Annotated in this window: 121 protein-coding genes and 2 pseudogenes (2 of these 123 cut by a window edge); 63 read left to right on the top strand and 60 right to left on the bottom strand. The window is 68.3% G+C overall.

Annotated elements, in window-relative coordinates:
• Positions 1–485, top strand: partial view of a guanylate cyclase gene (locus ACN27E_RS24260; protein WP_422750083.1) — the 3' portion only. 193 nt of this gene lie to the left of the window's left edge; only the last 485 of its 678 coding nucleotides appear in the window; its start codon lies off the left edge, out of view; it ends in the stop codon at positions 483–485.
• Between the two features lie 15 nt (positions 486–500).
• On the opposite strand, the gene ACN27E_RS24255 is transcribed toward ACN27E_RS24260, so the two are convergent.
• Entirely contained in the window at positions 501–674 is a 174-nt protein-coding gene (locus ACN27E_RS24255) for a CsbD family protein (protein WP_422745407.1), read from the bottom strand.
• An 88-nt stretch (positions 675–762) separates the two neighbouring features.
• Between ACN27E_RS24255 and ACN27E_RS24250 the strand changes: the two genes are divergently transcribed.
• The gene (locus tag ACN27E_RS24250) at positions 763–1,086 is read left to right on the top strand and encodes a hypothetical protein (protein ID WP_422745406.1); all 324 of its coding nucleotides are present in this window, start codon (positions 763–765) and stop codon (positions 1,084–1,086) included.
• Here the strand turns inward: ACN27E_RS24250 and ACN27E_RS24245 are convergent.
• The 10 genes and pseudogenes from ACN27E_RS24245 to ACN27E_RS24200 form a co-directional block, all read right to left on the bottom strand.
• Entirely contained in the window at positions 1,061–1,414 is a 354-nt protein-coding gene (locus ACN27E_RS24245) for a VOC family protein (protein ID WP_422745404.1), read from the bottom strand. The genes ACN27E_RS24250 and ACN27E_RS24245 overlap by 26 nt on opposite strands.
• The gene (locus ACN27E_RS24240) at positions 1,414–1,635 is read right to left on the bottom strand and encodes a hypothetical protein (protein WP_422745403.1); all 222 of its coding nucleotides are present in this window, start codon (positions 1,633–1,635) and stop codon (positions 1,414–1,416) included. The genes ACN27E_RS24245 and ACN27E_RS24240 overlap by 1 nt, the downstream gene beginning before the upstream one ends.
• Entirely contained in the window at positions 1,632–1,997 is a 366-nt protein-coding gene (locus ACN27E_RS24235) for a hypothetical protein (protein ID WP_422745401.1), read from the bottom strand. Before ACN27E_RS24235 ends, ACN27E_RS24240 begins: the two co-directional genes overlap by 4 nt.
• Before the next feature lie 9 nt (positions 1,998–2,006).
• On the bottom strand, positions 2,007–2,402 hold the full coding sequence (locus tag ACN27E_RS24230; RefSeq protein ID WP_422745400.1) for an ester cyclase: 396 nt from the start codon (positions 2,400–2,402) through the stop codon (positions 2,007–2,009).
• 19 nt (positions 2,403–2,421) lie between these two features.
• Positions 2,422–2,820: a VOC family protein gene (locus ACN27E_RS24225; RefSeq protein WP_422745398.1), complete on the bottom strand. Its 399-nt coding sequence runs from the start codon at positions 2,818–2,820 to the stop codon at positions 2,422–2,424.
• Positions 2,821–3,041: 221 nt separating this feature from the next.
• Positions 3,042–3,740 carry an NAD(P)-dependent oxidoreductase gene (locus tag ACN27E_RS24220; RefSeq protein ID WP_422745396.1) on the bottom strand — a complete coding sequence of 233 codons (699 nt, stop codon included), beginning with the start codon at positions 3,738–3,740 and terminating at the stop codon, positions 3,042–3,044.
• Between the two features lie 214 nt (positions 3,741–3,954).
• Positions 3,955–4,287: a hypothetical protein gene (locus ACN27E_RS24215; RefSeq protein ID WP_422745395.1), complete on the bottom strand. Its 333-nt coding sequence runs from the start codon at positions 4,285–4,287 to the stop codon at positions 3,955–3,957.
• A 307-nt stretch (positions 4,288–4,594) separates the two neighbouring features.
• Positions 4,595–5,488: a hypothetical protein gene (locus ACN27E_RS24210; RefSeq protein WP_422745393.1), complete on the bottom strand. Its 894-nt coding sequence runs from the start codon at positions 5,486–5,488 to the stop codon at positions 4,595–4,597.
• 96 nt (positions 5,489–5,584) lie between these two features.
• Positions 5,585–6,145 (bottom strand): hypothetical protein, encoded by a 561-nt coding sequence (locus tag ACN27E_RS24205; RefSeq protein WP_422745392.1) that lies wholly within the window; start codon positions 6,143–6,145, stop codon positions 5,585–5,587.
• Positions 6,146–6,351: 206 nt separating this feature from the next.
• A pseudogene (locus ACN27E_RS24200) lies at positions 6,352–6,954 on the bottom strand (recombinase family protein).
• A 246-nt stretch (positions 6,955–7,200) separates the two neighbouring features.
• Here ACN27E_RS24200 and ACN27E_RS24195 point away from each other — a divergent pair.
• The 13 genes from ACN27E_RS24195 (at position 7,201) to ACN27E_RS24135 (ending at position 16,072) form a co-directional block, all read left to right on the top strand.
• Positions 7,201–7,797 carry a recombinase family protein gene (locus ACN27E_RS24195; protein WP_422745390.1) on the top strand — a complete coding sequence of 199 codons (597 nt, stop codon included), beginning with the start codon at positions 7,201–7,203 and terminating at the stop codon, positions 7,795–7,797.
• A 65-nt stretch (positions 7,798–7,862) separates the two neighbouring features.
• Complete coding sequence (locus ACN27E_RS24190; RefSeq protein ID WP_422745389.1) at positions 7,863–8,609, top strand: hypothetical protein; 747 nt, start codon at positions 7,863–7,865, stop codon at positions 8,607–8,609.
• Complete coding sequence (locus ACN27E_RS24185; RefSeq protein ID WP_422745387.1) at positions 8,602–9,093, top strand: type II toxin-antitoxin system VapC family toxin; 492 nt, start codon at positions 8,602–8,604, stop codon at positions 9,091–9,093. The genes ACN27E_RS24190 and ACN27E_RS24185 overlap by 8 nt, the downstream gene beginning before the upstream one ends.
• A 72-nt stretch (positions 9,094–9,165) precedes the next feature.
• A complete protein-coding gene (locus tag ACN27E_RS24180; protein ID WP_422745386.1) occupies positions 9,166–9,642 on the top strand; it encodes a hypothetical protein in 477 nt (158 codons plus the stop codon).
• Positions 9,639–10,124 carry a hypothetical protein gene (locus ACN27E_RS24175; RefSeq protein WP_422745384.1) on the top strand — a complete coding sequence of 162 codons (486 nt, stop codon included), beginning with the start codon at positions 9,639–9,641 and terminating at the stop codon, positions 10,122–10,124. Before ACN27E_RS24180 ends, ACN27E_RS24175 begins: the two co-directional genes overlap by 4 nt.
• Before the next feature lie 137 nt (positions 10,125–10,261).
• Positions 10,262–10,489, top strand: coding sequence for a hypothetical protein (locus ACN27E_RS24170; protein WP_422745382.1), 228 nt, complete (start codon positions 10,262–10,264; stop codon positions 10,487–10,489).
• A gap of 77 nt (positions 10,490–10,566) precedes the next feature.
• A complete protein-coding gene (locus ACN27E_RS24165; protein WP_422745380.1) occupies positions 10,567–11,184 on the top strand; it encodes a hypothetical protein in 618 nt (205 codons plus the stop codon).
• Positions 11,185–11,212: 28 nt separating this feature from the next.
• A complete protein-coding gene (locus ACN27E_RS24160) occupies positions 11,213–11,437 on the top strand; it encodes a hypothetical protein (RefSeq protein ID WP_422745378.1) in 225 nt (74 codons plus the stop codon).
• A gap of 79 nt (positions 11,438–11,516) precedes the next feature.
• Positions 11,517–12,095 (top strand): hypothetical protein, encoded by a 579-nt coding sequence (locus ACN27E_RS24155; protein WP_422745376.1) that lies wholly within the window; start codon positions 11,517–11,519, stop codon positions 12,093–12,095.
• Between the two features lie 87 nt (positions 12,096–12,182).
• Entirely contained in the window at positions 12,183–12,446 is a 264-nt protein-coding gene (locus tag ACN27E_RS24150; RefSeq protein ID WP_422745373.1) for a hypothetical protein, read from the top strand.
• On the top strand, positions 12,443–13,957 hold the full coding sequence (locus tag ACN27E_RS24145; RefSeq protein ID WP_422745371.1) for a terminase large subunit domain-containing protein: 1,515 nt from the start codon (positions 12,443–12,445) through the stop codon (positions 13,955–13,957). Before ACN27E_RS24150 ends, ACN27E_RS24145 begins: the two co-directional genes overlap by 4 nt.
• Before the next feature lie 103 nt (positions 13,958–14,060).
• Positions 14,061–14,912 (top strand): serine/threonine-protein kinase, encoded by an 852-nt coding sequence (locus ACN27E_RS24140; protein ID WP_422745369.1) that lies wholly within the window; start codon positions 14,061–14,063, stop codon positions 14,910–14,912.
• A complete protein-coding gene (locus tag ACN27E_RS24135; RefSeq protein ID WP_422745366.1) occupies positions 14,909–16,072 on the top strand; it encodes a hypothetical protein in 1,164 nt (387 codons plus the stop codon). The genes ACN27E_RS24140 and ACN27E_RS24135 overlap by 4 nt, the downstream gene beginning before the upstream one ends.
• Here ACN27E_RS24135 and ACN27E_RS24130 read toward each other — a convergent pair.
• The 3 genes from ACN27E_RS24130 to ychF all read right to left on the bottom strand — a co-directional run bounded on the left by ACN27E_RS24130 (position 16,034) and on the right by ychF (position 18,938).
• On the bottom strand, positions 16,034–16,582 hold the full coding sequence (locus tag ACN27E_RS24130; protein WP_422745364.1) for a hypothetical protein: 549 nt from the start codon (positions 16,580–16,582) through the stop codon (positions 16,034–16,036). The two genes, ACN27E_RS24135 and ACN27E_RS24130, sit on opposite strands and share 39 nt — an antisense overlap.
• A 588-nt stretch (positions 16,583–17,170) precedes the next feature.
• Positions 17,171–17,836 carry a hypothetical protein gene (locus tag ACN27E_RS24125; protein ID WP_422745362.1) on the bottom strand — a complete coding sequence of 222 codons (666 nt, stop codon included), beginning with the start codon at positions 17,834–17,836 and terminating at the stop codon, positions 17,171–17,173.
• Positions 17,837–17,840: 4 nt separating this feature from the next.
• Complete coding sequence (gene ychF, locus ACN27E_RS24120) at positions 17,841–18,938, bottom strand: redox-regulated ATPase YchF (protein WP_422745360.1); 1,098 nt, start codon at positions 18,936–18,938, stop codon at positions 17,841–17,843.
• Positions 18,939–19,021: 83 nt separating this feature from the next.
• Here ychF and ACN27E_RS24115 point away from each other — a divergent pair, with 83 nt between their 5' ends.
• Positions 19,022–20,185 carry a DUF6542 domain-containing protein gene (locus tag ACN27E_RS24115; RefSeq protein ID WP_422745358.1) on the top strand — a complete coding sequence of 388 codons (1,164 nt, stop codon included), beginning with the start codon at positions 19,022–19,024 and terminating at the stop codon, positions 20,183–20,185.
• Positions 20,186–20,188: 3 nt separating this feature from the next.
• On the opposite strand, the gene ACN27E_RS24110 is transcribed toward ACN27E_RS24115, so the two are convergent.
• On the bottom strand, positions 20,189–21,202 hold the full coding sequence (locus tag ACN27E_RS24110; protein WP_422745357.1) for a 4-hydroxy-3-methylbut-2-enyl diphosphate reductase: 1,014 nt from the start codon (positions 21,200–21,202) through the stop codon (positions 20,189–20,191).
• Between the two features lie 53 nt (positions 21,203–21,255).
• Between ACN27E_RS24110 and ACN27E_RS24105 the strand changes: the two genes are divergently transcribed.
• From ACN27E_RS24105 to ACN27E_RS24090, 4 genes are all read left to right on the top strand, one after another.
• Positions 21,256–21,810 (top strand): lipid droplet-associated protein, encoded by a 555-nt coding sequence (locus tag ACN27E_RS24105; RefSeq protein WP_422745355.1) that lies wholly within the window; start codon positions 21,256–21,258, stop codon positions 21,808–21,810.
• Positions 21,734–23,059 (top strand): exodeoxyribonuclease VII large subunit, encoded by a 1,326-nt coding sequence (xseA, locus tag ACN27E_RS24100; RefSeq protein WP_422745353.1) that lies wholly within the window; start codon positions 21,734–21,736, stop codon positions 23,057–23,059. The genes ACN27E_RS24105 and xseA overlap by 77 nt, the downstream gene beginning before the upstream one ends.
• Positions 23,060–23,272 (top strand): exodeoxyribonuclease VII small subunit, encoded by a 213-nt coding sequence (locus ACN27E_RS24095; RefSeq protein WP_422745351.1) that lies wholly within the window; start codon positions 23,060–23,062, stop codon positions 23,270–23,272.
• A gap of 63 nt (positions 23,273–23,335) precedes the next feature.
• Positions 23,336–24,445 carry a 3-beta-hydroxysteroid dehydrogenase gene (locus ACN27E_RS24090; protein WP_422745348.1) on the top strand — a complete coding sequence of 370 codons (1,110 nt, stop codon included), beginning with the start codon at positions 23,336–23,338 and terminating at the stop codon, positions 24,443–24,445.
• On the opposite strand, the gene ACN27E_RS24085 is transcribed toward ACN27E_RS24090, so the two are convergent.
• A complete protein-coding gene (locus ACN27E_RS24085) occupies positions 24,446–25,132 on the bottom strand; it encodes an MgtC/SapB family protein (RefSeq protein ID WP_422745347.1) in 687 nt (228 codons plus the stop codon).
• Positions 25,133–25,218: 86 nt separating this feature from the next.
• Between ACN27E_RS24085 and ACN27E_RS24080 the strand changes: the two genes are divergently transcribed.
• Genes ACN27E_RS24080 through ACN27E_RS24070 form a run of 3 tightly spaced genes read left to right on the top strand, consistent with a single transcriptional unit; the run spans position 25,219 to position 28,597 of the window.
• Complete coding sequence (locus ACN27E_RS24080) at positions 25,219–26,769, top strand: arylsulfatase (protein ID WP_422745346.1); 1,551 nt, start codon at positions 25,219–25,221, stop codon at positions 26,767–26,769.
• A complete protein-coding gene (locus ACN27E_RS24075; RefSeq protein ID WP_422745344.1) occupies positions 26,770–27,654 on the top strand; it encodes an HAD family hydrolase in 885 nt (294 codons plus the stop codon).
• Positions 27,647–28,597, top strand: a complete 951-nt coding sequence (locus ACN27E_RS24070) for a formylglycine-generating enzyme family protein (protein ID WP_422745343.1) — start codon at positions 27,647–27,649, stop codon at positions 28,595–28,597. Before ACN27E_RS24075 ends, ACN27E_RS24070 begins: the two co-directional genes overlap by 8 nt.
• A 20-nt stretch (positions 28,598–28,617) precedes the next feature.
• Here ACN27E_RS24070 and ACN27E_RS24065 read toward each other — a convergent pair whose 3' ends face one another.
• A complete protein-coding gene (locus ACN27E_RS24065; RefSeq protein ID WP_422745340.1) occupies positions 28,618–29,082 on the bottom strand; it encodes an SRPBCC family protein in 465 nt (154 codons plus the stop codon).
• Between the two features lie 120 nt (positions 29,083–29,202).
• Here ACN27E_RS24065 and ACN27E_RS24060 point away from each other — a divergent pair, with 120 nt between their 5' ends.
• Together ACN27E_RS24060 and ACN27E_RS24055 are read left to right on the top strand one after the other, a co-directional pair.
• Complete coding sequence (locus ACN27E_RS24060; RefSeq protein WP_422745338.1) at positions 29,203–29,973, top strand: SDR family NAD(P)-dependent oxidoreductase; 771 nt, start codon at positions 29,203–29,205, stop codon at positions 29,971–29,973.
• Positions 29,974–29,977: 4 nt separating this feature from the next.
• Positions 29,978–31,147, top strand: a complete 1,170-nt coding sequence (locus tag ACN27E_RS24055; protein WP_422745336.1) for an AI-2E family transporter — start codon at positions 29,978–29,980, stop codon at positions 31,145–31,147.
• Here ACN27E_RS24055 and ACN27E_RS24050 read toward each other — a convergent pair.
• Together ACN27E_RS24050 and ACN27E_RS24045 are read right to left on the bottom strand one after the other, a co-directional pair.
• Positions 31,113–31,940: a dienelactone hydrolase family protein gene (locus tag ACN27E_RS24050; RefSeq protein WP_422745333.1), complete on the bottom strand. Its 828-nt coding sequence runs from the start codon at positions 31,938–31,940 to the stop codon at positions 31,113–31,115. The two genes, ACN27E_RS24055 and ACN27E_RS24050, sit on opposite strands and share 35 nt — an antisense overlap.
• Complete coding sequence (locus ACN27E_RS24045) at positions 31,937–32,593, bottom strand: DUF4245 domain-containing protein (protein WP_422745331.1); 657 nt, start codon at positions 32,591–32,593, stop codon at positions 31,937–31,939. Before ACN27E_RS24045 ends, ACN27E_RS24050 begins: the two co-directional genes overlap by 4 nt.
• Positions 32,594–32,647: 54 nt before the next feature.
• On the opposite strand from ACN27E_RS24045, the gene glpX reads away from it, so the two are divergent.
• Together glpX and ACN27E_RS24035 are read left to right on the top strand one after the other, a co-directional pair.
• Positions 32,648–33,712 carry a class II fructose-bisphosphatase gene (gene glpX / locus ACN27E_RS24040; RefSeq protein WP_422745329.1) on the top strand — a complete coding sequence of 355 codons (1,065 nt, stop codon included), beginning with the start codon at positions 32,648–32,650 and terminating at the stop codon, positions 33,710–33,712.
• 33 nt (positions 33,713–33,745) lie between these two features.
• Entirely contained in the window at positions 33,746–35,152 is a 1,407-nt protein-coding gene (locus ACN27E_RS24035; RefSeq protein WP_422745326.1) for a class II fumarate hydratase, read from the top strand.
• Between the two features lie 6 nt (positions 35,153–35,158).
• Here ACN27E_RS24035 and ACN27E_RS24030 read toward each other — a convergent pair whose 3' ends face one another.
• The gene (locus ACN27E_RS24030; protein ID WP_422745325.1) at positions 35,159–36,139 is read right to left on the bottom strand and encodes an Lrp/AsnC family transcriptional regulator; all 981 of its coding nucleotides are present in this window, start codon (positions 36,137–36,139) and stop codon (positions 35,159–35,161) included.
• Between the two features lie 125 nt (positions 36,140–36,264).
• Here ACN27E_RS24030 and ACN27E_RS24025 point away from each other — a divergent pair, with 125 nt between their 5' ends.
• Both ACN27E_RS24025 and ACN27E_RS24020 read left to right on the top strand, forming a co-directional pair.
• Entirely contained in the window at positions 36,265–37,023 is a 759-nt protein-coding gene (locus ACN27E_RS24025) for an SDR family NAD(P)-dependent oxidoreductase (RefSeq protein ID WP_422745323.1), read from the top strand.
• Positions 37,020–37,877: an LLM class flavin-dependent oxidoreductase gene (locus ACN27E_RS24020; RefSeq protein WP_422745321.1), complete on the top strand. Its 858-nt coding sequence runs from the start codon at positions 37,020–37,022 to the stop codon at positions 37,875–37,877. The genes ACN27E_RS24025 and ACN27E_RS24020 overlap by 4 nt, the downstream gene beginning before the upstream one ends.
• A 42-nt stretch (positions 37,878–37,919) precedes the next feature.
• On the opposite strand, the gene ACN27E_RS24015 is transcribed toward ACN27E_RS24020, so the two are convergent.
• From ACN27E_RS24015 to ACN27E_RS23995, 5 genes are all read right to left on the bottom strand, one after another.
• Positions 37,920–38,990, bottom strand: a complete 1,071-nt coding sequence (locus tag ACN27E_RS24015) for an NAD-dependent epimerase/dehydratase family protein (protein WP_422745319.1) — start codon at positions 38,988–38,990, stop codon at positions 37,920–37,922.
• Between the two features lie 45 nt (positions 38,991–39,035).
• Positions 39,036–40,349: a PhoH family protein gene (locus tag ACN27E_RS24010; protein WP_422745317.1), complete on the bottom strand. Its 1,314-nt coding sequence runs from the start codon at positions 40,347–40,349 to the stop codon at positions 39,036–39,038.
• A gap of 200 nt (positions 40,350–40,549) precedes the next feature.
• Positions 40,550–41,377 (bottom strand): acyl-ACP desaturase, encoded by an 828-nt coding sequence (locus tag ACN27E_RS24005; RefSeq protein ID WP_422745315.1) that lies wholly within the window; start codon positions 41,375–41,377, stop codon positions 40,550–40,552.
• 55 nt (positions 41,378–41,432) lie between these two features.
• Positions 41,433–42,908 carry a glycine hydroxymethyltransferase gene (locus tag ACN27E_RS24000; RefSeq protein ID WP_422745314.1) on the bottom strand — a complete coding sequence of 492 codons (1,476 nt, stop codon included), beginning with the start codon at positions 42,906–42,908 and terminating at the stop codon, positions 41,433–41,435.
• Positions 42,909–42,968: 60 nt separating this feature from the next.
• Positions 42,969–44,180, bottom strand: coding sequence for a DUF885 domain-containing protein (locus ACN27E_RS23995; protein ID WP_422745311.1), 1,212 nt, complete (start codon positions 44,178–44,180; stop codon positions 42,969–42,971).
• Between the two features lie 30 nt (positions 44,181–44,210).
• On the opposite strand from ACN27E_RS23995, the gene coaA reads away from it, so the two are divergent.
• Positions 44,211–45,149: a type I pantothenate kinase gene (coaA, locus tag ACN27E_RS23990; protein ID WP_422745310.1), complete on the top strand. Its 939-nt coding sequence runs from the start codon at positions 44,211–44,213 to the stop codon at positions 45,147–45,149.
• Here coaA and ACN27E_RS23985 read toward each other — a convergent pair.
• The 4 genes from ACN27E_RS23985 to ACN27E_RS23970 all read right to left on the bottom strand — a co-directional run bounded on the left by ACN27E_RS23985 (position 45,146) and on the right by ACN27E_RS23970 (position 48,349).
• Positions 45,146–45,544 (bottom strand): hypothetical protein, encoded by a 399-nt coding sequence (locus ACN27E_RS23985; RefSeq protein WP_422745308.1) that lies wholly within the window; start codon positions 45,542–45,544, stop codon positions 45,146–45,148. The two genes, coaA and ACN27E_RS23985, sit on opposite strands and share 4 nt — an antisense overlap.
• Positions 45,545–45,648: 104 nt before the next feature.
• Entirely contained in the window at positions 45,649–46,056 is a 408-nt protein-coding gene (locus ACN27E_RS23980) for a hypothetical protein (protein WP_422745306.1), read from the bottom strand.
• A 95-nt stretch (positions 46,057–46,151) separates the two neighbouring features.
• Positions 46,152–47,519 (bottom strand): hypothetical protein, encoded by a 1,368-nt coding sequence (locus ACN27E_RS23975; RefSeq protein WP_422745305.1) that lies wholly within the window; start codon positions 47,517–47,519, stop codon positions 46,152–46,154.
• 32 nt (positions 47,520–47,551) lie between these two features.
• The gene (locus tag ACN27E_RS23970) at positions 47,552–48,349 is read right to left on the bottom strand and encodes a (2Z,6E)-farnesyl diphosphate synthase (RefSeq protein ID WP_422745303.1); all 798 of its coding nucleotides are present in this window, start codon (positions 48,347–48,349) and stop codon (positions 47,552–47,554) included.
• A gap of 54 nt (positions 48,350–48,403) precedes the next feature.
• Between ACN27E_RS23970 and trhA the strand changes: the two genes are divergently transcribed.
• Positions 48,404–49,150: a PAQR family membrane homeostasis protein TrhA gene (gene trhA, locus ACN27E_RS23965; protein WP_422745301.1), complete on the top strand. Its 747-nt coding sequence runs from the start codon at positions 48,404–48,406 to the stop codon at positions 49,148–49,150.
• A gap of 37 nt (positions 49,151–49,187) precedes the next feature.
• On the opposite strand, the gene ACN27E_RS23960 is transcribed toward trhA, so the two are convergent.
• The 4 genes and pseudogenes from ACN27E_RS23960 to mca all read right to left on the bottom strand — a co-directional run bounded on the left by ACN27E_RS23960 (position 49,188) and on the right by mca (position 52,699).
• Positions 49,188–49,547, bottom strand: a complete 360-nt coding sequence (locus tag ACN27E_RS23960) for a nuclear transport factor 2 family protein (RefSeq protein WP_422745298.1) — start codon at positions 49,545–49,547, stop codon at positions 49,188–49,190.
• A pseudogene (locus ACN27E_RS23955) lies at positions 49,544–51,529 on the bottom strand (thioredoxin domain-containing protein); the annotation flags it as partial. The pseudogene ACN27E_RS23955 and the gene ACN27E_RS23960, both read right to left, overlap by 4 nt.
• A 4-nt stretch (positions 51,530–51,533) precedes the next feature.
• Positions 51,534–51,830, bottom strand: coding sequence for a hypothetical protein (locus ACN27E_RS23950; RefSeq protein ID WP_422745297.1), 297 nt, complete (start codon positions 51,828–51,830; stop codon positions 51,534–51,536).
• The gene (mca, locus tag ACN27E_RS23945; protein WP_422745295.1) at positions 51,827–52,699 is read right to left on the bottom strand and encodes a mycothiol conjugate amidase Mca; all 873 of its coding nucleotides are present in this window, start codon (positions 52,697–52,699) and stop codon (positions 51,827–51,829) included. The genes ACN27E_RS23950 and mca overlap by 4 nt, the downstream gene beginning before the upstream one ends.
• Before the next feature lie 153 nt (positions 52,700–52,852).
• Between mca and ACN27E_RS23940 the strand changes: the two genes are divergently transcribed.
• The 3 genes from ACN27E_RS23940 (at position 52,853) to ACN27E_RS23930 (ending at position 54,684) form a co-directional block, all read left to right on the top strand.
• Entirely contained in the window at positions 52,853–53,275 is a 423-nt protein-coding gene (locus tag ACN27E_RS23940; protein ID WP_422745293.1) for a DUF4307 domain-containing protein, read from the top strand.
• Between the two features lie 232 nt (positions 53,276–53,507).
• Positions 53,508–54,002, top strand: a complete 495-nt coding sequence (gene greA, locus ACN27E_RS23935; RefSeq protein ID WP_422745291.1) for a transcription elongation factor GreA — start codon at positions 53,508–53,510, stop codon at positions 54,000–54,002.
• Between the two features lie 16 nt (positions 54,003–54,018).
• A complete protein-coding gene (locus ACN27E_RS23930) occupies positions 54,019–54,684 on the top strand; it encodes a GOLPH3/VPS74 family protein (RefSeq protein ID WP_422745289.1) in 666 nt (221 codons plus the stop codon).
• Here the strand turns inward: ACN27E_RS23930 and ACN27E_RS23925 are convergent.
• Positions 54,676–55,830, bottom strand: coding sequence for a cystathionine gamma-synthase (locus tag ACN27E_RS23925; RefSeq protein WP_422745288.1), 1,155 nt, complete (start codon positions 55,828–55,830; stop codon positions 54,676–54,678). The two genes, ACN27E_RS23930 and ACN27E_RS23925, sit on opposite strands and share 9 nt — an antisense overlap.
• 42 nt (positions 55,831–55,872) lie before the next feature.
• Between ACN27E_RS23925 and ACN27E_RS23920 the strand changes: the two genes are divergently transcribed.
• Entirely contained in the window at positions 55,873–57,051 is a 1,179-nt protein-coding gene (locus ACN27E_RS23920) for an acyl-CoA dehydrogenase family protein (RefSeq protein ID WP_422745286.1), read from the top strand.
• Between the two features lie 46 nt (positions 57,052–57,097).
• On the opposite strand, the gene ACN27E_RS23915 is transcribed toward ACN27E_RS23920, so the two are convergent.
• From ACN27E_RS23915 to ACN27E_RS23895, 5 genes are all read right to left on the bottom strand, one after another.
• A complete protein-coding gene (locus tag ACN27E_RS23915; RefSeq protein ID WP_422745285.1) occupies positions 57,098–57,799 on the bottom strand; it encodes an RDD family protein in 702 nt (233 codons plus the stop codon).
• A gap of 29 nt (positions 57,800–57,828) precedes the next feature.
• Positions 57,829–58,254, bottom strand: coding sequence for a DUF2752 domain-containing protein (locus ACN27E_RS23910; RefSeq protein WP_422745284.1), 426 nt, complete (start codon positions 58,252–58,254; stop codon positions 57,829–57,831).
• A gap of 19 nt (positions 58,255–58,273) precedes the next feature.
• Positions 58,274–58,654, bottom strand: coding sequence for a CD225/dispanin family protein (locus tag ACN27E_RS23905; protein ID WP_422745283.1), 381 nt, complete (start codon positions 58,652–58,654; stop codon positions 58,274–58,276).
• Between the two features lie 117 nt (positions 58,655–58,771).
• Positions 58,772–60,166, bottom strand: a complete 1,395-nt coding sequence (locus ACN27E_RS23900) for a cystathionine beta-synthase (RefSeq protein WP_422745281.1) — start codon at positions 60,164–60,166, stop codon at positions 58,772–58,774.
• Between the two features lie 29 nt (positions 60,167–60,195).
• On the bottom strand, positions 60,196–61,251 hold the full coding sequence (locus ACN27E_RS23895; RefSeq protein WP_422745279.1) for an alpha/beta hydrolase fold domain-containing protein: 1,056 nt from the start codon (positions 61,249–61,251) through the stop codon (positions 60,196–60,198).
• Positions 61,252–61,443: 192 nt separating this feature from the next.
• On the opposite strand from ACN27E_RS23895, the gene ACN27E_RS23890 reads away from it, so the two are divergent.
• Together ACN27E_RS23890 and ACN27E_RS23885 are read left to right on the top strand one after the other, a co-directional pair.
• Positions 61,444–62,409, top strand: a complete 966-nt coding sequence (locus tag ACN27E_RS23890) for an SGNH/GDSL hydrolase family protein (RefSeq protein ID WP_422745277.1) — start codon at positions 61,444–61,446, stop codon at positions 62,407–62,409.
• 45 nt (positions 62,410–62,454) lie between these two features.
• Entirely contained in the window at positions 62,455–63,672 is a 1,218-nt protein-coding gene (locus ACN27E_RS23885) for an acetyl-CoA C-acetyltransferase (protein WP_422745275.1), read from the top strand.
• 60 nt (positions 63,673–63,732) lie between these two features.
• Here ACN27E_RS23885 and ACN27E_RS23880 read toward each other — a convergent pair whose 3' ends face one another.
• Positions 63,733–64,578 (bottom strand): hypothetical protein, encoded by an 846-nt coding sequence (locus ACN27E_RS23880; protein ID WP_422745273.1) that lies wholly within the window; start codon positions 64,576–64,578, stop codon positions 63,733–63,735.
• 157 nt (positions 64,579–64,735) lie between these two features.
• Positions 64,736–65,575: a Bax inhibitor-1/YccA family protein gene (locus ACN27E_RS23875; RefSeq protein ID WP_422745271.1), complete on the bottom strand. Its 840-nt coding sequence runs from the start codon at positions 65,573–65,575 to the stop codon at positions 64,736–64,738.
• Positions 65,576–65,745: 170 nt separating this feature from the next.
• Here ACN27E_RS23875 and ACN27E_RS23870 point away from each other — a divergent pair, with 170 nt between their 5' ends.
• From ACN27E_RS23870 to ACN27E_RS23860, 3 genes are read left to right on the top strand one after another with little or no spacing between them, the layout of a single operon-like run.
• Positions 65,746–66,792 carry an enoyl-CoA hydratase/isomerase family protein gene (locus ACN27E_RS23870; protein WP_422745270.1) on the top strand — a complete coding sequence of 349 codons (1,047 nt, stop codon included), beginning with the start codon at positions 65,746–65,748 and terminating at the stop codon, positions 66,790–66,792.
• 2 nt (positions 66,793–66,794) lie between these two features.
• Entirely contained in the window at positions 66,795–67,571 is a 777-nt protein-coding gene (locus ACN27E_RS23865) for an enoyl-CoA hydratase (protein WP_422745269.1), read from the top strand.
• A 9-nt stretch (positions 67,572–67,580) separates the two neighbouring features.
• A complete protein-coding gene (locus tag ACN27E_RS23860) occupies positions 67,581–69,290 on the top strand; it encodes an alpha/beta hydrolase (RefSeq protein ID WP_422745267.1) in 1,710 nt (569 codons plus the stop codon).
• Here the strand turns inward: ACN27E_RS23860 and ACN27E_RS23855 are convergent.
• On the bottom strand, positions 69,287–69,670 hold the full coding sequence (locus tag ACN27E_RS23855; protein WP_422745265.1) for a rhodanese-like domain-containing protein: 384 nt from the start codon (positions 69,668–69,670) through the stop codon (positions 69,287–69,289). The genes ACN27E_RS23860 and ACN27E_RS23855 overlap by 4 nt on opposite strands.
• Complete coding sequence (locus ACN27E_RS23850) at positions 69,670–70,194, bottom strand: cysteine dioxygenase (RefSeq protein ID WP_422745263.1); 525 nt, start codon at positions 70,192–70,194, stop codon at positions 69,670–69,672. Before ACN27E_RS23850 ends, ACN27E_RS23855 begins: the two co-directional genes overlap by 1 nt.
• 115 nt (positions 70,195–70,309) lie before the next feature.
• On the opposite strand from ACN27E_RS23850, the gene lpqV reads away from it, so the two are divergent.
• Both lpqV and ACN27E_RS23840 read left to right on the top strand, forming a co-directional pair.
• On the top strand, positions 70,310–70,747 hold the full coding sequence (lpqV, locus tag ACN27E_RS23845; protein ID WP_422745261.1) for a lipoprotein LpqV: 438 nt from the start codon (positions 70,310–70,312) through the stop codon (positions 70,745–70,747).
• A 39-nt stretch (positions 70,748–70,786) separates the two neighbouring features.
• A complete protein-coding gene (locus ACN27E_RS23840) occupies positions 70,787–71,866 on the top strand; it encodes a patatin-like phospholipase family protein (protein ID WP_422745259.1) in 1,080 nt (359 codons plus the stop codon).
• On the opposite strand, the gene ACN27E_RS23835 is transcribed toward ACN27E_RS23840, so the two are convergent.
• Positions 71,867–72,715, bottom strand: coding sequence for a patatin-like phospholipase family protein (locus tag ACN27E_RS23835; RefSeq protein WP_422745258.1), 849 nt, complete (start codon positions 72,713–72,715; stop codon positions 71,867–71,869). It lies immediately after the preceding gene.
• A gap of 31 nt (positions 72,716–72,746) precedes the next feature.
• A complete protein-coding gene (locus ACN27E_RS23830) occupies positions 72,747–73,802 on the bottom strand; it encodes a dihydrodipicolinate reductase (protein ID WP_422745256.1) in 1,056 nt (351 codons plus the stop codon).
• An 80-nt stretch (positions 73,803–73,882) separates the two neighbouring features.
• On the opposite strand from ACN27E_RS23830, the gene ACN27E_RS23825 reads away from it, so the two are divergent.
• On the top strand, positions 73,883–75,073 hold the full coding sequence (locus ACN27E_RS23825; RefSeq protein ID WP_422745254.1) for a lipid-transfer protein: 1,191 nt from the start codon (positions 73,883–73,885) through the stop codon (positions 75,071–75,073).
• Between the two features lie 104 nt (positions 75,074–75,177).
• Positions 75,178–75,498 (top strand): hypothetical protein, encoded by a 321-nt coding sequence (locus ACN27E_RS23820; protein ID WP_422745252.1) that lies wholly within the window; start codon positions 75,178–75,180, stop codon positions 75,496–75,498.
• 57 nt (positions 75,499–75,555) lie between these two features.
• Here ACN27E_RS23820 and ACN27E_RS23815 read toward each other — a convergent pair whose 3' ends face one another.
• Positions 75,556–76,953, bottom strand: a complete 1,398-nt coding sequence (locus tag ACN27E_RS23815) for a cation:dicarboxylate symporter family transporter (protein WP_422745251.1) — start codon at positions 76,951–76,953, stop codon at positions 75,556–75,558.
• Between the two features lie 103 nt (positions 76,954–77,056).
• On the opposite strand from ACN27E_RS23815, the gene ACN27E_RS23810 reads away from it, so the two are divergent.
• From ACN27E_RS23810 to ACN27E_RS23800, 3 genes are read left to right on the top strand one after another with little or no spacing between them, the layout of a single operon-like run.
• Positions 77,057–78,619 (top strand): sensor histidine kinase, encoded by a 1,563-nt coding sequence (locus ACN27E_RS23810; protein WP_422745250.1) that lies wholly within the window; start codon positions 77,057–77,059, stop codon positions 78,617–78,619.
• Positions 78,616–79,314: a response regulator gene (locus ACN27E_RS23805; RefSeq protein WP_422745248.1), complete on the top strand. Its 699-nt coding sequence runs from the start codon at positions 78,616–78,618 to the stop codon at positions 79,312–79,314. The genes ACN27E_RS23810 and ACN27E_RS23805 overlap by 4 nt, the downstream gene beginning before the upstream one ends.
• A 51-nt stretch (positions 79,315–79,365) precedes the next feature.
• Positions 79,366–80,373: a zinc-binding alcohol dehydrogenase family protein gene (locus ACN27E_RS23800; protein ID WP_422745246.1), complete on the top strand. Its 1,008-nt coding sequence runs from the start codon at positions 79,366–79,368 to the stop codon at positions 80,371–80,373.
• 10 nt (positions 80,374–80,383) lie between these two features.
• On the opposite strand, the gene ACN27E_RS23795 is transcribed toward ACN27E_RS23800, so the two are convergent.
• From ACN27E_RS23795 to ACN27E_RS23770, 6 genes are all read right to left on the bottom strand, one after another.
• A complete protein-coding gene (locus ACN27E_RS23795; protein WP_422745245.1) occupies positions 80,384–81,457 on the bottom strand; it encodes a YncE family protein in 1,074 nt (357 codons plus the stop codon).
• 460 nt (positions 81,458–81,917) lie between these two features.
• On the bottom strand, positions 81,918–82,778 hold the full coding sequence (locus ACN27E_RS23790; protein ID WP_422745243.1) for a peptidoglycan recognition protein family protein: 861 nt from the start codon (positions 82,776–82,778) through the stop codon (positions 81,918–81,920).
• Between the two features lie 13 nt (positions 82,779–82,791).
• Positions 82,792–83,898 carry an esterase family protein gene (locus tag ACN27E_RS23785; protein ID WP_422745241.1) on the bottom strand — a complete coding sequence of 369 codons (1,107 nt, stop codon included), beginning with the start codon at positions 83,896–83,898 and terminating at the stop codon, positions 82,792–82,794.
• A 134-nt stretch (positions 83,899–84,032) separates the two neighbouring features.
• The gene (locus ACN27E_RS23780; RefSeq protein ID WP_422745239.1) at positions 84,033–85,364 is read right to left on the bottom strand and encodes a hypothetical protein; all 1,332 of its coding nucleotides are present in this window, start codon (positions 85,362–85,364) and stop codon (positions 84,033–84,035) included.
• A gap of 11 nt (positions 85,365–85,375) precedes the next feature.
• Positions 85,376–86,587 (bottom strand): class I SAM-dependent methyltransferase, encoded by a 1,212-nt coding sequence (locus ACN27E_RS23775; RefSeq protein WP_422745238.1) that lies wholly within the window; start codon positions 86,585–86,587, stop codon positions 85,376–85,378.
• A 40-nt stretch (positions 86,588–86,627) separates the two neighbouring features.
• The gene (locus tag ACN27E_RS23770) at positions 86,628–87,317 is read right to left on the bottom strand and encodes an LpqN/LpqT family lipoprotein (RefSeq protein WP_422745236.1); all 690 of its coding nucleotides are present in this window, start codon (positions 87,315–87,317) and stop codon (positions 86,628–86,630) included.
• Between the two features lie 143 nt (positions 87,318–87,460).
• Here ACN27E_RS23770 and ACN27E_RS23765 point away from each other — a divergent pair, with 143 nt between their 5' ends.
• From ACN27E_RS23765 to ACN27E_RS23750, 4 genes are all read left to right on the top strand, one after another.
• Positions 87,461–87,763, top strand: coding sequence for a hypothetical protein (locus ACN27E_RS23765; protein ID WP_422745235.1), 303 nt, complete (start codon positions 87,461–87,463; stop codon positions 87,761–87,763).
• 70 nt (positions 87,764–87,833) lie between these two features.
• Positions 87,834–88,694 (top strand): LLM class F420-dependent oxidoreductase, encoded by an 861-nt coding sequence (locus tag ACN27E_RS23760; protein ID WP_422745233.1) that lies wholly within the window; start codon positions 87,834–87,836, stop codon positions 88,692–88,694.
• 92 nt (positions 88,695–88,786) lie between these two features.
• Positions 88,787–89,104 carry a CD225/dispanin family protein gene (locus ACN27E_RS23755; RefSeq protein ID WP_422745232.1) on the top strand — a complete coding sequence of 106 codons (318 nt, stop codon included), beginning with the start codon at positions 88,787–88,789 and terminating at the stop codon, positions 89,102–89,104.
• A gap of 116 nt (positions 89,105–89,220) precedes the next feature.
• Positions 89,221–89,394: a CsbD family protein gene (locus tag ACN27E_RS23750; protein ID WP_422745230.1), complete on the top strand. Its 174-nt coding sequence runs from the start codon at positions 89,221–89,223 to the stop codon at positions 89,392–89,394.
• On the opposite strand, the gene ACN27E_RS23745 is transcribed toward ACN27E_RS23750, so the two are convergent.
• The 3 genes from ACN27E_RS23745 to ACN27E_RS23735 form a co-directional block, all read right to left on the bottom strand.
• Entirely contained in the window at positions 89,384–89,773 is a 390-nt protein-coding gene (locus ACN27E_RS23745) for a hypothetical protein (protein ID WP_422745228.1), read from the bottom strand. The genes ACN27E_RS23750 and ACN27E_RS23745 overlap by 11 nt on opposite strands.
• Entirely contained in the window at positions 89,770–90,441 is a 672-nt protein-coding gene (locus tag ACN27E_RS23740; RefSeq protein WP_422745226.1) for a hypothetical protein, read from the bottom strand. The genes ACN27E_RS23745 and ACN27E_RS23740 overlap by 4 nt, the downstream gene beginning before the upstream one ends.
• Before the next feature lie 70 nt (positions 90,442–90,511).
• Positions 90,512–91,834: a ClC family H(+)/Cl(-) exchange transporter gene (locus ACN27E_RS23735; protein ID WP_422745225.1), complete on the bottom strand. Its 1,323-nt coding sequence runs from the start codon at positions 91,832–91,834 to the stop codon at positions 90,512–90,514.
• A 430-nt stretch (positions 91,835–92,264) separates the two neighbouring features.
• On the opposite strand from ACN27E_RS23735, the gene ectA reads away from it, so the two are divergent.
• The 5 genes from ectA to ACN27E_RS23710 are packed head-to-tail and all read left to right on the top strand — an operon-like array spanning position 92,265 to position 96,816.
• On the top strand, positions 92,265–92,771 hold the full coding sequence (ectA, locus tag ACN27E_RS23730; protein ID WP_422745223.1) for a diaminobutyrate acetyltransferase: 507 nt from the start codon (positions 92,265–92,267) through the stop codon (positions 92,769–92,771).
• A 19-nt stretch (positions 92,772–92,790) separates the two neighbouring features.
• Positions 92,791–94,080, top strand: a complete 1,290-nt coding sequence (ectB, locus tag ACN27E_RS23725; RefSeq protein ID WP_422745222.1) for a diaminobutyrate--2-oxoglutarate transaminase — start codon at positions 92,791–92,793, stop codon at positions 94,078–94,080.
• Between the two features lie 48 nt (positions 94,081–94,128).
• A complete protein-coding gene (locus ACN27E_RS23720) occupies positions 94,129–94,518 on the top strand; it encodes an ectoine synthase (protein ID WP_422745220.1) in 390 nt (129 codons plus the stop codon).
• A complete protein-coding gene (thpD, locus tag ACN27E_RS23715) occupies positions 94,518–95,435 on the top strand; it encodes an ectoine hydroxylase (RefSeq protein ID WP_422745218.1) in 918 nt (305 codons plus the stop codon). Before ACN27E_RS23720 ends, thpD begins: the two co-directional genes overlap by 1 nt.
• On the top strand, positions 95,428–96,816 hold the full coding sequence (locus tag ACN27E_RS23710; protein WP_422745216.1) for an MFS transporter: 1,389 nt from the start codon (positions 95,428–95,430) through the stop codon (positions 96,814–96,816). Before thpD ends, ACN27E_RS23710 begins: the two co-directional genes overlap by 8 nt.
• A 6-nt stretch (positions 96,817–96,822) precedes the next feature.
• Here the strand turns inward: ACN27E_RS23710 and ACN27E_RS23705 are convergent, their stop codons facing one another.
• Together ACN27E_RS23705 and ACN27E_RS23700 are read right to left on the bottom strand one after the other, a co-directional pair.
• The gene (locus tag ACN27E_RS23705; RefSeq protein WP_422745214.1) at positions 96,823–98,400 is read right to left on the bottom strand and encodes a hypothetical protein; all 1,578 of its coding nucleotides are present in this window, start codon (positions 98,398–98,400) and stop codon (positions 96,823–96,825) included.
• A 136-nt stretch (positions 98,401–98,536) separates the two neighbouring features.
• Positions 98,537–99,574, bottom strand: a complete 1,038-nt coding sequence (locus ACN27E_RS23700; RefSeq protein ID WP_422750081.1) for a zinc-dependent alcohol dehydrogenase family protein — start codon at positions 99,572–99,574, stop codon at positions 98,537–98,539.
• Between the two features lie 61 nt (positions 99,575–99,635).
• On the opposite strand from ACN27E_RS23700, the gene ACN27E_RS23695 reads away from it, so the two are divergent.
• The 3 genes from ACN27E_RS23695 (at position 99,636) to ACN27E_RS23685 (ending at position 102,183) form a co-directional block, all read left to right on the top strand.
• On the top strand, positions 99,636–100,391 hold the full coding sequence (locus ACN27E_RS23695) for a TIGR02206 family membrane protein (RefSeq protein ID WP_422745212.1): 756 nt from the start codon (positions 99,636–99,638) through the stop codon (positions 100,389–100,391).
• Between the two features lie 69 nt (positions 100,392–100,460).
• A complete protein-coding gene (locus tag ACN27E_RS23690) occupies positions 100,461–101,183 on the top strand; it encodes an esterase (protein WP_422745210.1) in 723 nt (240 codons plus the stop codon).
• 28 nt (positions 101,184–101,211) lie between these two features.
• Positions 101,212–102,183, top strand: coding sequence for an oxygenase MpaB family protein (locus ACN27E_RS23685; protein WP_422745209.1), 972 nt, complete (start codon positions 101,212–101,214; stop codon positions 102,181–102,183).
• Here the strand turns inward: ACN27E_RS23685 and ACN27E_RS23680 are convergent.
• On the bottom strand, positions 102,066–102,992 hold the full coding sequence (locus tag ACN27E_RS23680; RefSeq protein ID WP_422745208.1) for an NAD(P)/FAD-dependent oxidoreductase: 927 nt from the start codon (positions 102,990–102,992) through the stop codon (positions 102,066–102,068). The two genes, ACN27E_RS23685 and ACN27E_RS23680, sit on opposite strands and share 118 nt — an antisense overlap.
• Positions 102,993–103,379: 387 nt before the next feature.
• Here ACN27E_RS23680 and ACN27E_RS23675 point away from each other — a divergent pair, with 387 nt between their 5' ends.
• Positions 103,380–106,475, top strand: coding sequence for a hypothetical protein (locus ACN27E_RS23675; protein ID WP_422745206.1), 3,096 nt, complete (start codon positions 103,380–103,382; stop codon positions 106,473–106,475).
• Positions 106,476–106,563: 88 nt separating this feature from the next.
• Here the strand turns inward: ACN27E_RS23675 and ACN27E_RS23670 are convergent, their stop codons facing one another.
• Positions 106,564–107,337: an amino acid ABC transporter ATP-binding protein gene (locus ACN27E_RS23670; protein WP_422745204.1), complete on the bottom strand. Its 774-nt coding sequence runs from the start codon at positions 107,335–107,337 to the stop codon at positions 106,564–106,566.
• Positions 107,334–108,776, bottom strand: a complete 1,443-nt coding sequence (locus ACN27E_RS23665) for an amino acid ABC transporter substrate-binding protein/permease (protein WP_422745202.1) — start codon at positions 108,774–108,776, stop codon at positions 107,334–107,336. The genes ACN27E_RS23670 and ACN27E_RS23665 overlap by 4 nt, the downstream gene beginning before the upstream one ends.
• A 147-nt stretch (positions 108,777–108,923) precedes the next feature.
• Between ACN27E_RS23665 and ACN27E_RS23660 the strand changes: the two genes are divergently transcribed.
• From ACN27E_RS23660 to ACN27E_RS23650, 3 genes are all read left to right on the top strand, one after another.
• Positions 108,924–109,883, top strand: coding sequence for a cation diffusion facilitator family transporter (locus ACN27E_RS23660; RefSeq protein WP_422745201.1), 960 nt, complete (start codon positions 108,924–108,926; stop codon positions 109,881–109,883).
• 80 nt (positions 109,884–109,963) lie between these two features.
• Entirely contained in the window at positions 109,964–110,821 is an 858-nt protein-coding gene (locus ACN27E_RS23655) for a class II glutamine amidotransferase (protein ID WP_422745200.1), read from the top strand.
• 59 nt (positions 110,822–110,880) lie between these two features.
• Positions 110,881–111,162, top strand: the 5' portion of a protein-coding gene (locus ACN27E_RS23650) for a YihY/virulence factor BrkB family protein (protein ID WP_422745198.1). Its footprint extends 720 nt past the window's final position; 282 of the gene's 1,002 nt are visible here — the first part of the coding sequence; it begins with the start codon at positions 110,881–110,883; its stop codon lies beyond the right edge, outside the window.

Raw genomic sequence — 111,162 nt, 5'->3', positions numbered from 1 at the left:
GGACCGGCGACCACCATCGCGGCGTGCAGCTCAACGATGCGCGCCAGGTCGTCCAGCGATGGACGACGAGCTACGGCCAGCGCTGCTGGCTGCGTCAGCTCACCCCCGCGGTGACCCGCGAACAGGAGGACCAGATGCTGCGGGTGATCGCCCGGATGGACGGGACCCCGTTCCCGACCACGGCGCGGCTCACCGGCCGCTGGCTGCGGGGCCGAATGCCGACTGTCAGCGATGTCACCCGCGGCATCCCCTACGTGCACCGCAGGGTGCGCGAATCGGCGCAGCGGCGTCGGGAGCGCACCCGGGCCGGTCTGCAGACCGCCTACTGCGCGGAGACCGTCGCCATCACCTACGAGGAGATGGGTCTGCTCAGTACCGAGAAACACGACAACTGGTTCGACCCGGGGAAATTCTGGAGCGGTGACGCCCTGCCGCTGACCGCCCCGCACCGACTCGGCGGCGAGATCGGCGTCGTCGCGGACTGACCGCGGACAGTCCTGCTAACGGCGGAAAGCGTCCTTGACCTTCTCGCCGGCGTCCTTGAGGTGTGACAGGGACTGGTCACCGCGACCCTCGTCCTCGAGCGCCCGGTCGCCGGTCACCCGGCCGAGGATCTCCTTGCCCTTACCGCTGAGCCGGTCGATCTTGTTCTTCGCCTTGTTGCTGCCGCTCACGGGAAGTCTCCTTTGTCCGGTGGGCAGGGCATACCCGGTGCGGCGGGACGACGAAACTGCCAGCTGCTCCTGCTAGGGTCTGGCCGCTATGGGGGTCCCGACCACCTTCAAGATCATCGTGATGGACGGCCCGACGGCGTCGGCTCTCGCGCAGATCCTGCCGCTTCTGCTGCTCACCCTGATGGTGGAGTTGCGTCGCACCGCGCTGCACCAGGCGTATTCGCGGGCGCTGTTCGGGTGGTTCTTCTTCGTGTTCGGGGTCATCGAGACCGTGCTGGTGCTGTCGATCGACGGGGTGCTGTTCCCGTTCCAGTGGGGTGATCTGCTCTCGGCGATGGCCATTTTCACGCTGCTGTCCATGATCTTCGTGATCTCGTTCATCGACGTCAGTCCCGGTGGGCGACGACGTTGACGACGTTCCCGTCGGGCGCCCGGACCAGGAATCGGCGCACACCCCACGCCTCGGTGATCAACGGGTGGACGATCTCGTAGCCCAGCCGGCGGGCCTCGTCGTAGGCAGCGTCGACATCGTCGGTGTGCACCGACATCACGGAGTCCTGCGGCGCCGTCGCGTCCGCGGTGACCAGTTGCACGTGGGCGCCGGTCTCCGGTGAGGTGAACCGCGCGACCCAGCCCAGGTTGAACTCCTCGGTGCGCAGGCCCAGGAAGCCGCGGTAGAAGTCCTTGGCAGCCTCGATGTCCTCGACCCGCAGATTGGTCGTGATCCGGCGGGCGAGCATCAGCGCCGCCTGGTCGCGGTGGCGAGCATCAGCGCGACCGGGAGCCGGACCAGCGCAAGCAGCCGCTGGGCGCGGCGGCGCCGGGCGCGCAGCTTGAGGCCGAACCACACCGCCGTGCCCGCGGCGCCCACCACCACCGCGATCCACAGGATCGCCGCCACCAGATACACCGCGTCCACCATGTCGACGAGCGTGCTGGGTCGTCGTTGCGCTGTGGTCACGGCCGCGGCACGCTCGGGTTTCGGTGCGTCTCCTCGGTGCGGCGCCGGGTTTCGGCGACGGCGCGCGCGATCTCAGCGCTCTCCCGCCGGTCTTCGGCCCGCTGCCGCTCGGCCCGCTCGTCCTCGCGTTCCAGGCGCTCGCGCTCGCGCTGGGCGGGCGCGCCCTCGCGCAGGTCCGCTCGCCGTTCTCGGTCGTCCGCGGCCTGCTCGCGGTCATCGGCGATGCGGTCGCGCTCATCGGCGACCCGGTCGCGTTCGTCCGCGACCGACTCGCGGCGCTGCACGGCCTCTTCGCGCAACGCGAGACGGTCCTCGCGGTGCTCCACGTCGCCGTCCGCATCGGTCCGGCCGTCACCGGCCATGGGACCACCCTATCCCGTGGACGAAGAAATCTGGCGGACAGCGTCTTTGTCGATCAACGACCACACCTCGGCGATACGCCGTCCGTCGAAGCGGTAGAAGACGTGTTCGGCGAAGGCGATTCGTCGGCCGGTCGGCTCGATACCCAGGAACGTCCGCTGCGGCGTGCACTCGAAGAACAACCGGCAGGAGACGACGTCGGCGTCGGCGAGCAGGAGCTGCGGGGTGAACCGCAGGTCGGGTACGGCGTGAACGTCGGCCTCGAGCATCGACCGGTATCCGGACAAGCCGAGGGTCTGCCCGTTGTAGCTCACGTCTTCGGCGACGAATCGCCCGAGTTGATCCCACCGCCGCGCGTTCAGGCACGCCAGATAGTCGCGGTAGATCGAAACCAGGCCGCCGCTCATCTCGATCCCCTCTGCACCGTCAGACGCCGAACTTCGTCCGGGCCTCGAGCGAAACCGGCGTGAACAAGTTGACCAGGTTTCCCTCCGGATCCCGGAACAGCAACGCGCGATTGCCCCATGGCATCGTCGTCGGCTCGGTCACGACGTCGGTCAGCTGCTCGCGCAGCCGCGCGTACTCGGCGTCGACGTCGGCTACGAGGAACTCGAGGATCGCGGTGCGGTTGGCCGCCGGCTCGGCGGATCCGGCGCCGAAGAGGGCGACGGTCTCGTCACTGCCGATGGCCAGCGTGCCGACGTCTGTGGCGATCTCCGCGAACAGCTCATTCCCCCAGACGGCGGTGACTCCGGTGACCGCCTCGTAGAACGCGACCAGCCGCTTCACGTCGGCGGTGATGATGCGGGTCGAAACGAACTTCATCCGGCTGGACTCCTTCGGGTGCCGCCGCGTTTTCGGCGGGGAAGGAACACGATAGGGGCGCACTCCGACATGTCATCTCGGCGTGACGACGAGCCGCGGCGCTCAGGATCATCCGCGGCTCGACGGCCTTGCCGAGTCACTTCGATCCGTGCGGACCAGCAGCCCCACTCGCCCAGACGTTGAAGCGAACGGCGACCCCGTCGCCGTTCGCTTCAACCGAGCTAGCTCGCGCCGAAGGCCTCTTTGAGGAAAGTCAGTGGCGATGGGCGCGCCGACCGGGTGATGACCTCGACGATCGCCCGCGAGTGCAGCGGCTCGGTCGCCTCTTTGATCAGGAAGTCGGCGAGGTCGGCACGAGAGGTGACGTGACCGGAGAGCCGTGGGGAACCGACCTCGTAGTCGGCGGTGGGTCCGGCCACGTTGAACAATCCACCAGGCCTCACGATCGTCCAGTCGAGGCTGCTCCTCTGGACGATGCGTTCCATACGTTCCATGTCGTCATACAGCGTGCGGCCGAGTTTGTTGCGCAGCAACGGACCGACGACTCTGCGCCAGAGGAGTGAATCGCCGGGAGCATCCTCCGTCGCCACTGTGGTCGAGCTGACGCACACCAGGCGTTCCACGCCGCGGCTGGTCATCGCCTGGGTGATGTTGGCGATGCCTTCCGAGTAGACCGTGATCTCGGTTCTGCTGTAGGGCACACCGTAGGTCGAGATGACCGCGTCCGCCCCTGCGAGCGCTCTGTCGACGCCATCGCGATCGGTCACGTCCGCGGTGACCACGTCGAGACGCCGTGACCGCAAAGGGAACTCAGCGGGCTTGCGAGTCACAGCGACAAGGTGATGACCGGCAGCCAAGGCCTGTCGGACGACCAGTCGGCCGGTGGGACCGTTGGCTCCGAAGACGACGAGGTCAGTCACCCCTACTCCTCCACGTCTGAGCGGATTTCCTCCGCATTCCGTGGCCGATGAACGTATGCCGCTAACGGGAGCAAACACGATGTCGGGCTGACAGCGTCACGATGGATATATGCGTGGTGATGCTCTCAGCCTGGACCTTACGCTCGGGTAAGCATCACACGTTGAACCGGAGCTCCACCACGTCAAGACCAGTCATGTCAGGGGGACGACAGGTCTAACTGGGCGGCAGCGGACATTCGAGAACTGCGATCGAGTTGCCGGAGAAGAACCGGAGATGCGGATGCTCAGCGAAGATCTTGACCGCCTCGTCGTGTGATTCCGCCTCTACGATCGTGTATCCAGTCATGCTGTCGGTAAAGTCTTCGGAGCCCTGCGCTGTCACTGATTTCTTGGCGTTCAGCGGTGCGCCAGGGTCGACAATGGCGCTCTGATGCGACTCTGCCCACGCGGCCCACGCACTCATGAATTCCGACTGCTGTTGCGCGGTGATTTCGGATTTGTCCGCTTCATCTGCCGCGCCATGGAAGATCGCCAGGAACCTGCTCATTGCCCGCACCATAGTGGCGGGCCACTTTCCGCGCCTGCGGTTACTCCTTTGTCTGTTGCCTAGACGTTGAACCGGAACTCCTTGCTGGGCGTTTGCGGGGGTTTGCCGCGTTGGGTGCGTTAAGAATACGCAGGTCAAACCGTTGGTTATGTGATGCGGGTTTCGACGGATGCCTGAGCTACTGCGGACGCACTGCGGACCGGGGTGCCACACAAGCGGACAGCGGATGTTCTTGCACGACGAAAGGCTGCAACTGGTACGCCAGCACCAAGCTGACCCCCTCGCTTGGAACCGGAACTCCACGAGGTCAGGTCCGGACGGTAGCCCTCGTCTCGCGGGGGTTACCGGCGGCGTCGGTCCACGTGACGACGCACTCCACTGCGTCTGGCGATCCCATGGCCAGCAACAGAGGGAAACGTGCTTCCTGACCGGGAGGTATGGTGCCGAGCGGGCCGTCCTCGCGGTGCACTTGGAAGAGGGCGTTTTCCGGCACGTTCAGGAACGAGAAGTCGACGTCTAACGCTGGGCCGCGGGAAGTGTTGTGGAGCACCAGCGACCAGTGGCGTTGCGTCCTGACGCGTCCTCTGTTGTCGGTTCGGACGCTCTCGCGTACCTCGACGCGGGGCCACACTCCCTCAGAGGGATCCAGACCATCCGGCTCGGCGTTCTTCGAGGACTCGACCGACTGCTGGAATTGCGCCGTTGCACGGCTGAGAAAATTGTTCACCTGTCCGATGAGATCGCCCGCGTTGGCGTACTCGAAGACGAGCGCGGTCTTCCGCAGGTCCTTCAGGTAGGCGCTGAGCCGCTGCCTCTCGTCCAGCGCCTGGCCGTCGAGAGGCGGGCGCGGAGTAGCGTTCACCAGCACAGCCACTGATTTCCCGGCCTCGACGAGTACCTGAATCTCCTCAGCCGTCCCGGATTCCGCTTCTCCGGTCGGCGTCCCCAGGCGGTCGTGGAAGAGCGCGACGGCAAGGTCTGCCTCCTCCACGATCTGTTGATTCAGGATCGCCTGGGGTCGCTCGCCGAACTCAGCGACAGCGTGCTCAGTCCAGGAGACAGGCAACACGGTCAACCCGACCGCGCGCCCAAGGTTGAGATTCCACTGGCTGATCGTCTTGCGGATTACCGCCATGTCGCTGAGCGGCACGTCCGCAGGCGCAGATATAAGCAGGTGAAGCGCGAGCGTGGGATAGGCCATCGGTCGGGATCGTCCTTACCATGTAGTGAGGGATTGTGTTGCGACGGACGCTCGCCCGCAAAACTTTCGCCGTCGCCGCCGGACTCTGCTCGGCCATTAGGCGGGCGAGCGCCAAGCGGGGTCGTCGGGCGAGGCGCGTGTTGGGGTCGACGGCAACAATTCCAGTCCTAGTTCCGTGCGCACGCTGTTGTAGAACTCGTCACGACACCGACGTGCCTTGTCCAGCCTCTTGTCAAAATCATCTTTGGAAATCGAACTCGGCCCGTCTTGGATGGTGTGGAGCGCCCATACTGACTCCTGCCAATTGCGAGCCTTGGCGACAACCTCTGGTCCCGCCAAGAGCAGCACCTTCTCGAACTGCACTGACCGCTCGTCCTCGTACTCCGCGATTTCGATCGCACCTTCGTGAGCCGCGATGGGATTGCTCGTCATGGTTGGCCAGTAGCTGCCCGATATTCGCAGACACATCCTCGACTGCATTTTGAGCGCAGCTGCATAGGCCACCAGGGCCTCGACCACACGTCCTTCCCAGCGCGCACTCGCCTCACGCTTCCACTTCGTGCGCTCAATTAGGACTGTGGTTCCCAACGTGACCAAACCGCCGACAATCACGCCAAGAATCGCTCCAATAAACCCATCCCACTCATTGCCCCCCATGCGGCCGGATCGTACTGGCCACGCAAAGCCTTGGGCCAGCATTTCCTCTGTTGACGAGACGTTTCTTCAACCGGAACTCGTTGCTGGGCGTTTGTGGTGGTCTGCGACGTTGGGTGCGTTAACGGACAATTTCGGAGAGAGATGGGACGCTGGCAGTCCGAGGCCGGCGCGGGGGTGCCCATCGGGATACCCCCCAGGGGGTCGGGCTACGTGTTGCTTTCTTGGGCGAGGACCCGGTACACCGTGGCTCGGCTCACCCCCAAGGCTGATGCGATGGTGGTGGCAGGTTCCCCTGCCGCGTGCATCCGTTGCGCCAGTGCGGTCTTCTGCGCGTCGAGGGCTTTGGGCCGTCCGATGGCCTGTCCGCGCGCCTTACGTGCTTCACGGGCGGCTGCGCGACGCTCGCGGCCAAGTTCAAGTTCAAGTTCAGCCAGGCTGGCCAGCACGCCTGCGACCATGCGCCCGGCAGCGTTCGAGGTGTCGATGCCCTCTCGCAAGCTCCTCAGGACGATGCCGCGCTCACCAAGTTCGCGGATGGTGGACATGACTTCGGCAGCGTTCCTGCCGAGGCGATCTATCCCGACAACCACGATGGTGTCACCTTCGCGGGCGTAGTCCAGGAGGGCGGCGAGACCGGGCCGCTGCTCACGTGTGGACATCCCCTACAGCTTGTCCGAGTAAATGCGGTCCGGATTGACACCCGCGCCATCCAGGGCGTCGGCCTGCTGGTCGAGGCTCTGGTGGCCGGTGCTGACACGGGCGTAGCCGAGGACGGTTCCGGTGTTGGCGGGAGCAGTGCTGGCGACCATGCGGCAACTGTCGCAAAACTCTCATACCATGTCAATATGAGACGCCGTTTTTGAAACAAGTTTTGAGATAGTCCGACGTGGTAGTTCGTTCGCTGCAGAAGATCCCTTTGAGGGTGTCTCAGTTCTTTAGTTTCAAGACGGTGGCGGCGACAGCGCCGATCAAGCGCGCTGATGCTGGTCGCCAGTCTTGAAAGTTGTCTCGTATCAAAATGGCGGCGCGCCGACTTTCGAGATAGAGTTTCGGTCATGACCACCGCCACCGCCGCCCCGGCCGCAGGCCAACTGCTCGGCTATGCCCGCGTGTCCACCGGGCACCAGTCGCTCGACGCTCAGACCGACGCGCTCACCGCCGCCGGAGTCGACCCCACTCGGGTCTACAGCGACAAACTCACCGGCACCTCGACCCGCGAGCAGCGCGCCGGGCTGGCCGCAGTCCTCGACTACGCCCGCGAGGGCGACACCATCGTGGTCGTCGGCATCGACCGGCTCGGGCGCAACGCCGCCGAGGTGATGCTGACGGTTCGCGACCTCGCCGAGCGCGGCATCACGCTCCGGTCGCTGCGCGAGGGCATCGACACCTCCAACGAGACCGGGCGGATGATCGCGGGCGTGCTGGCGTCGCTGGCTGAGCTTGAGCTTGAGTTGCAGCGCGAACGCCGGGCGGCGTCGCGGGCGGCGCGCAAGGCGCGTGACATGCCGATCGGTCGGCCCAAGGCGCTCGACGCCGACAAGGCCGCGCTCGCCCGCCGGATGCGTGACAGCGGCGAGCCGGTGCCCACGATCGCCGCCGCCGTCGGAGTAAGCCGGGCGACCCTGTACCGCTACCTCGCCGACAGCGTCTGAGTCGGTACCCCCGCGCATAATCTGGTGCATCATTGATCCCACCAGTCACGAAGGGTGAGGGTGGCATGGCTGGCGACAGCGACATTACGGTCGACCTCGAAGGCGAGGCGTTAGATCCGCGTGCCGTCGCTGATGCCATCACTCAAGTCGAGAACCTGGTTCAAAGCCTGGCACTCGGCGGTACCGCACGGCTGGTTCTCACCGACCTGCATGGCGGCAGCGCCCACATCTCGATGGCGGTAACCGGCGCGTCGGTTGAATTCCTGCGTAACGGCCTCGAAGAACTCCGGCAATCGCCCGCAGTGCCCACCGGCTGGCGACGCGACTCGCTGCAGGCGGTCGCCAATCTGGGTGGTGTGGCCGGGCTGCGTGGCGTCGACAGCATCAGCCTTCGCTTGGGCGATGCAGTGTCGGCAATCGACAGCGCCCTGCGCGACAACGCCCAAGCTGCGCTCGAACCGTCGTCGCGGTCCCTCGGTGCCGTTCGGGGAACCCTTTACCGCTACACCAACGACGCGCCGCGCAGCCGCCGCACTGCGGGCCTTCGCAACGTGCATACCGGCGACACGATCGACCTCCGATTCTCCGCCGAGATCGCGCCGCTCATTCGCGAGCATTTGGAGAGCGAGGTCGAGGTGTGGGGCGAGGTCGCACGCGACGCCACCGACAAGATCGTCCACGTCACCGTCGAGGGGATCGAGCCCGTCGCACCCGCCGAGGCAACGAGGGCCAGCGACGGTCGCGGACTACTCGGGCGGGGGTGGACCGATGGTCTTGATCCGGTCGACTGGGTGAGGTCGCAGCGTGGCTGACCAATTGAAACGCGTAGCGGTCGACACCTGCATCGTCCTCGACCTGCTTCTAGATGAGGACGCACGCCTGGCCGCTCAGGCGCAGTACCTCCTTGAGGGCCACGGCGACCGGCACACCGTCGTGCTCCCGGCCATCGTGATAGCAGAAATTGCCGGGACGGGGAGTGTTCGCGGTACGCAATTGCCGGCGGCTGTGCGGGCCGAACGCGTGAAAGCGGCGACTGACTGGATCAGAAGCTCAAACTTCGTGGTGGCCGAGATGTCGGAGCGCACGGCGCGGCGCGCCGCCGAATTAGCTGTGCGTCACAACCTCAAGGGTTCCGATGCGGCGGTGCTCGCAACCGCTGACGAGTGGGGTTGTCAGCGACTGCTCACCAGGGACGACGCTCTGCTCAGCTGCGACACCCACTTCGGGTTCAAGATCAGCCACGCGGACGATCCCCCTGAGCCTGAGCCCGACCTGTTCACCGACGTGGAACGGTGAGGTTTGGCAGGGCGGACTGCAGCCGAGCTAGCGTCTGGTGCATGAGCAACTTGACCGACGAGGCGGCCTGAGATGGCAGCGGTCACGCTGGGCACACAGGCTATCGGCGCTGCCGGTGAGCTACTGGTGCAATATCAGTTGCTCAAGCTCGGCATCGACAGCGCCCGCCTCACGACCGACTCTGGCATTGACTTGGTGATGTACGTGCCGGGGCACCATGCAGCGGCGACGATCCAGGTCAAGACGAACGCCGTCCCGAAGCCTGCTGGCGGCAAGGGCAAACTGCTCGTCAGTTGGGGCTTTCCCGACGACTCCCCGGCGCAATGGCTGGCATGCGTCGATATGTCGACCGACAGCGTGTGGTTGTTCCCGATCGAAACGGCGCGCCATCTGGCGCAACAGAAGCACGCAAACGGCACGCGGGCGCTCTACTTCTACACCGACGAGTCAATCGGACCGAAGGCGCTGCGCGTGAGCGATATGACCGACCACCGGCTCGAAGCAGTGATCGGCAACCTACTCGCCGGACAGGCGAGGGAGCTGCCATGACAACCGAGCCAGTCGACCTCAGCGGCTTTAGCGGGTGGGTGCCCTTTGCGGCGTTGCCCGACGCCGACGTACCCACCGGGCCGGGCGTGTACGTCGTCGTGCGGCCCAGTGACGACCCGCCTGAGTTTCTCAACGTCTCACCTGCCGGTCACTTCAAGGGCAAAGATCCGACGGTGCCGGTTGCCGAACTGCAGGCGCTGTGGGTGCCCGGCACCCGAATCGTCTACATCGGCAAGGCCAGCCTCGGCAGCACTGGCAGACGTGGGCTGCGCAAGCGGCTCGATGAGTACCGCCGATTCGGTGCAGGCGAGCCGATCGGCCACTCCGGCGGTCGCCGCATCTGGCAGCTGGCTGATCACGACGCGCTCCTGGTCGGCTGGCGCATGACACCCGACACCGACGCGCCGAAGACCGAGACGGAGATGATTGCTCAGTTCCGCGACCGCTACGGAGTGCGGCCCTTCGCCAATATGCGGAACTGACCTGCCCCGATCCGCGACTAGTTCGCCGACGAAGTCGTGATGCGATTGGGTTAACTTGTTATACCGCAGGTGATTTCGACGCCTCAGCTTCCCGCTCCGCTGCACCGTAGCCACGTAGCGTCGGTGTTATGCAAAGCATGATCGTTCTTGCTGATCCGACGGCGTTGACCCCGGCGCAGTGGTCGGGGCGGCTGGCTGCGTACCTCGCGCATGGACGCGACGACGATGATCCCGCCGTCGCGGCTTGCCGTGCGGCGCTGAGCTATTGGCGTTGCCGCCGCGTGATCGACGCCGAGGCCGGAGGGCTCGATCCCGCTCACGCCGACGCCCTCGCGGCGCGGCTGCGGACGGCGGTGCCCGCGTGATCGCGATGCGCGGCACGCCGCTCGCACCATCCGCCCCGGCACGTAAACCGCACCGCCCGTCGAGAGGACGCCTCGCCATGAAGCAGGCCGAAGTTCGCCGCCGTCGTCGCGCTCATTTGCCCGTCGTCCATGACGGCGACTGGTCGTTGCGCCGCGAGGTCGCGGAGGTCGCCGGGCCGCTGGCCGCTCGGGTCGCCGCCCAGCCCGCTCCGCTGCAGCTGCGACGGCAGGTGCTCGCCTTCGCCGACGCGGCGCATGAGGCGGCGGGCACCGTCACCGGCTGGCTCGCCGAGCACGACGCCCGCTCCAAGACGGCGCACCTGGCCGACGACGAAGGCAAGCGCCGGTACGCGATGACGACGCTGATTGACCTCGCCCCGCGCCCGGCGCTGCCGGAGATCACCGACGAGATGATCGCCGACGGCTCATGGGTGGCGGCGCTGATCGAGATGGTCGAGCCGATCGACGCCGCGCTGGGCGACCTGCTGGCGCGGGCGTTCCCGCCCGGCGCGCCCGCGCTGCGCGGCCAGGCGTCACGCTCCGACCGGCTCGAAGGCCTGCTACGCGAGACCGTCGACCGGGCCGCGCTGTCGCTTGAGCGTGCGGTCGTCACCGCTGCCGAGCGCCCCGCCTCCCCTACCAAGACCGCCGTCGATCCTCGCGCCGAGTTGGCCGCGCTGGGCATCGACGTCTGACCGACACAGCCCGAGAGGACACGATTCGATGAGCACCTATCGCGGCCCGCGTTGCCGGTCGTGCAACGGTCCGTGCTGGCAGTGGAAGGGCAGCGTCTGGGGCTACACCTGCGCGCCCTGCATCGCCGAGCACCAGCACGCCGCCGCAGAGCGTGCCGACGCCCGCGACCAGAAGGCTCGGAAGCGGAATCACTCGAAGCTGTTCGGTGATAACACTTTTCCGGCGGTCTCCAAGGTGGCGCCGGGGCGGTGATCTGAGCTATGTGCCGATCGCCCCGGCGTCCACCGAGACGCAATTTGTAATGACCTGTAATGGCTAGAAAGGGCCGAACATGACCAACACCCGCCGCCCGCTGACGTGGGCCGACCTCACCGACCGCGACAAGATGGGCCTGCGCATCGCCGTTCACGAGAGTTCTCACGCTGTCGCCGGGGCGCTGCTCGGCGGCATCGTCCGCTCGGCGGTGATGACCAACAGCCGCGTGTGGGGCGTGGACGGCGTGACCACGTTCGAGGAGATACCCCCGACCAGTTCGCCGTCCATCGCCTATGCGGGACCGTTTGGCGAGGCGCGGTGGCTCGAAGGCCGTCACCCCTCCCAGCGCACGATGCAGGCTCTGATGCGCGGCAGCGGTCACGGCGACCATCGGGCGATCTGCGCGTCTGCCGCGTCGGCGGACGTGTACGGCTACGGCGACACCAAGGCGGAAGCGCGGCGGACCGTGCCGCCGCTGCTCGAACGTGCGTGGCCCGCCGTGATCAACCTCGCCAAGACGATTCACCACACCGGCGAGGCGACCCACGACGACGTGTGCAAGGCGCTGGGCATCACCGACGGCGGTGGGCTCAGCAGCAGCCAACTCGCCAGCCTCAAGGCCGGTCTGCGGCGCGTGCCGCCGATCGCCGCCTGACTCACCGATCACCACGCCGAGCCTCGGCGGCGTGGCGGTCGGGCCGCTCGATCAACACTGACGAAAAGCACCACCGAGGAGACACCTGTGATCACCATCGAGCGCCAGCCCTGCGACCGCCGCACCGACTACCTGCCCGACTACTGCCCGCACTGCAACCCGGCGGGCGACCAGGCAGACCGCCCGGTTCGACTGGCGGCGCTCACCGAGCCGACCTCGATCACCTGGCACGGCGGTCGGCGGCTGGTCTGCGAGTACCGGTGCGACAGCTGCGGCCATCCGTGGGTGCGCACCGACCTGTGGACCGCCGAGCAGGCCGGATTCGTCCCGAAGCAGAGGAGCGCCGCGTGAGCACCACGACCGCCGACCCGACCCGACTCGCGGCAATCCGCGTCCAGCAGGCGAGCCGAGGCCGGCAAAAGCCCACCAGCCCTACCGAACTCGCCCGCCGCATCGTGCGCAACTACCGCATCACCCCGGCCATCGAGTTGATCTCCGACGTGATCAGCGACGCGATCACCCAACCGGGGCGGCGCTACGTCATCACCACCCCGCCCCGCACCGGCAAGAGCGTGCTGGTGTCGCGGGTCGGCGTGGTCGACGCGCTGCGGCGCAATCCCGACGCCCAAATCATCCTCGCCTCCTACAGCGACGAACTCGCCCAGGACCACAGCCGCGAGGCGCGGGCGATGATCGCCGAACACGCCGACCTGCTCGGGTACCGGCTCTCCCCCGATAAGACGGCGGTGGGGCGCTGGCGGGTCGACGGTCACGCCGGTGGTCTGCTCGCGGGCGGCATCAACTCCGGCGCGACGGGGTTCGGTGCCGACCTGTTGCTGGTGGATGACCCGGTGAAGGACCAGAGCGAGGCCGACTCCGCTGCTCACCGTCGCCGAGTGATCAACGAGTTCCGGTCGACGTTGATGTCTCGCGTGCATCCCGGCGGCTCCGTGGTGCTGGTGATGACCCGGTGGCATCCCGACGACCTCGCAGGCACCCTGCTGCGCGACGAGCCCGACGTCTGGACCCATGTCAACATTCCCGCCGTCGCCGAGGCGGGCATCCCCGACGCGCTGGGCCGCGAGTCAGGCGTGGTGATGACCTCGGCGCTCGGCTACACCGTTGCCGAGTTCGCCGCGATCCGCCGCAGCGTCGGCGAATGTGCCTGGTATGCCCTGTATCAGGGCGTGCCCGCCGCTCCCGAGGGCGGGCTGGTCAAGCGTGCCTGGCTCGATCAGTGGCGGTTGCCTGCAGCACCGACTGCACCGACCAAGACCGTCGTTGGTGTGGACCCCGCCGACTCCGGCTCGGGTGACAGCTGCGGCATCGTGGCGGCGTCGCTGACTCGCGAGGGCGTGGTGGCGGTGATCTCCGACGTGTCCGCGCCGATGACATCGGACCAATGGGCCAGGGCCGCTGTTGGTCTGGCCGTCGACGTCGGCGCGTCGGAGATCGCGGTGGAGGGCTTCGCTGCACGCGAGACCTACCAGCGCGTAGTCAAACACGCACTGCGCCGAACCGCCACGACGCACCCGATCAAGGTGACCACCTGGCCTCCGAAGGGCAGCGGGCGCGGCGGCGGTGATGCGCTGGCACGGTCGGCGGCGCTGCTGCAGGGCTTGGAGACTGGGACCACGCGCATCGCGGGGTACCTGCCCGACCTCGAACAGGCGGCGGTCACCTGGCAGGTCGGACAGCACCAGCCCGACAGCCTTGCCGCCGTCGTCGTCGCGCACGACGTGCTGGTCCACTCGATCGGCCAGCAATGGGGCTTCGCGTCACCTCTCGACACCGCTCACCGGATGCGCGAAGGACGGGGTACTCCACCGCCCGCCTGGATGCGTCGCACGATCGGCGGGTAGCTCGCTTACCCGTCATTGTCGGTGCCCCTCCGTACACTGTCCGACCGGGGGACGTCTGCGGCTTGCGGACGCCCGCATGGCAAAACGGTTCGGGGAGCAATTGGTGGACGCACAGGATATTCAGCGAATCATTGATGATGTGCCGGGTCGACTCGGGCTCGACAACGCCACGGTGCTGACGAGCGGCGGGCAGAAGATCGTGCTGGCTGGAGAACTGGCCGGGGCTCCAGCGGTGGCGAAGATTGTCCTGGTACCCGACGGACCGACCGCCGACACCGTTGTCGAACGCGCCCATCGCGAGGTCGATGTGCTGGCAGCGGTGTCCTCGCCGAACGTCGTTCCGCTGCTCACCGAAGCGGTCGAGATCGGCGATCGTCCGGAAGCGATCTGCTGGGCAGAGGAGCGCCTGACGGGCAGCGACCTGACGCCGCTGCTCCGAGCGCCCTGGGGCGAGGATGACGTCTGGGCGCTTCTCACCGACCTTGCCGCAGGGCTGGCCGCGTGCCACGAACTCGAAGTCGTTCACCGCGATCTGTCGCCCGGCAACGTGCGCAAGACGGACGACGGACGATACGTTCTGATGGACCCAGGCCTGGCGAAGCACCTCGCGAAAACGGCGTTGACCGGACAGTTCCAGCCCGGCACCCTCGGGTTCATGTCGCCGGAGCATGTGCCCGGTGGTCGACCGACGCCAGCGAGCGACATCTTCGCCGTGGGCATCCTGGCCTACGCCGCACTCACCGCAACACTCCCGGTCGCCCCCGGCGCCGACGAAGCGGACTACCACAATCGACTCCGTACGGAGTCCTGCCCGGACGTAGCGGCGCTTCGAAGCGACATCACCGACGAACTCGCGTCGATCGTCAACCGCTGCCTGAATCGGCAACCCGCACGGCGGTTCCTCGACGGAGTTGAACTCGCCGAGGCGATCGCCGCTCGTGGAGCCACGTCATGAGCGGCGTGTTGCTCCACGATGGCCGCGCAGGCGGACACCGCAAGTGGTCGCGAGAAGCGGTACAGGCCGGGTTCGCGAGTGGCGTCGTCGTCAACCCGTTCTCAACTCCTCGGGTGTCGCAAGAGCGAAACCCGAGTGCATCGACGCTCGCAGCCGACATGGACGACCTCAACGGGTACTTCATCTTCGACCCCATGACCCACGCCCGGATGCTGGCGACGACCAACAAGCTCGACTTCTACGATCAGTGGGAGTTGTGGCCGAACCCGACTCCGGCGCTGACAACCGCCGCCGAGTATCTAGACCACGTTGAGCGCGTCTTTCAGCGCCAAAGTGTCTTGTCGGCGCCCTTCCTCGCCCCGACGGTGCAGTTGTCGTCGCCGTTGGGTTCCGAAGTTCCGACCGCGCTCGAACTCGCTCGCATCGCTCGGGGTATCACCGACACGTCTTGGCAGTCGTTGGTCGGCACCCGGTCGTTCTGGGCGGCGGGCGCTGATCTTGACGCCTACGTCGGAACGCTTGTTGCCCTGCGTGCGCCGGTCTGGGTGTTGACCGTCGCCAACGAGATTGTGCTCGATTCGCTCCCCGATGTGAACGACGTCCCGGCGTTCGAGGGGCTGTGTCGAACTGTGCGGTCGCTGTCGCTGCGGTCGAGGGTCATCGTCTGCTATTCGGACTACGCCGGTCTGCCCGCTGTTGCAGCCGGTGCCGACACCATTGGGACCGGCTGGCACCGTGCGCACAGAACCTTTGACCCGAGTTCGTTCCGGCTTGACTCGGGGGGCATTCGTCGCCCTGCGGCATATGTGACGCAGGGGGCGCTGCACGCCGTGCTGCGCCGGGACACCGCTGACCAGATCGTGCGGTGGAACCCCGAGCGTGCTGCGCGCATCCGAGGCGGCCCAATGCCTCGAACCGACGGCGAAGAGCGGGTACATCATCTGGCGCAGTTGTCGGCCGTCGTCTCGGCTCTCAACGCCGAACAGTCCAGCCAGCAGCGGTTCGAGTTGCTGAGAGATCGGTATATCGGAGCCGCAACCGAATTCGACGCGCTCATTGCGGCGATCCCGTCGGTAGGCAACCGGGACAAGGCGGTTTGGTGCACCGCGATGAGGTCGGTGCTAGACGCCTACGCCGTGGGCGAAGGGCTTGACCTCTAAGCGGCTGACTTGGCGGGCCAGCCGCTCCGACGCGGCGAGGCGAAGAGCACGCTGCGGCTTCCCGAGGCGTGGCCTTCGCACCCACTCGTCACGGACCGCAAGGCCGATGTCCAACTCGTTGCAGCGTGCGATCAGACTCCCCATGTCTGCCGGTGGCCGGAGGAGTACCAAAGACGACGCATCACACCACGCTGAATAGCGCAGCGCCTGATCCAGGCCGCGACGCCAGTCCGAAACCTTGGCCTCGAACGCGTAGGTTCGACCAATCGGTTCGAGATCAGCGCGGCGGCAGAAGCCGAGGCTGCTGGTCATCACCACACCAACCTGAGCCAGAGCCCTCAATCTGCGCTCTACTTGCTCCAGACTCATCCCCGTAACCGACGCGACGGTATCGCTCGTCGTCGGTCGCTTGACGTTGAGGGCGGCGAGTACGGCGCAGTCGGCGAGACCTTCGATGAAGGGGGCACCGTTGTCGAGGCGGCGTTCGAGGGCCGCGAGACCCCGCGTCATCACCAGGAGGTCCGGTACCCCGCGTGGTCCTTGAAACTCAACAACTCCGAGCAAACCCTCACTCGCCCCAGGGAGTCCACCGGCGAGCACTCGAAGGTCAGCGTCGAGTTCGCGCTCCAAAGTGGGCTCGAACCGTTGGCCGCGACCGCCCACAGCTTCGAACTCCGCCAAGTCGGATGTCACAGGGACAGTGGCCGTAGTCATCGGATGGACACTAGGGGGAACCGTCGGTGGCGGCGACGACGCGCCCAGCACCCACCGGACAATGGCCTGCAACCGTGACCACACCGTATCCATAGTGAGTGTCTACCCCGTTCTGATCAACAACGACGACGGCGGAAACAACCGCCCTCGGAGCGCGTCGAACGCGGTCGCCCGGCAGAGCCGTCGCGAGGTTTAGGCGCGCTTCTGACGCCATCTTGATCGACGCATCTGACATAACGTCGCAGTCGGTTGCTGTAGTCCGCCCTCGACCCGGCGGTCGCACCTTCGGCTGGGGTGACTAGGCCTTGGCTTTCGATGTAGACGTCGTTCCGAACCGGAACTCCGCGACGTTCCGCTCTGTACACACATGGCGGTTGACTTTGATCATGCCCGCTTCGCAAGCCAGGACGAAACCTGAGATTTGAAGGGCTGCATGCGTCGATAGGCGTCGCGCGCGAACGAGACCTGCCAATCAAAATCCTTATGGCGGATCTCCGCGTGGATGTGGATGTAGTTCCGGGCCGTGTAGAAGCCTTTAATTTCACTCCCGAGGGACTCGTCAAGAATTCCAAGCTCCACCGCCGCCGCAACCTTGCTATCGAACCGGACTTTCGACTCTTGCGCGCGGCGCGTCGCCATTACCGCCCCGACTATGTCGTTGGCGTCGTCATCCTCGAGGCGACGAATGCGGTCCATAATGTGGCCCGGTAACGGCCGTTCGACCAGCGCACGGTACTCATTGAGGCGTTGAACTATCGGTTCGTCGGCTGCTTCTACAAACAGAAGGTGATGGACAGACGCCTCGTAGATCGAGGCATACTGCTGAACCTGCAACTGCACCTGCGCCTGGCTCGCCCACTGCTCGTCAATTCTCAGCCCTTCCCAGAGCTTGTACAGGCATCTCGCAGCGTAGAACTCCTGTCCGAGGCGACTACGCAGATCAGAATCGCCAATGAATTCGAAGTAGTTGACGTGCCAGTCGAGGTCGCCCGCCAAGTCGGCGAGTGCATAGCTCACAACTTCTGAACGGGTGGGTTCGGGGAGAGGCACGGCACTACTTCTTCGGCTGCTGGCCAGACGTTGCTTGAAACCGGAACTCCACCACGTCGCCGTCGGCCATCACGTAGTCCTTACCTTCCATCCGGACCTTGCCCGCGGCCTTCGCCGCCGCCATCGACCCGGCCTCGACCAGATCGTCGAACGACACGATCTCGGCCTTGATGAAGCCCTTCTCGAAGTCGGTGTGGATGACGCCGGCCGCCTTCGGTGCGGTGTCGCCCCGGTGGATCGTCCACGCCCGCGCCTCTTTCGGCCCGGCGGTGAGGTAGGTCTGCAACTTCAGCGTGTGGAAACCCGCCCGGGCCAGGGCATCCAGACCCCGCTCGGTCTGCCCGATCGATTCGAGCAGTTCGGCCGCCGATTCGTCGTCGAGCTCCTGCAGTTCGGCTTCGATCTTCGCGTCGAGGAACACCGCATCGGCGGGGGCCACCAGCTCGCGCAACTCGGCTTTGCGCGCCTCGTCGGTCAGCACCGACTCGTCGGCGTTGAAGACGTACAGGAACGGTTTGGTAGTCATCAGGTTCAGCTCGCGTAGCAGGCTGACGTCGGTGCCCGCCGCGAACAGCGTCTTGCCGGCGTTGAGCACCTCCTGCGCCGCCACCGCCGCACCCAGCACCGGCTTGCGGTCCTTGTGGGTGCGGGCTTCCTTCTCCAACCGCGGGACGGCCTTCTCGAGGGTCTGCATATCGGCGAGGATCAGCTCGGTCTCGATCACCTCGATGTCGGATTTCGGATCGACTTTGCCGTCGACGTGCACGACGTCGTCGTCGGCGAACACCCGCACCACTTGGCAGATCGCATCGCACTCGCGGATGTTGGCCAGGAATTTGTTGCCCAGCCCGGCCCCTTCCGAGGCGCCCTTCACGATGCCCGCGATGTCGACGAACGTCACCGGCGCCGGCACCGTCTTCTCCGAGGAGAACAGTTCGGCCAGCTTGTCGAGCCGGGGGTCGGGTAGTGGGACGACGCCCTCGTTGGGTTCGATCGTCGCGAACGGATAGTTCGCCGCCAGCACGTTGTTGCGCGTCAGCGCATTGAACAGAGTCGATTTGCCGACATTCGGCAGTCCGACGATTCCCAGGTTGAGGCCCACGGGATCCACAGTCTGCCAGAGGTGACGGCCACACCCGCGCGCGCTGGCGGCACGCACCTGTGCTGAGCCGGTACGGTCTACCTGTGTCTGGACAGCGCGCACGGTCGGCAGTAGCGGCCGATCACCGCTCCGTGCACCCGAATTTCCCGGGGGTGCCGTGGTGGGGTGCGGTGGTCCTGGCGCTCACCTTCATCGCGATCGGCTTCGCCTTCGACGCCGGTGCGGGCACGCGCGAACTCGGCTCGGTCTTCGCCGTCTGCTTCGGACTCGGTTGTGTGCTCGCCGTCCTGGCCGTCCGGCAGTCGGGGCTGTTCACCGCGGTCATCCAGCCGCCCCTGCTGCTGTTCGTCACGGTGCCCGGCGCCTATTTCCTGTTCCACAGCTCAGAGATCAACGGGCTCAAGGACCTCGCCATCAACTGCGGCTATCCGCTGATCGAGCGGTTCCCGCTGATGTTCTTCACCTCGGCGCTGGTGTTGCTCATCGGCGCGGCGCGCTGGTATCTGGGCCGCACCGCCCACGTCGCGGACGCGAACCCCGCCGGGCCGAAGAAAGCCCGCGCCACCGGCGGCGCCCGCCGCAATGGGCTGCTCGCGGCGGTCGGCGCCAAGGTCGCCGCGGCCACCCACCGCGACGCCGCCGCCGAGGAGGCCGACGACGCGCTGGACGAGGAGCCGCCGCGTCGCCGCCGCACCGCCGAGCGCCCCCGCCGTTCCACCAGGGCAGCTCGACCCACCAAGTCGACCGCCGAACGCACGCGGGGCAGCCGGGACCCGTCGGCCAGAAGCGCGGCCCGCACGCCGACCGAACGCACACCGCCCCGCTCCCGGCATGCCCGCCCGGCCGACACCGAGATCATCGAGCCGATCACCGAGCGGCCGCGGCGCACCCGACCGGCGCGGTCCGAGGACTCCGCCGAACCCCGCCGGCGTCGCGAGCGCGACGGCCGAGACACCCCTCGCCGGAGCCGCGAACGCCAGCCGCGCGAGCGTCAACCCCGCGAGAAGCTTCCGCCGCAGGACCACCGCACCTACGAGCGGCCGGAACGGCGCCGACGCTACGAGGACTTCGACGACTACGAACCGTTCAGCGCGAACGGGTCGGCGGGTTCGTCGACCCACCATCCGGTGTCCCGGGTCCGCTACCGCGGCGGCGACGAGGACCTCGATGAGCGCAGCGAATACCGCAGCCGCCCGCGGGCCCGGCGCAGCAGCTGGGACCCCGACGGCTGGGAGTACGACGTCTGACGGTCAGCTGACCGGTTCGCTGCGGGCGGGCCGGATCTCCCGCGGCAGCGCGAACACCAGCGTTTCGTTGGCCGTGGTGACCGGCTGGACGGTGTCATAGCCGTATTCGGCGAGGCGTTCCAGAACTCCGCGCACCAGCACCTCGGGCACCGACGCACCGGAGGTCACGCCGACCGTGGTGACCCCCGCCAGCCACGCCGGATCGATATCGTCGGCGTAGTCGACCAGGTGCGCGGCGTCGGAGCCCGCACCCAGCGCCACCTCGACCAGCCGCACCGAATTCGACGAGTTCTTCGACCCGACGACGATCACCAGATCACATTCCGGTGCCATCGCCTTGACCGCGACCTGACGGTTCTGGGTCGCGTAGCAGATGTCGTCGCTCGGCGGATCCTGCAGCATGGGGAACTTCTCCCGCAGCCGGCGCACGGTCTCCATGGTCTCGTCGACGCTCAGCGTGGTCTGCGACAGCCAGATCACCTTGTTCGGGTCGCGCACGGTGACGTTGTCGACGGCGTCGGGGTTGTCGACGACCTGCACATGGTCCGGCGCCTCCCCGGCGGTCCCGACGACCTCTTCGTGCCCTTCGTGACCGACGAGCAGGATGTCGTAGTCGTCGCGGGCGAAGCGTTTGGCCTCGTTGTGCACCTTGGTCACCAGGGGGCAGGTGGCGTCGATGGTCTTGAGGTTCCGGGCGGCCGCCTCGACGTGCACCGTCGGCGCCACCCCGTGGGCGGAGAAGACGACGATGGCGCCCTCGGGCACCTCGTCGGTCTGTTCGACGAACACCGCGCCGGCTTTGGCCAGGGTCTCGACGACGTAGCGGTTGTGCACGATCTCGTGCCGCACGTAGACCGGAGCCCCGTGCTTCTCCAGCGCGCGCTCCACGGTCTCGACGGCCCGGTCCACGCCGGCGCAGTAGCCGCGCGGCTCGGCGAGCAGCACCCGCTTCCCCGCGACACCGCCGGTGACCGAGCTGGACGTGCCAGGAATCCCCATGTTGATGGTCGACGGCATGACTCCCAGGGTACTGACCGCCAGCACCGAACGCCCATCCGTAGGCTAGGCGCATGGCTACCGCACCCTATGGGGTCCGTCTGCTGGTCGGCGTGACCGTCACAGCGGTCGAGGAAACCCGCAAACTGCCGCAGACCATCCTGATGTACCCGATGACGGTGGCCAGCCAGGTCGCCAGCATCGTCATCCATCTCCAGCAGAACCTCGCCGACCTGGTGAACCGGGGCGATGAGGCGCTGGAGAGCATCTTCCCGCCCAAGGACGAGCAACCGGAGTGGGCGACGTTCGACGAGGACGACGCGCCCGATCCGGCCGCCGACGGCGAACGCCGCACCGAGGGCCGCTTCGCGCTGTACTCGACCGGCGAGCCGGAGACCGATGGCGGATCCGAGCCGGAACCGGAGACCGAACCGGCCGCCGAGGCGACACCGGGCATCGCCGACGAACTCGACTACCAGTCGCTGACGCTGGCCCAGCTGCGGGCTCGGCTGCCCTCGCTGTCGGTGGCCGATCTCGAGGCGCTGCTGGCCTATGAGGGCGCCACCCGTGCGCGTGCGCCGTTCCAGACCCTGCTGGCCAACCGGATCACCCGCGCCAACGCCAAGTGACCCGCGGCCACGCGACGTGAGCGACGAGCAGGGTAAATCCGCCGACAACCCCTGGCCGGTCCGCGCCGTCGCGACCCGGGTCGCCAAGTACATCGACCGGCTCGGCATGGTCTGGATCGAAGGTCAGCTCACCGAGCTCAAACTGCGGCAGAACACCGCGTGGATGGTGCTTCGCGACCCGGCCGCGGACATGTCGCTGTCGGTGAGTTGCCCCCGCGACCTGGTCGCCAACGCCCCCGTCGCACTCAGCGAGGGCACCCAGGTGATCGTGCTGGGCAAACCGCAGTTCTACACCCGCAACGGCTCGTTCAGCCTGCGGATCAGTGAGATCCGGGCGGTCGGCATCGGCGAGCTGCTGGCCCGCATCGAGCGGCTGCGCCGGCTGCTCGACGCCGAAGGCCTGTTCGACCCCCGGCTGAAACGGCCCATCCCGTTCCTGCCCGGCACCATCGGCCTGATCACCGGCCGGGCCTCGGCCGCCGAGCACGACGTCGTGGCCGTCGCGACGAACCGCTGGCCCGCCGTCCGGTTCGCCGTGCGCAACGCCGCGGTGCAGGGCCCCAACGCCGTCCCGCAGATCGTCGAGGCGCTGCGGGCGCTCGACCGCGACGACGCGGTCGACGTCATCGTGCTGGCCCGCGGCGGAGGCAGCGTCGAAGATCTGCTGCCGTTCTCCGACGAGACGCTGTGCCGGGAGATCGCCAAGTGCACCACCCCGGTGGTCAGCGCCGTCGGCCACGAACCGGACAACCCGCTGTCGGACCTGGTCGCCGACCTGCGCGCAGCCACACCGACCGACGCCGCCAAGCGGATCGTTCCCGACGCCGCGGCCGAACAGGCGCTCGTGGCCGACCTGCGGATGCGCAGCGCCCGCGCGCTGCGCAACTGGGTCAACCGCGAGCAGCACCACCTCACCCAGCTGCGCAGCAGGCCGGTGCTGGCGCAACCGCTGCAGGCGCTGGAGGCCCGTGCCGCCGACGTACACCGCGCCAGGACCGCCGGACGCCGTGACGTCGCCCGCCTGGTCGCCGTGGAATCCGAGCGGATCGGACACCTGTCGGCGCGACTGATGACCCTCGGTCCGGCCGCCACCCTGGCGCGCGGCTACGCGGTCGTGCAGACGGTGTCGGCGGGCGATGAGGCCCACGTCCTGCGGACCACCGCCGACGCCCCGGCGGGGGCGCAGTTGCGCATCCGGGTGGCCGATGGGGCCGTCAACGCCGTCAGCACAGGAGCGGATGAAGAGTAGATGAAGCCCATTAGTGAGATGGGGTACGAAGAGGCCCGCGACGAACTGATCGCCGTCGTGCAGCAGCTCGAGCAGGGCGGCCTCGACCTCGATGCATCGCTGACCCTGTGGGAAAGAGGCGAAGCGCTGGCCAAATGCTGCGAGGAGCACTTAGCTGGCGCGCGGCAGAGGATCGAGAATACCCTCAGTGGGGACGACGACGAAGAGAACTGACGAAGTCACCGCTTTGCCGTCGGGACTTCAAAACTGGAACACGTTTCAGTTATAGTCGCCGCCATGGGTGACGCATCATTGACGACCGAACTCGGCCGGATGCTGGTGACCGGCGGCTCCGGCTTCGTCGGGGCCAACCTGGTGACCGAACTGCTCGAGCGGGGCCACCACGTGCGGTCCTTCGACCGCGCCCCGTCCCCCCTGCCGCCGCACCCGAACCTCGAGACGCTCGTCGGGGACATCTGCGATCCCGAGACCGTCGCCGAGGCCGTGGCGGGCGTCGACACCGTGTTCCATACCGCGGCGATCATCGACCTGATGGGCGGCGCGTCGGTCACCGAGGAGTACCGGCAGCGCAGCTTCGCGGTCAACGTCGGCGGTACCGAGAACCTGGTGCGTGCCGCCCGCGCGGCCGGCGTCGCGCGCTTCGTCTACACCGCATCCAACAGTGTCGTCATGGGCGGTCAGCGCATCGTCGCCGGCGACGAGACGATGCCCTACACCGACCGCTTCAACGACCTCTACACCGAGACCAAGGTGGTGGCCGAGAAGTTCGTCCTGTCTCAGAACGCTGTCGACGGGATGCTGACGTGCTCGATCCGGCCGAGCGGCATCTGGGGCCGCGGCGACCAGACGATGTTCCGCAAGGTGTTCGAGAGCGTGCAGGCCGGACACGTCAAGGTGCTCGTCGGGAGCAAGGACGTCAAACTCGACAACTCCTACGTGCACAACCTGGTGCACGGATTCATCCTCGCCGCACAGCACCTGGTGCCGGGCGGCACCGCGCCCGGGCAGGCGTACTTCGTCAACGACGGCGACCCGGTCAACATGTTCGAGTTCAGCAGGCCGGTCATCGAGGCCTGCGGGGAGAAGCTGCCCACGCTGCGGATCTCCGGGCGGATGGTGCTCGCGGTGATGACGCTCTGGCAGCGGCTGCACTTCCGGTTCGGGCTGCCCAAGCCGCCGCTGGAACCGACTGCGGTGGAACGGATCACGCTGGACAACTACTTCTCGATCGCCAAGGCCGAACGCGATCTGGGCTACCGGCCGCTCTACACCACCGAACAGGCGATGGAACAGTGCCTGCCCTACTACGTCGAGTTGTACGATAAGATGAAGGCCCAGCGCGGGAAGTCGCCGGTGGCCGCGGTACCCGCTCCGCCTGCCGGCTGATCAGGTCGCGCTCCACCTCGCCGCCCTGACCCGCGGGTCGGTGGCGAGTTCACTGACCGCGGCCTCCACTCCGGCCTCCCCGCCCGCGCCCGTGGAGACGTCGGCGCGCACCACCGTCTCGTCGTCCGCCGCGCGGACCGCCGAGCTGATCGCCGTCACCGTCAGCTCGGCCGACCCCAGTGCGCTGCCGACCAGTGCGCGCACCTGCTCACCGGAGTCCCTCGGACAGGCCACCTCGATGGTGAAGGTGGACGCCTCCTCGGCGGCATTGCGTCCGCTGCGGATGTCCATCCGGCGCGCCAGTGGCTGCAGGAACAAGTTGCCGAACACCACGATCGCCGCCCCGGCGATCGCCTCCCGCCACATCCACGCGCCGGCGAGCGCTCCCACCGCGGCGGTGGCCCACAGCGTCGCCGCGGTGTTCAACCCGACCACCGACAACCCGTGTTTGAGGATCACTCCGGCGCCGAGAAAGCCGATGCCCGAGACGATCTGGGCCGCCACCCGGGTCGGATCGGTGCCGGGGAAGCTGAAGGCGCCCAGGATGAAGAACAGCGCCGAGCCCATGCTGACCAGGGCCATCGTCTGCAATCCCGCCATCCGGGCCCGCCACTGACGCTCCACGCCGATGATCACCCCCAGCAGCGTCGCCAGACCGACACGGGTGATCAGCTCGACGGCCAACATGGCTTCAGATTGTGCGCCGTTCCCCGCGCAGCGACGCCGGGACACGCCTACGATCGGCACAGACGTCGACCATCGAGGAGAGCGCGATGCCGGACGGAAAACCCAACATCCTCGTCATCTGGGGCGACGACATCGGCATCAGCAACCTGAGCTGCTACAGCGACGGTCTGATGGGCTACCGCACCCCCAACATCGACCGAATCGCGAACGAGGGTATGCGATTCACCGATTCCTACGGCGAGCAGAGCTGCACCGCCGGACGGGCGGCGTTCATCTCCGGTCAGAGCGTCTACCGCACCGGGATGAGCAAGGTCGGCGTGCCGGGCGTCGACATCGGCTGGGCCGCCGAGGATCCGACCATCGCCGAACTGCTCAAACCCCTCGGCTACGCGACCGGGCAGTTCGGCAAGAACCACTTCGGTGACCTGAACAAGTACTTACCGACGGTGCACGGCTTCGACGAGTTCTACGGCAACCTCTACCACCTCAACGCCGAGGAGGAACCGGAGCAGTACGACTATCCCCACAAGGACCGGTTCCCGCGGCTGTACCAGCAGGCGCTGCCGCGCGGGGTGATGAACTGCAAAGCCACCACCGAGGTCTCCACAGAACCCGACGACCCGAAGTTCGGACCGGTCGGCAAACAGACCATCGAGGACACCGGCCCGCTCACCGCCAAGCGCATGGAGACCATCGACGACGACATCGCCGACCGCACCGTCGACTACATCAAGCGCCAGCACGCCGAGGGCAACCCGTTCTTCGTGTGGTGCAACTTCACCCACATGCACCTCTACACCCACGTCAAGCCCGAAAGCCGCGGCCAGGCCGGGTTGTGGCAGTCCGAATACCACGACGCGATGATCGACCACGACAAGAACGTGGGCACTGTCCTCGACGTCCTCGACGAGCTCGGCATCGCTGACGACACGATCGTCATCTACTCCACCGATAACGGCCCGCATCGCAACTCGTGGCCGGACGCCGGCACCACCCCGTTCCGCAGCGAGAAGAACACCAACTGGGAGGGCGCGTTCCGCGTCCCGGAGCTGATCCGGTGGCCGGGCAAGATCGCGGCGGGCGTCGTCTCCAACGAGATCATCCAGCACCACGATTGGCTGCCGACACTGCTCGCCGCCGCCGGGGACCCCGACATCAGCGACAAGCTGAAGAAGGGACACAAAGCCGGCGCCGACGGCGAGACCGAGTACAGGGTGCACATCGACGGTTTCAATCTGCTGCCCTACCTGACCGGTGAGGTCGAGGAGAGCCCACGACGCCTGTTCTTCTATTTCAACGACGACGCGCAGTTGGTGGCCTTGCGCTTCGAGAATTGGAAGATCGTGTTCGCCGAGCAACGGTGCCAGGGCACCCTGCGGATCTGGGCCGAGCCGTTCACCGAACTGCGCGTGCCGAAACTGTTCAATCTGCGCACCGACCCCTTCGAATACGCCGACATCACGTCGAACACGTACTACGAGTGGTTCTTGCGTCGTGACTTCTTCGCCTTCTATGCCACCGCCGGGGCGGCGGCGTTCCTGGACACGTTCAAGGAGTTTCCGCCACGGCACCCACCGGCCAGTTTCAGCATCGACCAGATCGTCAAGAAGCTCGAAGAGTTCCTGGCGTCGGATTAGATGCTCGACTCGTGGACCGACGGCCCCACGAGGTCGGCGATCGTCGACTTCGTGCAGCGGGCCGGCAACGACGTGGCACCCGAGGAGCGCGTGGCCGTCTTCGACAACGACGGCACGCTCTGGTGTGAGAAGCCCGCGTACATCCAACTCGACTTCATCGTCCGACGATTGGCGGTCAAAGCCGCCGAGGACCCTGATCTGCGGTCGCGTCAACCGTATCGAGCGGCCGCCGAGCACGATCTGGCGTGGTTCGGTGGCGCCGTCACCAAGCACTATCAGGGCGACGACAGCGACCTGAAACTGCTGGCGCAGGCGGGCCTGGCACTGCACGAGGCGATGGCGGTCGAGGAGCACGCCGCCCTGGTCGCCGCGTTCTTCGCCGACGCCGGCCACCCGACGCTCCGGCGGCCGTACCGCGAGTGCACCTATGCGCCGATGGTCGAGCTGCTGCGCTATCTGGAGGCCAACGACTTCACCTGCTACATCGTCTCCGGGGGCGGCCGCGACTTCATCCGCCCGATCGCGCGGGCGATCTACGGCATCCCGCCCGAGCGGGTGGTGGGCAGTGCGCAGGGTTTGAAGTTCACCGACACCGGCGATCTGGTGATCCAGCCGACGCTCGACGTCTTCGACGACGGCCCGGAGAAACCGGTGCGCATCTGGAACCGCCTCGGACGGCGCCCCCTCATCGCGGTCGGCAACTCCAACGGCGACAACGAGATGCTGCAGTACTGTCGCGGGCTGCGCCTGCTGGTACGCCACGACGACGCCGAGCGGGAATTCGCCTACGACGCCGGCGCCGAACGCGCGCTCGAGAACGCCGCGGCGCAGGACTGGACGGTGATCAGCATGCGCGACGACTGGCGCACGGTCTTCAGTGCCTGACCCGATTGCGCCCGACCGAACACCTGGGCGGGAAAGTTCGCGTGGCGTCGGGCGAAACGTCGATTCCGGCGAGGAGTTCGTCCGGATCCCGGCGCAGACGGCGACCCTCGGCTCCGACCACCACTACCCCGAGGAGGCACCCGCCGCGGCGGTCACCGTCGAGGCGTTCAGCATCCAGACCCGTCAGGTGACCAACGCCCAGTTCGCCGAATTCGTCGCTGCGACAGGGTATGTCACCATCGCCGAACGTCCGCTCGACCCCGCCGATTATCCGGGCGCTCCCCCGCAGAACCTCCAACCCGGCTCGATGGTGTTCCGCCGCACCGCCGGCCCCGTGGACCTGACGCACCTCAGTCAGTGGTGGCTCTGGACGCCCGGTGCGTCCTGGCGGCATCCGGTCGGACCGAACTCGTCGATCGACAAACGCGCCGCACACCCCGTCGTACACGTCGCCTACGCCGATGCCCAGGCCTACGCGACGTGGGCGGGTCTGACCCTGCCGACCGAAGCCCAATGGGAAGTCGCCGCCCGCGGTGGACTCGAGCACACCACCTACACCTGGGGTGAGGACCCCGAGCGGCCCGGCGAGCGGCTGGCGAATTACTGGCACGGCGACTTCCCTTGGCGTCCGGATCCCGGATACGGCCGCACCACCGCGGTGGCCGGCTACCCGCCCAACGGCTACGGGTTGTACGACATGGCGGGCAACGTGTGGGAGTGGACCACCGACTGGTACGGCGCCACCCGCGACGGCCAACCCTGTTGCGCCGCCGACAGTGTCGACCCTCGGCAGTCGCAGTTCGCGGTGCCCCGCCGGGTGGTCAAGGGCGGATCGTTCCTGTGCGCCGACAGCTACTGCCTGCGCTATCGGCCCGCCGCACGCCGACCGCAGCCGGTGGATACGGGCATGAGCCACATCGGGTTTCGCTGTATTCGGCCCTGACCGCCTGACACCCCCGCGGGTCAGGCGCCTTCGGCCACCCGCTTGATGGCGGCCAGCGTCTCGGGAATCCCGGTGCGGGCCGCCTCGCTGCGTTTGGCGATCTCCGCATCGGCCGCGTCGCCGAAGCGTTCACCGAAGCCGGCGAGCCCGGCCGGCAGGAACTCCCAGTGCTCGGTCAGCCGGGTGCCGTCACCGTCGGCCTCGAGGGTGTAGCCCCAATGCACCCAGCCGTTGTTGACCTCCCAGGCGAATTCGCGGCCCGGGTCGGCCGCGACCACCTGGCTGCGCGTCTCCCACGTCCGCTCGGGGGTCTCGTTGCGGCCGGTGAAGTGGGCGCCGACGCGGGGGCCGTCGCCGTCGTCCCACCAGCAGGCCTTGCAGACCGGACTCCATTCGCCCGTCCTGGTCACATCCGACACCAGCGCATAGAGCTCGTCCGGCGGCAGCGCCACCGATATCGACTCCGATCTCTGCAGGTCCACCACCCGCACGAGTGTGCCAGCCCGGATGCCAACGGCGCTATTGCGTTTTGGCCGCGCAGGTGTGACGTTGTTACACGTTCTGGGTTACACGTTCTGGTTTCCGGCTGCGCAGGAGTCACCTCGATGATCGACGCTAGCGATCGGGTCGCCATAGTCATCGGCGCCGCGTCAGGCATCGGCTGGGCCACCGCCCAGGCCCTGTCGGCCGACGGCTACCGCGTCGTGCTCGCCGACCGCAACACCGACGGCGCGCGCGACCGCGCGGCCGAACTGGGCACCCCGCACAGCGCCGCCACCGTCGACGTCATCGACGAGAACTCCGTCGAGGCGCTCTTCGCGCAGACCGGAACGCTCGACGCCGTGGTCAACTGCGCGGGGTTCAGCAATGTCGGCCTGATCACCGACATGCCGGTCGACCAGTTCCGCGAGGTGATCGACGTCTGTCTCACCGGCGGCTTCATCGTCGCCAAACACGCCGGCCGGATGCTGCGCGAAGGCGGCGTCCTGGTGCAGATCTCGTCGCTCAACGGACGCCAGCCCGCGTCCGGGATGAGTGCGTACTGCGCCGCGAAAGCCGGCCTGTCGATGCTGACCCAGGTCGCCGCCCTCGAGATGGGCGCCCGCGGCATCCGCGTCAACGCCGTGGCCCCCGGCTTCGTGCACACCCCGCTGACCGCGCCGGCCGCCTCGGTGCCCGGCGTCGTGGAGGACTACCTGGAGAACACCGCGCTGGGTCGCGCGGGCACCCCCGAGGACGTCGCCAACGCGGTGCGCTACCTGTGCTCCCCCGGCGCGGCCTGGCTGACCGGCGAGATCCTCGACCTCAACGGAGGCGCCCACCTCAAGCGCTACCCCGACATCCTGGGCCACGTCATGAAACTCGCCGAGGCCTGAGCGCTTGGCCGACGACGTCGGTGACCAGTTCACCCCCACGCAGAAGCGGGCGTTGGCCGTCGCGACCGCCCTGGCCGTGGGGTTCGGCGCCTACTTCCTGCAGAGCTTCTTCATACTCATCGTGGTCGCCGCGGTCGCGGCGTACCTGTTCACCCCGCTCTACGAACGACTGCGCCGCCGGTCGGGCTCCGGACTGTCGGCGACGCTGACGGTCGTGGCCGCCCTGCTCACCGTCGTGATCCCGGTGAGCATCGTCGTCATGCTCGCCATCGCGCAGATCAGCCAGATGGTGGACACGGTCAGCCAATGGATGGCCACCACGGACGTCAGCGCACTGGGCGACCGTGGTCTCGAACTCGCCAACGATCTCCTCGCCCGGGTCCCGTTCCTCGACACCCGCCTCACCCCGGACACCCTGCGCGACGGTGTGGTCACGGTGTCGCAGCGCGTCGGCGAATGGCTGCTCGGGGTGCTGGAGGGTGCGCTCGGCGGGGTGCTCGGGGCGTTGGCCGCATCGGTGATCTTCCTGTACGTGTTCGTCTCGCTGCTGGTGAACCGCGACAAGATCCGCACCCTGATCCGCCGGCTCAACCCGCTCGGCGAACAGATCACCGACCTGTATCTGGACAAGATCGGCGCGATGGTGCGGGGAACGGTCAAGGGCCAGTTCGTGATCGCGCTCTGCCAAGGTGTGGCCGGCGCCGTGTCGATCTACCTGGCCGGCTTCCACAACGGCTTCTTCTTCTTCGCCATCATCTTGACCGCGCTGTCGGTGATCCCCTTGGGCAGCGGTGTGGTCACCATCCCGTTCGGCATCGGAATGGCGTTGTTCGGCAACGTGTTCGGCGGGGTGTTCGTCGTGGCCTTCCACCTGCTGGTGGTCACCAACATCGACAATGTGCTGCGACCGATTCTGGTTCCCAGGGAGGCCCGGCTGGATCCGGCGCTGATGCTGCTCGCGGTGTTCTCCGGGATCGCGATGTTCGGCTTCTGGGGGATCGTGCTCGGCCCGGTGCTGATGATCATCATCGTCACGACGATCAGCGTGTATCTCGCTGTCTACAAGGGGGTCCCGCTGCGGCCCCCGGACGACGACGAGCCGTCACCGCCGCGCTGGTGGCGGTGGTTGGCCGACCGGTTCAGGCGGGGTGGGCCGGCGCGAGCCGCTCGGTGAGGAATTCGACGACGCGTTTGCGCGCCTCGTAGGCGGGGTGGCCGTCGACCTCGCGGATCTGATCGGTGAGCACCGAATGCGCCGACGACGAGATGCCGTGCGGATTGCCTTTCTTCGAGTCGATCTCGATCACCTCGAAGGCGTCGCCGAGGCGGTTCTTCAACGTCTCGAACCGTTCGGCCGGAGCCATCCAGTCCTGGCTGAAGCGCAGCCCCAGGGCGCACAGGCCGTCGTTCTGCGCCCGCTTCTCGATGATCCGCAGCTCGGCCTCGGACACCCCGGGATCACGCTTCTGCGCGGCGGTCAGCGCCAACGGCACCGACGGCTGGCTGAGTACCGGGGCGAGCACGCTCTCGTCGACGGCCGCGGCGAGGGCGAAGCCGCCGGTGAAGCACTGCCCGATCACTCCCACGCCCGGGCCGGGGGTGCGGGCGTTGAGGTCACGTGCCAGCGCGCGGAGATAGTGCGCGACGGGCCGGTCGGCGTTGGTGGCGAAGGCGGCGAACTCCTTGGCCACGCAACCCTTCAGCAGGACCGGGATGGCGCCGGGGCCGAGCGCGGGTTTGAGCGGGGTGCCGAACAGCGAGGGCGCCGCGACGGTGAATCCGCTGTCGACGAGGTGGTTGCCGAGCGCCAGAACGTGTGGGTGCAGGCCCGGCATCTCGGGGATGAGGACCACGCCGGGTCCGGCGCCCCGGCGGTACACGTCGTGGGTGTAGCCGGCGGCGGTGAAGGTTTCGACGGTCCAGCCGGTCAGATCGGCTACCGGGGCGTCCTGCTCGCGTGCGGTCATCGTTTCTCCAGGGGCTGCTGTTTCTGCGTGGCGGCGGCCAGGGTGCGGAACTCCTCGGTGCTTCCCGCTCCGGTGATGGCGACCTGGGTCGGGCCGGGCAGCCGCGTCGTCCACACCGGTTCGGTGCCCTCGCCACCCCGGTACACCACCCACGTGACTCCGTCGACGTCTTCGGAACCCGACGGCACCAGGCCCGGGGTGATGGATTCGACCAGCTTGTCCTCGTCGGCGTTGCTCTGCGACAGGCTCAGGTACTGGCCACTCGGGGTCAGATAGCCGACGCGCGAGACCACCGCGCGGACCGGCTGCTCGGAGGCCGGATCGACCCGGCCACCTTCGATGCCCTCACGTCCGCCCGAATTCGACTGCCAGCCCTCCGGCAGCACCGGCACGCGGATCGGCACGGGCAGGGCATTCGCATCGTCCTGCAGGGCGGCCGGCGCATCGAACGACGGCGCCGGGCTGTTGGAGGTGCGGGTGCCCTGGAACGAGCACATGCCCAACAGACCTGCCAACACGATGCACGCGAGAACCAGCGGAGCCATCGACCAGAACATGTCGCGGCCGTCCTGCAGCACCCGGGGCTTGGCCTGGGGGTAGGCCGGACCGGTCACTTCCGGCTCGCGCGAGGTGGGCTCCGGCGGCGTGCTCATGAAAGCCAGTATCCCAGCTCCCACCTGGTGAAGGGGTTCTGGGACAATCACCGCATGCCTCCTGAGTCTGATTCTCTTCGCGCAAGCGGCTCATCGTCGCGCCGCAGGGAAGCCCCCGACCGCAACCTCGCCCTCGAACTCGTCCGTGTCACCGAGGCCGGGGCCATGGCCGCGGGCAGGTGGGTCGGGCGCGGCGACAAGGAAGGTGGCGACGGCGCCGCCGTGGACGCCATGCGCGAGCTGGTCAACTCAGTCTCGATGCGCGGCGTCGTCGTCATCGGTGAGGGCGAGAAGGACAACGCCCCGATGCTCTACAACGGCGAGGAGGTCGGCAACGGCGACGGGCCGGAGTGCGACTTCGCCGTCGACCCGATCGACGGCACCACGCTGATGAGCAAGGGCATGCCCAACGCGATCTCGGTGCTCGCGGTGGCCGAACGCGGCGCGATGTTCGACCCGTCGGCCGTCTTCTACATGAACAAGATCGCCGTCGGACCCGACGCCGTCGACGCCATCGACATCACCAAGCCCATCGGCGAGAACGTCCGCGCGGTGGCCAAGGTGAAGGGTGTGTCCGTTCGCGACCTGACGGTGTGCATCCTGGACCGGCCCCGCCACGAGCAGTTGATCGCCGATGTCCGCGACGCCGGCGCCCGGATCCGGTTGATCTCCGACGGCGACGTCGCCGGCGCCATCTCCGCATGCCGGCCCAACTCCGGCACCGACATGCTCGCCGGTGTCGGCGGCACCCCCGAGGGCATCATCACCGCGGCGGCCATCCGCTGTATGGGTGGCGCGATCCACGCCCAGCTCGCCCCCAAGGACGACGAGGAACGGCAGAAGGCCGTCGACGCCGGCCATGACGTCAGCCGCGTCCTGAAGACCGAGGACCTGGTCTCCGGGGAGAACGTCTTCTTCTGCGCGACCGGCGTCACCGACGGCGACCTGCTGCAGGGTGTGCGTTATGTCGGCGGTGGCTGCACCACCCAGTCCATCGTGATGCGCAGCAAGTCCGGCACCGTGCGCATGATCGAGGCGTACCACCGGCTGTCGAAGCTCAACGAGTATTCCGCCGTCGACTTCACCGGCGACAGCAGCGCCGCCTATCCCCTGCCGTAACCCCCCCAACGACCCTCGAGGAACATCACACACATGGCCGACAAAGACGTCGAGTACCGCATCGAGCACGACACCATGGGCGAGGTCCGGGTGCCCAAGGACGCCCTGTGGCGTGCGCAGACCCAACGCGCCGTCGAGAACTTCCCGATCTCGTTCCGACCGCTGGAGCGCACGCAGATCCGGGCGCTGGGGCTGCTCAAAGGCGCCTGCGCGCAGGTGAACAAGGACCTCGGGTTGCTCGCGGCCGATAAGGCCGACGCGATCATCGCCGCCGCCGGGGAGATCGCCGACGGGCAGCACGACGATCAGTTCCCGATCGACGTGTTCCAGACCGGTTCGGGCACCAGCTCGAACATGAACGCCAACGAGGTCATCGCGTCGATCGCGGCCCGCAACGGCGTGACGGTGCACCCCAACGACGACGTGAACATGTCGCAGAGCTCCAACGACACGTTCCCGACGGCCACCCACATCGCGGCCACCGAGGCCGCGGTGCGCCATCTGATCCCGGCGTTGGAGGTGCTGCACGAATCGCTGGCCGGTAAGGCCCGCCAGTGGCGCACCACGGTGAAATCCGGCCGCACGCATCTGATGGACGCCGTCCCGGTGACGCTGGGCCAGGAGTTCGGCGGCTACGCGCGCCAGATCGAAGCCGGCGTCGAGCGCGTGCGCGCGACCCTGCCCCGGCTCGGTGAGCTGGCCATCGGCGGCACCGCCGTCGGCACCGGCCTCAACGCGCCCGAGGGTTTCGGCGACAAGGTCGTCGAGGTGCTCAAGAGCCAGACCGGCATCGAGGAACTGCGTCCGGCGGTCGATCACTTCGAGGCCCAGGCCGCCCGCGACGGGCTGGTCGAGGCCTCCGGCGCGCTGAAGACGATCGCCGCGTCGCTGACCAAGATCGCCAACGACATCCGCTGGATGGGCTCCGGACCGCTGACCGGCCTCGGCGAGATCCAGCTGCCCGACCTGCAGCCGGGTAGCTCCATCATGCCGGGCAAGGTGAATCCGGTTCTGCCCGAGGCGGTGACGCAGGTCGCCGCTCAGGTCATCGGCAACGACGCCGCGGTCACCGTCGGCGGACTGTCGGGTGCGTTCGAGCTGAACGTCTACATCCCGATGATGGCCCGCAACGTGCTGGAGTCGTTCACGCTGCTGGCCAACGTGTCACGGCTGTTCGCCGAGAAGTGCATCGACGGTCTGGTCGCCCACGAGGACCGGCTGCGCGAGCTGGCCGAATCGTCGCCGTCGATCGTGACGCCGCTGAACTCGGCGATCGGTTACGAGGAGGCCGCCAAGGTGGCCAAGGAAGCGCTCAAGGACAAGAAGACGATTCGCCAGACGGTCATCGATCGCGGGCTGATCGGCGACAAGCTGTCCGAAGAGGAGCTGGACAAACGCCTGGACGTACTCGCCATGGCGCGCGTCCAAGACGGTGACTGACCGCGATTACCGGACACGGACCAGGCGGCCGGCCGAGACCAGCGAGCCCACCTGTTTGAGGCGCTTGCTGCGGACGCTGACCTCGTAGGATTCGATGAGCTCGACGGACCCCAGATGTTCGGCGAGATAGCGGTAGAGGTGCTCGGTGTCGCGGCAGATCACCACGGCCATGAGATTGGCCGGGCCGCTGACCGCAGCGACCGAGGCGACGTCGGCATGTCCGGCGATTCGCTCGCCGACCGAGGTCAGGTGTTGCGGCCGGACCGACATCCAGATGATCGCGTTCATCGCGAATCCGAGGCGCTCGGGCAGTAGATCGAGGTCGTAGGTGAGCGTGCCCGAGGTCTGCAGTGCGGCCAATCGGCGCTTCACCCGGGCCGGTGACCATCCGGTGAGCCGGGCCAATGCGCTGTCGGGCACCCGCCCGTCATCGGCCAGCGCGTCCAGAAGTGGTTGATCCTCGGGTGCCGGCGCCATGGGTCGTTCCGCGTGCGGCATGTCCGCGGGGTGCAACGCAACGATCCGGTCGGCGTCCAGGCGGTGCCCATGTCCGGTCCACTGCGTGCCGGTCGGCGAGCCGAACACGCTGAGGATCAGGTCGATGCGCATGTCGAGAACGGTCGACGTGCGGGGCAGACGGCTCAACAGTCCGTCGCCGGAGTCGCCGACCGGAGCGCGGACCACGCAGACCAGTTCGGTGCCGCCGGACAGCACATTGGCGTGGGTGACATCAGGTCTTCGGACCAGCGCCTCGGCGAGCCGCTGCAGGTCGTCGGGTTTGGCCCGCACCCGGACGACCCACTGGCATTCGCCGTGCACCCAGGGATTCACCACGCCGACCACGCGGAGCACACCGGCGCGGCGCAGGGCGTGGTAGCGGCGCGCGACGGCCTGTTCGTCGATGCCGACGACCCCCGCGATCCGCCGGAACGACGCCCGTGGCGCGATCTGCAGGGCATGAAGAATAAGTCCGTCTGATGCATCCACTGCGACTGAACAATATACTCCTGCGCCGCATTGCCGAAGAAAACTGACGGAAATCGGGAGATTTCTTGGTGTAACGGCAGTCGACCAGCAGGCTTGAGCCACATCGGTTCGGCACAGGAGGCGAGATGAAACTGACCGGCAACACGGCATTGATCACCGGCGGCGGCACCGGCATCGGACGGGCCCTGGCTGTCGCCCTACACCGCAGCGGGAACCGGGTCGTGATCACCGGCCGGCGACCCGGCCCGCTACGCGCCGTCGCCGACGCCCACCCGGGCATCGAATGGCACCCGCTGGACGTCGCCGACCCGGAATCCATCCGCCGGCTGGCCCTGACCGTGCAGCGCCGCTGGCCGGACCTCGACGTGTTGATCAGCAACGCCGGCGTCATGACGCTCGACGGTGACGGCACGTCCGACCCGGCGCTGGCGGCCGCCGTCGTCGCGACCAATCTGGTGGGCCCGATCATGTTGACCTCAGCGCTGCTACCGATACTGCGCGACCACCCGGACTCGACCATCGTGAACATCACCTCGGCGCTGGCCTTCGTGCCGCTGGCGGCCGCCGCCGCGTACTGCGCCAGCAAGGCCGGTCTGCACTCCTACACCGAATCGCTGCGAATCATGCTGCAGCCGGATCGAATCCAGGTCATCGAGATCGCTCCACCGCGGGTGCGCACAGACATGGACGGTCCGGTCGGCGCGGATTCGATGACCGCCGACGACTTCGTCGCCGAAGTCCTCGAGGCACTGTCCGCGCAGCCGCAGACCGGCGAGGTGGTCGTCGACGCCGCGCGTGCGGTGCGGTTCGCCGAACGCGACGGCCGCTACGACCAGATGCTGACCGCCGTCAACACCCCCGCCAGAACAGAGGATGCGCAGTGAAATTCGGAATCGGCCTGCCGAACCACATCGCCGACGTCTCCGGCGCCGCCGTCGCCCGATGGGCACGCCGCGCCGAACAGCGCGGGTTCGAATCCGTCACCACGATCGATCGGCTCTTCTACCCCGGGGTCGACTCCCTCATCGCGCTGGCCGCCGCGGCCGGCGCCACCGACCGCGTGACATTGGTGACCAACGTTCTCCTCGCGCCGCTGTATCCCGTCATTCCGCTCGCCAAACAGGTCGGCAGCCTGACCCGGATCTGCGACGGACGACTGGTCGTCGGTCTGGGTGTGGGGAACCGGCGTGACGAGTACGCCGCCACCGGCGCCGAATTCGGAAGGCGCGGCAAGATTCTCGACGAACAGGTCGAGTACATGCGCCGGTTGTTCGCCGGGGAACCGGTCGCCGGTACCGACACGTTGTTCCCGGCGCCGGCGAATGTGCCGCTGCTCTTCGGTGGCCGGTCGGCGGCCACGGTGCGCCGGGTCGTCACCGCCGGTGACGGGTGGGCGGCCGGTGCCGTCCGCCACTATGCCGTGCAGGAGACGCTGGCCGAGCAGATCCGGACCGGATGGCGGGCCGCGGGACGGCCCGGCCGTCCCTATCTACAGGCGTCGGTCAACTTCACGCTGGGCTCGACCGAAACCGTGGCGGCGGGCCGGGACCATCTGGCGCGCTACTACGGATTCAACCCCGACTACGCGAAGGTCAACGTCGCCGACATGGTCAGTTCGGTCGACGATGTCCGCGCCACCGTCCGGCGGTATCAGACGATGGGCTTCGACCGGCTGCTGTTCCATCCGACCGGCGAGGCCGTCGAGCAACTCGACCGCCTGGCCGATGCGATTCTCTGAACGGCCCGCCGCCGACCGCGCTTTCACGCCGACACCAGCCAGTTACGGAACCCGGCGGTCGGTGATGGGGCCCGCGGTGAGGTCGCGCAGCATGCTGGTCAGCGGTCCACGATAGGACAGCACCGGGCTCTCGGTCTCGGCGCAGTGTTTGAAGCCCTGCCCCATATCGGCCAGCGCTTCGGCGGAACTGAACTGCGGCAACCAGTCGAGCACCGTGCGGGCCCGCGCAGTGTCCAGCAGCGGCACGCTGAACGCCATGTCGAGCCAGCCCTCGTCGATCGGCTGAAGCCGCGCCCGCCACGACAGCGCCACGGCCGGGCGCAGCAGCGCCGACGGTATGTGCACCGGAAGCGCACCGAGCTGGCCGGCCATGTCGTCGCGGCGCACCGGCGGTTCGTCCATCAGGTTGAACGGCCCGCCGGCGCGGCGCTCGATGGCGCGCGCGATCGCGTCGGCCACGTCATCGGCGTGGATGACCGGGACGATCAGGTCGCGGTCGAGCGGCAGTACCGGCAGGAACCGCAACCATCGGGGTTCGACGAACGCGGGCAGCGTGTAGCGCCGCAACCCACCCGCGGCGACGCGCTGCACGATGAACCCCGGCCGCATCCGCGTGACCGTCATGTCGTTGCCGCCGGCCTCGTAGGCGTCGAGCAGCGACTCGGCCGCCGCCTTGTGCCGGCTGTAGGGCGAGGTGTCGATGCCCGCGGTCGACCAGGATTCGTCGACGTACTGCCCGTAGCGGCCGGGCGCATACGTGCCGACCGACGACATGTGCACCAGCTGGCCGACTCCGGCGCTGTCGGCGGCCTGCAGCACCGCCCGGGTACCGCCCACCCCCACCGACTCCAGGTAGGCGATGTTGCGGGTCGGCTGGAACCCCCAGGCCAGGTGCACCACGGCGTCGGCATCCCGGAACACCAGCTCCAACTGCGCGGCGGCGTTCGGATCGGCGACGTCGAGCTGATGCCATCGCGCCGTTGAATAGACGCCACTCGACGGTGGCTGCCGGCGGGTGACGCCCGTGACGTCGTATCCGCCGGACTCGGCCAACCGTCGCAGCACCGCCGTGCCGACGTTCCCGCTTGCTCCGGTGATCACCACGCGTGTCATGAGCAAGCGGTACCCGTCTGCGCCCGCGCTAAGCCCGGGCGGGTGTCACGGCAGGGCGCCGGGGCTGATCTCCTCCAGCATCTCGGTGACCAGCGCGGCGATCGGCGAGCGTTCGCTGCGCTGAAGCGTGATGTGCGCGAACAGCGGATGACCCTTGAGTTTCTCGATGACCGCGGCGACGCCGTCGTGGCGACCGACGCGCAGATTGTCGCGCTGGGCGACGTCGTGGGTGAGCACCACCCGCGAGCCGGCGCCGAGCCGGGACAGCACCGTGAGCAGGACGTTGCGTTCCAGGGACTGTGCCTCGTCGACGATCACGAAGGAGTCGTGCAGCGAACGGCCGCGAATGTGGGTCAGCGGCAGCACCTCGAGCATGCCGCGGGAGAGCACCTCTTCCAGGACGGCCGGGCTGGCCAGCCCTTCGAGGGTGTCGAAGACCGCCTGGGCCCACGGGCCCATCTTCTCGCTCTCGCTGCCCGGCAGATAGCCGAGATCCTGTCCGCCGACCGCGTACAACGGCCGGAACACCACGACCTTGCGTTGGGTGCGCCGCTCGAGGACGGCTTCGAGCCCGGCGCACAACGCCAGGGCCGATTTCCCAGTGCCCGCTTTACCCCCGAGGGAGACGATGCCGACCGATTCGTCCTGCAGCAGGTCGAGGGCGACGCGCTGTTCGGCTGACCTTCCCCGGAGGCCGAACACTTCGCGATCACCCCGTACCAGCTGCACCCGCTTGGCGGCGTTGACCCGGCCGAGCGCGTGAGAGTTGCCGCCTAGGATACGAACTCCGGTGTGGCAGGGCAGATCTCGCGCCGCCTCCAGATCGATCTCGCCCTCGGCGAACAGCGCGTCCACCTCATCGGCGACCACGTCGATCTCGTCCATCCCGGTCCAGCCCGACACCACGACGTCCTGGGCGTGGTACTCGTCGGCGGACAACCCGACAGCGCCCGCCTTCACCCGCAGCGGGATGTCCTTGCTGACCAGGGTGACGAGTTTGCCCTCAGCCGCGAGATTGGCTGCGACGGTGAGGATGCGGGCGTCATTGCTGTCGTTGCGGAAGCCGGCGGGCAGCACCGAAGGATCACTGTGGTTCAGTTCCACATGCAGCGAACCACCCTGCGTCCCAACAGGAATGGGCTGATCCAGCCGGCCGTGCTCGAGTCTCATGTCGTCGAAGGAGCGCAGAGCCTGGCGGGCGAACCAGCCCAGCTCGTGATGGTGCCGTTTGGCCTCCAGCTCACTGATGACCACCAGCGGCACGACCACCTCGTGCTCGGCGAACCGCGTGCACGCCCAGGGATCTGACAGCAGCACGGACGTATCGAGAACGTAGGTCCGGATAGGAGAATCGGTCACGAAGCGCTCCTGAAATCCGCGGGTCCCCCGCGAACCTGTCGGCGGACACTGCGGCACCAGGGCCGGGGCCGGCCCTCTCGTGATCGAAACGATCGGGTACCGCCCGGACAGCAGAGCATGTCGCTAGCCATCGGAGCCGACGCTACTCCCGGAGCGTGTCAGCCGCTGGGCAGGCGCGCCGGAGTGTGGCGAGCAGCGCGTTACGCGTTGGTGAACTCCTGCAACACGGGCTCCTCCGACAGACCCCAGGCCGCGATCAGGTCGGTGACGACCGCGCGCAGCAGGGCCTGGTCGAAGATGCCGTGCTCGGCCATCGCCGCCACCTTGTCCCGGTAGGCGTCGATGTCGGACCCCACGACGCCGAGTTCACCGGCGCGGGCGGCGATCGCGGACACCGTCTCGTCGCGATGGGTCTTCAGACAGTGGGCGACCAGGTTGGCGAAGAATTCCTCGTGGCGTTCCTCGTCGGCGGCGATCCGGCCGACGAGCGACCGCAGGACCGGCTCGTCGATCTGCGCCTCGAGATTGCGGGTGAACACCGCATGCGACCGTTCGAAGAACGCCATGAACACCAGCGTCTCGATCTGGCTGAACCGATCGGCGCGGTAACCCTTCATCACATGCTCGACCCGGACGTCCTCGTTGGCCGCCGGGTCGACCTCGCGGGTGACCACGAGGTAGTTGCGCAGCGCGACGGCGTGCAGATGTTCTTCGGCGGTCCAGCGGCCGATGAACCGGCCCCACTTGTCCTCGAGGATGAAGTGCTCGACCAGCTCGCGGTGGTAGCCCGCGAGGTTGTCTTTGGTGATGAGCAGGATCTCCAGCGCGTCGGTGACATGCTTGGGCAGGGTGACGTCCGAGGGATCCCAGTCCCGGCCACCGAGGAACGCGAAGTTCTCCCCCTGATCGAACGGCACGTAGTCGTGCGCGTACCAGAGATCCTCGGCGTCGAGGTGGCGGCGCAGCTCAGCCTGCACGACCGGCTCCAGTTCGAGGGTCAAAGCATTAGGAACAGGTTTCTGTGCCATGCGGTAACACTAACCCAATTCTGTGGGAATCGTAAAATTCCTCGCGGCGCGTCGGCTACAGCGTCAACCCCGGATACAGCGGGTTGGCGTCGAGCATCTCGGCCGACGCGGCGTGGATCCGATCGGCGGTGCCGTCGGCGAGGGTGTACTTGGCTTTCGACGGGCCGTTCGAGGCCTGGGTGGGCGCGGTGTTGTTCAGCACGTCGACCACCAACTCGGCGACCCGGTCGAATTCCGCCGCACCGAAACCGCGGGTGGTCAGCGCCGGCGTACCGAAGCGGATCCCGCTGGTGTACCAGGCGCCGTTCGGGTCGTTCGGGATGGCATTGCGGTTGGTCACGACGCCCGCGTCGAGCAGCGCCGACTCGGCCTGCCGACCGGTCAGCCCGAACGAGGAGACGTCGAGCAGCACGATGTGGTTGTCGGTGCCGCCGGTCACCAGCCGGGCGCCGCGCTTGAGCAGACCGTCGGCGAGCGATTTAGCGTTGTCGGCGACCCGCTGCGCATACGCCTGGAACGAGGGCTGCCGCGCCTCGGCCAGCGCGACCGCCTTGGCGGCCATGACGTGTGACAGCGGCCCGCCCAGCACCATCGGGCACCCCTTGTCGACGGCGTCGGCGTATTCGGGCTGGGCCAGCACCAGGCCACCGCGCGGGCCGCGCAGCGACTTGTGCGTCGTCGTCGTCACCACGTGCGCATGCGGCACCGGATCCTCGTCCCCGGTGAAGACCTTGCCGGCGACCAGACCGGCGAAGTGCGCCATGTCGACCAGCAGGGTGGCGCCGACCTCGTCGGCGATCTCACGCATCTTGGCGAAGTTCACCCGCCGGGGGTATGCCGAGTAGCCGGCGACCAGGATCAGCGGTTTGAACTCGCGCGCCGCGGCGGCGACGGCGTCGTAGTCAATCAGGCCCGTTTGCGGGTCGGTGCCGTAGCTGCGCTGGTGGAACATCTTGCCGGAGATGTTGGGCCGGAAGCCGTGGGTCAGGTGACCGCCGGTGTCCAGCGACATGCCCAGCAACCGCTGATTCCCGAGCTTGTTGCGCAACGCTTCCCAGTCCTGCTCGGACAGATCGTTGACATGCTTGGCGCCGAGTTCGGCCAGGCCGGGCGCCTCGATGCGGGTGGCCAAAATCGCCCAGAAGGCGACCAGATTGGCGTCGATGCCCGAATGCGGCTGCGCGTAGGCGTACGGCGCGCCGAACAGTTCGCGGGCGTGCTCGGCGGCCAGCGCCTCGACGGTGTCGACGTTCTGGCAGGCGGCGTAGAACCGGTGCCCGATCGTTCCCTCGGCGTACTTGTCGGAGAACCAGGACCCCATGGTCAGCAGCACGGCCGGCGAGGCGTAATTCTCGCTGGCGATCAGTTTGAGCGAACTGCGCTGGTCGGCGAGCTCTTTACGGGTCGCGGCGGCGATGCGCGGTTCCACGGACTCGATGACCTGCAGAGCGGCCTGGTAGGCGGCGCTGGCGGTCTCGGCGTACTCGGCGCCCGGCGCAGCAGGGGAGGCGGTCACGGAGTCTGCAGTCATGCCGTTCAGGGTAGTCGCGGACTCGCCGGCTGCTGCATCACGGCTGCCTCCGCGCCGTTCTCAGGCCGCGCGCAGCGCCGACGGGATCAACGGCTCGTCGAGCAGCCGGCCGAACCGCTCGGTCAGTCCCACGCCGTCCGGGCGGTCGTCGAGCCAGCCGCGCAGCAGCCGGTAGCCCTCGACATAGGTACTGGTGTAGGCCCGCCACAGCGGCGAGGACAGGAACCGCATCATCTGCCGCGCGCGCTGCTCGTCGACCAGCAGCCAGCGCCGCAGGAACGCCACCACCTCGTCGACGTCACGGTGTTCGTCGTGCAGCATCAGCGCGGCGTCCTGACGCACGTCGGCCAGGGCGGCCGTCGCCGCGGACACCGCCTCGGCGCGCGGTCCGTCGAACCGCAGGCCCAGGTCGGCGTAGATCTCGGCGGCCCACTCCCCCCAGCCGGGTCCGACCACGGCATATAGCGCCAGATCGGCCAGCCCCTCGGCCATCAGGCACTGCGGGGTGTTGACCAGGAAGATCGTCTGTTCGGTCTGGCCTTTCGCCGCGACCAGTCCGGCCTCTTTGCGGCAGTGTTCGGTGTGGTGTCCGGGATAGGACTCGTGGGCGACCAGCCGCGGCAGATTGGCCATCTGTTGTTTGAGGTCGGCATTGACCGCGACCGTCGACCGGTAGTCCCCCAGGTAGTAGTTGAATCCCGACCACGGTTTGTCGGTGACCACCTCGTAGGTGATGGTCTCCACGTCGGGCAGCGGGTACGTCGCGCGGACGCGGTCGCGCAGGGCGCTGGAGAACGCGTGGATGCACTCCTCGAGGCGGGCCGGGGGGATCTCGTCGGCGGTGCGGTGCGCCTGGATCCGGTCGGCCAGCGGTCCGGTGCCGCCGAGCGCTTCGTCGAGCGCGACGTGCGCCTGCCGGTACTTCTCCGTATCCCCTTTGGTGATGCGGACGTCGAAGTACGCCTCGACCTCGTCGACGAATCCGACGTCCTGGCCGGCGAACTTACGTGCGGCCAGGGCCAGCGCCCGCAGGTGCGCGGCCACATAGTCGGCGCGCGCCGAGTCGAAGCCTCCGGTGCGCGGCGTATCGGGCACGGCGGCCAGCAGGCGCTCGGCCTGAGCGGCCAGATCGGCAGGGTCGGGTGCGGGCTCGTCGGCCACCGCCCGGCGCAGCGCCGGATCACCGGTGAAGGAATCGACGTAGCCCTCCTCCACCCGGTCGAAGCGCAGACCGAGCAGCAGGTACTCGCGGATGAGGGACTCGGGCTCCATGGCCACCAAGCTAACTGCAACACTGGTCACATGGCGCGGCTGAGCGAACCGAGCCCCTACGTCGAGTTCGATCGCACCCAGTGGCGTGCGCTTCGCATGTCGACGCCGCTCAAACTCACCGAGGAGGAGCTGGTCAAGCTCCGCGGCCTCGGCGAGAAGATCGACCTGCTCGAGGTCGAAGAGGTCTATCTGCCGCTGGCCCGGTTGATCCACCTGCAGGTCGCCGCCCGTCAGCGACTGTTCGCCGCGACAGCGGAGTTCCTCGGCGAACCGCAGCAGAACCCGGACCGACCGGTGCCGTTCATCATCGGCGTCGCCGGCAGCGTGGCGGTCGGCAAGTCCACCACCGCCCGCGTACTGCAGGCGCTGCTGGCCCGCTGGGGCAACCACGCCCGCGTCGACCTGGTCACCACCGACGGCTTCCTCTACCCCAACGCTGAACTCGCTCGGCGAAATCTGATGCATCGCAAAGGTTTTCCCGAGTCCTACGACCGCAGGGCGCTGATGCGGTTCGTCACCGCCGTGAAGTCCGGTGCCGGGCTGGCGTGCGCCCCGGTCTACTCGCACCTGCTCTACGACATCGTGCCCGGCGAGGAACAGGTGATCCGACATCCGGACATCCTGATCCTCGAGGGCCTCAACGTGTTGCAGACCGGGCCCGCGCTGATGGTCTCGGACCTGTTCGACTTCTCGGTCTACGTCGACGCCCGCCTCGAGGACATCGAAGGCTGGTACATCTCCCGGTTTCTCACGATGCGCTCGACGGCGTTCGCCGACCCGGCGTCGCACTTCCACCACTACGCCACGCTGACCGACGATCAGGCGGTGTTCGCGGCGCGCGACATCTGGCATTCGATCAACCGCCCCAACCTGATCGAGAACATCCTGCCGACCCGGCCGCGTGCGACGCTGGTGTTGCGCAAGGACGCCGACCACGCGATCAACCGGCTGCGGCTGCGCAAGCTCTAGGACGCCAGGCGACGCACCCCGCGGTACTGCACTGCGGCGAACGCCGCGGTGTAGACGCCGGTCGCCAGCGTCACGGCGACTCCGGCCGCGGTCATCGTCCACACGTCGGAGACCACCACCGCCACCGCGGCCAGCGAGTACAGAATGTTCGCGGCGATCACCGCGATCCCCGCTCGCCGCACCGACGGCAGCGCCGCGAGACCGAACACCACGAGGCCGTAGCCGATGAAGAACGCGGCCATCGAGTATTCGATCGCGAGCGAGGTGCCGCACAGGTCGGCGACCCACCCGGCGATCGGGAGGACGGCCAAGCCGGCCAGCCCGGTGAGGACGGCGTCGGCGCGCATCGCCAGCCGCATCAGCGAGTCGGTGCGGGTGGTGCTCAGTGTGGTCATCGATCTCTCCTTTGAGTGGGGAACTGCTCTCCGAACATCCGGGGGCCGGATGCGGGGCGACACGCCGAACCTCGAAGGCGGCGCCCCGCACCGGCGGCAGGGGGTCACGCCAGACGGCGCACCCCGAGGTACTGCAGCCACGCCAGCACGGCGGTGACGGCGGCGAACGCCAGCACCAATGCGGCACCGATGGGGGTCAACGGCAGCAGGCCCGCTGTCACCGCCGCCGTGGCACCCACGGCGAAGACGGTGTTCGCGGCCACGAGCGCGATGCCGATCCAGCGCAGCCCGTTCACCGCGGCCAGCACATACAGCAGCGCGCCGTAGCCGACGAGCGCGGCGCCGCCGAGCCATTCGGCGGTCGCCGACACACCGGTCAGCCGGGACAGCGGGTCGGCGGTCATCGCGGTCAGCAGGCCGGCTGCGGCGCACAGCGTGGCGTCGGCCCGCATCGCGAAACGCAGCAGCGAATCGGTCGAATCGGAGAAGGGGCGGGTGGCGATGGCGGTCATGCTCTGATGCTGCGCAGCAGCCACTGCCAGATCGACGCGCAACGCTGCCAAGGACTGCCAGGTGCAGGTCAGGCGGCGTCGTCAGTGCAGCGCGCTCACTGCATCGCGATGACGGGGTCACCTCGCAGATCGGCGGCGATGACCTTCGCCGCGGCGGTCTGCCAGTTGTGCAGGGAGCGCTGCGGCACCTCGGTGACCAACCACTGCCAGGCCCGCCGGGCCACCGGATCCAGTCCGGCGGGCGTGGCGTTCTGGGCGTAGGCCCGCACCCCGGCCACGTACGGGAAGTACAGCGAGTTGTAGTGCCGCCACTGTTCGGTGGTGCCGAAGTCGCCGCCGTCGCGGGGTTTGAGCGCCGCGATGCGGTCGGCCAGCAGTGCTCGCAGCTCGTTGGCGCGCTCCAGCGGCTGATCGGGCGCGCCGCGGGCGGCCAGTCGCTCGTCGATGACCGGCAGGGCGGTCAGCGGGCTGGCCACCAGCTTGGACAGGTCGCCGTAGTGGCCGAGCGCCCGGCGCGTGAGACGGGCGAACGCCTCGTCGTCCACCTCGTCGAGGGAGTTGGCCGCGCGCAGCGGTAGCGCGGTCTGCGTTGTGCGCAGCGCGGCCCGGTCGGCGCGCAGGTCGGGTGAGCGTGCGAACGCCAGCCGGTCGAGCAGGCCGGCCAGCGGATCGGCCAGCACGTTGATGGCGATCGCCAGGGCCAGGCTGGTGAACAGCAGCACGTCCAACGCCGTGTGCGGTTCCGCTGTCGTCGATCCGGCGAAGGCCATCCCGATCAGCACCTGCCCGCCGAAGAGCACCGCCACCGCCGACGTCGCGACGAACGACCGGCGCATATGCGCGCGCAGCGCCTGGCCTTCGTCGAATGCATCCCAGATCGCCACCGCCACACCCAGCATCGCGACGTCGAAACCCGTCGACGCCAGTGCCAGCCAGCTCGGCACCAGCCCCAGCGGAATCACCAGAATGGCGTTACCGAGGGCGAAGAACAGCGTCGCGATGACGACGAACCCGACCACCGGAATCGGCCGCACCCCGCGGCGCACCGCCCGCACCATCGCCGCCAGTGACGACACCGAGACGACGGTGAACATCACCCAGTGCCCCGGTCGCAACGGACCCTCGACGCTGCCTGCCAGCGCCGCACCGCCGAGCGCCCCGGCGGCCACCACCGCAATGGCGGCGGCCTCGCCGGCGCGGCTGCGCCAGGTGTCGCCCGCACGCGAGAGCTCCAGCAGGACGGCGAACCAGGCGATGCCGGGCAGGGCCACCAGATAGATCTCGACCCGGCCCAGCGCGTCGGCACCGCTGGTCAGCCGCACCGCATCCAGCGCGACCACGGCCGCGAAACTGCACAGCCCGGCCGCGGCCAGGACCAGCACCGGCTTGCGCGGATCACGGGCGAGCAGATAGAGGCCGAGCCACCAGCTCAGCGCGAACACCACGGCCGACAGCGCCGTCATGGCTCAAGTGTGGCATGTGCCACGCCCGCGGCTCACATCCCGAAGCGACGGTGGCGTGCGGTGTAGTCGCGCAGCGCACGCAGGAAGTCCACCCGGCGGAATGCCGGCCAGTAGGCGTCGGTGAACCACATCTCCGAATAGGCGCTCTGCCACAGCAGGAAACCGGACAGCCGCTGCTCCCCCGAGGTTCGGATGACCAGATCGGGGTCGGGTTGCCCGGAGGTGTACAGGTTCTCCGAGATCGCCTCGGCGGTGACGGCCTCGATCAGTTTCTCCCCCGATGCCCCGTCGGCGAGGGCCTTGCCGAGCAACGCCCGCACGGCGTCCACGATCTCCTGCCGGCCGCCGTAGGCGACGGCGACGTTGACGTGGAACGGATGGGCGGTCGTTGCGGTCTGCGTCGATTCGGTGGCGTCGCGCAGCCGCCGCGCCGGCTGCTCACCCAGCAGTTCCAGATCGCCAACGGTGCGCACGCTCCAGTGGTTGTCCGGCGCGCAGATCTGCTCGACGACCTCGGTGATGATCTCGATCAACTCGGTGAGCTCGGCGGCATCGCGACGCAGGTTCTCCGTCGACAGCAGGTACACCGTGGCCATCTCGATGCCGGCGGCCTGGCACCAGCGCAGCATCTCGGCGATCTTCGCGGCGCCGGCCCGGTAGCCGTAGGTGACGTCGTCGTGTCCCTCGTCACGGGCCCAGCGGCGGTTACCGTCGCACAGAACGGCAATATGCCGTGGCAGTTGCGATTTGGACCGCGCCAACTCCTGGCGCAGCCGCATCTCGTAGAGCCGGTACGCGGGCTCCTTGAGACGTGGCGGAATGATGTCCATCGCCGTTCAGACTACTGTGGCGCTCGAGTGCCCCCGACGAGTTCGTGAGGTGAGATGACGACCCCGTCCGCTCCGATTGACGCCGATGATGCGCGCTCGGCGAGTAGCCGGCCGGAGGACTTCCCCGAGGCCGTCGCCGAGGGCGTCGCCCACTTCCTCGGCAAGCCGCGCGCCCGCGGCTGGATCCACGTCTACTCAGCGGTCGTCGCGGTCATCTGCGGGGCGACGCTGGTGTCGGTGTCGTGGTCGGTGCAGTCGACCCGCGCCGGTATCGCGACGCTGATCTACACCCTGACGATCGTCGCGATGTTCTCCGTCAGCGCCACCTACCACCGGGTGAACTGGCAGTCGGGCACCGCGCGCAAGTGGATGAAGCGCGCCGACCACTCGATGATCTTCCTGTTCATCGCCGGCAGCTACACCCCGTTCGCCGCGCTGGCGCTGCCCTCGGATCAGGGTCTGGTGTTGCTGTGGATCGTGTGGTCCGGGGCTGTCGCCGGTGTGCTGCTCAAGATGTTCTGGCCGTCGGCGCCCGCCTGGGTCGGGGTTCCGCTCTACCTGCTGCTGGGTTGGGTCGCGGCCTGGTTCATCGGGCCGATCATGCAGGGCGCCGGGGTGGCGGCGGTGGTGCTGCTGATCGTCGGCGGCGCGCTGTACAGCATCGGCGGTGTGCTCTACGGGTTGAAGTGGCCGAATCCGTGGCCCACCACGTTCGGTCACCACGAGTTCTTCCACGCCTGCACGGCCGTCGCGGCGATCTGCCACTACATCGCGATGTGGTTCGCCGTCTTCTCCGGCTAGCGATTTCGGCGTGAAACGGCGCGCTGGGCGCGCGTTTTCACACCGAAGTCACGTTCTCGGGGCCCCAGTAGGCCTTCATCGACGCGATCTGACCGTCGCCGGTGAACGTCATGACCTCGATCGGCTCGATGCGCATACTGCCGCCGACGGTGATCGCGAAGACGAACGCGGCCTCGTTCCCGCCGGCGCGGAAGCTCAGCAGCTCGGTCTCGATGTCCACACCCTCGGTGTTCTTGTAGAACCCGGCGATGGCTTGCCGGCCAATGTGCACCTCGCCCCCACCGACCGGATCCTCGACCGTCGCGTCCTCGGCGTAGAGGGCGGCGACGTCCTCGGCAGTCCCGGTGGCGACGGTGTCCAGATAACGCTTGACGATGGCCTGTGCGTCGACGGTCATGGACCGGACGCTACACGGCCCGGGTTCAGCGCTGCGGCCAGTTCCCGCGCCGTGGTCACCGGCAGATCGCACACCCGCCCGCGGCATACGTACGCGGCATCGGCACCACCCACCCGGTCGCGGCCCAGCAGGAGATCCGAGGAGTCGACGGCCCCTCCGACGACCATCGCACCGCCCGGGGCCAACACCCGCGCGGCGCGCAACAGCTCCGAATCGGACGGCTCGCAGGCGACCGCGATCTGGATGGGTCCGCGTACCGCCGCCTCGGCGACGGACAGCCAGTGACCGCCCGATCGCGGGGCCCTGGCCAGGATCGGGGTCGCGCTCGCCAGCGTCGCCTCGGCCGCCTCGGCGTAGCGCCCGGCCGGCGCGAGGTGGGCGGCCAGCTGGAGGGCTTCGGCCATCAGGGACGCCCCCGACGGGGTGGCGCCGTCGAACGGGTCGGCCGGGCGGACCATCAGCGCCTCGGCGTCGTCGGCGGTGTCGAACCAGCGGCCCAGGCGCTGCGGGTCGGCGAAGTGGTCGAGGGCGGTGTCGACGAGGCCGAGGCCGGCCGTCAACCAGGCCCGCTCACCCGTCGCCTGGAACAGCGTCAGCAGCGCGGTGGCCAGCGCGGCGTGGTCCTCGAGGATCGCCGCGCTCTGCCCCACCCGACCGCCCAGGCTGGCGCGGCGCAACCGGCCGTCGACGATGTGCAGACCGAGCAGGGTGCCGGCGCAGCGCACCGCCGCGTCGAGCAGATCTGACCGGTCCAGGGCCACCGCGGCCTCGGCGAGGGCGGTGACCGCCAACCCGTTCCACGCGGTGACGACCTTGTCGTCGCGGCCGGGCTGCGGACGCGATGCGCGGGCGGCGCGCAGTGCGGCGCGCACCCGCTGGAAGCGGGCCGGGTCAGCGGGGTCGCGGGGCAGCTGCAGCACCGAGGCGCCCTGTTCGAACGTCCCGGTCTCGGTCAACGCGAAGACGCCGGCCGCCCAGCGTCCGTCGTCCTCGCCGAGGACCTCCCGCAACTGGGTGGGCGTCCAGACGTAGGTGAGCCCTTCGACGCCCGCGGCGTCCGCGTCGAGCGAGGACGTGAACACCCCGTCGGCGCCGAGGTCACCGATCAGGAAGTCGGCGGTCTCGGCGGTGACGCGCCGCGCCAGCGGGTAACCGGTGCGGCGCGCCCAGTGGGCGTAACACCGCAACAGCAGCGCGTTGTCGTAGAGCATCTTCTCGAAATGCGGCACCACCCATGCGGCGTCGACGCTGTAGCGGGCGAAACCGCCGGCCAGCTGGTCGTAGATCCCGCCGCGGGCCATCGCCTCGGCGGTGCGTTCGACGGTGGCCAGCGAATCCGGCGAACCGGTGCGCTCGTGGTGGCGCAGCAACGCCTCCAGCAATGCCGACGGCGGGAACTTCGGCGCGGCCCCGAAGCCACCGCGGGCGACATCCTCGTCGGCGAGCACCGCGGCCACCGCCTCGTCGCACAGCTCGGCCTGCACCGCGGGTCCACCGCCGGGCAGCCCGGCCGCCATGGCCGTCAGTTCTCCGGTGATGCGGTCGGAGGCCTCTTCCACCTCGGGACGCCGGTGCCGCCAGGTCTCGGTGACGGCCGCCAGCAGCTCCAGGAAGGTGGGTTTCGGATAGTAGGTACCACAGAAGAACGGGCGCCCGTCGGGAGTGAGGAAGCAGGTCATCGGCCAGCCACCCTGTCCGGTCAGGGCGACGGTGGCGTTCATGTAGACCGCGTCGAGGTCCGGGCGTTCCTCGCGGTCGACCTTGATGCAGACGAAGTTCTCGTTCGCCGCCGCGGCCACCTCGGGGTCCTCGAACGACTCGTGGGCCATCACGTGACACCAGTGGCATGCTGCGTAGCCGATCGACAGCAGGATCGGTACGTCCCGTTCGGCGGCCTCGGTGAGCGCGTCCGGGGTCCACTCGCGCCAGTGCACGGGGTTGTCCGCGTGCTGGCGCAGATACGGGCTGGTCGCGTCGACGAGGCGGTTAACCGGGAGGCTCCTGCTTCTTGACGTCGGTGTCCGACTCGACGGTCCCGCTCTCGACCGTGCCGAGTGCGACCGTGCCGTCGTCGACGGCCTGATCCGGCTCGGGGTGTTCGGGGTCGAAGGACTCCGGCAGCCGCTTGAGGTGGCGGTTCATCGAGAAGACCAGGAGGAACACCGCGACCAGCAGGACCGCGACGATCAGCAGCCCGAACGGGCTGGCCTTACCGAAGTCCGGGCCGGTGTCCCGCGGTTGCTGAGCCAGCAGATCGGTTGCCAGCAGCAGGGCGTCGGTCATCCGTCGACCTCGATACCGGCGAACAGATCGTCCTCCGGCAGGCTGACCGGCACGCGGGACCGGGCCAGTTCGTACTCCTCGGTCGGCCACAGCTGCTGCTGCCACTCCATCGGGGTGGCGAAGAAGAAGCTGTTCGGGTCGATCTGGGTGGCGTGGGCGCGCAGGGCGTCGTCACGCTGGGGGAAGTACTTCGCGCACTCCACCCGGGTGGTCACCCGCTTGGCGTACACGTCGAGTTCCGGATCCCACTTGTCCAACCACTTCTCGAACGGGCCGACCCGTCCACGCTTGGCGAACTCGTCCTGCAGCAGTTGCATACGTTCGCGCAGGAAGCCGTGGGTGTAATACAGCTTGGAGACGTTCCACGGCGGGCCGGCGTCCGGGAACATCCGGTAGTCGCCGGCCGCCTCGTACGCGGCGAGCGACACCTGATGGCACCGGATGTGGTCGGGGTGCGGATAGCCGCCGGTCTCGTCGTACGTCGTCATGACGTGGGGCTTGAACTCGCGGATCACCTTGACCAGGGCCTCGGTCGGCTCCTCCAGCGGCACCAGCGCGAAGCAGCCCTCCGGCAGCGGCGGCAGCGGGTCACCCTCGGGAAGCCCGGAGTCGACGAACCCCAGCCAGTGGTGCTCGACGCCGAGGATCTCCGCGGCCCGGGCCATCTCGTCGCGCCGGATCTCGGCCATCCGGCCGTGCACCTCGGGAATGTCCATCGCCGGGTTGAGGATGTCGCCGCGTTCACCGCCGGTCAGCGTCACCACCATCACGCGCGCACCCTGATCGGCGTAACGGGCCGTCGTCGCGGCGCCCTTGCTGGACTCGTCGTCAGGGTGCGCATGCACCGCCATCAACCGCAGTTCGTTCATCTCATTCCATCCAACTCGTACGCCACCGGGGATATGCCCCGGGGTGGTCCGCGTCTGGCCTCGTCGTCGAGGTCGCAACCGGCCAGGCCGGTACTTCGTTCTATAGTTCCAGTTCCTCTCGCACTCCCCGACCGACGGGCTCCCAAAACCCTCATGATCGAACGTCCAGCCGCCCGCTACGGCCGCCAGCGGATGTCGCGCCGCGCCCGGCGGCTACTGCTGGCCGGCCTGGCGACGCTGGTCGTGGTGGCGGGGGTGGTGATCGCGGTCGTGGCCGCCCAACGGCTCGGAGCCCAGGAGGTCAAGGGCGAACTCGGCGCCTACCGGCTGATCGACGATCAGACCGTCGAGGTGACGGTGAGTGTGACGCGCGAGGATCCTTCGCGTCCGGTGGTGTGCATCGTGCGGGCCCGCTCGCTCGACGGCAGCGAGACCGGCCGACGGGAGGTCCTGGTGCCGTCGTCCGAGCAGGCCACGGTGCAGGTGACGACGATCGTCAAGTCCAGCCGGCCGCCGGTGATCGGTGACGTCTACGGATGCGGGACCGACGTGCCCGCGTACCTGGTGGCCCCGTAGAACAGCGGGCCGGGCCCGCGGGCAACAAACGCCGAACGGCGAAAACCTGAATTTCCGACGGCGTCCCGGTGGTACGATCGATCGGTACACGGTTCCGGCTGGGGCCGTGTATTGCTGCATTTGCGCACGTCTGCGCGCTGACGACGCGGCGATACACCCGACCAGCCCCCGGCCCGGCCCCCACACGCAAAGACTTCGTGCGCGAGAACACGACGACAGGAGCGCAAAGGATATGACCGACACCCAGGTCACCTGGCTGACCCAAGAGTCCTACGACCGGCTGAAGGCGGAGCTGGACCAGTTGATCGCCAACCGGCCCGTCATCGCCGCCGAGATCAACGACCGCCGCGAAGAGGGCGATCTGCGCGAGAACGGCGGCTATCACGCCGCCCGCGAGCAGCAGGGGCAGGAAGAGGCCAGAATTCGCCAGCTGCAGGAATTGCTGAACAACGCCAAGGTCGGCGAAGCCCCCAAGCAGTCGGGTATCGCACTGCCCGGTTCGGTGGTCAAGGTGTACTACGACGGCGACGAGTCCGACACCGAGACGTTCCTCATCGGCACCCGTGAGCAGGCCGTCAACGACGGCAAGCTCGAGGTCTACTCGCCGAATTCGCCGCTCGGCGGCGCCCTCATCGACGCCAAGGTGGGCGAGACCCGCACCTACACCGTGCCCAGCGGCAGCACCGTCAAGGTCACGCTGGTCAGCGCGGAGCCCTACCACTCCTAGGCGGTTCCCGACGTCGATGGCGCAGATCGCCGAAGACCTGCTCCTGCTGCTGCTCGACAACGCCTCCGGACGCGCCGGACTCGACCGGCCGCGCCGCGCCCGCGTGCTGTCGGCGGCCGTCCTGCTCGACCTCGCTCACGCCTGCCGGATCCGGCCCGCCGTCGACGGGGATCCGGTGCCGGCCGGGCGGTTGGTGGCGCTGACCATGCAGGGTTCGTCCGACCCCGTCACCGCGCCGGCGTTGCACCTGCTGCAGCGGCGACCACTGTCGCCCCGCGCCGCGGTGGGCCGGCTGCGCCGCCACACCGAGGATTCGGTGCTCGGCCACCTCGAGCGCACCGGTCAGATCGGGCGGTCCGGTCCGCCGGGAACCCGGACACCGGCGTGGCCGCTGATCAACCGGGATCGGGCCGCCGACGCCCGGAGCCGGCTGCTCGCCGCACTCTTCGATCGCCGGCCGCCCGACCCACCGACGGCCGCGATCATCGCGCTGCTGCACACTGCCGACGGGTTGGGCGCCCTGCTGAGCCTCAATGACCGCGGCTGGCGGTGGGTGCACGGCCGCGCCGGCGAGATCGCGCTGGGCAGCTGGGTCGACGAATCCCCGGCGAGCCCGGCACAGATGACCGCGCGGATCAACCTCGCGATCACCGCGTCGGCGCTGCGGCCGGCGTTACGTTAGGGCCTGTTCGACGTCGGCCAGCAGATCGGCGGCATCCTCGATGCCGACCGACAGCCGCACCAGGTCGTCGGGCACCTCCAACTGCGAACCCGCCGTCGACGCGTGGGTCATCGCGCCGGGATGTTCGATCAGCGATTCCACGCCGCCGAGGGACTCGGCGAGGATGAATATCTCTGTGCGCGAACAGAAGTCGCGCGCGGCCTGGGCGCCGCCCGCCATCCGCACCGACACCATGCCGCCGAAACCGCTCATCTGGCGCGCTGCCACCTCGTGTCCGGGATGGCCCGGCAGTCCCGGATACAGCACGGCGGACACCGCGGGGTGGCCGGCCAGGAACTCGGCGATCCGTGCCGCGTTCTCGCTGTGCCGCTGCATCCGCAGCACCAGCGTCTTGAGCCCGCGCAGCGTGAGGTAGGCGTCGAAAGGGCTTGGCACGCCGCCGGATCCGTTCTGCAGGAAGGCGAAAGCGGCGTCGAGTTCCTCGTCATCGGTCAGCAGCGCACCCCCGACCACGTCGGAGTGGCCGCCGATGTACTTGGTGGTCGAGTGCAGCACGATGTCGGCGCCCAGGGTCAGCGGCTGCTGCAGGGCGGGCGAGGCAAAGGTGTTGTCCACCAACACCTTCACCTTGGGTTCGGCGGCGATCTCGGCGATCGCGGCGATATCGGCGATCGACAGCAGCGGATTGGTCGGCGTCTCGACCCAGATCATCCGGGTGGCCGGCGTGATCGCAGCCCGCACCGCATCCAGATCCGACAGCGCGACCGCGGTGTGGCTGACGCCCCAGTGCGTGAACACCTTGTCGATCAGCCGGAACGTACCGCCGTACGCGTCGTCCGGGATCACCAGATGATCACCCGGGCGCAGCACGGCGCGCAGTGCGCAGTCCGTGGCGGCCATACCGGAGGAGAAGGCACGCCCATGGTTCGCCCCCTCGACGGCGGCCAGCGCATCTTCGAGCGAGGTGCGCGTCGGGTTGCCGGTGCGGGCGTACTCGTAGCCGCCGCGCAGCCCGCCCACCCCGTCCTGGGCGAAGGTCGAGCTGGCGTAGATCGGGGTGTTGACGGCCCCGGTCGCCGGGTCGGGGGCGTAGCCGGCATGGATCGCTGTGGTGGCCAGCCCGTGGCCGGTGCGCTGTTGGCTCATAACACCGTCGAGCCTAGCGAAGCCGGGTGTAGACATGGATCCATGACCAGAACCGCGACCAGGCGTATCGACGACCTGCTGGACACCGACACCATGCTGGCGCCCGAAGACCGCGAGCTGCGCGAGACCGTACGCCGCTTCGGCGAGCAGCGGCTGCGGCCGCACGTGGCCGAGTGGTTCGAAGCCGGACAGGTGCCGGTGCGCGAACTGGCCACCGAATTCGGCAAGCTGGGCCTGCTCGGGATGCATCTGGAGGGATACGGCTGCGGCGGGTCCTCGGCGACGTCCTACGGGCTCGTCTGCCAGGAGCTCGAAGCGGTCGACAGCGGGCTGCGCAGCATGGTTTCGGTGCAGGGTTCACTGGCCATGTTCGCGATCCACCATCACGGCAGCGAGGAGCAGCGCAAGCAGTGGCTCCCCGCGATGGCCACCGGTGATGTCATCGGCTGCTTCGGGCTCACCGAACCGGACTTCGGCTCCAACCCGGCCGGTATGCGCACCACCGCCCGCCGCGACGGCTCCGACTGGATCCTCAACGGTGCCAAGATGTGGATCACCAACGGCTCGGTGGCCGACGTGGCCGTGGTGTGGGCGCGGGCCGAGGAGGGCATCCTCGGCTTCGTCGTCCCCGCCGAGACCGAGGGGTTCACCGGCCGGGAGATGAAGCACAAGCTGTCGCTGCGGGCGTCGAACACCTCGGAGTTGGTGCTCGAGGACGTCCGGCTGCCCGCCGAAGCGCAGCTCCCGCAGGCGCGCGGCCTGTCCGGTCCGCTGGCCTGCCTGTCGGAGGCCCGCTTCGGAATCGTGTTCGGCAGCGTCGGAGCCGCCCGGGACTGTCTGGAGTCGACCATCGACTACGTCGGCAGCCGCGAGGTGTTCGACAAGCCGCTCGCCGCCTATCAGCTCACCCAGGCCAAACTCGCCGATATGGCCGTCGAACTGGGCAAAGCGCAGCTGCTGGCGCTGCACCTGGGCCGGCTCAAGGACGACGGCCACATCCGCCCCGATCAGGTCAGCTTCGGCAAGCTCAACAATGTGCGCGAGGCGCTGAAGATCGCCCGTCAGTGCCGAACCCTGCTGGGCGCCAACGGCATCACCCTCGAGTATCCGGTGCTGCGGCACGCGAACAACCTCGAGTCGGTGCTGACCTACGAGGGCACCTCGGAGGTGCACCAGATGGTGATCGGGGAGGCGCTGACCGGCGTCAGCGCCTTCCGGTGAGGGGTCCCCTCCGTCGGTCCCCTTGTCGCCGGGTGACCCGCGCCGGCTAGGAGTAGGGCTTCGGCGGCTGCGCGGGCACGTACGGTGAGTCGATCGGCACGCAGACGGTGTTCATGATCTTGTCGGCAAGCGTCTGACGCTTGGCGTCCCACAACGGGAACAGATAGCCGATGTAGCAGATCACCTGGTCGACGAAGTGGGCGATCTGCCGCACCACCGACAGGCCGAAACCGATGGGCAGCCAGCTCTTCTCGCTGAGCACCTGGAACTTCATCACGGACTTTCCGATGCTCTGTCCGGTCCGGCCCTGCCGGTAACCCTGGTTCCACAGCCAGAAGGCCACCGACGCCAGCCATGTCAGGGTGACCACCAGGACGCCGAACCCGGAGAATGAACTGGAGCAGGAACCGCCGATGCCGGTCTCGCTGTCGACGCAGACCGAGTCACCGGTGCCGATGGCGACGCCGTAGCCGATCCCCATCAGCACGAAGGGGATGGCGGCGTCGACGATCGCCGCGAGCACGCGGGTGAACCACGACGTGTAGGCGTCCTGCGGCAGCGCCTGTACCGGCGGCGGATATCCGGGATGACCGCCGGGGTGCGGTGTGCCACCGGGATATCCGCCCTGCGGATACTGCTGCTGCGGCGGTGGCGGATAGCCACCGGGAGGCGGCGGCGGATAACCGCCCTGGGCGTATCCGCCCTGAGGAGGCGGCTGATAACTACCGGGCTGCGGCTGATCGGTCATCGCGGGCTCCTCGTCTCGAGACTGCGCTGTTAGATGTATAACGACCGGAACGGCTCGAAGGGCAGATTTCGCACGACGAACCAGATCGACACGACGGCCAACGTCGCGGCGGCCGCCCACCGGTGGTGTTGCCAACTGCCGATGCGTCGGCCACGTATCCGGCCGTATGTCCAGGCCCCGTAGGCCCACGCCAGAAGCGCCAACGCGACCACCCCGACGGCGTTGTAGCGCAGCGCACCAGCAACGTCGAGATGCAGCAGCGAATAGATGGCACGAAGGGAACCGCAACCGGGACAGTCGATTCCGAGTAGAGCCTTGGTCGGGCAGACGGGCAGCACCCCGCCGGGGGTGGTCGGGTCGCCGAACCACACCGCCGCGCACGCGCACCCCGCCAGGGCGGCCACTGCCAGTGGCGCGCCGAGGCGAAGGTGCACGGGCGTTTCCCGGGTGGTCACGACGGAACCGGGGATTCGATCAGGAGGACATGTCCATGCTGGCCATACCGCCGGCAATCGCGATGATGATGTAGATGACGGCCACGATCACCCCGGCGACGGCGCCCCAGATGGCGTACTTCTTGGCGTCCGCGGCGGCCTTGTTGGCGTCGTCGTAGCGGCCCTGGGCCCACAGACCGGAGACCTGGGTGGACTTCACGATCGCCACGATGCCCAGCGGCAGACAGCACAGCACGGTCGACAGGATCGCCCACACCAGGTTGTTGTTGGGCGGCGCGCCCTGCGGGAAGCCGGGCCCACCGAACCCCGGTCCGGGGTAGCCGCCACCCTGCGGTGGTGGGGGCGGCGGATATCCGCCGGGCGGCGGCGGAGGGTAGTTGCCTGGCGGTTGTTCGGTCATGGACGCCTTCCAGTGGTGTCAGCGGAAACGAGCGAGCTAAACCTACCGGAGCAGCTGGCGGTGTCCGGGCTTTCCGACACGAACTTCGCCGCGCCGCAATCGGCCCGTCCGATCGCGCTAACGCCGGGTTCGTCCGTCCGACAGGAAGCCCAGGAGGTCATGGCGGGTGAGCACGCCGACCGGCTTGCCCTCCTCGACCACCATCAGCGCATCGCACTCCCGCAACGTCTTGGCCGCGGTGCTGACCAGCTCCCCGGCGCCGATCAGCGGCATCGGCGGGCTCATGTGCTCGGCGACGGCGTCGGCGAGCTTGGCGCGGCCCTCGAACACCGCCGACAGCAGCTCCCGCTCGGACACGCTGCCGGCCACCTCACCGGCCATCACCGGTGGTTCGGCGCCGACGACCGGCATCTGCGAGACGCCGTACTCGCGCAGGATGCCGATCGCGTCGCGCACCGTCTCGGACGGATGGGTGTGCACCAGGTCCGGCAACGCACCGGATTTGCGGCGCAACACATCTCCGACCGTAGACTGTTCGATCGACCCGTCGAGGCGGCTGCGCAGGAAGCCGTAGGAGGACATCCAGTCGTCGTTGAAGATCTTCGACAGGTAACCGCGGCCGCCGTCGGGCAGCAACACCACCACCAGCGAATCGGGTCCGGCCTTGCGCGCGACCTCGACCGCCGCCACCACGGCCATGCCACACGAACCGCCGACCAGCAGCGCCTCTTCCCGCGCCAGCCGACGCGTCATGTCGAACGAATCGGCGTCGGAGACGGCGATGATCTCGTCGGGTACCGACGGGTCGTAGGCCGACGGCCAGAAGTCCTCGCCCACGCCCTCGACAAGATAGGGCCGGCCGGTGCCACCGGAGTAGACCGACCCCTCCGGATCGGCGCCGATGATGCGGACCTTTCCGCCCGACACCTCCTTGAGGTAGCGCCCGGCTCCGGTGATCGTGCCGCCGGTGCCGACACCCGCGACGAAATGCGTCACCTTGCCCTCGGTGTCGGCCCAGATCTCCGGACCGGTCGTCTCGTAGTGCGATTCGGGACCCATCGGGTTGGAGTACTGATCGGGTTTCCAGGCGCCCTCGATCTCGGTGACCAGCCGGTTGGACACGCTGTAGTAGCTGTCCGGATCGTCCGGCGCGACCGCCGTCGGGCACACCACAACCTCGGCGCCGTAGGCGCGCAACACGTTTCGCTTGTCCTCGCTGACCTTGTCCGGGCAGACGAAGATGCACTTGTATCCGCGCTGCTGGGCCACCAGGGCCAGACCGACCCCGGTGTTACCCGACGTCGGTTCGATGATCGTGCCGCCCGGCCGGAGTTCGCCACTGGCCTCGGCTGCGTCGATCATCTTGATAGCGATGCGATCCTTGGCGCTGCCGCCGGGGTTGAGATATTCGATCTTGGCCGCGACGGTTCCGGCGCCCTCCGGGACAACGGAGTTCAGCGCGACCAGAGGGGTGTTGCCGATGAGCTCACTGATGTGCCGGGCGATACGCATGACTCCATCGTGTCAGGCGCGGCGCTGCCTCACCACGTCGCCTCTCGGATGTACTCGCCGATCTGCTTGAGCGACCGCTGAGCCTCTGACACCACCGGCGCACCGAGCTGGAACACATGCATCTGACCGGGCCACACCCGCACCTCGACGGGCACCCCGGCGGCGGCCAGCAGCCGCGCAGCCTTGCGGGCGTCGCTGATCAGCACCTCGGAGCCGGACACGTGGATCAGGGTGCGGGGCAGACCCGGCTCGATGTGGTCGAGGGGCTCGTAGATCGGCTCCGGGCGGCCGTCGACCATGTTGTGCTTACCGGCCTCCTCGATCAGCTCGACGAGGGCGTGGAACGCGCGGGCCGGGAACATTGCGTCGCTGCGGACGTTCGGGTGGTTGGCGCGGGCCTCGTTGTCGAGCTCGAACAGGGGCGACATGGTGACCACGGCGGCGGGTGTCTCGCCGGCCGGTTCGTCGTGCAGCCGTTCGGCCAGCGCCAGCGAGAGGTACCCGCCGGCCGAGTCGCCGGCCAGCACGATCTGGTCGGGTTCGTAACCCTGCTCGCGCAGCCACTGGTAGCCCTCGTAGCAGTCGTCGAGCGCCTGCCCGACCGACGCCTTGGGGATCATCCGGTAGTTGACCACCAGGACCGGACAGTCGGAGAACCGGGACAGCGCGGTGATCAGCCGGCCGTGCGAGTTGGCGCCGCAGGTCAGGAACGCCCCGCCGTGCGCGTAGAGGATGACGCTGCGCTTGCCGTCGGCCGGCAGTACCCCGGGGGCGCGCACCAGCTGGGCGGTGCAGTTGGGCAGCGAGATGGTGGCTCTGATGGTGCCGGGCACCGGCCGCATCACGCGGCAGACGAAGTCGACGGCACCCCAGGGCCACGGCATCCGGGGCGCCAGGCTGCCGATGGCCAGCGTGGGTTTGATGGTCAGGGTGGCGGCCAACGCCATCACGCGAGCCGCGACGCTCGGACCGTCCTCGATGACCTCGACCGGGGCACCGTCGCTGACCGGAAACCGCCGCGCCTTGGCCCGCGTCGCCCGCAGGGCGGCATGGCCAGAGGTGGGTACCTTGCTCGGTGCAGTCATCGCCATCACCTTCTACGCCGTTGTAGTGCCGGGTGCTCAGCTACTCAGCCAGTCTCCGTAACTCAGCTTCGCACATGTAACCGGTATCACAATGGTCTAAACAATTTCGACAGCGCACTTGATACCGCACTGTGATCGCTGTCGCGGGGTTACGACACGGTTAGGGCCCGATCGGGCACCTAAACTGGCGGCGTGGGCATTCGCGCTCCTCGCCGGACCACCATCGCCCTGGCGGCGGCGGCCACCGTCGCGTCGACCGGCTCCGCGTACGTCGGGGCACGCAACCTGCTGACCGGGCAAGCCGATCAGGCCCGCCAGGTGATCCCCAAGGCCTGGGATGTGCCCCCGCGGGCCGACGGTGTCTACGCCCCCGGTGGCGGCCCGGTGCGGCGCTGGCAGCGCGGCGATCCGTTCGATCTGCACCTGATGGTCTTCGGTGACTCCACCGCGACCGGATACGGCTGTCGCGACGCCGAGGAGGTCCCCGGGGTGCTGATCGCCCGCGGACTGGCCGAGCAGTCGGGCAAGCGGATCCGGCTGAGCACCAAGGCCATCGTCGGCGCCACCTCCAAGGGGCTGTCCGGGCAGATCGACGCGATGTTCGTCGCCGGTCCGCCGCCGGACGCCGCGCTGATCATGATCGGCGCCAACGACATCACCAGACCCAACGGCATCGGGCCGTCGGCCAAGCGGCTCGGCGCCGGGGTGCGACGGCTGCGGACCGCGGGTGCGGTGGTGGTCGTCGGGACCTGTCCGGACTTCGGGGTGATCACCGCGATTCCGCAGCCGCTGCGCTGGGTGACGCGCAGCCGTGGGCTGCGGCTCGCCCGGGCGCAGGCGGCGGCGGTGCGGGCCGAGGGCGGGGTTCCGGTGCCGTTCTCCGATCTGCTGGCGCCGGAGTTCTACAAGGCACCCGAGCTGCTGTTCTCCGACGACATGTTCCACCCGTCGGCGGCCGGATACGCCTTGGCGGCCAGCCAGTTGCTGCCCGCGCTGTGCGAGGCGCTGGGCGAATGTCACGCCGACGGACCGCCCGACCGCGCGCTGCGGACCCGGGCGGCCGACGTCAGCACCCTGTTGGCCAAAGTCGGCGGCATCACCCGGCTGTGGCGGCGTACCACCGGGGTGCCCGCACCGGTCGTCGCGTCCGCAGGCTAGGTTTTTCTGGTCGTACCGGACGTCGCATTGGAACGAGGAGCCGTCATGCCCGAAGCCGTCATCGTCTCGACCGCGCGTTCGCCGATCGGCCGCGCCAACAAGGGATCCCTGGTCGGCATCCGGCCCGACGACCTGGCCGCCCAGATGGTGCGCGCCGCGCTGGACAAGGTGCCCTCGCTGGATCCGCACGACATCGACGATCTGATCATGGGCTGCGGTCAGCCCGCCGGTGAAGCCGGTTTCAACATCGCCCGCACCGTCGCGGTGCAGCTGGGCTACGACTTCCTGCCCGGCGCGACGGTCAACCGCTACTGCTCGTCGTCGCTGCAGACCTCGCGGATGGCGTTCCACGCGATCAAGGCCGGCGAGGGCCACGCCTTCATCTCGGCGGGCGTCGAGACGGTGTCGCAGTTCGCCAAGGGCAGCGCCGACGGCTGGCCGGACACCAAGAACCCCAAGTTCGACGAGGCGATGGAGCGCTCCAATCAGGCCGCGGCCGGCGGTGACGAATGGCACGACCCTCGTGAGGACGGCGTCCTGCCCGATGTCTACATCGCGATGGGCCAGACCGCCGAGAACGTCGCGCTGCACACCGGGATCAGCCGCGAGGACCAGGACCACTGGGGCGTGCGCTCGCAGAACCGTGCCGAGGAGGCCATCAACAGCGGCTTCTTCGAGCGGGAGATCTCGCCGGTGACGCTGCCCGACGGCACCGTGGTGAGCAAGGACGACGGCCCGCGCGCCGGCACCACCTACGAGAAGATCAGCCAGCTCAAGCCGGTGTTCCGGCCGAACGGCACGGTGACCGCCGGTAACGCCTGCCCGCTCAACGACGGTGCCGCGGCGGTGGTCATCATGAGCGACACCAAGGCCAAGGAGCTGGGGTTGACGCCGTTGGCGCGCATCGTCGCCACCGGGGTGTCCGGGCTGTCGCCGGAGATCATGGGTCTGGGCCCGATCGAGGCGTCGCGCAAGGCGCTGGCCAACGCCGGGATGGGCATCGGCGACATCGACCTCTACGAGATCAACGAGGCGTTCGCGGTCCAGGTGCTGGGTTCGGCACGCGAGCTCGGGATGGACGAGGACAAGCTCAACGTGTCCGGCGGAGCGATCGCCCTGGGGCATCCGTTCGGTATGACCGGCGCGCGGATCACCGCCACGCTGCTGAACAACCTGCAGACCCACGACAAGCAGTTCGGTCTCGAGACCATGTGCGTCGGCGGCGGCCAGGGCATGGCGATGGTGATCGAGCGGCTCAGCTAGTTTGCGTCGACTTTGCATACAGATCGCTCGCTGGCGCGATTTCGCGATCTGTGTGCAGAGTCAGTGCATGCGTAGTCGCCACGCCCGTTCCATTCGGGCCAGTATGTCGGAATCCCGGCAGCGTGCGGCGACGCGGACCACGAGCCAGCCGGCCGCGGTGATGTCCTCCAGTCGCTGGATCTCGTAGGCGAACAGCTCCTTCGTCGTGCGGTGGTGGTCACCGTCGTACTCGACTGCGACCATCACGTCGTCCCACCCCATGTCGAGGTAGTACGTCCGGCGGCCATCGGGGCTGAGCACCGGTATCTGGGTGCGCGGACGCGGATATCCGGCGCGCATGAGGAACATGCGCAGCCACGTCTCGCGCGGAGATTCGGCTCCGGAGTCCATCAGGTCGAGCGCCTGGTCGAGGTGCCGGAGACCGCGGGTGTGCGGGTGCCGCTCGGCGATCTGTCGGACGCCGGACACCTCGAAACCCGTCGCCCTCGCGAGGGCGTCCAGGCGGGCCACCGCGTTGTCGAGCCCGCCGCGCCTGCCGAGGTCGAACGCCGTGCGCTCGATCGTGGTGACAGGAAGTCCCCCGATGAGAATGCGTTCGGTGTCGTAAAGCGTCATCGCAGACGTGCGCAGGCCGGCCGGAGGACGACCGCAGGAGAAGATCAGCTCGACTGGTTCGGACGGGTCGACCCACTTCGCGCCGTACAGCGCCGACGCGGTGACGCCCGCAACGACACCGCGGCGCTGCGACCAGAGCCATGCGGCCCTCGCCCGGGCGCGGTGGGTGAGCACGACGTCGGGGTGCACGTAGACGTTGGGATGGAGCGCCACGAAGCGCGAGCGCAATTGGTGCTTCTTGACGAGGCCGGCCGCCAGCGCCTCAGTGCCGATGAAGGGTTTGTCGAGCATGACCGCAGGCTCGCTGGGCGCACCGACGGGATCGCCCGTTGAGATTGCCCTCAGATCGCGATCTGTGCAGGAAACGCGATCTGTGGACAAAGTCAACGCAGGGCAGACAAACAGAAAGCCCGGCACCACTGGTGCCGGGCTTCCCTCGCGGAGGCTGCTAGTCGTTCTGGAAGTAACTCAGCAGCCGCAGGATCTCGATGTAGAGCCAGACCAGCGTGACGGTCAGGCCGAGTGCGACGCCCCAGGCGGCCTTCTCCGGCGCACCGGCGCGCACCATCTGGTCGGCGGCGTCGAAGTCGATCAGGAAGCTGAACGCCGCGAGCGCGATGCAGACCAGCGAGAAGACGATCGCCAGACCACCGCCGTCGCGCAGGCCCAGACCGGCGCCACCACCGACACCGAACAGGCCGAGGACCAGGTTGAGCAGCATCAGGGCCAGCACACCGAACAGGCCCGCGACGATCATCCGGGTGAACTTCGGCGTCACGCGGATCGCGCCGGTCTTGTAGACGACGAGCATGCCGAAGAACACGCCCATGGTCGCGACGATGGCCTGGGCGATCATGCCCACGCCGCCGACCGACACCAGGTTGGCGATGATGAAGGACACCGAGCCGAGGAACAAGCCCTCCAGCGCGGCGTAGCTCAGCACGATCGCGGGATTGTCCTGCTTACGGCCGAACGTGGCGATCAGCACGAGCGCCAACCCACCCAGCGCGCCGACCAGCGCGAACGGCGTGGCCAGAGCCAGGTTCTGGCTGACGAGGTAGTAGGAGACGACGGCGACGGCCGACAGGACGGCCAGCGTCATGCCGGTCTTGGTGACGACGTCGTCGATGGTCATCGGCCGGGCTACGCCGGTCTGCTCTGGACGCTGGGTGTAGGGGTCGGCCTGCACCTGCTGGGCGCCATAGCCTGCGGCGCCGGTACCGAATGTCGCGTATCCGCCCTGCGACTTCGGCAGGGAGCGGAATACCGGGTTGCTGCTCTCGCGCACCGTGGGGTCCTCTCAAATAATGGTCCGATACCGTCGAACACACGGTCAACGTGTGACGTCCCGACGAGGTTCCCGGAACCGGAAATCGATTCACAGGAACTTCCCAGGCCTATCGCCCGAAACCTTACCCGTCGCACATGGCGGGCGGGTCACGATCTAGATTGCATTGCGTGCCGGAAAACGAGGATGTCCTAGTAACAGTGGAGAACGGCGTCGGCCTCGTGACCCTCAACCGACCGAAGGCGATCAACTCGCTCACCCACGGCATGGTCACCGCACTCGGCGCCGCCCTCGACGCCTGGGAGGACGACGACGCCGTGCACACCGTGCTGCTGCGCGGCGCGGGTGAGCGCGGGCTGTGCGCCGGCGGGGACGTCATCGCGATCTATCACAGCGCCAAGGCCGACGGTGTCGAGGCCCGCGACTTCTGGCATGACGAGTACCTGGTGAACGCCCACATCGGGCGGTATCCGAAACCGTATGTGGCCGTGATGGACGGCATCGTGATGGGCGGCGGCGTCGGAGTCAGCGCCCACGGCAGCGTGCGGGTCGTCACCGACACCACGAAGATGGCCATGCCCGAGGTCGGCATCGGCTACATCCCCGATGTCGGTGGCACCTATCTGCTCTCGCGCGCTCCGGGCCTGCTCGGCTATCACGCCGCACTGACGGGTGCTCCCTTCGACGCGGCTGACGCGATCGCCTTCGGCATGGCCGACCACTTCGTCCCGCACGTCGGAGTCGACGACTTCATCGCCGCGGTCATCGCCGACGGCCCCGACACCGCGATCGCCGCGTACGCCCAGCAGCCGCCGCCGAGCGCGCTGCTCGCGCACCGGGACTGGATCGACCAGTGCTATGCCGGTGAGACCGTCGCCGACATCCTCGCGGCCCTGCGCGCCCACGACGCAGCTGCGGCCGGGGACGCCGCCGACCTCATCGCATCCCGCTCCCCCGTCGCGCTGGCGGTGACGCTGCGTGCACTGCGTCAGGCGGCGAAACTCGACACCCTCGAAGACGTGCTGCGCCAGGAGTACCGCACCTCGTGCGGATCGCTGCGCAGCCACGATCTCGTCGAGGGCATCCGCGCCCAACTCGTCGACAAGGACCGCAACCCGACGTGGTCGCCCCATGCAATCGAGGCGGTCACCCCCGCCGACGTCGACGCCTACTTCCAGCCCGCCGAACCCGATCTGACCTTTCCGCGCAAGGAGTGACCATGACCGACTACGAGACCATCCTCGTCACCCGCGAGCGACGCGTCGGCACCATCACGCTCAACCGGCCCAAGGCGCTCAATGCGCTCAACAGCGCGGTGATGGCCGAGGTGACCGCCGCCGCAGCCGAATTCGACGACGACCCGGACATCGGCGCCATCATCCTCACCGGCAACGAGAAGGCGTTCGCCGCGGGAGCCGACATCAAAGAGATGGCGAATCTGTCGTTCGCCGATGTCTTCATCGCCGACTTCTTCGCGCAGTGGGCGAAGTTCGCCGCCACCCGCACCCCGACCATCGCCGCGGTGGCCGGATACGCCCTCGGCGGCGGCTGCGAGCTGGCGATGATGTGTGATCTGCTGATCGCCGCCGACACCGCGAAGTTCGGTCAACCCGAGATCAAGCTCGGGGTGCTGCCGGGGATGGGCGGGTCCCAGCGACTCACCCGCGCGATCGGCAAGGCCAAGGCGATGGATCTGATCCTGACCGGCCGCACGATCGACGCCGCCGAGGCCGAGCGCAGCGGGCTGGTGTCACGCGTGGTGCCCGCCGACCGTCTGCTCGACGAGGCGAACGAAGCCGCCGCCACCATCGCCGGGATGTCACGCAACGCCGCCCGGATGGCCAAGGAAGCGGTCAACCGCGCCTTCGAGTCGAGCCTGGCCGAAGGGCTGCTCTACGAGCGCCGGCTCTTCCACTCGGCCTTCGCCACCGACGATCAGAAGGAAGGTATGGCGGCGTTCGGCGAGAAACGCCCCGCGAACTTCACGCATCGTTAAAGTGCTGGCGTGAGCGACACCGCGGAGGTGCTCGACGAGACGCCGGCCCAGCAGCGACAGGACGAGAAGCGACCCGCCACCAGGGCGTGGTGGCTGCGGCACTACACCTTCTTCGGCACGACGTTCGGGCTGATCTTCGTCTGGTTGTCGATGACCCCCTCCCTGCTGCCCCGCGGCCCGCTGTTCCAGGGCCTGGTCAGTGGCGGAGCCGGCGCGATCGGCTATGGGCTCGGGGTCTTCGGCGTGTGGCTGTTCCGCTACATGTTCTCGCTGGACCACACGCCGCGGGCGCCGCGGTTCGCCTGGCTCGCATTGATCGTGGTCGGCGTCGTCGGCCAAGTCCTGATGATCATCTACTTCCACGTCTGGCAGGACGAGATCCGGGACCTGATGGGAGTCTCCCGGATGCGCTTCTGGGACCACCCACTGGCGGCGGTGCTGTCGATCGTGGTGCTGTTCGCTCTGGTGGAGGTCGGCCAGCTGGTCGGCCGGCTCATCCGCTTCCTGGTCCGCCAGCTCGAACGCGTTGCGCCGCCCCGGGTTTCGGCGGTGGTCGTGGTGGTGCTGCTGCTCGCCCTGACGATCGCGATCCTCAACGGCGTGGTGGTCCGCTTCGCCATGAGCACCATCAACAGCACGTTCGAGGCGGTCAACGACGAAACCGATCCCGACTCCGCGGCGCCCACCTCACCGCTGCGCTCGGGCGGTCCCGGCTCGTTGGAGAGCTGGGAGTCCCTGGGCCACCAGGGCCGGATGTTCATCGGGGGCGGACCGACGGTCGAGGAACTCGAACAGTTCAACGGCGCGCCCGCGATCGAACCGATCCGCGCCTACGCCGGTCTGCATTCGGCCGACGGCATCCGCGCGACGGCGGATCTGGCGGCCCAGGAGTTGTTGCGTACCGGCGGCCTGGACCGGGCAGTCGTCGCAGTGGCCACCACCACCGGCACCGGATGGATCAACGCCGCCGAGGCCGACGCGCTGGAGTACATGTTCAACGGCGACACCGCGATCGTGTCGATGCAGTACTCGTTTCTGCCCAGTTGGTTGTCGTTCCTCGTCGACAAGGAGAACGCCCGTCAGGCTGGGCAGGCGCTGTTCGAGGCCGTCGACGCGTTGGTCCGCGAGCGTCCCGAGGCCGACCGGCCGCGGCTGGTGGTCTTTGGCGAGAGTCTGGGCTCCTTCGGCGGCGAGGCACCCTTCCTGGCGTTGAACAACCTCGTCGCCCGCACCGACGGCGCACTGTTCTCCGGACCGACGTTCAACAACGAGATCTGGGCGCAGCTGACCCACAATCGCGATCCGGGGTCACCGGAGTGGCTGCCGATCTACGACAGCGGCGAGAACGTCCGGTTCGTGGCCCGGCCGAAGGATCTGGACCGGCCCGACAAGCCATGGGCGACGACGCGAGTGGTCTATCTGCAGCACGCCTCCGACCCGATCGCGTGGTGGAATCCGGATCTGCTGTTCTCCCGGCCCGATTGGCTGGCCGAACCACCGGGCTACGATCGCACCGCCCGGATGAAGTGGATTCCGGTGGTCACCTTCCTCCAGGTGTCCGCGGATATGGCGGTCGCGGTGGACGTCCCGGACGGCCACGGACACGTCTACGTCAAGAACGTCGTCGACGGCTGGGCGGCGGTGTTGCAGCCCCCGGGGTGGACGCCGGAGAAGACCGAACGGCTGCGGCCGATGATGCACTCCGACGAGAACAGTTAGGTCAACTCGGACAGCACACCGTCGGCGACCAGCGCCTGGTAGCCGCCGATGACATCGGTGGCGCGGTGCAACCCGAGCTCCTGCAGGGCGGCCGCGGCGAGGCTCGAGGTGTATCCCTGCGAGCACAGCACCACCCAGAACACATCGTCGTCGACGGCCTGGGGTATCCGGGCGTCGCTGGTCGGATCGCAGCGCCACTCGAGCACGTTGCGTTCGATGACCAGCGCCGCGGGCACGTCGCCCTCGCGGGCGCGTTGGGCGGCGGGCCGGATGTCGACCAGCACGGCGCCGTCGGCGATCGCGGCCGGCACCTCGGCGGCGGGCAGGCGCCGCAGCCGCTCGCGGGCCGCGGCGAGCACTCGGTCTATTCGGCTGCTCATCAGCCCTCCGGGGTTTCGGTGAGTTCGGTTCGCTTGCGGCGCAACCGGTCCGGCGCTGCCACCTCGTAATAGGACATCGCCGTGAGCGGCGGCGAGTAGGCGTGCACGCTCAGTGTCGGTCCGGTGACCACGCTCGGGTCGGGTGCCCACACGACATCGTGCACCCATCCCAGCGGGAAGGCGGCCTGATCGCCGGCGGACAGCACACGGCGACGCAATCCCTCGCCGTCCCAGCGGGTTTCGGCCAGGGCGCCGGACAGCACCGTGAGTGCACCCAGGGAGCCGCCGTGGTCGTGGAGTTCGGTGGACTTCTGGGGCACCCAGCTGATCAGCCACACGTCGAGTTCGTCGTCACCGCGCAGCCGGGTGTACCAGCGGTCGTCGCGCGGGACGCCGCCGGGCGGCAGCAGGTGGTCGTAGCGACCGCTCAGGACGTCGTCGGCGTTGCGGTCGGTCTCGTAGAGCAGATCGGGCAGTCGTAACCGGGTGGGGGCGGACACGGCGGGGGGCAGGGCGAGCGTCATGGAAACCTCGGGAAGAGACGACGGACGGGTCGGCAGGGGTGGGCGTCAGGCCCGACAACACTCCGCAACCACGGTCCGCTCCATCACGGCCGCCAGTGTTGCATAGATTGGCGGCATGCGCAGGCACCCCATCGGCCGCTCGGCAACCGTCGCACTCGCCGCCGGCCTGGCCCTGACCGGTTGCTCGTCCGGCGGCGAGGAGGCCGCTCAGACGCCGTCGTCGTCGGCCACCACCACCGTCACCCAGGAGGAGACACGTTCGGCGGCGCCGGGTGCGGTCGAGGTGTCCCCCGGGGGCGTCACCACCGCGGTCGGTGCGCCCGCCGAGTCCACCGAGGACGAGTACTTCCAGGCCTGCAATGCGGCCAGGGTGTGGATGACCGACAAGCCCGGCGACCAGCAGGCCAAGGTCGAGTCCTATCTGGCCGATGTGCAGTCGACGGATGCGGCGGGGCCGGGCACCTTCGGCAGCCCCTGGTCGGCGCTCGCCCCCGGCCGGCAGTCCGCGGTCATCGTGGCCGTCGAGGCCGCGGCCGCCGAGCTGTGCGGCTGAGTTCGATTCAGCCTGCGCGAAATGTCGCACAATGACGCCATGAGCAAGCGGGCGGCCCTGGTGCTCGGTAGCGGTGGCGCCCGCGGGTACGCGCACATCGGGGTCATCGACGTCCTGCGCGAGCGGGGGTACGAGATTGTCGGTGTATCCGGATCGTCGATGGGCGCACTCGTCGGTGGCCTGCAGGCGGCCGGCAAACTCGACGAGTACGCCGAGTGGGCCCGATCGTTGACGCAGCGGGCCGTGCTGCGCCTCCTCGACCCGTCGATCACCGCCCCCGGGGTGTTGCGTGCGGGCAAAATCCTCGATGCCGTGCGGGACATCCTCGGCGAGGTGTGCATCGAAGATCTGCCGATTCCCTACACCGCGGTGGCCACGGATCTGATCGCGGGCAAATCGGTGTGGCTGCAACGGGGCCCGGTCGACGCCGCGATCCGCGCATCGATCGCCATCCCGGGTGTGATCACCCCGCACGTTCTGGACGGTCGACTGCTGGCCGACGGCGGCATCCTCGACCCGCTGCCGATGGCCCCCGTCGCGGCGGTCAACGCGGACGTGACCGTGGCGGTCAGCCTCGGCGGCAGCGAGTCCGGGGGCCGTGCCGAGCCCGACGGTGCGGCGAACTCGAACGCCGAATGGCTGAATCGGTTGCTGCGCAGCACTTCTGCGCTGCTGGACACGAAGTCGGCACGGGCGGTGCTGGACACCCCCGCGGTCCAGTCCATGCTCGGCCGGCTCGGCACCTCCCCTGACGAGTCCGACGAGTCCGACGACCCCGCAAGCGCCGATGCTGTCGCCGAAGCCCCCGACGCCGACTCCGGCGACTCCGAGGACGCCGGCGACGCCGAGGGCCAACTCATCGACTCGAGCCGGGAAGTGGCGGTGCCCAGGCTCGGCAGCTTCGAGGTGATGAACCGCACCATCGACATCGCCCAGGCGGCGCTGGCTCGGCACACGCTCGCGGCCTACCCACCCGACCTGTTGATCGAAGTGCCCCGCTCGGTGAGCCGCAGCCTGGATTTCCATCGCGCCGCCGAGGTCATCGAGGTCGGCCGCCGGCTGGCCGCCGACGCCCTCGACGACTTCGAGAAGGCGGCCCCGCAGCTGCCGCAGCCCTGATCAACCCAGGAAGTCGGCGATCCGGTCGGCCACCCGGCGGCCCTGCGCGCGCCCGGCCGCCGCGGAGGGCACCCGGCAGGTGGGGTCCAGCGGATTCGGTCCGTAGGCGGCCAGCGACTCGTCGTCGGCGAAGATGCCCAACGTGGGCGCCGGGAATCCGTCGACCTCGGCGGCGGCCCCGCTGCCGAACGGCGACTCGGACGTCCGACCGGAGGGCACCAACGCGATCACGGCATCGCAGTCCGCGGCCACGGCCATGTTGACCGTGCTACCGACCCCGCCGTCCATGTACCGGCGGGAGCCGATCGTCACGGGCGGCCAGACCCCCGGCACCGCGCAGCTGGCGGCCACCGCGTCGATCAGGGGGACGCCCGAGGAGGCGTCGAAGATCACCAGTTCGCCGGTCGCGGTGTCGATCGCGGTGATCCGCAGAGCGCGCTGCGGCCAGTCGTGGACGGGCAGCCGCGCGGCGATCACGTCGCGCCGTACGCGTTCGTCCACCGTCGGGGTGGTCAGGGCGATCTGGCCGATGCGCCGGAGTTTCTCCGCGGTGGTGCCGGTCTGCGACACCGCGCTCATGAACAGCTCGGAGATCGCCTCGATGCTGATTCCGGGGTCGATCTCGGCGGATTCGTCGACGGTCTGCCGGGCGAACAGGGCGGCGAGTTCCAGCCCGCTGCCCAGCTGGGCGGCCACCGTGGAGCCCGCCGACGTCCCGACGATCACGTCGGAGGCGAGCAGGGCCTCGGCGGTGGCCGGGGACGTCTCGGCGATACCCCACAGGACGCCGGTCTCCCAGGCGATGCCGGCGATACCACCGCCGGCCAACACCAGCGCTCGCTTCGTCACAGGCCGTGAGTGTGCCGCACCCGGCCCGGCGCTACCGCAACCGGGGGGCGGCCTTGCCGCTGAACAGCGGGAGGTCGAAGTAGGTCGCGATGCCCGGCGGTGCGGCGCACACGGCGGGCACCGAGTTCACACAGTGCGCGGCGGTGGCGACGACGCCGTTGTTGCTCTCCAATCCGGCCTCGACGCTCTCCGGCTGGAAACCCTTGACGGTCAGATTGAAGTCGGGGTTGCCCTTGACCTCCATCTCGTAGCGTTCACCCGCGGGTCCGAAAGACCATGGCGGATCGAGGTTCTCCTGACCCATCAGCCAGTTGACGGTCACCCGCACGACGACCTCGTCACCGACGACGGCCTCCCAGTGGAAGCGCCGCCCGGCGACCTGTCCGGGCTGGATGGCGCCGATCGGCGAATCGATGGGCGCCGTCGCCACGGCGATCTCCTGCGAAGACCGGATCTGCGGGTCGGCATTGAAGCCGATCTCGTCGACGACCATGCGCACCGCCTGGATGAAGCCGCCGTCGAGCAGCTTCTGCATCGGTCCGCTCAGGGCCTTGTCCGGTGTGTCGCCGAAGCCCATGACATGACGGACCACGTCGGGCGCATCGTAGGTGCGCAGGTCGGAGAATTCCTCGGCCCGGACGAACGTGACACCGGTGGCCATCACCGACAGCAGCAGCGGGAACTTCTCGCTGATGCCGCCCGGGGCGATGCCGGTGCCGTGCAGCGTCGCCCCGCCGGCCAGCGCCGCCTCCCGCAGCGGAGCGGCCTCCTTCTCACCGGGGTAGAACCATCCGACGGGGGTGACGACGTTCTTACCCGACCGCAGCAGGGCGGACACCTCGGCCGGATTCGGCAGCAGCGGGGCGTAGATCACCGCGTCGGCGTCCAGCGCCAGGACGGCGTCGACGTCATTGGTGGCGGTCACCCCGATGGGATCCACGCCGGCCAACTCACCGACGTCGCGGCCGGCCTTGTCGGGCGAGTGCACCCAGCAGCCGACGAGTTCGAGGTCGGGGTGTTCGAGCACCCCCTTGATCGCCGCGATCCCCACCCCACCGGTTGCCCATTGCACGACCCGCAGCGCCACGCCGCCCTCCTCACCACAAAACTGGAACACGTTCTATTGTGGTCTACACCACTTCTCGCCGAATGCGAAGGAAACCAGACATGCCGAAGAAGGTGTTCGTCGTCGGGGTCGGAATGACCAAGTTCGAGAAGCCCGGCCGCCGCGAGGGGTGGGACTACCCGCAGATGGCCAACGAGTCCGGAACCAAAGCGCTACAGGACGCCGGGATCGACTACTCGCAGGTGCAGCAGGGCTTCGTGGGGTACTGCACCGGCGACTCGACATCGGGCAACCGTGCGCTCTACGAGCTGGGCATGACGGGGATCCCGGTGGCCAACGTCAACAACAACTGCTCGACCGGGTCGACGGCACTGTTCCTGGCGGCCCAGACCATCCGCGGCGGGCTCGCCGACTGCACCATCGCACTGGGCTTCGAGAAGATGCAGCCCGGCTCACTGGGCGGCGGCGCCGACGATCGCGAGTCCCCGATGAAGCGACACATCCTCGCGCTCAACGACATCGAGGAGATGCAGTTCCCGGTCGCGCCGTGGATGTTCGGTGCCGCAGGCCGGGAACACATGAAGAAGTACGGCACCACCGCCGAGCACTTCGCGAAGATCGGCTACAAGAACCACAAGCATTCGGTGAACAACCCCTACGCCCAGTTCCAGGACGAGTACACCCTCGAGGACATCATGGGCGCGCGGATGATCTCCGATCCGCTGACCAAACTGCAGTGCTCCCCCACCTCCGACGGGTCGGGGGCGGCCATCCTGGCCAGCGAGGAGTTCGTCGACCGCCACGATCTGGCCGGCCAGGCCGTCGAGATCGTCGGGCAGGCCATGACCACCGACTTCGAGAGCACCTTCGACGGCAGCGCCCGCAACCTCATCGGGTACGACATGAACGTCCAGGCCGCCCAGCAGGTCTACGCACAGTCCGGGTTGGGGCCGGAGGACTTCCAGGTCATCGAGTTGCACGACTGCTTCTCGGCCAACGAGCTGCTGCTCTACGAGGCGCTGGGCCTGTGCGCCGAAGGCGAGGCGCCCAAGCTCATCGACGACGAGCAGACCACCTACGGCGGACGCTGGGTGGTCAATCCGTCGGGTGGCCTGATCTCCAAGGGTCACCCCCTGGGAGCCACCGGGCTGGCGCAGTGCGCCGAGCTGACCTGGCAGTTGCGCGGCACCGCGGACAAGCGTCAGGTGGCCGACGTCTCGGCGGCGCTGCAGCACAACATCGGGCTGGGCGGCGCCGCGGTCGTCACGGCCTACCAGCGCGCGCAACGCTGATCCCGTACCTGCTCTGACCACCGAGAAACTGCGCGAAAGCGGGAAGCAAATCGCTTGGCGCAGCGATGTACCAGGTGGACAATTGCAGGAGAACGGAGGTCGCCATGCGCGCTTCGCACAAGCTCGCCACGGTCGGTCTGGGAGCCATGATGGGGGTCGGGGTTGCGATCGCGGCGCCCGCGGGGGTCGCGTCGGCCGACCAGTCGGCGCAACAGGTCATCAACGAGCTCCGCAGCCAGGGGTATTCGATCACGCTGGACCGGGTCGGCTCGGCGCCGCTCAACGAATGCGTCGTGACCAGCGTGCGCAACCGGCGGACCGCCCCGATCTGGGGGCCGAATGTGTATTTCGGCAGCAACGACGATTTCAACCCGTTCCAGGATGTGACCCCGACGGTCACGGTGAGCTTGAACTGCTCGGCCTGAGCGCCGACACGCGAAACGACCCGGCCGCGCGCGGCCGGGTCGTTTCTCTGGCGCGCCCTATGCCGGCGCAGGGATTCGCTCCTGCGCCGGTTCTTCGGCGCGCCGGTCCGCGGGCGACGACGAGTGGTCGTCGACCATGGTGAGTTCATCGAACGGATCGTCGCCGCGCAGCACCACGTCGACCCGCTCCCGGTCGATCGTCCTGGTCCACGAGCCGACCAGGATGGTGGCCACGGCGTTGCCCGAGAAGTTGGTCACCGCACGGGCTTCGGACATGAAGCGGTCGATACCGACGATCAACCCCACACCGTCGAGCAGATCGGGGCGGTGGCTCTGCAGGCCGGCGGCCAAGGTGGCCAGGCCGGCGCCGGTGACCCCGGCCGCACCCTTGGAGGCGACGATCATGAACACCAGCAGACCGATCTGTTCGGTCAGCGACAGTGGGTCACCGAGCGCGCCGGCGATGAACAGCGACGCCATGGTGAGGTAGATGGCCGTCCCGTCGAGGTTGAAGGAGTAGCCGGTCGGCACCACCACACCGACGGTGCTGCGGTCGACACCGAGGTGCTCCATCTTCGCGATCAGGCGGGGCAGCGCCGACTCCGACGACGAGGTCGACACGATCAGCAGGTACTCGCGCGCCAGATAGCGCACCAGTTTGAAGATCGAGACCCCGGCGACGGCGCGCAGCAGGATCCCCAGGACGCCGAAGACGAACACCGCGCAGGTCAGATAGAAGCCGAGCATCAGCGTGAGCAGTTGGGTCACGGCGGCCCAGCCGGTCTGGCCGACGACGTTGGCGATGGCCCCGAACGCGCCGATCGGTGCCAGCCACAGGATCATGACGAGCACCTTGAACACCAGCTTCTGCAGATGCTCGATGCCGCGCAGGATCGGCTCACCGGTGCGGCCCATCGCCTGCAGCGCGAAGCCGACCAGCAGCGCCACGAACAGCGCCTGCAGCACGCTGCCCGCGGTCAACGACGACAGCAGGGTGTCGGGGATGATGCCCTGGACGAAGTCCATCAGCCCCCCGGATTCGTGGGCCTTTTCGGCCAGTTCGGCCCCCTTGCCCGTGGCGCTCGGCGAGAGGTTCATCCCGGCACCGGGATGCAGGATGTTGCCGACGAGCAGCCCGATCGCGAGTGCGAAGGTCGACATGGCGAGGAAGTAGACGAAGGCCAGACCACCGACTTTGCCCACCGTGGCGGCTTTGCGCACCGAACCGATACCCAGCACGATCGTGCAGAAGATCACCGGCGCGATCATCATCTTGATCAGATCGACGAACATCGTGCCGAGCACGCCGACGCTCTTGCCCACCCCGGGGGCGAGGATGCCGACCGCCACGCCGGCGACGACGGCGACGATGACGGCGATGTAGAGCCAGTGCGTTCGATCGCGCCGTCTGGCCGGCGGATCGGGTATCTCAGCGCGGTCGAGGGTGCTGCTCACGGAAATTCCTCCAGTCGACATCGAATGCGGTCTGCAAGTAGGTTCGGCGAGGACGTGAGCCAGGTCACGCTTTAGTGCATTTCGTTCAGCGGAGGTGATGCCGATGGGCCACACCCGCCGGACGTTCTGGCCGCGGTCACTGGCCGGTCAGGCGATCGCGTTGCAGATCGTCGTCGTCGCGGTGATCGTCGTGGCCGGCAGTGCGCTGGCCCTGCTCGACGCCCGGCGCGACGGTGACGAGGCGGCCCGTTCGCAGGTGATCGGGATCGCCACCGCGCTGGCGGATGCACCGTCGACGGCCGCGGCGATCGAATCAGGTTCCGCCACAGGGGTTCTGCAACCCGTCACCGAAGCCGTCCGCACGCAGACCGATATTGCCTTCATCACGGTCATGGCGCCCGACGGCATCCGCTTCACCCACACCGATCCCGCGCAGATCGGTGGCCGCTACCTCGGGACGACCGCCCCCGCGCTTGCCGGTGAGACGTTCAGCGAGGTCTACACCGGGACACTGGGGCCGTCGATCCGGGCGGTCGCGCCGGTCCGGGATGTAACCGGCCGGGTCATCGGCCTGGTGTCGGCCGGCATCACCCAGCAGACGCTCGCGCAGCGCTGGCGCGAGCAGATCCCGACGATCGCCGCGGTGACCGCCGCCGCCGTCGCGGTGTCGTCGGTAGGTCTGTGGCTCATCCGGCGGCGGCTGCTGCGGCAGACCCACGGCCTGCGGCCCGACGAACTGCGGGTGATGTACGAACACCACGACGCCATCCTGCATTCGGTCACCGAGGGGCTCGTCGTACTCGACCGCCACGGCGTCGCCCTGGTCAACGACGAGGCCCGCCGGCTGCTGGCCGTCGCGCCGGGCCCGGTGGACCGCGCGGATCTGCCGGCGTTCCTGCGTTCGGCCGATCCCGGCGTTCGCGACGAGGTGCACGTCACCGACGACCGGATTCTGGTGGTGAACCGCTCCCCGGTGGCCGGCTCCGATTCGGAGGTCGTGACCATTCGCGATCGCACCGAATTACAGGGCGCCCTGGGCGAACTCACGTCGCTGAAGGTGCTCACCGATTCACTGCGCGCCCAGGCGCACGAGTCGGCCAACAAGCTGCACACGGTGGTCACGATGGTCGAGATGGGCCGTCCGGAGGAGGCGGTGCGCTTCGCGACCGACGAATTGGCACTGTCGCAGCGACTCGTCGACCGGATCTCCGGTGCCGTCGGCGACCCGGCGCTGGCCGCGCTGTTGTTGGGCAAGACCGCACAGGCCGACGAGCGCGGCATCGCGCTCACCGTCACCGAGGACACCCACCTGCCGTCGCACATCGACACGCTGTCGGCTCAGGAGATGGTCACGGTGCTGGGCAATCTCATCGACAACGCCATGGACGCCTGCGATCGCGCCGATCCGTGGGTCGAGGTGACCGTCACCGTGGAGCATGACGATCTGATCGTCCGCGTGGCCGACAGCGGGCCGGGGATGGATCCGGCGACGTTCGACCGCGCCGTGCGGCGCGGATACTCGACGAAAGCCGGCGCAGACTGCGCCCACCAGGGTCTGGGTCTGGCCCTCGTCGCCCAGGTGGCCCGGCGCCACGGCGGCAGCGTGACCGCCGAATGCACGTACGGTTCGGTCGTCACCGTCACCGTGCCGAAGGAGAACCGATGAGCGCGCCGGTCATCTCCGTGCTGATCGTCGAGGACGAGCCGCTCATCGCTGAGGCGCACCGCAGCTATCTCTCGCGGTTGGCGGGTTTCACCGTCGCCGCGGTGGCGCACACGGCCCGCGACGCGATGCGCTCGGCGGCCGAGGCCGCGGCGTCGGACCGTCCGATCGACCTGGTGCTGCTCGATATCGGGTTGCCCGATGCGAGCGGAATCTCGCTGGCGTCGGGCCTTTCCGGTCTTCGGCCGCCCCCGGACATCATCGCGATCACCTCCGAACGCGATCTGGAGATGGTGCGGGCGGCGGTGTCCCATGGCGCGCTGGCCTATCTGCTCAAACCGTTCACCTTCGCCGCGTTCCGGGACCGGCTGGAACGATATCGCCGCTACCGCATGGCGCTGCCTGCGGGCACCGACGCGGCGAGCCAGACCGAGGTGGACCGTGCGCTGGCCGAACTGCGCGTCACCGACAAGTCGACCGCCCCCAAGGGCGCGGCGCCCGCGACCACCGACGGCATCGCCCGCGCGGTGCGCGACTCGGCGGACGGGTTGACCGCCGACGAGGTCGCCGCGCTGGTCGGGGTGTCACGGGTGACGGCGTGGCGTTATCTGGAGCGTCTCGCCGACGACGGGACCGTCACCCGGCAGTCCGACTACGGTCGGGCGGGCCGACCCAAGACCCGCTACCAGTGGCACTGACCGGAAGGGGGACGGAATGAAATGCGACCCCGCGAGGCGTTGTCAACGCATATGACCACCATGACCGCCGTCGGCGCCTACGCCGCACTGCCGATCGACGACGAGAACAGCCTGCAGGACGTGACGGTGCCGCTGCCACAGCTGCGTGCACGCGATGTCCTGGTCCGCGTGCTCGCGGTGTCGGTCAATCCGGTCGACGTGAAACAACGTGCGGCGCTTCGGGCTTCGAAGGAGCCGACCATCCTGGGCTTCGACGCCGCCGGCATCGTGGCGGCGGTCGGCCCGCAGGTGCGGACGCTGGCGGTCGGTGACGAGGTGTACTACGCCGGTGACATCACCCGCCAGGGCAGCAACGCCGAGTTCCAGGCGGTCGATGAGCGCATCGTGGCGCGCAAGCCGGCCGCCCTGTCGTTCTCCGACGCGGCCGCGTTGCCGCTGACGACCATCACCGCCTGGGAGACGCTGTTCGACCGGTTCGGCCTGACCGCGCAGTCCACCGGCGATCTGCTGGTGCTGGCCGCCGCGGGCGGGGTCGGGTCGATGATGATCCAGCTCGCCAAGGCGCTGACCGGGCTGCGGGTGATCGGGACGGCGAGCCGGACGGAGTCGGAGCACTGGGCCCGCGGCATGGGCGCCGACGAGGTGATCGATCACCGGGATCTGGCCCGGCAGGCCCGGTCGGTCGCGCCCGGCGGCGTCGATTATCTCTTCTCCCCGCATTCGCGCGGCAACATCGAGACCTACGCCCAGATCGTCCGTCCGTTCGGCCACATCACGGCCATCGACGAACCGGAGGATCTGAATCTGTTGCCGCTCAAGGAGAAGAGCATCGCCTGGCATTGGGAACTCATGTTCACCCGGTCGATGTTCGAAACCGACGACATGATCGAACAGCAGCGTCTGCTGACTCGAGCCGCCGAACTGCTCGACACCGGCGCGCTGCGCACCACGGTCACCGAGACGATTGACGACTTCTCCGCCGCCGGTCTACGGCGCGCTCACCGTGCGGTCGAATCCGGCCGCATGGTGGGCAAGGTCGTGGTGCGCCGAGCCGATTAGCCCGCGCCGGTCAGACCGCCGGCTCGAGCTCGCGCACCTGCCGGCCGATGATCGGACCGGTGGCCACGAAGTGCGAGTAGAGCGTCGGCAGTGCGGACGCCGGAACGTCGAGCGCGGTGACGGCGCCGGCGTAGTCGGCGACGTAGACGCGGCCGTCGCCGCGTACGGCAACACACGCCGGCTGACCGTCGCCGGTGATCTCGTCGACGATCTCGACCGACATCGTGTCGAACACCGCGACCCGGTCGTAGTCGACGACGTAGCCGCGGGCACCGTCGGGGCTGACGGCCAGCTGGGTCGGAGCACCGCCGATGGCGACCGCATAGGTCACCGCGTTGGCGGCGAGATCGACGATATCGATGGAGCCACCGTGGCGGCGGTCGGAGCGCAGCACGTAGGCCAGCCCCTCCCGCCCGACGGCCAGGTCGCGGATCGGCGAGGCGAGCCGCAGCCGGCGGACGGTGCGGCCGGTGCCGGTGTCCACGGTGAGCAGCGCGCTGCCGGCCAGCCCGGTGACCGCGACGTACAGGTGCCGGCCGCGGGGGTCGACAGCGACCGCGTCGATGCTGGTGCCCGGCCGGTAGGCCACGCCGAACGTTCCGACCCGCTCGGCGGTGGTATCGATCACCGCGACGTCGACATTCTCCTCGCCGGTGCGGCCGACGAAGACTCGTTTGCCGTCGGCGCTCACGGCCAGTGCGGTCGCGCTGAATGCCAGCGGGTAGGTGTGCACGATCTCGCCGTTGTTGGTGTTGACGGCGACGATGGCGTCGTAGGTGGCCGACGCCACCGCGACGTAGGCGCGGTCGTCGGCGACGGTGACCAGAACCGGGTCGCCGTCGAGCTTGACGACGCCCCGGACCTCGAGCGTGTCGGCGTCCAGCACCGAGATCGACCGGTTGGCGACATTCGCCGTCACCAGCACGCCGGACCGGGCGTCGACCGCGATGTCACCGACCGGGCCGCGGGGCAGGGCGACGGCGCCCAGAACGGTGGTGTCGGCCTCCCGGGCGTGCATACCGGTGGGGGCCGGAACGGGGACCGGTTTTTCCGCGCGCGAAAACAACGTTGCGAACTTTGCCATGTGGTTCGAACCTCCGTCGGCGTCGGTGCGCCGAGCCTCGATGTGAGTCGTATTCGCGCCGCAGTCGGCGCGATCCTGATCGAGTGTAGCGACGCGAAATCCCCTACCGATCCCACGTTTTGGCCGCTCGGCGCCGGGCCGCGACAGGACTCTCAGACCACGCTTAGGAAATTCTTCGTTATGAAATCGTGACTTTCGGCCAGCAAGGGACACCACCAGTTTGACGAGCGTTTTTGAACTCGCAGCGAACTATTAATGATTCGACAGCACACCGCTCGTCCGGCTCGATTCTTAAACTCTCCCCACCCGAAGTGAGCCACAGATCACAGGGTTCGGACAGCAAACCGGCAGGCGCCGTGTCCAATTCGCGAAGGCGAGTGCCTCGAGGGGCGCGGTGCGGGGCGGCACCGGTCGACGGTCCGTTCGCTGGTAACACCCGTCGGCCGTCATGGCGTCGGGCTCACCGCATGGGGAGCCGCAAGCGCAGCGCCGCCGCGGTCGCCGGACCGACGATGCCGTCCACCTCCAGTCCAGGGGTGCGTCGCTGGAACTCCCGCACGGCCGCCTCGGTGCGGGCTCCGAAGCTGCCGTCGATGTCGAGTCCGCCGGCATAGGCCGCATAGGCGTGTTTGAGCCTGCGCTGCAGCTCGGCGACCTCGGGACCCTCGACACCTCGGTAGAGCAACACGCCGGCGTACCGATCGTCGTCACCGGATTCTCGCGCGGTCGGCGGCGGATCGACCACCGCGCCGATCCGGGTCTGGACGTCACGGCGCAGGACATCCATGTCGATGGCCCCGGGATCCCATTTGCCCTGCGTCCGTCCGGCGTACTCCTTGTGCCCGATGGTGCGCTCGGCACCCTGGCCGAGCCGCCGGTTGATCGCCGCGCAGGCCCGCACCAGCGCGGTGTATTGGGCGTCGGGCCAGTGGTACCGGTGGGTCGCGGCGGGGCTGGTGCCGGTGTTGGCGCACTCGACGCCGATGGTGTGCCAGTTCCCCATGCTCGCCGGTAGCCACGGATACCAGCCGATCCCCGCATGCCAGGCCACTCCGGCCGCGACGACGGTCACGGTGCCGTCCCGGGCGATGTGCAGATGCGACAGCGGCCCGGGCAGATCCGGCCTGCCGACTGCGATCGACGCTGCGGTCGCACTGTCGGAGCCCGTGTGGTGCACCATCACGCCCCGGATGTCGCCGAAGTCGCCGTGCCCGCGCTGCCGCCACCCGGGGTACTCGACCAGCGCCAGCCCCTCGTCGCGCAGCACCTGGGCGAGCCAGACGGGGTCACCGGTCCACGACCGGCTCGCTGCGGCGCTCAACCCGCCTGCTCGCTCAGCGCGCGGGCAGCGCCGCCGGTACGGCGGCCGGTGCTGCCGGAACTGCCGGCGGGAGCCCCGCTGCGGGCGGCGCGACGCCCGGGGGAAGAGGCGGGGCGGGCACCGGCGCCGGTGGAGGTGGCGGCGGAGGCGGCATCAGTACCCGGAGCATGTCGGGCTTCATGGCCTGCAGCTGCGAACCCCAGTAGCCCCAGCTGTGGGTGCCGGTCGGCGGGAAGTTGAAGACCGCGTTGCGGCCCCCGGCCGCGAGATACTTCTGCTGGAACTCCTTGTTGGAGGTGACGGTGATGTTCTCCAGATACTGCGCACTGAAATTGCCGCCGAAGTCCGAACCGGTGTCCAGATCCGACATCGTTCCGCTGCCGCAGTAGATCCACAGGGCGGTCCCGTTGGCTGCCAGCCGCCCGACGTTGACGGTCGGATCGTTGCGGGTCCAGGCGACGTCGCTGGTCGGGCCCCACATGTTGGTCGGGTTGAACCCACCGGCATCGCGCATCGCGAATCCGATCAGGGTGGGCCACAGCCCGCCGGACGGGTTCAGATAGCCGGACAGCGAGCTGGCGAAGATGAACTGCTGGGGGTACCAGGTCGCCAGGTTGAGCGCCGCGCTTCCCGACATCGAGACGCCGACCACCGCGTTGCCGGTGGGACTCTGCCCGCGATTGGCGGCCAGCCAGCCCGGCAGCTCCTTGGTCAGGAAGGTCTCCCACTTGTAGGTGTAGGTCCCCGCCGACCCCTTTGCGGGCTGGTACCAGTCGGCGTAGAAGCTCGACTGCCCGCCCACCGGCATGACCACCGAGATGCCCGACTGGTCGAACCATTCGAACGCCGCGGTGTTGATGTCCCACCCGTTGGCGTCCTCCTGGGCGCGCAGACCGTCGAGCAGGTACACCGAGTGCGGGCCCCCGTTCTGGAACTGGACGCGGATGTCCCGGCCCATCGACGGGGACGGCACGTCGAGCACCTCCACCGGCAGACCCTCACGGGAGTAGGCGGCCGCGGTCGGCGCGTGGTCGACCACCATGAGCGCGGAGGTCAGCACGCCGAGTGCGAGCACCCCGACCGCGCGCGTCCATCTCCATTCACCGAATCGCTGTCTCACCGCTGAATGCACCCCATCCCATCTCATCGACAGCGGGACGCTAACAGCGCCGGGGCGGGTGCTCGGCCCCGCAGCGCCGCGCCTTGACCGCGTTGTTATGAACCCTTGTGGGGACTGTTGCGGGGCGGTGCGGTCTACAGGTCGACCGTTGCGGCGACGTCCATATCGCGCAGCGCCTGCACGGCGGTGGCGCGCAGGTGCTCTCGGGTGTTGACGCCGCCCGGCTGCCACGCGGACACCGATGCGGTCACCCGGCCGTTGGCGCGGCAACCGCCCAGGAACAATGACCCACCCGAGCGGTCGAGGATGGTCGAGGTGATGCCGGGCTCGACGATGCGGAACGAGACGAACTCGGCGTCGGCGCCGTCGGGCCGGTTCACCGCAGGGTCGACGTCGCCGAGATTCGAACAACCCACCGGTGCGCCGCGTTCGGTGACCATCGCCTCGAGCCGGCGCACCAGATACCGCGGGGTCACCGGCGTCAACGGAAGCGGGGCCAGCAACGGGTTCGGCTGTTCGCGCAGCGCGACCAGTTCACGCTTCAGCTCGGCTCGCAGCGGCCGGAGATCGGTGGTGGCGAGGTCCGGGTCGGCCCGCACGCGCGCCTCGGTCAGCGCATTGCCCCGGGTATCGCCGGGGACCCGCTCACTGACCGGGAACGACAGCGTCACCCGACCGTCCGCATCGTGTCGGCCCAACAGCCGGCCGAGCTGTGCGGCGAACGCGCCGAACAAGCTGTTGCTGGTGCCACCGAGGGCCGTCGCGCGCGCATCCCACTGCGCGATGTCGGCCACGCACAGCACCGAGGGCGGCACCACCTGGTGGTCCTCGCCGCCCGTGACGGCTTCCCGCGGTGACGCCATGGACGCCGACAGCTCGTCGCGCGAACTGCGCGCCACCCGCACCGTGGCGGCGAGCGCCCGGCCCATGTCGGGGAGCGCACGGACCATCTGCCGGGCGTCCCGGGACCTCGCTTCGCGCCGGTTGGTCGACCCCGGCGGCGGATAGCCGAGCCCGGGAACGACGCCGTTGACCGCATCGGCGATCGCCTGGCAGATCGCCAGCGCGTCGCCGGTGGTGTGCGACACCACCAGGGCGACCGCGCCGCCGCCGTCGCTGAACGGCTGCACGCCCAGATGCCAGGCCGGCCCGGTCTCCGGATCCACCGGAGTCCGGGCCCGCTCGTCGAGCCAATCCCATACGTCGTCGCGGCGCCGGTCCACGGCGCCCACCTGCAGGTCGGACGGTCCGGGCGACGCCACCCACCGGTGCCGTCCGAACGGGAGCGGCGAACGCTCGATCCGGCGTCCGAGCAGGCCGCGGCCGAGATTGCGGTGGAACCGCCGCAGGGCCTCGATGTCCACCGGCCGGTCGTAGAGCCAGCTGAACTGGATCGACGGACCCCTACCGAGCGCACGCAGACCCAGGAACGACGCCTGATCGATGTAGGCCAGCGTGTTGTCCACGACGGGTCGGTTCAGCCCAGTCCCATGGCCACGATGTCCAGGCGCCACAGCGCTTCGAACAACTTGCGTGCGGTCTTCTCCGCCTTCTTCTCCGCCTGGTGCACGGCCGAGCCGCTGACCGCCGCGGCGGCGATCTGGCGGATGGTCCGCTCACCGTCGATCTGTCGGGCGATCTCCGCCTGCGTGGGATTCAAGTTCACGCGGACCCCGCCGGCAGCGTAGGCCTGCTCACCGGACAGCCCACAGGCCAGCCGCCAGGCGGGGACGTAGTCGAGCGAGTCCAGCGAGGCGAAGTCGATGGTGTAGGAACTCTTCGGCCGCTCGGGGCGGCTGGCCATGAAGAAGTGGCAGCCGTTGGTGATCTGCAGCCGCTCCATCACCGACCAGTGCTTCTCCCGGGGCAGCGCCTGGACGGCCTGGGTGAAGTCGTTGTCGGGCGAGAGCATCTCGTGCATGTAGTACGGCGTACGCAGGAACCAGTCCTGGAACACCAACCCCGCGTCGTGCACCAGTTCCAGGCAGTCGTCGACGGTGTAGTTGCGGTCGCGGCCGTGCAGGAAGGTGTCGACCAATCCCGCGTCGTATTTCAGATCGGGGGCGATCTTGATGTAGCCGTGGATGGGATGATCCGGCGGCAGCAGCGCGATCGACTGCCGCACCCCGCGGACCGACGGCTCGTCCTGGCCGAACTGCAGGTCACGGTAGACCGACTGCAGGATCTCCACCCCGAGGCGGCCGTACTTCGCGTACAGCATGATGCAGATGACCCCGTCGGGCCGGACGCAGTCGGCCAGCGCCAGCATGCCCTGCAGCGGATCGGCCATGTGGTGCAGCACGCCGGTCGAGACCACCAGGTCGAACTGCCGGCCCAGGGTCGGCAACTCCTCGATGGGCAACAGGTGCAGCTCGAGGTTCGTCAGGCCGTGCTTGTCCTTGAGGTACTGCTGGTGGTCGAGCGAGGGCTGGCTCACGTCGACCGCCACCACTTTGGCGTCCCGGTTGTTGAACGCGAACACCGCGGCCTGGTTGGTGCCGCACCCGGCGATCAGGATCTCGACATCGTGCTTGTAGTCCCGATCCGGCCACAGCACCCGGTGGGCGTGGCTGGGATCGAACCACTGCCAGCTGTCCTCGGTCCAGGCCTCGAGGTCCTGGATCGGCTCCGGATACCGGTACTTCTCGTACTGGTGGGAGACGACGTCGGCGCGCGGATCCGCGGTCATATCGGTTGGTGCTCCTTCGTTTCGATCCAGGACGTGCTGGTCAGGGGGTGATGACGGTCTGGGTGTTGACCGTCTGCATCGCCTGTTCGAGCAGGTTGGCGTTGGCCTCGCTGCTGTCGGCGTTGATCTGCATGACGTACACCCCATCCGGTGCGGGGAACACCACGGTGGTCTGTTCGATGGCTCGCCGTGAATTGTCCTGCTCGCGCAGGAAGGAGCCTTCCATCTGGATGCCGTCGAAGCCACTGACCCGCAGCGGCGTGCCGTTGGTTCCCCGGTAGGCGGTCTTGGCTTTCAGTTCGCCCGGCGCATAGAAGAGAACTCGCCCGAGATCCCCGGGGCCGGTCAGCTTGGACACGATCGTCACGATGTTGGGCGGATCCGGCAGCAGGGCGGGGTCGTTGAGATACATCGCGCTCCACGCCCACTGCGGGGTGTCGGCTCCGGCGTCCACCCAGCCGGGCGGCAGCGGCATGGTCACCGTGGGGGCGCCGGGGTCGCCGGGGTGCAGCACGGTCTCGACCAGGCCGTTGTCCTGGATGAAATTCTTGATCGTGTAGTTCTGGGCCATCTGGGACTGCGGCGGCACCGCCGTGTCGGTCACCACCGGCGGCAGTGTCGTACTGCCCCCGGACGACACCGTCGTCTCCTCCGACGGCCCGGACCCACAGGCGCTGGCGGCGACGACCACCAGCGCGACGACCGCCGCGGCCCCTGTTGCTCTCGGCACCATCACTTCCCCCTCCGGACGATGTCCCGCCACAGCATAGGTAACCAGACTGCCGTCGCCGAGCGAATCGGCCACCGCAGATCTCCACGCACTCTCCACCCAACCTCCAAGTTCGGCCGCCGGGTGATCGACAGGATCGATCCATGAGAAAGCACCTCTGCACCACATCCGCCCTGCTGTCGGCGGCCACCGCGTTCGGCGCGGCGATTCTGGCGCCGGCCCCCGCGGCGCACGCCCAGTCCGCCGTCGCGACCATCGGTCAGCTGGAGGCGACCGGTTTCGCGGTCCGCCTCACCCGGGTGGGCAGCGCACCGTTGAGCGACTGCGTGGTCACCGACATCAGCACCGGCGGGCAGCGCCGCCTCATTCCGGACGACGACGACGATGTGTTCGGCCGCGACGCGGTGCGCCGCACGGCGACGGTGGCGCTGGACTGCACGCGGTGAGCCCCGCCGGGAATCACCGGGCGCTCCGTGCTGTCGTATTCCTCGAAACCTCGTGGCGAAAGGGACCGATGTGCGAATAGGCGTGGTGTTTCCCCAGACCGAACTCGGTGGCGATCCCGGCGCGGTCCGCGCGTACGGCGAGACCGTCGAATCACTCGGATATGCGCACGTCCTGGTCTACGACCACGTGGTCGGGGCGGACCCCGCGGTCCACACCGGCTGGGCCGGTCCGTATGACGTTCACACCACGTTCCACGAACCCTTCGTGATGTTCGGTTATCTGGCGGCGGTCACCCGGTCGGTCGAGCTCGTCACCGGCGTCATCATCCTGCCGCAGCGACAGACCGCGCTGGTGGCCAAGCAGGCCGCGGAGGTGGATCTGCTCAGCGCCGGCCGGTTGCGGCTGGGCATCGGAATCGGTTGGAATGCAGTGGAATACGAGGCTCTGGGCCAGGATTTCAGCGATCGGGGCAAGCGGTCCGAGGAGCAGATCGAGGTCCTGCGGCGGTTGTGGACCGAACAGAGCGTGTCGATCGACGGCGCCCACCACAGGGTGACCGGGGCGGGCCTGGCTCCGCTACCGGTGCAGCGGCCGATTCCGGTCTGGATCGGCACCGCGTCGGCGCCGGGATTTCGGCGCGCCGGACGCATCGCCGACGGCTGGTTTCCGATGATCCCGCCCGGTCCCAAGCTCGACGAGGCGCGGGCACTGGTCGCCGAGGGCGCCGCCCACGCCGGTCGGGATCCCGAAGCGATCGGCATGGAGGGGCGGGTCAACTGGACCGGCGACGATGACGCGCTGCGCCGCGACCTCACCGCCTGGTCCGACGCCGGAGCGTCCCACGTCTCGATCAACACGATGGGGGCGGGCCTGTCGACGGTCGACGACCATCTCGCGGTGTTGGCGAGGGTCGCACCGCAGCGGGGCTGAGCTACCGGTCACGTGTCCGCGGTTCTGCGATCTCGCGACGAGTATTGACGATATGGTAACCGCGGCCACGCCCCGGGACTGAAAGAACATCGATGACGCAACCTCCTGGCAATTACCCGCCTCCGCCTGCCGCCCAGCCGGCAGGCCCGCAACCGAAGACGCATCTGGCGTTCGCGATCCTGACGACGATCTTCTGCTGTCTGCCGTTCGGCATCGTGTCGATCGTCAAGGCGAGCCAGGTCAGCGGCCTGTGGGCGCAAGGCCGGTACCCCGAAGCTCAGGCGGCGTCGGACAGCGCCGCGAAGTGGGCCAAGATCAGCCTGGCGATCGGCCTGTTCGTCATCCTGATCAACGTGATCCTCGCGCTGACCGGGGTCACCGACTTCGATTTCGACACCGAGACCTACTGATCGGCGCGCCGGCGGACGTCCGCTGGCAGTGACTGCACAGTTTGCGATTCCACCGAGGTTGGTACCCACTGCGGGTCGGTCGCATTGGCCGGCACAACCGTAGTGAGGATGTCATCGTGAGTGGAACCGATAAGGCCAACAACAAGATCGAAGAACTCGGCGGTAAGGCCAAGGAGGCCGTCGGCAAGGTGACCGGCGACCAGAGCACCGAGAACGAAGGCAAGGGCGATCAGGCCAAGTCGGATCTGAAGGACGCCGGCGAGAAGGTCAAAGACGCCTTCAAGAAGTAATGGCCGCCCGGTCGACCCCCCGCGAACGCCGTTCGCCGCCGACCAGATGGACGGCGTCGCCGACATCGACGGTGACGACGTCAGCGGGTGGGTCGTCCAGGAACGGCAGTTGTAGCAGGCCGTGGAAGTCGCCGGTCTCGACGAACGTGTGGGCGCGGGCGAACAGCGGTGCGACGTCGAACACCCGGACGCGCACCTTCTCGCGGCTCAACCTGCCCAGTTCCCGGCCGGACTCCGGATCGGTGACCACCTGCCCGGCACCGGAATGCACCGCGAACACCATGCCCTTCACGACGCCGGCCTCGGCGCCCCGGTTGATGACGAGCGTGTAGTCGTCTTCGATCAGCGCGACCTGCCCGCTGATCGTCGAGCCGGTCACGAGGCCGCCAGTGAGGTGCTTCCGGCTTGAATTCGCGGCCGGATCCGTTGTGCGTCAACGGGTATGGCCGCATCGCCGTATCCGGCGTCATCGCCTTCGGTGCCCAGGGCCAGCTCGACGGCGGTCTTGGCCTGGAACAGCGCTATCACCGCCTGTTGATGCCGCTCGGACCCTAACGTGTTGAGCGCCACGGTGAGCTTGCGATCCACGTAGGCGACCGAACGTGCCAGTTCGCGGTCGTCAACGGTGTCGGCGCCGGACTGCACGGGTGCACCGCCTGCGCCGTTGTACCACCGATGCCCGAGCGCACCGGCTGCGCCGGCGCACACCGGAACCACCACGACCGCGCACAGCAACCCGACGGGTCCCGACAGCGCGATAGACCCGGCCACGCCCAGCAGCGTGAGGATCCCGAAGCCGAGGAGCAGGCGCAGTGCGACCGGCACCCGCCCGAGGGCGCGCACCGACTGGCTCACCGCGCGTCCGCCCATCCGCGCCGAACTCGCCGCCGCGCCGCCTATCGCAGCGGCCGTTTTCGCGGCGGCGCGACCAGCCTTGTCGACGTGATCGCGGGTCACGGGGTTCTTCGGCATGGACCACACCCGCTGCTGCGACGGTGCAGCGGGCGGGTCGCCCGGCCCCTGCTCCGGCGTGGACACCTCAGTCACATTGGCATCAGTAGTCACATGAGCATCATCCCCGGTTGTCGCCCGATCGCGGCGCGGGCGCGCCGGTGGCTTACGTGTTCGGCACCTCCGGCAGCATGCGTTCGCGCAACGAGTCATAGATGGGCGGGGACCGGGTCAACTCGGCGGTCAGGACCGCGGCCGCGGTGGCGGCCAGCATCGGAATGGCGACCGCGGTGGTGGCCGTCATCTCGATGGTGACCACGATGCCGGTCACCGGAGCCCGCACGGTCGCGCCGAAGAACGCCGCCATTCCCACCAATGCCATCGGGATCGCCAGCGCGGCGGCGTGCCCGCCGAGAAAGGCGCCGGCACCGCCGACGAACAGCAACCCCCACAGGGCGCCGACCGCGAGCAACGGCGCGAAGAGCCCGCCCGGCACGGCCGCCGAATAGGACAGCGGGCCGGCGATCAGGCGGACCAGCAGATACCCCACCACGACGGGCAGGACGAACTGGTGCCCACCCAGGATCAGCTGGGTCAGCGTCTCACCGCCGCCGACGGCCAGCGGGTAGACGAACATGGCCAACCCGATCACAGCACCGATCAGCGCAGCCTTGGCGACGGCGGGAATGCGCCGGAATCCGCCGACGTGGTCGAGGAACCACAGCGTCAGCCGGTTGTATCCGGCACCGAGGAATCCGGTCAGCACCCCGAACACCACGAACAGCGGCAGCCAGGCCAGACCCGGCGTCTCGACGGCGGCGACCCTGAAGTCCGGTTCGTTGCCCAGCAGAAGCCGCATACAGCCGACCGCGGTCGCCGCGGACAGCAGGGTGGCCAGCACCGCCTGCATGCGGAACGACTTCGTCACCTCCTCGAGCGCGAACAGCGTTCCCCCGATGGGTGCGTTGAAAGCCACCGCAAGACCCGCTCCCCCGACCGCGGTCTGCATCATCCGGACATCGTCGTCGGGCAGGCGCGCCTGCCGGGCCGCCTCGGCGCCGATCGCCGCGCCCATGTGGACGGTGGGCCCTTCCCGACCGAGCACCAGACCCGAGCCGATGGACAGGATTCCGCCGACGAACTTGGCCGGCAGCAGCATCAGCAGCGGTGGTCGCGCATCACCCCGGAACACCGCCTCGACGTGTTGAATGCCGCTGCCGGCAGCCAACGGCACCCACCGGACGATCAGCGCGGCGAGGGTCGCGCCGAGCGCGGCGGCGGCCATCGGTATGAGCCACCCCGGCCCGGGCAGTCCGTGGGTCCAGTCCACGACATCGAGCCGCAGCCGGTCCGCCTGCTGCAGGCACCAGCGGAACGCGCCACCGACGAATCCGATCGCGACACCGGCGACGATCGCGGTGAGGCAGACCCGGATCGGACTCCGCAGATATCGGTCCGGCTGATCGGCCGGGATGTCCTGTTCTCTCACAACGTGATCCGCATGGCGGGGCGGGTCATCCCGCCGGCACGACGATTCAGCACGACCGCAAGACCCCCTGACGGCAGACGGCAACAGCGCGTCCAGTGTCGCAGGTCGATCGCCGCCATCCCGTCCGCCCGGGTTCGGTAACGATTCGATAACACTTGATTTACTTGCGCTCACGCATTATTTTCGCTACTGCGCAGGTGACCGCGGTGTTCACCCACCTCACCTCGATCGCAACGACCTGGGCACGCGCTTGCTCGGCCGCACCGCCCCGGCTTAACGTTCGGCCACCCGATGCCTTTACTGACGTGACTCGATGAACTGTTCGGTGGTGACTTGATTGATGGCGTACGCGCCTGCCCTGCGGAAGCACGGCCTCGAAGAGGCTTGGACTGCCTCTCCTGATGACTCTGTGAGACAACACAATTCGTGGATGCGCTATCTCCGTCGGCCGACTGAGGCGGACGCGGTGGCGATGCAACGCCTGGTTGCCGGAACCGGCGTCCTCGATGCCAACTCCGCCTATGCCTATCTGCTGATCGCGACCGATTTCGCCGACACCTCGATCGTCGCCGCGCGGGACGGCGATCTGTGCGGACTGATCACCGGTTACCACCCGCCCGCCAGACCAGACGTGCTCTTCGTGTGGCAGGTGGCCGTCGCCCAGCCGTGCCGGGGAACCGGACTGGCAGCCACCATGCTCGATGCCCTCGTGCACCGGGTCCGCGAATTCCGCAACGGGCACCCGGTCACCGTCGAAGCGACGGTGGCGCCGGACAACGCCCCCTCGCGCGCCTACTTCGGCGCGTTCGCCCGCCGGCACGGTGTCCCGCTGGTCGAGCGCCCACATTTCTCGGCGGCTCAACTCGATCCCGACGGCGCGCACCAGGACGAGCCGATGCTGCGTATCGGCCCCATCGTCAAATCCTCTGACCTGTAACGCGATTCCGAGAGAAGCAATGACAACACTTTCTCCGCCAACCACACTGCACGAAGCCGACCTCCCCGAGGTGTACTCCCTCGTCGAGTCCGAAGTACGAAGTTATTGCCGGGCGTGGCCCACGGAGATGGCCACCGCGAGCGGCTCCTGGCTGACCGACACGGCCGGACGGCGCTACCTCGACTTCTTCGCCGGCGCCGGTGCGCTGAACTACGGCCACAACCATCCGCTGCTGAAGGAACGACTGCTCGACTATCTCGCCGGTGACGGGATCGTGCACTCGCTGGACATGGCCACCGGCCCCAAGACGGAATTCCTCAAGACCTTCGACGAGGTGATCCTGTCCCCGCGGGACCTGGACTACAAGGTCCAGTTCCCGGGACCCACGGGCACCAACGCCGTCGAGGCGGCGCTCAAACTGGCCCGCAAGGTGACCGGTCGGGAGGCCGTCGTCAACTTCACCAACGCTTTTCACGGCATGACGCTGGGTTCGCTGTCGGTGACCGGCAATTCGATGAAGCGTGCCGGCGCCGGGATTCCCCTTGTGCACACCACTCCGATGCCGTACGACAACTATTTCGAGGGTGCAACCGAAGACTTTCACTGGTTCGAACGTGTCCTCGACGATTCCGGCAGTGGACTCAACCGGCCGGCCGCGGTGATCGTCGAGACTGTGCAGGGCGAGGGCGGTCTCAATGTCGCACGGGTGGAATGGCTGCAGGCGTTGTCGGAGTTGTGCCGCCGTCGCGACATCCTGCTCATCGTCGACGACGTCCAGATGGGCTGTGGACGTACCGGCCCCTTCTTCAGTTTCGAGGCGGCCAAGATCGTCCCCGACATCGTCACGCTGTCGAAATCGATCAGCGGCTACGGGCTACCGCTCGCCTTGACGTTGTTCCGGCGCGACCTCGACGTCTGGACACCGGGAGAGCACAACGGCACCTTCCGCGGCCACAACCCGGCCTTCGTCACCGCCACGGCAGCACTCAACGAATTCTGGAGCGACGCGTCGTTCAGCCAGCGGGTGGCGGCCAAGGGCAGCTTCCTGCGCACACGCCTGGACTCGATCGCGGCCGAGCACCCCGGGGTGCAGGCCCGTGGGCGCGGAATGGCCCAGGGCCTGAAATTCGCCGACGCACCCGTCGCAGCCGCGGTGAGCCGGGCGGCGTTCGAACGCGGCCTGCTGGTGGAGACCAGCGGTCCGTCCGACGAGGTGGTCAAACTGCTTCCGCCGCTGAATATCTCCGGCTTGGATCTGACGGCCGGTACCGACGTCCTGGCCGACTCCGTCACCGCATGCATGCGCTGACCACCTCGACGCTGACAAGACGCTGACCACCAGAAAGGACCGCGCAACGTGATCGTTCGCACCACCGCCGAAATCACCCGCACCGACCGCGATGTCGCCGCCGACAACTGGAGATCCAAACGCATCGTCCTGGCCGGCGACGGGGTGGGTTTCTCGTTCCACGAGACCACGATCGATTCGGGTTCGGTGCACGAGTTCCACTATCGCCACCACGTCGAAGCGGTGTGGGTCGTCGACGGCGCCGGCATCTTGACCAACCTGGAGACCGGCGAGGATCACCCCCTGAGGGCAGGCACGATGTATCTGCTCGACGGGCACGAGCGCCACCGCGTCACCTGCTACTCACAGCTGCGCATGCTCTGCGTGTTCAATCCGCCGGTGGCGGGCGACGAGGTCCACGACGAGACGGGTGCCTACCCGGCGCCGGCGCACTCCTGATGGCGACGAACGCGGCGCTGGCCGTGGCCGACCCCTACGCAACGCGTCTGGTGCATGCGGCGCCGCCCGTGCCGCGCATCGAGCCGACCGTCTGGGGTCAGCCCGGTGACGGCCCACTGTGCGAGGTGGAACTGCAGACGATGGCGGCACGGGGCCGGCTCATCCGACCCCACACGGTGGACGACGCCTGGTTGCCGGTGCTGCGCGAGGAACTGACCCGCATCGGCGACGACGCGGAGCCCGGCGACCCACGCATCATTCGCGAACCCCGCGGAAGTATCCGCTCGGTGTTCCAGCCTCATCTGTTCAGCGATGTCATCTCCGAAGTCATCTCCCTGGACACCGTGCTGCCGGTGGCGCGCCAACTGCTGGGCAGCGAGGTCTACCTCCATCAGGCTCGCGTCAACGTCATGCCGGGCTTCACCGGCACGGGGTTCTACTGGCACTCCGACTTCGAGACCTGGCACGCCGAGGATGGCATGCCGTCGATGCGGGCGGTGTCGTGTTCGATCGCGCTGACCGAGAACTTCCCCTACAACGGGTCACTCATGGTCATGCCCGGATCGCATGAGGTGTTCTATCCCTGTGTCGGGGTCACCCCTGACGACAACCACCGCTCCTCCCTGGTTCGCCAGGAGACCGGCGTCCCCGACCCCGCGGTGCTCACCGACGCCGCGGACCGGTTCGGCATCGAACAGATCACCGGGCCGGCGGGCAACGCGCTCTGGTTCGACTCGAACATCATGCACGGCTCCGGATCCAACATCACCCCGTTCCCGCGCTCGAATGTGTTCCTGGTGTTCAACTCGGTCGAGAACCGGCTCGGCGAGCCGTTCGCTGCCACCACACCCCGCCCCGAATACCTTGCCGCGCGCGACATCCGGCCGGCCGGAAGAGAGGACGACCATGATGGGTGAGTCTGACCCCGACGCGACAGCGGCAACCACCGAGGTCGAACCGCCACGGCGCGACGTACGCCGGGCGATCGCCGCATCCGCGATCGGCAATGCCACCGAATGGTTCGACTACGGCATCTACGCCTACGGGGTCACCTACATCTCCGCCGCCATCTTCCCCGGGGACACCCAGAACGCCACGCTGCTGGCGCTGTTGACGTTCGCGGTGTCCTTCCTGGTCCGTCCCCTCGGGGGATTCGTCTGGGGTCCGCTCGGCGACCGGATCGGCCGCAAACACGTTCTGGCGATCACCATCGTGCTGATGGCCGCCGCCACCTTCTGCGTCGGGCTGATCCCGTCGTACGCGTCGATCGGCTTCTGGGCGCCGGTGCTGCTGACTCTGCTGCGGATGGTGCAGGGCTTCTCGACCGGCGGCGAGTACGGCGGCGCCGCGACGTTCATGGCGGAGTACTCGCCATCGCGCCGTCGGGGTCTGCTCGGGAGCTTCCTGGAATTCGGCACCCTGGCGGGCTTCTGCGCCGGCGCCTCGCTGATGCTGATGTTCTCGCTGGTGCTCTCGGAGGGTCAGATGCAGGAGTGGGGTTGGCGGCTCCCCTTCCTCATCGCCGCACCGCTCGGCCTGATCGGCTTCTACCTGCGCTCACGGCTCAACGAGTCCCCGGTGTTCGAGGAGCTCGAGCACTCCGACGAGCAGCCGAGCAGCATCGGTGCGGGTTTGCGCAACCTGCTCACCGAATATCGCGGTCCGATCCTGCGGTTGGGCGGCCTGGTGGTGGCGTTGAACGTGGTGAACTACACCCTGCTCAGTTACATGCCGACCTACCTCGAGACGTCGATCGGTCTGTCCACGGACATGTCGCTCATCGTCCCGATCATCGGTCAGTTGGCGATGATGGTGGTCCTGCCGTTCGCCGGGCTGCTGTCCGACCGGGTGGGGCGCAAACCGCTGTGGTGGGTGTCATTGACCGGCCTGTTCGTGGCGGTGGTGCCGATGTTCATGCTGATGTCCACCGGTCCGGTCGGGGCGCTGATCGGTTTCGCGGTGCTCGGCCTGCTCTACGTTCCGCAGTTGGCCACCATCTCCGCGACGTTCCCGGCGTTGTTCCCCACCCACGTCCGCTACGCCGGCTTCGCCATCGCCTACAACGTGTCGACGTCGATCTTCGGTGGCACCGCCCCTGCGGCCAACGAATGGCTGGTCGGACAGACCGGCAACAACCTCTGGCCGGCCTTCTACATGATGGCCGCGTGTGTGGTCGGCGCCATCGCGCTGCGCAGGATGCCCGAGACGGCGCGCTGTCCGCTCAACGGCACCGAGATCCCGGGCACCGAGCAGGCCCCGCCTCCCGTCGAATACGCGGCGGCGGACGGCACTCGGTGACCTCGCTCAGACCGGAATGAACACCCCGCCACCCGAGAGCGCCCCGATCGACGTCGGTTCGACGTACCCCACCGTCGGGAGGGTCGGCTTGCCGATCACGACACCGGTCGCCGCGCCCAGCGGCGTGGGAATCTCGACCGCGTCACCCGGAGCCGCGTAGATGCCCGTGCAGTCTGCGCCCTCGCACCGCCCGGTCGAGGGATCGATGCGTCCGGCGAAGACGTCGTCGGCCCAACCGGCGATGATCGTCTGGGCGGCCGACTTGTTCTTCTCCGTCGGAAAGCCTTGGTACAGATACGAGATGAACTGGATGGCCGGTGTTCCGCCCTGCATGGCGTCGAGGTGCTTACCGTCATCGAGGACGATGCCGTTGTAGCGATCGGGCCGGTGTTCGATCAGGGCGGTGTCGACGCGGCGCGACGGCTTGGGTGCCCCCAGTTCGAAGACCGGGATGTAATCGGCCAACAGGTCGAGTGCGTCCAGCGCGTCGGGCAGTACGTTCACCGGCGGGGCGCCGTCGAGCAGCACCACCCCGGCCAGGCGGTTACGTGCGCCGCTGGCGTTGACGGCCTGCGCGTAGTAGCCGGCCGCACCCGCGGCCACACCCGCGCCGAGCGAGTGTCCGAAGAGCATGAACTCCTCCGGGAGGGCGGCCGCAGCACCGTAGCGCTCGGCGAACCCGGCAGCCACAGCACTGGCCGTCAGCGCCTCCCGGTCGCCGAGCAGCAGGTTGGCCGTCGCGTGGTACACCTGATCGTCGCCCAGCCAGAACCCGTCCTGGACAAATCGATTCGAGGACAGCGTCGGTACGACGACGATGCTGTCGGTGCGGGCGGCCAGGTACGAGGCGGTGTAGCTGTACATCGCCCCGACCCCGAGGAACCCGTGCTGCAGGTAGATCAGCCGCTGCGGCGGTTCCGCGCCTGCCGGGTAGTACCAGTCGGCGGGAACCCGGCGGCCGGGGGTGATCTCGAGGGTGGAACTGCGCACGGTGACGTTCGTGCCCGGCGCGGCCACCGGCGGACCCGCGATCGCCGTGACGGCAACGCCGATGACGTCGAACACCAGCGACTGGACCGCGTCGGGGATCGACGGCTGCCGGGCCTTGGTCGATGCCTGTTGCGGTGTAACGGCTTCGCTGGTCAGCCGGACCGCGTCCGGCGACGCGGCGCGGGTCTCGGTGCGCGCCGCGGTGGCCTGCGACGGCGGGTCCTGGGCGTCGGTGCGCCCGGCGCGCTCGACGCCCACCGCCGCTCCCCTCGTCTCCGCAATGGCGTCGGCATCGGCCTCGGCCTCGGCGCGGCGGGCCGCGCGGTTCTGCCGCGCGCCGGTCGCATCGCCTGCGGAGCGTTCGGATCGTGCACCGCGCGTCGTGGTTTCCGACGGGTCCGACTCGGACGAGCCGCTGCGGGAGACTCCGGCGGCCCGGCTGGGTCCGGTGCGATCGCTCGCGGCCGATCCGCCGGCGCTGACGCCCGAAGCGGACGCGTCCGATCCGGTGTCGGCGCTCGCCGTGTCGGCTCCGGCGATCAAGGCCGCGGACATCCCGGCGGCGAGGACGCCGGCTCCTACCCACGCTGACACGTGCGACAAGACATCTCCTGAGGTCAGTTATTGACGGTCGCTTCAACCTAGAGCATCGGAAAGTGCGGCCAGACACTTTTCATAAGTCGGCTCATGGACGTCATATTTGGCGGAACCCGGGCGCGCGGCGCAGCTTTCAGCCTCGTCGTGGATCGATCAGGGTGACGCCGGACGGCGCGGCATCCCCCAACGCCGCCAGCAGGCTGGCGCCTTCACCGAGCCCGACGATGCGCTCGACGAGCGCCTGGGGCCGTAACCGGCCCGCCTCGATCATGGCGAGCATGCCGGGGTAGTCGGCGCTGGCCATGCCGTGGCTGCCGAGCACGTCGAGTTCCCAGGCGATCACCCGGTCCATCGGCACCCGGGGATGGCCGTCGACGTTGGGCAGCAGACCGATCTGGACGTGCCGGCCCTGACGACGCAGGCTGTGGATGGCGTCCGCGCAGGCGGCCGCCGAGCCGACGGCGTCCACCGCGACGTGGCTGCCGCCGCTGGTGAGGTCGTGCACCTGGGCGGCGACGTCGCCGTCGGCACCGGCCACCACCGTGCGCTCGGCGCCGAGCCGGACGGCGACCTCGAGCGCGGCCGGCGTCCGATCCACGGCGATCACCCGCGCCCCGAGCGCGGCGCCGATCTGCACGGCGCTCAGTCCCACGCCGCCGGCGCCGACGACGGTCAGCCACTCACCGGGACGCAGGCGGGCGCGGGCGGTCAGCGCGCGGTAGGCGGTAGCGAACCGGCAGCCCAGAGCGGCGGCGGCGGCGTCGTCGACGGTGTCGGGGACCGCGACCAGATTGGCGTCCGCGGCATGCAGCGCAACGTATTCGGCGAACGATCCCCAATGGGTGAAGCCGGGTTGGGTTTGATCGGGACAGACCTGGGCCTGGCCCGCAGCACACCACGCGCACACACCGCACCCGCAGACGAACGGTGTGGTCACGCGGTCGCCCACCGTCCAACGCGTCACCTCCGCACCGACCGCCGTCACCACCCCGACCAGTTCGTGGCCGGGGACGTGGGGCACCGCGATGCCGTCGTCATGACCCGCCCACCCGTGCCAATCGCTGCGGCACAGACCGGTGGCGTGGACCGCGACGACCACGCCACCGGCCGAAGGCTGCGGGTCGGGGACGGACCGGATCTCCAGCGGACCGCCGAATTCGTCGAATTGCATGGCGCGCACGACCTCAGTCTGCCGCGCTGGGATCATGGACCCGCACGACGGAGGTGATCGAGTGTTCGCAGCCCAACCGGAGTTCGTCGCCTACGGCCCGTCACACCTGGTGGTGCTCACCGTCTTCGCGGCCGGTGCAGCGCTCCTGGTCTGGCGCGGTCGTCGCCAGACCGTGGAGCAGGCGCGCCGGATGAGCCGCGTCTTCGCGCTTCTCATCCTGGCGGCCTTTGCGACGGCGCTGTTCTACAAGCTGATCCGGCCGGACCTGGACACCTCGATACCGCTGCAGCTGTGCGACATCGCCGAGCTGGTGGCGGCCTATGCGCTGTGGTCGGGGCGGCATCGCGCCTTCGTCCTCACCTACTACTGGGGTCTGCTGCTGAGTTCGCAGTCGCTGCTGACCCCGGACATCGGAACACCCGAGGAAGGGGCGCCGGACTTTCCGAGCCACCTGTTCCTCACCTTCTTCGTGCTGCACGTGTTCGTGGTGTGGTCGGCGATCTATCTCACGTGGGGGCGCGGTCTGCGGCCGCGGTGGCGGGACTGGCGGTTCACGGTCGTCGTGACCCTCGGGTGGGTGTGGTTCACCCTGGCCTTCAACGCGGTCGCCGGAACGAACTACGGCTATCTCAACGCCAAACCGCCGACCGCGTCGGTACTGGACGTGCTGGGCCCCTGGCCGCTGTATCTGGTCATCGAGATCGCTGCGGTGATCGCCGGATGGGCGTTGATGACAGCGCCGTGGGAGCGGATGCGGCGGCGCGCCGCGGTGGACCGGGCACCGGCCGCGCCGCACAGCCGGGCATCAAGGAGCTGACAAGAATCCGCCAAGGCCTCGACCGCAGGCTGTCTGCACCGACACGACAGACACCAGAGAGGTCCCATCATGAGGAACACCGTCCGCGCCGCCCTGATCGCCGCGATCATCGGCGGCACCGCCGTCGGCCTGTCCGGAGCCGCCACCGCCGCACCGCTCAACGATCCGCGGGGGTTGTGCGCATCCCACGACGACGCCGGCAACTGCGTGTTCGGCTGGGCCGGTCCGTCGCACAGCGTGGACGGGGTGTTCCCCTCGAACTACCCGCAGGAGCAGGCCGTCGTCGACTATCTGACCAAGGCCGTCGACGAATTCGAGGCCGACTCGGGCCCGTTGGGAACCCTCGACGAGCCCCTTCCCCCGGAAGACTTCTCGGCCACCGGCACCCGTTACACCTCCGGTGACGCGGCGACCGGCACCCAGTCCGTCGTCGTCGAGGTGGATCAGATGGTGCGCGGCGCAGCGCATCCGGCGGCCTGGTACAAGTCGTTCACCTACGACATGGCCACCAAGGCGCCGGTCACCTTCGACACCCTGTTCCGGCCCGGGACCAAACCGCTCGAGGTGATCATGCCGATCGCGCAGCAGCAGCTGAGCGCCGGGGCGGGCCAGCCGGTCACCATCGACCCCGCCCTCGGGCTCGATCCGGCGAACTACCAGAGTTTCGCGCTCACCGACGACGCGGTCGTCTTCTTCATCGACCGCAACGGGTTGGTGCCCGCGTACGGGACGACGGCGAAGGTGTCGGTTCCCCGCAGCGCCGTCGCCGACCTGCTGACGCCCGGGCTCTGATCGCGTCCGAGCACGTACCGTCGTGGATATGGTGCTCGAGCGGGAACTGGGTGCGATCAGGGGTGGTCTGGGCCGCGCGTTGTTCGGGATGGTGGCCGGACCCGACGGCCCGGACAACCGGGCCCGGATCCACGGGACGCCCGGTCCGCGGTGGTTCGCCGAGGACCGCCCGATCCGGCGCGTACACGCCGACGCCTCGATGTTCGTCGGCGGACTGCGCGCCCTGCTGCTGCAGTCGCTGCATCCGCTGGCGATGGCCGGTGTGGCCGAACACTCCGACTACCGCGGTGATCCCTGGGGGCGTCTGCAGCGCACCAGCACGTTTCTCGCCGTCACCACCTTCGGGCCGGCGGCCGATGCGCAGCGTGCGGTGGACAAGGTACGCGGCATCCACCGCCGGGTGCACGGCGTCGCCGCGGACGGCACGCCCTATCACGCCACCGATCCGCACCTGCTCGAGTGGGTGCACATCGCCGAGATCGACAGTTTCCTGCTCGCCCACCAGCTCTACGGCGCGCACCCGCTCGACCAGTGCGGCCGCGACGGATACGTCGCCGACACCGCCCGCGTCGCAACCGCTCTCGGCGTTGTGGATCCCCCGCGCAGTGAGGCCGAACTACGGGAGCGGATCGATGCCTTCCGGCCGGAGCTGCGCGGGACGGCGGCCGCCCGCGACGCCGCGCGATTCCTGTTGTTGACGCCGCCGCTGCCGCTGCCGGCGCGCGCGCCCTACGGGGTGCTGGCCGCGACCTCGGTGGCGATGCTGCCCGCGTGGGCGCGCCTGCCGCTGCGGCTGCCGTATCTGCCGCCGCTGGAGGCCACCGCCGTCCGGTTGTCCGGCCGCCTGCTGGTCGGTGGGATCAGGTGGGCGATGACAGCCGGTCAGGACAACGCGTCGGCGACCGCAGCGCCGGCCCGCCGGCCGGACAGCCATGCCGATTCGACCCGCGGTGCGCCCGTCGGGCACCACGCGTCGCCGCAGACACCGAGCGGCCGCTGATCGGTGCGCAGTCCGAATCCGGCGTCGCCGTGCGTGCCGGCCGGCTTGGCGAACGTCCAGCGGTGGGCGTGCGTCCAGGCGGGCTGCTCCGCCACGTCGAGCAGGCGCCGCACGGCGGTCAATACCGGCGCCACCGCGTCCTCGGGTCGGTCGAGGTGCCGGCGCGCTCGCGACGCCGTGGTGTGCGCGACGAGCACCGGCGCGTCGTCACCGCGCCGTGCGCCGTCGTCGGCGAGGAACGAGACGTCGGGATCGTCGTTGACGAACGCCGCGTCGGAAAGCTTCCAGCATCGGTCCGGCCAGCCGGCGGCGACGGCGATCACGGGTTCGTAGTCCACCCAGTCGAAGGCATCGGGGGCCAGGCGCGCGGCCTGGGGGTCGGGCATCGCCAGGATGACGGCGTCGTGGTCGAGGGCGTCGAGCGAGGCGATCGCGGTGTCGAACCGGATGTCGTCGCCCGACAGATCGGTGACCAGGGAACGTAATCCGCCCGGCGCGGCGAAGCGGAGCGGCCCGGTCGCGCTGTCGCGCCCGTCCGGCGTGAGCACCTCGAACGTGTCCGTCCACGGGTGCACGAGCCGACGGCTCACCCAGTCGTCGACCACCGCCGCGAAGTCCTGCTCCTTGGCGGTGAAATAGCCGGCACCGAGGTCGACGCGACGCTGGTGCACCGCCGGCGACGCCATCCGACCACCGGCTGTCCGTCCTCGTTCGAACACCTCGACGGTGATCGCACGCGCACGCAACGCCTGTGCGCAGGCCGCGCCCGAGATACCGGCCCCGATGACGGCGACGCGTGGATGTGCCATATCCGCCACGTTAGACAACCGCCGCCGCACGGCCGACGTGAGCGCGACGGGTGTTTGCGCAGATATTTGCCATGCTTTCGCCGGCGTGTGCAGGCGCGGTGGCGAGACGGGCGCAGCCGGCGGCCCGCACGCCACGGCGGCCCGCTGCGGTCACCGCGGTGGTGCAGAGCGCCGGAACATGCTTCGACATCTGACCCGTTCACGACCTCTTTGACCAAGCACGATGCTTAAAATTTACGTACATGTTAATGTCCGTGATCGGCCTCACGTTCCGGTGCCAGGGACATTGCGGCGCGCGCGGAAGCGGACGTCGTTGTTTGCGAGATGTGGCACGACGTGTAGCTGTGCGAAGCAATTCGGTGGATTCGAGACAACAAGGGAGCAACATTGGCCGCCCCCAGCCCCCGCAAGCCGCGTCGAACTCGAGGCCGCCATCGCAAGCCCTCCACGTTCCAGACGTCGGATTACGCGCGTTGGTTGCGCGCGGGAGTCGTCGGCGGCGGGTTGGCCGCCGCGATCGCCTGCAGCCAGGGCGTTGCCTCGGCCGGTACGGACGACTCCTCGGATTCCGCGGCGCCGAGCGCCGGCGCGAGCGGTGTCCGCAGCGCAGACAGCGGCAACAGCACCAAGGGGGTGACCACCGGCCCCCGGGCCGGTGTCGGCACCAAGGACGAGAGCTCCGCGACGCCCAAGGCCCGGGCCGGGTCGGCCGGGTCCGGACCGAGCGCCAAGGTGTCCAGTGCGCGGACCGATGGCGACGCCCGAGACGAGAATCCGCGGGCATCGAGACAACAGCTTCTGCCGACCGGGTCGGCTCAGCGCACCGCGGCCGCCGACGAGCCGGATTCGGTCGACGATGCGCCGCCGACGGATACCGACGGATCCGCAGCCGATTCGGTTCAACAACCCCCGGCAACACAGATCAGTGCCACGCCGGTCCCCGACGTGTCGTCGCCGGTCGAACAGGAACGTGCGGTGCAACGCAGTGCGCCGACGCAGGCCATGAGAACCACCGCCGACGAGCCGACGGCGTCGCTGAAGACCGCGTCGCTGACCGAGTCGGATCCGCCGGCGGCCGCCGCGGCAGCGACCGGAGGGGTGAACGCTGCGGCCGCGCCGGTACCGGGGTCGGACGAATGGCTGTTCAACAACGTGTTGACGCGGGCGGTGAACCGGTTGGCGGGTTGGCCGGGAACGCCGCGGAACTTCGTCGACATCACCAATTATCAGACCGATCGCACCCTCGACGCCGCCAACGATCAGCTCGACAACATCGTGGCGACCGCCCCGCTGGGCAGCCCGGCGCGGTGGGTTCCTGATCTGCTCAACATCTTCAGCGCCTTCTTCATCCCCGCCGTACCCAACTCCACGTTCACCGACTCGCTCAATGCGATGGGCGACTTCCTCAACCGGGTGGTCCCGCCGTTCGAGATCGCCGACGGCGCAGGCACTCTGGGGGTGATCACGCCGTACAAGATCATGGGTGCCGCCGTGGTCGGCACGGCCACCGTGCTGCAGGACATGCTCAACGGTATCTACGATCCGGCCCAGTGGGCGATCCACGTCATCAAGGCGACCACCGGGGCCAATGCCACCGTCTCCGACCTCTCGGATTTCAACAGTCTGTCCGCGAAAGTCGTTGCCGCCCAAGCGGGAGCGCTGCTCGGCGGCGACGGCGGCGCCTTCGACGAACCCGGCCGGGCGTTGAACCTGACGCTGCCCACCTGGACCGCTGCTCAGGTGAATCCGTTCACCATCATCACCTACATCGCCCTGGTCGGTCTGTACAAGCGGTTCCAGGAGATGGCGGTGCTGGAGACCTTCACCACCGACACGACATACGACAGCTGGAACTACACGATCTCACTCGGTAGCCAGAGCACGCGCTCGCAATACGCGGCGGGAACGTTCCACGTGACCGACCAGGACGGCAACGGGGTCACGTGGATCGGGGTGTCCCAGGGCGGAACGTACACCTCCGAAGGCGGCGCCCTGGTCACCATCAACAATGCCCAGGGTGGGTTCACCTATACCAACACCCTTCCCGGAGCGGCGTTCTTCCACCGATCGACCTCAGAGGTCGAGGCCGACCGGTACGACACCGTCTACATCCCGGTGCAGTCCGCCAACGGCGTCCGCTACACCTTGCCGTTCAAGGTTTTGATCATCGACGGCACCAATGCCAATCCGACGGGGACCTCGACGGTGCTCAACACCGACGCGGCGGGCGTGCTCATGGGCAAGGTCACCGGCAGCGACTCCGACGGCGACACCATGACGTACTCACTGGTCGGCGCGTCGGTCAACGGTCTGAGCGGCAATTCCGCCTACACCAAGAACGGCTCCGGCAACGGCGGCATCGTCACCATCAATCCGACGACCGGTGACATCACTTACGTCTCGTCGGCGACGGCCGGCGGCTCACAGAGCTTCCAGGTGCGGATCGGTGACGGCCACTACGGCAGCACCGTCGTGACCGTCACGGTGCCCAACACCACGTCGATCACCCCGGCCAACCTCAACACCTCGACGCCATACACCGTCACCGGCTCAGTGCCGGCCTCGGTCAACAAGCCGGGAGCGTTCACCAGTTTCTCGCTGGGCGCAGCCCCCACCAAGGGTTCTGTGACATCGTTCAATCCGTCCACCGGCGCGTTCACCTACACCTCGAGTGTGGGACGGATCGCAGCGAACGACGATGTGGTGACCGTGATCGCCACCGACGCCAACGGCCGCTCGGTCACCCTGCGGCTGGCCGTCAAACCGACGGTGGTCAACAACCTTCCCGTGGTGGTGTCGACGACGGTGGACAAGGGCAGCACCGATCCCAGCAAGTGGCGGCTGGAGACCCTGGCCGGTGACAGTCGGCGGCAGACGACCACCGGCAAGATCACCGCGACCGACGCCGACGGCGACGCACTCAGCTACTCCCTGGTCGATCCCCAGACCAAGGTCCCGGTCACGACCACGGCCGACGGCGGGACCGTCACCTTCGGTCCGGACGGTTCGTTCACCTACTCGAACACGCAGAACAAGTCGTACTTTCACGCAGCGGCCAGAATCGGCGCGTCGGCTGCGGAGATGAACGATTCGTTCACCGTCGCGGTGACGGACAACTACACCGGCAGCGTGGCATACACCACGATCACGATGCCCACCTACGCGGTGAACAATGCGCCGACGGTCAGTGGAGGCACCTGGTCCCACTTCCTCGTCACCATCGCCACCGGTGTGAAAGTCAGCGATGCCGACGGTGACCTGACCTCGAGCACGAAGCCGAGCAACGGGAATCAGAACAACGGGAATCCGTGGTATACGTTCAGCAGGTCGGTAAACACCTTCAACTGGTACGGCAGCGGCGGAATTCAGGACTTCTCCGCGAACGGCACGGGAGACATCACTTTCACCGTCGGCGATGGCTATTACGTTGTCTCCAACGGTGTTATCACCGCCACCGCAGCAAGCGGGTCGAAGACCGACTGAGACCGCCGAAATCGTCGAGTTCTACACCACGGTCGTTGTCCTGCGCAGTCCACAGCCATGGTGTAAAACTCGACAGCCCGGGCCCGAGCTACAGCACCTTCGACAGGAAGTCCTGCAGCCGGGGGTGTTTGGGGTTGTCGAACAGCTCCGACGGTGTGTCGTCCTCCACGATCTTGCCGTCGGCCATGAACAACACCCGCGACGCGACCTCGCGGGCGAACCCCATCTCGTGGGTGACCACCACCATCGTCATCCCGCCGGCGGCGAGCTCACGCAGCACCTCGAGGACGTCGCCGACCATCTCGGGGTCCAGGGCGCTGGTCGCCTCGTCGAACAGCATGATCGACGGGTTCATCGCCAGCGCGCGGGCGATGGCGACGCGCTGCTTCTGACCACCCGACAGGGTGGCCGGTTTGACGTGCGCCTTCTCCGCCAGACCCACCTGATCCAGCAGTTCCAGCGCCCGCTTCTCGGCCGCCGCCTTGTCCATCTTCTTGGTCAGCAGCGGTGCCAGCGTGACGTTCTCGATGACCGTCATATGGGGGAAGAGATTGAAGTGCTGGAACACCATGCCGATGTGCTGACGCACCCGGTCCAGGTTCACCTTGGGGTCGGAGAGGTCGAAGCCGTCGACGATCACCGTGCCGCCGGAGATGTCCTCGAGTTTGTTCAGACAGCGGAGGAAGGTCGACTTGCCCGAACCCGACGGGCCGATGACGCAAACCACCTCACCATGCTTGATCGTGGTGTCGATACCGTCGAGGACCAGCAGGTCGCCGAACGACTTCTTCAGTCCTTCGATGCGGATCTGCACCTTGTCCTGAGGTTCGGCGGCGGCGGCTTCGGGCACCAGCTGGCTCATTTCACGATCCTCTTCTCGATCCGGTCGGAGAGCTTGGTCAACGCCATGATCACGATGAAGTAGATGACGCCGATGATCAGCCACATCTCGAACGACTTGTAGTTGCCCGCGATGATGATCCGGCCGGTTTGGGTGAGTTCGGCGATACCGATGACCGACAGGATCGAGGTGTCTTTGAGGGTGATCACGAACTGGTTGATGTAGGACGGGATCATCGTGCGGATCGCCTGGGGCAGAATCACTTTCCGCATGGTCGGCAGATAGCCGATGCCGAGGCTGCGGGCTGCCTCCATCTGCCCCTTGTCCACCGACAGGATGCCCCCGCGGACGATCTCGGTCATGTAGGCGCCGGCGTTGAGCGACAGCGTGATGATGCCCGCGGTCAGCGCCGACATCTGGAAGCCGAGCGCCGACGGGATGCCGAAGTAGATGAAGAAGGCCTGCACCAGAAGTGGTGTGCCGCGGAAGATGTCGACGAAGGTGGTGCCGATGCCGCGCAGCACGATCGACCGGGACACCCGCAGCAGGCCGAAGATGGTGCCGAGTACCAGGGCGATCGCGATGGACACGACGGTCAGGATCACCGTCATCTTCAACCCCTCGAGCAGCAGGGGGAAGGTGCTCTTGATCAGCCCGAAGAACGAGTCGTCGTTGCCGGACGCATCCTCACCGAGATAACTGTCGATGATCTCGTCGTAGCGGCCGGACTGTTTGAGGTTGTCCAGCCCGGTGTTGAACTTCTGCAACAGTTCCGGGTTCTGCCCCTTGTTGACCGCGAATCCGTAGCCGGTGGGCTCTTCTTTCGGCGTGACCGTCTTGAAGCCGTTGCCCTGGGCGATGCCGTAGAGCAGCACCGGGTAGTCCTCGAAGACGGCGACCGAGTTGCCGGTCTTGACCTCGTCGAACATCGTCGACGAATCGGCGAACGAGACCACCTCGAAGCCGTACTTGTCCTTGATGGAGTTGGCGAAGTCCGCACCTTGGGTGCCGTTCTTGACCGATACGCGCTTACCCCGAAGATCCTCATAGGACTTGACGTCGTCGTTGTCCTCGAGCACCGCCATCTGGATGCCCGACTCGAAGTACGGCTCGGAGAAGTCGAAGACCTTCTTGCGTTCGTCGGTGATCGACATGCCGGCGATGACGCCGTCCACCTGGTTGGCCTGCACCGCCTGCAGCGCCGCGTCGAAACCCAGCGGTTTGATGTCGACGGTGAAATTCTGGTCCTCGGCGATGGCCCGGATCAGGTCCATGTCGATGCCGACGAAGTTGCCCTGGTTGTCCTGGAACTCGAATGGGGCGAAGGTGGTGTCGGTGGCGATGACGTAGGTTTCGCCGTCCGCTCGGGCGTGCGGCGCCGCGAGCGTGGCCGTTGCGAGCAGTCCGAGCAGGACCGCGATGACGGCAACACCGAGCTGCCGTGGCCAACCGATACCCATGCGTGTCTCCCCTCTGGCCCCGGGCGGGCAGTCACACGCTAGTCCGCTCTCTGGGCCCGGCGCGCGCGTTCGGCGCGGCGGGCCGGTCGAGGCGGCGGCCGCACGAGTCGTGGATTGGCACCGCGGCCGCGGGGGTAGCACACCGCAATGGCGAACAGGACGCTCGATCTGCACTCCGGCACAAAGGCGTTGGGTGGCGGTGAGAGCACCCGCACCGTGGTGATCGCGCTTTGTGCCAACCTGGCGGTGGCGGTGGCGAAGTCGGTCGCCGCGATGATCACCGCGTCGGCGTCGATGGTTGCCGAGGCCGCCCACTCGTGGGCCGATACCGGCAACCAGGCATTTCTGTTGATCGCCAACCGGCGCAGCCAACGTGAACCCGATGAACGCCGCCCCCTGGGCTACGGCCGGGAGGCCTACGTCTGGTCGCTGCTGGCGGCGGTGGGGTTGTTCGTGGTCGGGGCAGCGGTATCGGTGTGGCACGGCATCACCGAGCTGATGCATCCGACCGGCGGGCACGAGGATTACCTGATCGGCTACATCGTGCTGGGGGTGGCGTTCCTGCTGGAGGGTTCGTCGTTGCTGCAGGCAGTCCGCCAGTTGCACCGCGAGGCCGAACAGTACGACCGTGAGGTCTTCGAATACGCGCTCGCGACCTCCGATCCGACGACCCGCGCGGTGTTCGCCGAGGACAGTGCCGCCCTGATCGGGCTGGTCATCGCCGGGGCGGGCCTGGGACTGCACCAATGGACCGGCTCGGCCGCCTGGGATGCGATCGGCTCGATCCTGGTGGGTGTGCTGCTCGGCGTCGTCGCGGTGATCCTCATCGACCGCAATCGCCGGTTCCTGACCGGTGAACCCGGTTCGTCGCAGCTCTACGCGGCCGCCGTCAACCATCTGCAGGAGCAGCCCGATGTCGCCGAAGTGCGGTTCATGCGGCTGGAGTACATCGGGCCGAAGCAGATCTTCCTGGTGGCCAGCGTCGACCTGGTCGGCGACGACATCGAATCGCACGTCGCGCACCGCCTGCGACGTTTGGAGCGGGAGATGGAGAACAACCCCTATGTGATGGACGCCTTGCTGACCGTCTCCGAGCCCGGCGAATAAAGCGATGGACGCCCGGTCACCGCTCGAAACGGAGTAGACAGGGCAGATGGAACCGTTGACTCCAGCGGGCGGGTGACCTGATGTGCCGTCTGTTCGGCCTGCATGCCGGGCGCCCCGTGCCCGCGACGTTCTGGCTGCTGGACGCGCCCGACAGCCTCGCCGAGCAGAGCCACCGCAATCCGGACGGGACCGGCCTCGGGCTGTTCGACGCCGACGGTGCGCCCGTGGTCGATAAGCAACCGATCGCGGCTTGGGACGATCGCGCCTTCGCGAGCGAGGCGCGCGAGATGACGGGCACGACCTTCGTCGCCCACGTGCGGTATGCGACCACCGGCGCCACTCGCGAGCAGAACACCCATCCGTTCCTGCAGGACGGGCGGATCTTCGCGCACAACGGCGTCGTGGAAGGCCTCGACGTACTCGACGCCCGGCTGGCCGAGCTCGGTGCCGCGGATCTGGTGCAGGGGGACACCGACTCCGAGCGGGTGTTCGCGGTGATCACAGCGGCCATCCGGTCGCATTCCGGAGCGGTCGAGGACGGGTTGGTCGACGCGCTGCGCTGGCTGAGCTCCAGCGTCCCGATCTATGCGCTCAACATCCTGCTGGCCACCGCCACCGACGTGTGGGCTCTGCGCTATCCCGACACCCACGAGCTGCTTGTGCTCGACCGCACCGACGCCCGATCGACGCCATTCAACTTGCGCACCAACAGAATCCGGACCGGTAGCGAACACCTGGCCAACGCACCCTCAATCGTGTTCGCCAGCGAGCCTATGGACCAGGAGCAGTGGCAATTGCTGGAACCAGGAGAGCTCGTGCACGTCGGGGCCGATCTGAGCATCACCCGGCGGACGGTGTTGCCCGATCCGCCCACCCACCGGCTGACCCGTGACGAGCTCAGCGCCACGGCAGCGTCGGCGCAGCATCCGTTGAACTGAGGGCACTGACGCTCGGCGGCGCCGTCAGGCCCGCGGCGACCGGCTTCTATGGTCGAGTGATGGCGGCGCATGTAGATCGGTGGTGGTCCCGGCTCACCGAATCCGTGGAGTCCGCGCGCTCGACGATCGGTACGCGGACCGACACGGCGCTGTCACATGCCCCGGTGCCGGTGCCGCAGACCTGGCGTCTGGTCAAGACCACCGGGCGCGCCACAATCGACCACCGGATCACCGGTCTGGCCGCGGAAGCGGCTCTTTACACGCTGATCTCGTTACCCGCGTTGTTGTTGGCGGTGGTGGGGTCGTTGGGTTTCGTGGCGGAGTTGGCCGGACCCGACGGC

The organism is Mycobacterium sp. WMMD1722 (genome assembly GCF_049315205.1).
Lineage (GTDB): Bacteria > Actinomycetota > Actinomycetes > Mycobacteriales > Mycobacteriaceae > Mycobacterium.
The sequence above is the reverse complement of the archived record's forward strand: the minus strand, read 5'-3'. Positions and strand labels throughout refer to the sequence as shown.

What these genes read in the sequence shown, in the direction of transcription:
- ACN27E_RS24005 (WP_422745315.1), bottom strand. Translation starts at nt 41,377, where the DNA reads ATGGCACAGAAACCTGTTCCTAATGCTTTGACCCTCGAACTGGAGCCG.
- coaA (WP_422745310.1), top strand. Translation starts at nt 44,211, where the DNA reads ATGGCGCGGCTGAGCGAACCGAGCCCCTACGTCGAGTTCGATCGCACC.
- glpX (WP_422745329.1), top strand. Translation starts at nt 32,648, where the DNA reads ATGCCTCCTGAGTCTGATTCTCTTCGCGCAAGCGGCTCATCGTCGCGC.
- ACN27E_RS23865 (WP_422745269.1), top strand. Translation starts at nt 66,795, where the DNA reads ATGACCGACTACGAGACCATCCTCGTCACCCGCGAGCGACGCGTCGGC.
- ACN27E_RS23930 (WP_422745289.1), top strand. Translation starts at nt 54,019, where the DNA reads ATGGCGCAGATCGCCGAAGACCTGCTCCTGCTGCTGCTCGACAACGCC.
- ACN27E_RS23840 (WP_422745259.1), top strand. Translation starts at nt 70,787, where the DNA reads ATGAGCAAGCGGGCGGCCCTGGTGCTCGGTAGCGGTGGCGCCCGCGGG.
- ACN27E_RS24000 (WP_422745314.1), bottom strand. Translation starts at nt 42,908, where the DNA reads ATGACTGCAGACTCCGTGACCGCCTCCCCTGCTGCGCCGGGCGCCGAG.
- lpqV (WP_422745261.1), top strand. Translation starts at nt 70,310, where the DNA reads ATGCGCAGGCACCCCATCGGCCGCTCGGCAACCGTCGCACTCGCCGCC.
- thpD (WP_422745218.1), top strand. Translation starts at nt 94,518, where the DNA reads ATGGCGACGAACGCGGCGCTGGCCGTGGCCGACCCCTACGCAACGCGT.
- ACN27E_RS23670 (WP_422745204.1), bottom strand. Translation starts at nt 107,337, where the DNA reads ATGAGCCAGCTGGTGCCCGAAGCCGCCGCCGCCGAACCTCAGGACAAG.
- ACN27E_RS24215 (WP_422745395.1), bottom strand. Translation starts at nt 4,287, where the DNA reads ATGAGCAGGTTCCTGGCGATCTTCCATGGCGCGGCAGATGAAGCGGAC.
- greA (WP_422745291.1), top strand. Translation starts at nt 53,508, where the DNA reads ATGACCGACACCCAGGTCACCTGGCTGACCCAAGAGTCCTACGACCGG.
- ACN27E_RS24235 (WP_422745401.1), bottom strand. Translation starts at nt 1,997, where the DNA reads ATGGCCGGTGACGGCCGGACCGATGCGGACGGCGACGTGGAGCACCGC.
- ACN27E_RS23850 (WP_422745263.1), bottom strand. Translation starts at nt 70,194, where the DNA reads ATGACGCTCGCCCTGCCCCCCGCCGTGTCCGCCCCCACCCGGTTACGA.
- ACN27E_RS24225 (WP_422745398.1), bottom strand. Translation starts at nt 2,820, where the DNA reads ATGAAGTTCGTTTCGACCCGCATCATCACCGCCGACGTGAAGCGGCTG.
- ACN27E_RS23855 (WP_422745265.1), bottom strand. Translation starts at nt 69,670, where the DNA reads ATGAGCAGCCGAATAGACCGAGTGCTCGCCGCGGCCCGCGAGCGGCTG.
- ACN27E_RS24230 (WP_422745400.1), bottom strand. Translation starts at nt 2,402, where the DNA reads ATGAGCGGCGGCCTGGTTTCGATCTACCGCGACTATCTGGCGTGCCTG.
- ACN27E_RS24085 (WP_422745347.1), bottom strand. Translation starts at nt 25,132, where the DNA reads ATGTTGGCCGTCGAGCTGATCACCCGTGTCGGTCTGGCGACGCTGCTG.
- ACN27E_RS23895 (WP_422745279.1), bottom strand. Translation starts at nt 61,251, where the DNA reads ATGACTGCACCGAGCAAGGTACCCACCTCTGGCCATGCCGCCCTGCGG.
- ACN27E_RS23805 (WP_422745248.1), top strand. Translation starts at nt 78,616, where the DNA reads ATGAGCGCGCCGGTCATCTCCGTGCTGATCGTCGAGGACGAGCCGCTC.
- ACN27E_RS24075 (WP_422745344.1), top strand. Translation starts at nt 26,770, where the DNA reads ATGCTCGACTCGTGGACCGACGGCCCCACGAGGTCGGCGATCGTCGAC.
- ACN27E_RS23820 (WP_422745252.1), top strand. Translation starts at nt 75,178, where the DNA reads ATGCGCGCTTCGCACAAGCTCGCCACGGTCGGTCTGGGAGCCATGATG.
- mca (WP_422745295.1), bottom strand. Translation starts at nt 52,699, where the DNA reads ATGAACGAACTGCGGTTGATGGCGGTGCATGCGCACCCTGACGACGAG.
- ACN27E_RS23775 (WP_422745238.1), bottom strand. Translation starts at nt 86,587, where the DNA reads ATGACCGCGGATCCGCGCGCCGACGTCGTCTCCCACCAGTACGAGAAG.
- ACN27E_RS24205 (WP_422745392.1), bottom strand. Translation starts at nt 6,145, where the DNA reads ATGGGGGGCAATGAGTGGGATGGGTTTATTGGAGCGATTCTTGGCGTG.
- ACN27E_RS23905 (WP_422745283.1), bottom strand. Translation starts at nt 58,654, where the DNA reads ATGACCGAACAACCGCCAGGCAACTACCCTCCGCCGCCGCCCGGCGGA.
- ACN27E_RS23825 (WP_422745254.1), top strand. Translation starts at nt 73,883, where the DNA reads ATGCCGAAGAAGGTGTTCGTCGTCGGGGTCGGAATGACCAAGTTCGAG.
- ACN27E_RS24050 (WP_422745333.1), bottom strand. Translation starts at nt 31,940, where the DNA reads ATGACCGCACGCGAGCAGGACGCCCCGGTAGCCGATCTGACCGGCTGG.
- ACN27E_RS24090 (WP_422745348.1), top strand. Translation starts at nt 23,336, where the DNA reads ATGGGTGACGCATCATTGACGACCGAACTCGGCCGGATGCTGGTGACC.
- ACN27E_RS24130 (WP_422745364.1), bottom strand. Translation starts at nt 16,582, where the DNA reads ATGACGCGGGGTCTCGCGGCCCTCGAACGCCGCCTCGACAACGGTGCC.
- ACN27E_RS23665 (WP_422745202.1), bottom strand. Translation starts at nt 108,776, where the DNA reads ATGGGTATCGGTTGGCCACGGCAGCTCGGTGTTGCCGTCATCGCGGTC.
- ACN27E_RS23950 (WP_422745297.1), bottom strand. Translation starts at nt 51,830, where the DNA reads ATGACCGACGCCCTGCTGCTGGCAACCGATCTGCTGGCTCAGCAACCG.
- ACN27E_RS23970 (WP_422745303.1), bottom strand. Translation starts at nt 48,349, where the DNA reads ATGGACATCATTCCGCCACGTCTCAAGGAGCCCGCGTACCGGCTCTAC.
- ACN27E_RS23755 (WP_422745232.1), top strand. Translation starts at nt 88,787, where the DNA reads ATGACGCAACCTCCTGGCAATTACCCGCCTCCGCCTGCCGCCCAGCCG.
- ACN27E_RS24025 (WP_422745323.1), top strand. Translation starts at nt 36,265, where the DNA reads ATGAAACTGACCGGCAACACGGCATTGATCACCGGCGGCGGCACCGGC.
- ACN27E_RS23980 (WP_422745306.1), bottom strand. Translation starts at nt 46,056, where the DNA reads ATGACCGCCATCGCCACCCGCCCCTTCTCCGATTCGACCGATTCGCTG.
- ACN27E_RS23925 (WP_422745288.1), bottom strand. Translation starts at nt 55,830, where the DNA reads ATGAGCCAACAGCGCACCGGCCACGGGCTGGCCACCACAGCGATCCAT.
- ACN27E_RS24245 (WP_422745404.1), bottom strand. Translation starts at nt 1,414, where the DNA reads ATGCTCGCCCGCCGGATCACGACCAATCTGCGGGTCGAGGACATCGAG.
- ACN27E_RS24190 (WP_422745389.1), top strand. Translation starts at nt 7,863, where the DNA reads ATGGCTGGCGACAGCGACATTACGGTCGACCTCGAAGGCGAGGCGTTA.
- ACN27E_RS23795 (WP_422745245.1), bottom strand. Translation starts at nt 81,457, where the DNA reads ATGGCAAAGTTCGCAACGTTGTTTTCGCGCGCGGAAAAACCGGTCCCC.
- ACN27E_RS24105 (WP_422745355.1), top strand. Translation starts at nt 21,256, where the DNA reads ATGGCTACCGCACCCTATGGGGTCCGTCTGCTGGTCGGCGTGACCGTC.
- ACN27E_RS24170 (WP_422745382.1), top strand. Translation starts at nt 10,262, where the DNA reads ATGATCGTTCTTGCTGATCCGACGGCGTTGACCCCGGCGCAGTGGTCG.
- ACN27E_RS23810 (WP_422745250.1), top strand. Translation starts at nt 77,057, where the DNA reads ATGGGCCACACCCGCCGGACGTTCTGGCCGCGGTCACTGGCCGGTCAG.
- ACN27E_RS23960 (WP_422745298.1), bottom strand. Translation starts at nt 49,547, where the DNA reads ATGACCGTCGACGCACAGGCCATCGTCAAGCGTTATCTGGACACCGTC.
- ACN27E_RS23660 (WP_422745201.1), top strand. Translation starts at nt 108,924, where the DNA reads ATGGCGAACAGGACGCTCGATCTGCACTCCGGCACAAAGGCGTTGGGT.
- ACN27E_RS24195 (WP_422745390.1), top strand. Translation starts at nt 7,201, where the DNA reads ATGACCACCGCCACCGCCGCCCCGGCCGCAGGCCAACTGCTCGGCTAT.
- ACN27E_RS24060 (WP_422745338.1), top strand. Translation starts at nt 29,203, where the DNA reads ATGATCGACGCTAGCGATCGGGTCGCCATAGTCATCGGCGCCGCGTCA.
- trhA (WP_422745301.1), top strand. Translation starts at nt 48,404, where the DNA reads ATGACGACCCCGTCCGCTCCGATTGACGCCGATGATGCGCGCTCGGCG.
- ACN27E_RS23690 (WP_422745210.1), top strand. Translation starts at nt 100,461, where the DNA reads ATGAGGAACACCGTCCGCGCCGCCCTGATCGCCGCGATCATCGGCGGC.
- ACN27E_RS24180 (WP_422745386.1), top strand. Translation starts at nt 9,166, where the DNA reads ATGGCAGCGGTCACGCTGGGCACACAGGCTATCGGCGCTGCCGGTGAG.
- ACN27E_RS23880 (WP_422745273.1), bottom strand. Translation starts at nt 64,578, where the DNA reads ATGCTCGACAAACCCTTCATCGGCACTGAGGCGCTGGCGGCCGGCCTC.
- ACN27E_RS23800 (WP_422745246.1), top strand. Translation starts at nt 79,366, where the DNA reads ATGACCACCATGACCGCCGTCGGCGCCTACGCCGCACTGCCGATCGAC.
- ACN27E_RS24135 (WP_422745366.1), top strand. Translation starts at nt 14,909, where the DNA reads ATGAGCGGCGTGTTGCTCCACGATGGCCGCGCAGGCGGACACCGCAAG.
- ectA (WP_422745223.1), top strand. Translation starts at nt 92,265, where the DNA reads ATGCGCTATCTCCGTCGGCCGACTGAGGCGGACGCGGTGGCGATGCAA.
- ACN27E_RS23940 (WP_422745293.1), top strand. Translation starts at nt 52,853, where the DNA reads ATGATCGAACGTCCAGCCGCCCGCTACGGCCGCCAGCGGATGTCGCGC.
- ACN27E_RS24035 (WP_422745326.1), top strand. Translation starts at nt 33,746, where the DNA reads ATGGCCGACAAAGACGTCGAGTACCGCATCGAGCACGACACCATGGGC.
- ACN27E_RS23680 (WP_422745208.1), bottom strand. Translation starts at nt 102,992, where the DNA reads ATGGCACATCCACGCGTCGCCGTCATCGGGGCCGGTATCTCGGGCGCG.
- ACN27E_RS24155 (WP_422745376.1), top strand. Translation starts at nt 11,517, where the DNA reads ATGACCAACACCCGCCGCCCGCTGACGTGGGCCGACCTCACCGACCGC.
- ACN27E_RS24250 (WP_422745406.1), top strand. Translation starts at nt 763, where the DNA reads ATGGGGGTCCCGACCACCTTCAAGATCATCGTGATGGACGGCCCGACG.
- ACN27E_RS24080 (WP_422745346.1), top strand. Translation starts at nt 25,219, where the DNA reads ATGCCGGACGGAAAACCCAACATCCTCGTCATCTGGGGCGACGACATC.
- ACN27E_RS23655 (WP_422745200.1), top strand. Translation starts at nt 109,964, where the DNA reads ATGTGCCGTCTGTTCGGCCTGCATGCCGGGCGCCCCGTGCCCGCGACG.
- ACN27E_RS23915 (WP_422745285.1), bottom strand. Translation starts at nt 57,799, where the DNA reads ATGACCGATCAGCCGCAGCCCGGTAGTTATCAGCCGCCTCCTCAGGGC.
- ACN27E_RS24210 (WP_422745393.1), bottom strand. Translation starts at nt 5,488, where the DNA reads ATGGCCTATCCCACGCTCGCGCTTCACCTGCTTATATCTGCGCCTGCG.
- ACN27E_RS24175 (WP_422745384.1), top strand. Translation starts at nt 9,639, where the DNA reads ATGACAACCGAGCCAGTCGACCTCAGCGGCTTTAGCGGGTGGGTGCCC.
- ACN27E_RS24095 (WP_422745351.1), top strand. Translation starts at nt 23,060, where the DNA reads ATGAAGCCCATTAGTGAGATGGGGTACGAAGAGGCCCGCGACGAACTG.
- ACN27E_RS23900 (WP_422745281.1), bottom strand. Translation starts at nt 60,166, where the DNA reads ATGCGTATCGCCCGGCACATCAGTGAGCTCATCGGCAACACCCCTCTG.
- ACN27E_RS23995 (WP_422745311.1), bottom strand. Translation starts at nt 44,180, where the DNA reads ATGGAGCCCGAGTCCCTCATCCGCGAGTACCTGCTGCTCGGTCTGCGC.
- ACN27E_RS24045 (WP_422745331.1), bottom strand. Translation starts at nt 32,593, where the DNA reads ATGAGCACGCCGCCGGAGCCCACCTCGCGCGAGCCGGAAGTGACCGGT.
- ACN27E_RS24110 (WP_422745357.1), bottom strand. Translation starts at nt 21,202, where the DNA reads ATGCCGTCGACCATCAACATGGGGATTCCTGGCACGTCCAGCTCGGTC.
- ACN27E_RS23700 (WP_422750081.1), bottom strand. Translation starts at nt 99,574, where the DNA reads ATGCAATTCGACGAATTCGGCGGTCCGCTGGAGATCCGGTCCGTCCCC.
- ACN27E_RS23985 (WP_422745308.1), bottom strand. Translation starts at nt 45,544, where the DNA reads ATGACCACACTGAGCACCACCCGCACCGACTCGCTGATGCGGCTGGCG.
- ectB (WP_422745222.1), top strand. Translation starts at nt 92,791, where the DNA reads ATGACAACACTTTCTCCGCCAACCACACTGCACGAAGCCGACCTCCCC.
- xseA (WP_422745353.1), top strand. Translation starts at nt 21,734, where the DNA reads ATGAGGGCGCCACCCGTGCGCGTGCGCCGTTCCAGACCCTGCTGGCCA.
- ACN27E_RS23975 (WP_422745305.1), bottom strand. Translation starts at nt 47,519, where the DNA reads ATGACGGCGCTGTCGGCCGTGGTGTTCGCGCTGAGCTGGTGGCTCGGC.
- ACN27E_RS23685 (WP_422745209.1), top strand. Translation starts at nt 101,212, where the DNA reads ATGGTGCTCGAGCGGGAACTGGGTGCGATCAGGGGTGGTCTGGGCCGC.
- ACN27E_RS24015 (WP_422745319.1), bottom strand. Translation starts at nt 38,990, where the DNA reads ATGACACGCGTGGTGATCACCGGAGCAAGCGGGAACGTCGGCACGGCG.
- ACN27E_RS23885 (WP_422745275.1), top strand. Translation starts at nt 62,455, where the DNA reads ATGCCCGAAGCCGTCATCGTCTCGACCGCGCGTTCGCCGATCGGCCGC.
- ACN27E_RS23710 (WP_422745216.1), top strand. Translation starts at nt 95,428, where the DNA reads ATGGGTGAGTCTGACCCCGACGCGACAGCGGCAACCACCGAGGTCGAA.
- ACN27E_RS24160 (WP_422745378.1), top strand. Translation starts at nt 11,213, where the DNA reads ATGAGCACCTATCGCGGCCCGCGTTGCCGGTCGTGCAACGGTCCGTGC.
- ACN27E_RS24165 (WP_422745380.1), top strand. Translation starts at nt 10,567, where the DNA reads ATGAAGCAGGCCGAAGTTCGCCGCCGTCGTCGCGCTCATTTGCCCGTC.
- ACN27E_RS23920 (WP_422745286.1), top strand. Translation starts at nt 55,873, where the DNA reads ATGACCAGAACCGCGACCAGGCGTATCGACGACCTGCTGGACACCGAC.
- ACN27E_RS23765 (WP_422745235.1), top strand. Translation starts at nt 87,461, where the DNA reads ATGAGAAAGCACCTCTGCACCACATCCGCCCTGCTGTCGGCGGCCACC.